Genomic DNA, 115,343 nt, shown 5'->3' with positions numbered 1-115,343 from the left:
CCCTTCAAGAAGCCCTTCGAAGGCTTCAAGAGGCCATGCGTCAGATGAATCCGCAACAGATGGAACGGGCCATGCAGGAGTATAAAAATGCAGAACAACAGATGCGCCAACGGCTCGAACGGCTTAAAGAATTGTACAAACAACTCAAAGCCAATGCCAAATTGGACGAATTGGCGAATAAAGCAGAACAAATGGCCGACAAACAAGAACAACTCTCCGAGAAAATTAATGAAATGCAGAAAGATGGCAAACTGGACGCCAAAGAACAGGCCGACCTAAACCAAATGGCCGAACAACAACAACGGAATGCGCAAGAAATGAAGGAGATGGAGGCGCAAATGGGCGAGCTGAACAAGGACATGCAAGAAATGAAAAATGGTCCTAAAGAAGAAATGAAAGAAATGAACAAAGAAGCCCAGCAGGATAAACTCTCCAATAAAATGGAGCAGAATAAAGAGCAGATGAAGGACCAAAAAATGCAGCAGGCTAAGCAGGGACAACAACAAATGAAACAACGCCTGATGCAAATGGCCCAGCAAATGCGTTCGATGCAAGAGCAACAACAACAGCAACAAGTACAACTCAATGTAGAGGCCCTGCGTCGTGTTTTGGATGATGTGCTTACCCTTTCGCAGGAACAAGAATCCTTGCGGAATGCCACTGGTCGCTTGCAAGGTGATAATCCCCGCCTACGTCGCATTGCTCAACAACAATCAGAACTGCGCGACGGCCTGAAAATCGTTTCCGATACGTTGCTCACATTGTCTAAACGCATCCCCAAGATGAATGCCAAAATCCAGACCGAAGCCACACGGGCGCAAGGTGAGATGAGTTTGGCTGTGAGTATGGCAACGGAGCGGCAGGTGGGGATGGCTTCTGGTAACCAAAAAGCAGCCATGACCCATCTCAATGAACTGGCCCTCTTGCTTTCGGAACTCCTGAGCCAAATGCAAGCTCAGGCTGGCCCCGGATCTATGTCTATGCAACAAATGATGGATATGCTTCAGCAAATGTCTAACCAACAACAACGGTTGAATCAACAAATACAGCAGTTGCTAAATGAAATGCAGGGCGACCGTATGAGCCAAAGCCAACAAGAACGTGCCAGCCAAATATCACAACAGCAACAAGCCATTAAACGGCAATTGGAGCAAATGATGCAGAATCCGGAGTTTAATCAGAAAGTCTTGGGAGATATGAAACGTGTTTCTGACGATATGGACGAAACCATCCGGGAACTCAAAAACCGTAACATCACACGACAAACCACCTATCGGCAAAACCAGATTTTATCGCGCCTTTTGGAGGCTACCCGTTCCCTTAATACCCGTGGACGCGAGGAGAAACGCCAAAGTGAACGTGCCAAAGAACGCAACCAATCATCGCCGATGCAGCTAAAACCCCAAGACCGCGCCACACAAATCCGACGTGACCTTATCCGCGCCATCGAAACTGGATATGCTCCCGATTATGAGCGCCTCATTCGGAAGTACTTCGAATTGATGCAACAGGGTAAATAGAGCCGGAAACACCACATCAGCGGGCTGCGTTGGCGGCCCTTTTTTATTCCCAATCAAGCCCCAAAATGGTCTTCTTGGTATGCTAACGGAGAAGAACAAATCTGCATTGCTTAAAAGGGGGGCGGCACCGAAAGAGCTATGTGAACAGGTGGGTTAAGGAAATAAAGGCCGCCTTAACCCACCTGATGGTCCATAGTTCCAATTTTTCTTGCCTCCTCTTCTCTACATGTTAACTAAATTAATTAAGTATTAAAATGATTTAAAACCTTAAAAAAATAAATAAAAATCACACATTGTCCTATTTGTGTAAACCTTAATAGGTATGAAATTGATTAGGACTCACAAGGACGTGGTTCAAAAAATTTCCTTCGATCATATTTTTAAACAAATTAGGTGTTTGATATTTTATTTCTTAATAAATTATCCTTTTGGCTTTTTGCCCGAAACAAAAGTGGCTATCATTCATGTAACTTCTCTTTGGGGTTACAAAAAAGCCCCCGAACTTTTCGGAGGCAAAAGTGCGCAAGGCTCCGCCTGAGGCCGTACACACCTTAAAAGGGTGCAAATGGGGTTAATGGGCAAAGGCCGTCAGACTAACAGAACCAACACCACTTCGTGCTTCGATTAATGGACCACCGCCATTAAGTTCTGTTTGGATCGTTCCAGTATCGTTTTGCTGGGCCGTAATTTCTGAGGAGATATCCACTTCCGAACCTTCTAAGTCTAAAATTGCACCGAATGACTTAGGAACCGATATTTCGATATCGCCTGTTTCGGTGTCTAATGAAGCACCGCTACATTCATGCAGCCGAACGTCCACATCGCCAGCTTCGCTAATGGCTTCTAATTTACCAAACATGTGCTGGATAGAAATGTTTCCGGCTTGGGTTTTGATTTCAGTCGTCCCTTTTACCTCACGCACGGCAATATCACCTGCTTCGGAGCGAATGGAAATTTGATTGGCATGAAGTTGGTCGGCCTCGATGCTTCCAGCCGCGCTGTGAATGTCTAAGCGGTGAAATGCTTTTACGATACCCAAGTTAATATCTCCAGCATTGGTATCTATCCGAACGTTTCCTGTCAAATTCCCTGTTGAAATGTCTCCGGCTTCTGTCTGAATTTCGATGGTGTTCCCACTGATGGATTCGGTAGAAATATCACCTGCATCACTGCTTAGCCGCACTTCACCAACCAGGGCTTGTGTAGAGATGTCGCCAATGCCGGTTCTGACATGAACGTGAAACGACTTGGGAATCCGGAGAACAACCCGAATATTGGCATTGCCACTGGGATCGTCTTCCCAAGTACTCCAGTGACGGTCTTTCTGCGAAAATACCCGCACCAGCGAACCCTCTTGAATGGCATTAAACATCAGCCGATCAAAAAAAACTTTGGCTTTTTGGCTATTATGGGATGCCATTTTAAATTCTATATGGGCCTTGTTTCGTTCGGTGGTTTCGATTCGGACGTCGCCGATGGGAATATCCACCTGAAGTTTTTGGCCATCCTGTACATCAAAAGTACGGGAAAACATGGCTTGATAGGCCGATTCAGGGAAATCTGTGTTACCTGATGTGGAATAATGTACCGAGTGAAAACCAATGCTTCGTGGGCAGTGTCGCCGTTTTTCCTGACAATGTTTGGACTTTTGTTGGTTGATTTGGTAGGCGCCAATACCCATCAGGCCAAAGCCCAGCGCCAGAATCAGGAGTCGTTTGCGTGCATCCATAACGGCTCTCCGGTTAAGGTTTTGTGAAAGGAAATCAGATTAATGCGTAACGAAGGAGCACGCCATTTTGTTACATGAGGTCAAAAAATAATTTCACGTTCTGGTCTGCTGGGGTTTGAAATATGCCTACATATGGTGAGACCGTCCATATGGCGGGATCGCCGCTGCATCTTTTCGGAATCTTATCCTGTTCGATGAGGTAAGATGCCTATTTTGTACAAAAGGTCTATGCCCCGTTAAGGTCGCGCATCTCCTTGGTGTACTGAAAAAAAGAGGTAAGGCATGTCAGAAAATTTACTCACCCTTGATGTTGGAAATACGGCTGTGAAAGTCGCTTTATTTGGGCCTAATACGTTTGAAGAACTTTTTCGGTTGCCTACCGATCTCAAACGTATTAAAGCAGAAGTGTTTCAGAAACACGCCCCATTAATACCCGACGTGCTGGAACATCTGGATGTGGCCTATGTGAGTGTGGTCCCAGCAGTAGATACAGCCCTCCAATCGGCAATAAAAAAGTGGACAGGGAAAGAAGCCCTACATCTGACAACTGACTTGCCCTCACCATTACAAATGGCATACCATACGCCCCGTACATTGGGTGCTGATCGGTTGGCAGGAGCAATTGGAGGTTGGATGCGATACGGATCTGTGGGGACAGGCCTGCTCATAATTGATGCCGGAACAGCGGTGAATTACGAAGTGGTCTCGCCGGATGGGTGCTATTTAGGAGGGGCCATTGCACCAGGCGTGGAACTGATGTTGCGGGCATTGGCACGCGGAACAGCGCAATTGCCACAGGTGGAACCCATGTGGCCGGATCGGGCGATTGGACGATCTACCCAAGAATGTTTACAAGCTGGCGTTGTATTTATGCTGGCCGATGCTGTTGCTGGCCTGATCCGACGGGTTTCTTGGGAACTGTCTGCTCCGTTATGTGTGGTTTCGACTGGTGGTTGGGGGCATTTGTTGCGGGCAGAGTTGCCAGAGGTACATCACCATCATCCTGCTTTGGTACATGAAGGTATTCATGCTTGGCTACAGCACCTGAAAGCAGGATGATATTTTCACCACAACCTAAAGGTCCAATAAACGACGGTCCACCATCGTAAAATCCTGAACTACTTGGAGGACATGTGGCGCTGCTGCATCGGAGGGCGAGACTGGCGAGGTGGCCACGACTACACAGCGCATACCAGCCCGTTGCGCTGCTTGAATGCCAACTGGGGCATCTTCAAACACAACACAATGCACCGGATCGCATTTTAATCGCTTGGAAGCGGTAAGAAAAGCCTCTGGATTTGGTTTGCCCAAGAGAACATCCTCTGCGGTAACAATGGCGTCAAAGGTGTCTTTTAGGTGCAAACCATTCAGCACAAAAGAGACATTAACGGGTGGTGCAGACGTAGCCAGCGCGAGGCGAAGGCCCTTGCCGCGAGCTTCTCCCAGTATTTCATAAAGTCCAGTTATGGCTGATAAGCGATCTTTATAGACTGTCCGGTATAATAATTCTTTTTCTTCCCCCAATGCCGAAACGCTTGTGTCACTCAGATGAGGCCCTAAATAGTACCGTAATATTTCAGGATTTGTTTTTCCTGATGACGTATGATGAAAATCTTCGGCGGTTTGGGTAACCCCGTGTCTTGCCAAAAGGGATAGCCATACTTCGATGTGAACTGCCATATTGTCCACAATCGTGCCATCCATATCAAAAATAAGGGCTTGGGTCATAGACATTCTGAAATCTTCTTTTTCAAAAGAGGGGTATTTACAGCATAAGCTAAGGCTTGCGAAGGGCCAAGGGCTTCTCGTACAATGTATTTTCATCTGATAACAATCCGTGGGAAAATCAAAAACCCCTGTACACACAAGGCATACAAGGGCTTTTTTGGGACATACGAAGGCGGTTTTACAGTTGGAATACCGCCCGGAATTCAATCTTTAGTTCATCTTTTGCTTCCACCATCATAAATGAGGGCTTCTCTACATTAAAAGCGGTGAGGCTAACCTCCGTTTTTCCCTGTACATAAACCTTGTTGTCCTTTGTCCAGGTTTTAGCCGTAAAACTGACGGGCTTTGTTACGCCGTGAAACGTCAGATTACCTTTGATGTTTAAGTTCTCCCCATTTACACGAACTTCATTGCTGGTAAAGGTGATGCGGGGGAATTTTAGGCCCTCTACCACTTCGAGCATGTGAGAATCGCGGCTACCATTTCCAGAGTCGAAAGACCGGACGGGGGCAGCAATGGCGGTGCTGATGAACGATTTCGTGGCGGCATTATACCGCAATACCCCTGAAAGCTCGGCACTTTTTCCCACAACCACATGCATTGGGTGGGTGAGGGTGTATTGAATATAGGACTCCTTTTTAAGGATGTTTAGGTTGTTTTGCGCCTGTAAGGCAAAGGGAAAAAAGAGCAAAAAGAAGAGGATAAAACTTTTCATGGTCATGGATTTAGTGGAAATTGCTCATAGGTACGAGATGGTAACCAAAAGGTTAGGGGGTCAGAACTTCATCACGATCATTGCGCCCCAAAGTGCTCCGGCGGTTGTATATCCAACCACACGATGGAGGTCTCGGCGGCCAGTTTGGAGCATTGTTTCGCCAAAAAGACCGTTTGTAATCATTCCTGTTCCGTGGACGTAGGCCAAAATTCGGTGTACTTTAATGTTGCTCAACTTTTTGCCTTCAACCAATAAGGGCGGAGGAGAAAGCAACGACAAGGCACCCGTTACTGCATAACTTGTGGCCATTACCAGTTCAATACTCTTGTGGATGTTTCCGCTCCATTCTCCGTCATAAGCCTTTTGCCCAGCAATGGCGGTTCCTAACATCAGTGCAGAGGTGGCATATCCGGCCACCTGATGGGTCTTAAGCATTTTGCGGCGGAGGCGAAGTTCGCGCTGTCGGTCTTCGGTTGTTAGTGGAAAGATTCCTGTTTTGCGCATAAGCCCTTTTTCACTCCAAAGCCAGCGTTTGGCAACGCTCATCTGCTCCGGAAGTAACGGGGTTGCATCTTGGCTACTGTCTAAAAGAGCGAGCAGACTATCTGCATCTTGTGAAACAGCAAATGAAGGAAATAAAGTACTAAGGAGTACTAAAATAAACGTTTTCATAAGAGCGTGACGGTCAAAATATTGCCGCTTTTGGTAATTGCGAGCGTGGTAAGGTTTTTTTGCGCGACTCCGGTTTTTGTTCCGGTGGTGGAGAATGTCCAACCATGATGGACACAACGAATTTGGCTACCATCGAAACTGGTTACAGGGTTTCCTTCATGCGGACAAACATTGGAAAATGCCCGGAAGGTTCCACCATCATTGATGACAATTGCTTTGGCACTGCTCGACATCAGAAAGCCTTTATCGGCATTCAATGCAGATACAATGGATAGGTCTATGTTCATGGTTTTTCCGCTGATGGTAATCCCGTCTGTGGGTTCCTCAGTGGTATCGCAGCCAGCCACGTTGATGCCATAGGCTGCAAGCCCAAAGGCCACCAGTACACTGCAAGAATCCTTTAAAAAGGTGCGTCGGGTTTGAGATGATTTGGTCATATTTAAATATGTATAATTGGTGTGAAAAATTAATTCTTTATAAATGGTTTGATGGTGGTATGTAGGCCATCTTCAGCACGAATCAGATAGTAGCCACGTGGCCAGTTTTGGGTGTTGATTTCGGCCAATTGGGTTTGTGTTGAAGCAAATACTTGCCGTCCGTTAAGGTCAAATACCCGCAGGGCTACAGGGCGGACACTCAAAATCTGCACGTTCGCGGCAACCGGATTGGGGAAGACCTGAAGCGCAAATACGTCTGCCGACGTCTCTCTTTCCGTGGGCGTCAATGATTTTTCCCTTAGCACTAAAGTTGCTTTTGCCGTCATATCCCCATTGGTTCCCCCATTACCATTGACAGCAAGGACGTTGCCATAAAAGGTAACGGTTCCGGTCCCTATTTGCGGAGCCTGCCATTTGGTAGCATATGTTTTTACGCTATTCGCAAGTCTTTGTGTGTGTTCCACATAGATCCGGTTATTTAGCGCAATTATTCTGGCGGCATTCATCGGCAAAGAAAATTGTCCGGCACTTTCCAAATTGTCGTTTCTAATGGCTGTCATTTGGAAGCCAAATCCAGCAGGGTTTGTGGTGGTGCTTGCTGACATCTTCACGTCATAAGCCGTTCCGGGTACATACTCGGTAACAAGATTAGAAGTCCCGCTTTCAAAAAGCTCAATAACCGCCTGCACACCATAATTTGCCCCTTGAGCATGGCAGTTGTTACAAGAATATTCGGTATTGCCTCCGGGCAAGGGCGCACTGGTTGTTTGTGCACCTTCTTTGGCAGGCCCGTTGGGGTAGGCCGCGATTAGTATAAAGGCGGGTAAAATCCAAAGTAGCATCCATTTTTTCATATTGTAAAGGGCATGGTTGGGAGTGAAGAAAAGGAGGTCGTTGAAGAACGTTGCTGTTTAAAAAAGTAAAAACGCTTAGAGGCCCGAACCGTTCCACGTTTAACCGTTTTGATTTTGCCATACGGATAACCCATGAAGGCATTATATTATGTGCAAATTGAAAAGGGCTCTTATTGGGCACCCGACTTTCGCCAAGCAGACCTATACCAAAATGAAGTTACTGACCATTTTGTTCTTAAGCCTTTCGGCCATTCTTTGTCGTGCCCAAATTGCTCCACAAGCCTTAAAAAGCAAACCTGAATTGGAAAAGGAGGAGGCTTTGCTGGAAGATGTGTTGGAGGATCCAGCACAAGGTGATAGCCCTAAAATGGAGGAAAGAGACAAAAAACCGGGTCGGAAAGCCGTATTGGCCACGTTACCAGATGCCAAAAACTATTTTGGTGGTGAAACGGGAGCAGCAGTGGATAATGTTTCTTTTTCACTTTCTAAAAACGGCGCCACGCTTTTTGCCGAATTCCTGAGTGATTATCTGTTTCTGGGCAAAACCTTAGGATATGGCCGGATTGGATTTGGGGCATTAGTGAATACAGGACAAGACTCTACCAAAACCACCATGGCCCAATTCTTGAGCGGGGGGGGAAATGGTATGATGTACCTTTATGTGCCGATTGTTACCAAAAGTGCTTTCCACGAGCGCTACGAGATGGCCCGTGTTTCTCTCGTTTTTCTGCCACGGGTGGGGCTTGATATCCCGGCCCTCAATGCCGCCATTACAAATCCAGGCTATAATGCAGACATTGGCTTCGAGGCACAAGGGTTATTGCTTTCTGTCTCCAAAACGTTTCAGTTTTTTGCACAAACTCGGCTTTCTGCTGTGTTGGGGTCGGATGATTTTTACCGACACTTAGGGTTGACCAGCAAGCAATTTCATCCGTTTGTTTCTGGTCGTTGGACGTTTGGGGTGGATCTGAATAGCCTGATTCGAATCTCCGTAACCAACGCATTTTTAGAACCCAAACGCAGTCAGCAAAGCCCTGTTATTTTGTCCGTACAGCTCATTAACCGGCGTCGCTAACGGCCAAAGTTGAGATACAGTCCCCCTTGAATGAGGAGTGGATTCCACGTTTTAGTAAGTTCCTCTTGATACTCATACGGATCTGTACCTAAACGGTCTGAAGTCTTGATCTGGCCAAAAACACCCCTGCGGTTGTTGCCTATTTTTAAAGTAAAGGCTGTCTCGGTGTGGATAAATGAACCCCCTTTTTCGACTGGAGTACAATAACTGTTCAAGACGGGGTCGCAGTCTTGTTGTGCGTCTCCTGCCCTAATTTGGGCCACTTCAAGACTCAAAGTAGCCCTTGCGATTAGATCAGACAAAAGACCATAATTTTTCCACCTTACCCAATGCACTGGAGGAGTAAAAGTATAGGTTAAACTAGGCTGCACAAACAGCCGACGCAAAGGAACCCGTTGATCGTAAATCCTCTTTCTATCACTATAGAAATAGGTTTTTAAATCCCCGAAACCACCACCACCCCAAATCGCCATTCGAACAGAAGGAGACAAAGGAATATTATAAGCACCAACCGCAGTTTCCAACCGCTTGCTAACCCCAAGTTCAGTGTCAAGTACCCAAAAATCAACTATTCCTTTTTTGTAATGCGCATGTAGATTGACCGCAAGGTCTTTGGTTATAGCACTGCTTATTTGAAGGTTTCGCGCGTCCACCATGAGATCCCAATCACCTGCCTTTTCTAAGTGTGGGACAACAGCCGTTCCAAGTGTATAGGTACTTACACAACCACCTGTAAAAAAGGAGAACATAAATAAGATAGGTGCTATTTGATAGTATAAGATAATTTTCATGGTTAAAATAGTTGGTTATAATCTGATACTAATATAATACTTTTTGTTTCTTGATCATGGCATAAAGTTAGTGTATGTTAGAACACTATTCCCTTCACCTAAACCATAAACTTTATGAACCGGAGACGCTTCCTTAAACAAAGTAGTGCATGGGCTATTCCGGCGCTTGCCATTCCAGAGTGGATCATTTCCGATCCGTATCGGCCACTTCCGATGAATTTCTCTCCTTATATGCCTGTTCGGATTCGTGGGGCGGTGCAAAGTAATGGCAAAGGCATTCCACATGTGGCTGTGACGGATGGGGTATCGGTGGTGGTTACCGATGCGAAAGGGGTCTTCACTTTAGTTTCTGCCGCTAATCGGCCCTTTGTCTATATCAGCATTCCAGCGGGATATAAAATTCCCCGAAATGCAACGGGAACTGCACGGTTTTATCAGGCTATTCAACCAGATAAGAAAGGGGAGATGACGGCCCTTTTTGTATTACAACCGGAAGAGGTCCCGCAGGAGAACCACCGTTTTTTGGCATTGGGCGATGTTCAGACCCAAAATAAATATGAAACGGCACGCTTTCTGGACGAGACTGTGCCCGACATTCAACAAACACTCCGTGCCGGAACGGCTGCTTTTGGTGTTTCGGTAGGAGACATCATGTTTGACGATCTATCGCTATATCCAGATTATGAAGCAGGCGTTCAAAAAACAGGGATTCCTTTTTTCCAAGTGATGGGTAACCACGATTTAGATTTTGATGGATTCACAGACGAGTCCTCTACCCGTACATTTACCCGTCATTTTGGACCCACATATTATTCTTTTAACCGGGGTGCGGTGCATTATGTGGTTTTGGAAGATGTGATGTGGGTAAAAAGCGGTTATTTGGGCTACATCCATCAAGAGCAATTAACTTGGCTAGAACAAGACTTGGCTTTGGTAGAAAAAGGTCGTCCGGTGGTTCTTTTTTGGCATATTCCGGGCCTTTCTACACAATATGCCCGCGACGGCGAGTCTCGGCCTAATATTGCCAACTGCGTGACCAACCGTGAAGCCATTTACCGCCTGCTCAAACCCTATCAAACACATGTCATTTCTGGGCATACCCACGAACATGAACATGTTTATGAAGGGGGAGTACATGAACATATTCTCGCGACGGTCTGTGGTGCATGGTGGAGCGGTGATATTTGTTCGGATGGCACCCCCAATGGCTATGCGGTCTTCGAGGTCAATGGCGAGTCCGTTTCTTGGCGATACAAAGCTACCGGACAAGCAGATGACCATCAGCTACGGCTATACAAAACGGGAAGTGAACCCAAAGCCCCAGACGAGTTTGTGGCCAATGTCTGGGATTGGAATCCAGATTGGCAGGTCGCTTGGTACGAAGATGGTATCCGAAAGGGCCGGATGTCGCGTCGTCTCGGGTATGACCCTTTGGCGGTTGAGCAAATGCTGGGCAATCAAAAACCATCTCGGCGGACGTGGGCGGAACCCAACCGGACACACCATTTATTTTATGCGCCTGATCCGGCAAAAGGGGTTCAAGTTATCGTTGAAGCCATTGATCCGTTTGGTCGCACGTATCGTTCAACCCTTTGAGGTTGGGTAAGACCCGCAAAGCAAAACGCCTCCCGTTTGCAAAGAGGAGGCGTTTTGTGCAAATGTGCTAAATTGGGTTATGGAAGGATGTAGGCTGTTTTGACCAATTCTACAATAGAAGCTTCTTCAGGTAAAAACAAACGCATCCTATCGGCGGTTAAATTCAGTATCTGAACAAACCATTTTGGCTGATATTGTGGCCCTGGTTCCATGTGCAGGCTATTGACGGCCATTTTGTACCGATGAATCCGCGCATTACTGATGTGTCCCTCCGTGTCTTTATTATACAGGGAAAGGGTGCTGTCTCGAAAAAAAACCGCTACAAACGGCGTTTCGACCGCATGGATGATACGTCTTACTTCTCTGGTACTGTCCTCCATAACCCAACGCCGAAACGCACGGCTTGCACGCCGACTTAGATCGTCCAATTCGGCATCAAATCCATAATACCGTTTGGTCCTTTCGGTTTTTATCTGTTGGTAAACTTGGATGGCTTGTGGTATAGGGTCTTGTTTTTTATCTACTTGTGTTCCTTGTTCAGAATAAGAAACCACTTCCCAACGGCCATATAGCCATTCCGGATTGGGCGTTGGGGGAGATTGGGCATGGGCGGTGGTCGCGAATAAGAACCATCCAAACACAAATAAGAGGCGTTTCGGTGACATATGGCATGAGGTTTTATGGAAAAAGAAAAATACAACAGTATGGTTTTCTTCCACGAAAGCCTTCACCTGAAGTTCCGAAAGAAAATACCCCATTTAATGGCCGCCTAGCTTCCATTTATCGGAAAGTAGGGCGCGGTATCTGAGCCTAAAAACTAATTACTTTGTATTGAATCTTAAACCGTAGCTGAATGGTATGCCGGACTTTTACAACTTTGTCTTGATGCATCCCTGGCTTTCATTTAGGCATGGCTTTTACCAACCTAATCCCCTCTTCGTCGCATCCTCCACCAATACCTTTCACTACCTCTGTATCTGTAATAGAGCCATTTTTATTAATAGTAAATTGAATAAAAACAGTATCTTGAATTCCTTCCTCGTGCGCCTTATGGGGATACGTGATGTGTTTTAGAAGGTAACCGTTCAACCCATTTAATCCGCCTGGAAACTCTGGTGGTGTATCTACAAAAGTTCTGACTTGTTCTTGGCTTGGGAGGCACTCCCGATCCAGTTGTGGGATCAGAGGATATTGGTGGTAGCGTGATGCCCTGATTCAAGGCTTCTTCTTTAGAGAGATATAAATAGGTTTCGTCTGTAAATGTCATGCGGACGGGCTTGACGTTTTGGAGATGATGACCAATCGTTTTGATGGTCTTGATTTTGCCCTCCACAATTAGTGTCTTTACAGTATCGAGGGGAACCAAGTAGGTGTGGTGGGTATCTATTGCTTTTATAGTATGGTGGCGGTAGCCTGTTGAGGCAGCCATTCCGGTAGAAAACACCAAGAGCAAAAGGCTCCATCAAACATAAAAATTTCGGGAGGTATCAGACTGTTTTTGCATGACTTGGCTTTTATGATTGAAGTTGTGTGATAACAAAATGATCTTGGAAAGCAAGTTCATTGGTATGGATGGATAAAATAAGAGTAATTTTTACTAAAAAATACAAATGTGGGATTTAGCCGTAAGGATTAAATTTGCGTGTTCCACGCAAGTTGCTACCCAAAGTCCCGAAAAAAAACAGCGTAAGACCTTGTATATCGTCTCACGCTGTTGATTAAGACAATAGAGTAGATTAAGCCAATTTGAAACGCACTTTCACCGTATATCGCACTTTTACGGGTTTGCCTTGGTGCATTCCTGGTGTCCAGTGGGGCATTTCTTTCACCAAACGGAGTGCTTCTTCGTCGCAGCCTCCACCAATACTCCGCACCACGCTTGCGTCCACAATCCGCCCCTCATCGTTCACCACAAATTGAATAAAAACATCGCCCTCGATACCTGTGCGTTGTGCCAACTCAGGATACTTTAGGTTTCCAGACAGGTAAGCATTTAGACCAGCAGGCCCACCCGGAAACTGGGGCTGTACCTCCACAAACGTCCATACACCATCTTGGCCTGGCATGGTATTTAATTGCGGCTTGTAGTCTTCCAGATTGGTAGTATTGTGATCCAATTTCCTTTCTACCCATTTCGCACTTGGCGGCGGCGGCGGCGGTGGGAGCATAATACCTTTCGCCAGTGCTTCGTCCGAGGTCATGTCCAAAAAAGTTTTGTCTGTAAACGTCACTCGGATTGGTTTGGTGTTTTTCGGATGGACACTTATTGTTTGAATGGTTTTTGTTTTTCGCTCTACGATCAAGGTCTTCACTGTGTCGCGCGAGGCCATAAGTGTGTTATCCGGTTTGATCATCATTATAGGACGGTCAAAAAAACCGGTTGCGGCAGTGAGCCCGGTGGCGAAGACCAGTAGCAGCAGGCTCCACCAAAGATGAAATCTTCGGTATGAATAGGTTTGTTTTTTCATGGTTTGAACCCTTCTTTTGAGTTGATGAAATTGCGGCGAGGCCATTGCGGAAAGCAATGGATTCGTTCGCTCGGATTCGCTTGCAAGCAATTTGTATAATAATTGGGCATAAGTCTGCCGAGATACTTCCGACCCAGATAAAACTTCGGCATCACAGGTTGCCTCGCGGGCAAACAAAATTTCATGGTGATAATGATGGGCCAATGGATGCCAACCCGTTACCAACAAAAGACACTCCTCCAAAAAACGCCATAATACATCCATCCGGCGGATATGTACCAATTCGTGGTGGATGGCCACGGTGCGGGCATGGCTGGGCGGCAAAAGTGCCGACGGTAATACCAAAACAGGATTTAAGATGCCAAAAGTGAATGGGGAAAAGGACATTGGGGCCGAAAACAGTCGGACACTACGGCGGATACCCATTCGAGTACTCAGATTTTGTACCTCGGCAATGAATTCGGGAGTGTTTACTGGAGAAAGTAGGGTGCGGAGCGCCTGCAAATCGTGCCACGAAGCCCTGAGCCCCCCTCCAAGCCTTAAGCCACGCAAAACCACCAAAACCCATAGTACCAATGGAATCGCGTACAACAGCCGCGCTGTGAGTATCTGGGCAGTTGCGGATGTTTCCGATACCCCAAACGCGCTTTGTAGCAGTTCGAACCCCACCAGCCCCGAGCTGGCTTTTACCTCCCAAATGGGCAACCAGCCCCAATTGGCCCATATCAGGCCAAACGGTAACGACCAAAAAATCGCCAATCGTAGCGCAAGGATGTGGTGCGGATCATGCACCCGAAGAAGGGCACGGTCTATGATCCAAGCAAAGGCACTCCAAACGCCAATCGGTAGCCAAAAGGCAAAAAAAACCCTTGCCCCAAGGTTTTGTAGGGCTTCTAAGATGGTTTCCATAATGCTTTTGTTTTTGGGTGATGGAGCGGTTAATCTGGCTCTTCGTCCATTCCTGCAATCATTGCACGAATTTCGGCCTTTTCCGATTCGCTGAGGCGCTCTTGCTCCACCAACGCTTGTACCAAGGCCACCGATGAACCCTTAAAAACCTTCTCCAATAAATTCTCTAACATGCCGCCTCGCACTTCTTCGGGGGTTCTAATGGCAGAATAGATATAGGTTACACCTTCCGCCCGGTATCGCAAATATCCTTTTCGGGCTAGATTTTTCATGGTGGTCATGATGGTGGTATAGGCGGTTTTACGCTGAAGCAAGATGCGTTCGTGTACCTGGCCTACGGTTGCCTCGCCCAACTCCCATACATTTTGGAGCACTTCCATCTCGGTTGCACCCAAAGGGTCAATTGGTTTTCTCATAATTATCGTACTATTATTTTAGTATTTGATAATCTACGAAAGACTAAAAGTTTTGTCAAGAGGTGTACTAAAATAATAGTTGTAAACGCGCTTTCATGAGGCAATCCTTGAAATTCCATCGGGTTTATCTGGCTGGATTTGGACAGGCCACCCTTATTAGGTAGCATTCGGCTTGGTATTATGGAAGAAATGGTTTAAATTGAAAATCCTTTCCCATAAAGCATTAAAGCAAAGGGACATACATCCAGCCTGCGAGCGCATCCCCATGTCTTAATTTTCATTTATATATACGTTACCAAAACCGCTATGCCCTTTTATCAAACCCTTCACCCAGAGCGTGATCAAACAGATAAACGAATTGTAGAAAACCTGATTCGCTTGCGAGGGGCTTTGCGCAGATCCGATATTCCGGGCCGCTCCTTGAACGATACACTTTTGGTTGCCACTTGGAATCTACGCGATTTTGACAAGCCATCTTTCGGATTTCGATCCAAGGAGGCCTTCTATTATATTGCCGAAATCATTGCACGATTCGATTTGGTGGCCATTCAGGAAGTCTATAAAGATTTGACGGCACTTAATGAGGTGATGCGGATTCTGGGAAGCGACTGGGATTACATTTTTACTGATGCCACCGAGGGTACACAAGGCAATGGCGAGTGCATTGCATTTGTGTTTGATAAGCGAAAAGTGGTCTTTGGTGGCTTGGCCGGAGAATTGGTAATCCCATCAGAAGACAATAGGCCAATCCCGCAATTTTGGCGGACGCCCCTTATCTGCGGCTTCCGGGCCGGATGGGCGAAGTTTATGATTTGCTCCGTCCATATCTTGTGGGGCAAAGCCCAAGGAAGCAAACCACCACCAGAACGCATCGAAGAAATTACACGACTGGCCCAATTCCTAAAAAAAAGAACCGAAGACAAAACCGCTTGGGCCAGAAAACTGATTCTCTTGGGCGACTTTAACATTGGCAAACATGGAGATGCAACCTATAAACCCCTCGAAGACGCAGGGTTTATTGTCCCCGAACATTTGAAGGAGGTCTATACCAATGTGACACGAGACAAACAATACGACCAAATTTTGTTTAGACAATTGGAAGACTCTTTAGAATTTATTACAGGTGGTACCTTCGACTACTTCGAGCATGTGTTTCGTGAAGAGGATGAACCCATTTATGCAGCCGAAATTGCCGCATACCGCTCTAAGAAAAACAAACCTGACTTATCAACACCCAACGAAGATCCAGAACCAACTGAAGAAGACGATAAAAGGAGATTGGTCTATTATAAAAAATGGCGTACTTACCAAATGTCCGACCACTTGCCACTTTGGACGGCATTTCGGATTGATTTCTCGGATGAATACCTCGAAGGAAAACTAAAACCACAAACACCTGCGTAATGGCACGAGGCGGGTCTTTCTTGATAACCCGATTTTGTCCACGGAAAAGGCCATGATTTGATTGAATCTTGCCCAAGAGCAACGTATTTTCTACGACAAACCCTGATTGGTCATGCCCGAAAAAAAGAAAAAAGCCCCTAAACCAACCATTGGAACCTTGCTCATCTCGGAACCAATGATGGCAGATCCCAACTTCCGGCGTTCGATTGTGCTCATCTGCGACCATAACGAAGAAGGTACTTTTGGTTTGGTATTGAATGACACCTTGCCTCATATGGTCTCGGAAGTGCTGGACTATAACAGTAGCTTTGATGCACCGCTCCGGTTGGGTGGGCCGTGCGAGCCTCAGACCCTACATGTGCTTCATGCATATGATGATTTACCAGAGTCGCAATGGATTGCCGATGGCCTCTATTGGGGAGCAGATTTTGAAGAATTGGAAAAACGACTGGCGCTTGGGATACTCCGGCCCGAAAAAATGGTCTTTTTTCTTGGGTATTCTGGATGGAGCGCCGGACAATTGGAACGCGAAATCCAGCAAAAGGATTGGTTTCTAACCACAGTTAAACCGGATTGGGTCTTTGCAGGTGTAGGTACGCAGGCCTGGCGACAAGTTTTGCGGCAAATGGGAGGGCCTTTCGGTCTTTTGGCTAACTTTCCGGATGATCCAAGGTTGAATTAGCCCTTTAGAAATAGGATATTTGGGGAAAACGTGCCCGCGATCGTACAAACATGCACGGTTCAACAGTATCTTTTTAAGTTTTTAAAGACGTTCTCTCGAAAGCAAAATGATAATGAACCAAATTAAGTATTTGTTTTCTCTACTTGTGCTGCTTGCACTCCCAGCCTGCCAAGACGATCCCGTCAAAAAGTATGAAGGACGGAATCCTAAGGCAGGAATCTTTTTAGAGGAAGGGAAAGACCTGATGCTCAAAAACGATACCTACATGGATGCCGAAACCGGAAAACCCTATACCGGCGAAATCAAAGGCGCCATTCCCCAAGATGTGACCCAGCGGATGGATGCCAAAATGAAAAATGGAAAATTTGAAGGTGAATACAAAGTCTATTTTACCGAAAATAGTAAAGAGTTTCTCCGGCTAAAACGCACCTATAAAAACGGCATTGAAGTAGGTACCACGACCAAATATTACCCCGACGGTAAAGTCCTTGCAGAATTCAAATATGATGGCCAAGGGAAACTGATATGCAGCGTGAACTACGACAAAGACGGAAAAAAGACCTTCAACAATTGTACAAACTAACGGGTGCGTTGCGTACTTCTTGCGAATTTGTGTCATGAGGTGCATTCCTCATTTGCATTTTGCCTAGACTTGACGTAATATCTCGGTGATGTATTGGGTTCGATGTGCCCAATGAGGCAGGGGAAATGTATGCCCTTTTCTTGTTTAAGCACCTCGGTACCTACGCATCACCTTTAATAATGACCCTTAACAATACCAATAACCTAATCCTTAACAATCACTCTAAACTAACAGTAATCTGAAGAGGTATGATGATGAAAAAAACCTTCTCGAAAGTACTGGCAGTCGTAGCAGTGGGTTTACTGGGTCTTAGCACCGCTTTTGCCCAGACAGGACAACCTTTCAGTGCCATTTTAACGTTGGATACCAACGGTAACGGCAAAATTGATAAGGTCGTTCTTATAAACTCAGGCTCCGTAGGAAGCTCCTTCCAAGCGGGTACTGCCCCTAATTATGACGGGTTCTCCGTTGCTGGCTACACCTTCTCCGATGCCGCCCCCACATTTGGCGACTTTGAAGGTGATGTTGCAACGATGCCCTATGCTGATGCCCTGCGTTCTGCCGGTGTAACTGGTCTTTCTATTGCAGGTGCTGGCTATCAAGACGTTTTCTTGTCGGTTACCGAAAAAGCTTCGTTCGACGGCGATGCCAAACCACAAGTAACGTACAATGCCAACACGGGCCAATTGGCGATGATCGGCGGTGGAACCAAAGTAGGCCAGATCGAAACCTTTACCCTTGAAGAGCAAGATGGGGTCTTTGTATCGTTTGCGTCCGCTTGTACAGGTGATGCCGATGCTGATGGTCGGATTGACCAAGTAAAAATCAAACTGAATGGCCCAATTGCCACGACAGGTTTTGCAGGCAGTGCTTTCGCTGATATGACGGCTGCACCAGCACCTGCTCACAGCGTGACTGGTGGTGGAATTGCCAATGACGCTGGTGTAGGGGTTATTACCCTCAACATCAACGAGGCCTATCCACAAGCTTGGACAGGGGAAGCCCTCACGATGGTTTATACCGCTGGTAATATTACCGATCAAGGTGGCTTACGTCTGCTCAATAACTTCCGTGCTCCGCTCTCTACTGCAACTAACTTTGCCGTAGCAGACTGTGTGGCACCGTTTGTAACGTCTGCAGAAACGAATGACACCAATGTTGCAGGTGGTACCGCAGGGGTTACCCATATCGCAGGTTCGCCAAATATGCAAGGCAATGGTAAAATTGATACCTATACCGTTACCTATTCGGAAGTCGTAACCCTTCCGGCACTGGCCGACTTTAAAGCCGCCACTTCCATCTCGGATGCATTCTATGGCGCTTATACGGTTGCTTCTTTTGGTGCAAGCACCTTAGAGTCTGGCCCTCATGCTAACTTGGCAAACCGTTACACCAAAAGTGTTTTGAACCTGACGGAAAAATCAACTCCAGATACCGATTCAACACCAAGTTTTACCTACACCAATCAGGCAACCGCTTCTAAGCGGATTGTGGATGCGGTAAGCCTTGAATTGGCAAAGGGAGGCAACACCGAAGCTTCTTCTACTGCTTCTAGTGTAACGTTCCCTGGTGATGATGATGCACCGCCTGCCATTGTTGATATCTGTGCTTTGGATACCAACAAAGATGGTTACATTGATGCTTTGGAATTCCTCTACTCCGAAAAATTAGGCAATAACTTGGGTCTCTACCTGAATGCCAAAGCCAGTGCGGCAGCGGCACGTACCGATGAAGCCACAAAAGGCAACGCTAAATGGAGCCAAAACAACTTCTTGGTACGCACCAATGACGGAACCAACCCCATTGCGATTGATCACGCCTACACACAAGCGCGTCCAGACGACCGTACCATTCGCGTATTCTTGACAGGTTTTGATAAGTCTGTATTAACCGATGTTGCTGGAACCAACTTGGGTTACACCAAGGCCGATGCAACGGGCGAAGCTGCTACCTATCATACCGACTACATGCCACAAAGCCGCTACTTGGCTGATGGAAACTCTGAAGACATTGGCGACCGCGATCCAGTACAAACTAACCAAGCGGTTCCAGATGGTTTCCCTGCTCCTGGTCGTGAATTGTGGCTCCGTAATGCAACGGACAAAGCGGCTCCGGTTGCTATGTATGCAGGTACAGTAGATCAAAATGCCAACGGTAAATTAGATGGCTACTACATTATCTTCTCCGAGCCAGTAGATGGCGCAACAGTAGGTGCACAAGGCACTGTTACCCCTGCATTCTCGGTGGATGGATACGGAACCGTTTCTGTAAACGTTGACCATCCAAAAGATGCGAACGACAACGACAACGTGGTGTTTGTATCTTTTGCTGAAGGCAGTAACTATGATACAGGCGCAATCCCTGCCATTAACTCTGGATCCTCCATCAACCTTGACCTGCTCTTGACGATGGTTGATTCTCCAGACTTACCACAACGTGGTGGTCAGGTACGTGTTAAGTATGATGGTAGCGCTCCGATGACAATCGAGGGTACATTCTCTAACTTGGCTACTTCTTTCACGAAGCTGATGTTGGAAGATGCTGCAAACGCTGCCAACAACAAGGACATCACTTCTGCCGTAACAGGTGTTGCAGCCGTTAATGGCCGTGGTGGTTCTATCTTTGCTACGGTTCCGGTTGATGCTGCGTTGAAAACAGCACTCCAAAATGGTACCGTTTCCCTCAAAGTTTACGGAACGGGTACCCCTGCTCCGGTTGAATTGTCGGTTGCCTTGACAGGAACCAACATCAAAGACTTTGCTGGAAACGCAATGGTCTCTGTAAGTGATGCTATGAACAATACGTTGAACCACAAGAGTGGTACTCCGGCTGTTCTGGATCGCCTCTTTGATGATGCAGAGCCTGTACTTGTTCGCGCTGTTGGTCAAGTGGGCTTCAAGCGCATTCGTGTAACGTTCTCTGAAACCGTAAAAGAAGTTGGTGCTGCCGAAGGAAACTTTACCTATACCAACGATGGTACACCTCCAGGAACCCCGACTCCAACCCATGCTTCTGCTTACGGTGGTGGCGCAATTACCTTTACTGCTGGTTCAACCTCCTTTACGATTGAAAATGCGACCAATAACAACCTGATCAAGTACGACGTATTGGGTGATGTATTGGGTATTGTACGTGCAAACATTACGGTCAATAACAACTATGTTTCCGATATGGCTGGTACAACCGCCGTCTCCGGACGCAGTGCGACGGTTACGATTGCTAACACCCTGAATATCCCGAACCTCCCAACGGACCGCTATGGCGCAACCCCGACGGTAGCGAAGGCTTCTGGTGTTGCTGTAGTAACAGCCATGCAAATAACCGGTGCTGGTCAGGGTGGAAACCCCATCTGGGGAACTGCTGCTTCCAGCAACGACCGCAAAGGCAACATCACCAATGGCGTTGACATCTCGATCAATGATCCGGATGCACCGAAAGTGGTTGCGTCTTGGACCTTAGACCGCAATTCTGACGGTAAAGTGGATCTTATCTTGGTTAAATTGGACGAGGAAATTGACGACAACACCGTTGATGCTTCTAAGTTCACTGTTGCAGGATATACGGTCAATAGTTTCATTAAACCAGCCACTGCTGGTGGTGCTAATGACCCACGTACCTATTATTGGTCTAATGGTGCCGAAAACACGGCCACCACGATGAATCAAGTGGATCAACTCCAAGATGAATGGATTGCACTTAATGTGGAAAAAACAGGTGGTGCAGCAGAAGGTGATACCGACGCCAAGCCACAAGTAACCAATGCTGCTGGTGCTGTTTCTGACTTCAACTCGAACCAGATCGCTGCCAATAGCACAGGTGTTGCTTCTATGGACTATGCTGGTCCGGCAATTGTAAGTGCCAATATTATCGGCCCGAACACCTTTGTGGTGAACTTCTCCGAAAATGTTTCGGGCATTGATAATGGTGACATCTTGTTCGATATGAACAATACAAACTCGTTGCCTGCTCCTGCAAACATCATTGCAGTAAATGTTACAGCGCGTGCTGTCACCTATACCACATACCCGATCAACTTGTTCATGCTTGCTCCGTCTAACAACTTGAAGGTGTCGCTTTCGAGCATCAACAAGATTAAAGACCTGAATGGAACTGCACGCTTCAATTTGCAAAACGGCGCAGGTGCAGCCCCAACGGCTACCTTGAATGGTCCGAATGCAGGTAAAGTTCAAGCCGGTGACTTGGTACGTACGGTTTCTCCGATCACCGCTTGCGGCGCAACTGGACCGGCTCTTGTAGCAGGAACCAATGGTGCAGTGGTATCTGGCGAGATCTGTCGCTCGACTAACGATCCGTTCCATCCGAGCTATCAGTTCGGTGCAACCAAAGTTGCCCGCTATGAAATCTACATGACGAAAGGTGGTGTAACCACGTTGGTTGCCCAATTTGCTCCGCCATCAACTGGTTCAAATAGTACAACTGGTACCGATAAATTTGCGGTAACATTTGCTGTTGCTCCGACCAGCGGAACGGTTACATTTGGTGTAGCAGTGGTTGGCGAAAACATGACGAAAGACGATGGCGTACGTGAAGCAGGTAACAACTACACGCTTGCTACTGGCGCTGCTTCCAACATGGTTGCATGGGGCACGGTTAACATGACCGACGATGTACCTCCAGCCAATGTTGGCAAAGACCTCTCGATCGTTGACGGTGATGCTGGCAAGCAATTGGTTGCTTCGTTCACCTCTTCCGATCATGGCCGCTTTGAAACCTACGGACCGGCATTCGGAACGAGTGTTGGTAATACTGTGACGGTTTATAAAGTTACCGAATACAAGGTATATGACGCTGCTGGCACACTTGTGGCAACCGTTCCGGTTACCCAAGCTATCGTAAAAGATGGTAAAGTTTCGATTACCTTCGAAGCACCTGCTTTTGGCGATGGTAACTACACTGTAAAGGCATCTGACGGAATCAATGTTTCAGAAGCCTCTAATGCTGCGGCTGGCTTAGCCATCGGCGGTACGGTTCCTGGTGATGCCAACGGCGACGGCAAAGTGAACGTTCAAGACTTGGCTGTATTTGCCCAAACCTACGGTGCAACCGCTGGCGCTGGTAACTACACCAAATCATTTGACTTCGACAACAACGGTTCAATCGGCTTGGCCGACTATGCCCGCTTTGCGAAACTCTTCGGCACAGGTGCTGCACTCGGCAAAACCGAGCAACTCCCTGCAACTTCTGCGAAGTTGAGTGTTGAAGTAAAAGGCAACCTTGCTTATGTTCGTGCCAATGGCTTGGCCAACGTACAAGGCTTCCAATTCGACATCGCGGTTGATGGTGGCGAAGTTGTTAAGGTACAAGATGGCGCTGCATTCAAAGGTAATAGCCTCTCGGTAGCTTCCGGCAATACATATGCTGTTGCTTCTACCGCAGGCGCAGTTGAAAATGGCGTAATCGCGGTGATTGAACTTAGCGCGAAAGCGAAGAGTGTAAAACTCAGCGATATCATCGTGGTTGAGGCCCGTGCTGCTAAAGGTGCAGACGAAGTAACGGGTGTTGGCATCCCAAGTGAATTCGCTTTGGATCAAAACTATCCGAACCCGTTCAACCCCACAACAGCCATTCGCTTCAGCTTGCCTGAAAACGCCAATGTTAAACTCCAAATCTTCGACATGACAGGCCGCCTCGTTAAAACGATGGTTGCTGGTCAAGTTGAAGCTGGTGTACACACCATGACTTGGAACGCGACCGACAACGCGGGCGCTCCGGTTGCAAGTGGTGTTTACCTCTATCGCATCCAAGCAGGCAACTTCGTGAAGGTCAATAAAATGACCCTTCTGAAATAAGCCTGACATCAGGTTCAGACCGAGAAAGGGGGAGGGTGACCAAACCCTTCCCCTTTTTAGGTTTTGAAATCCCTTAACGTATTCCAAGACAAACCATGCAAATTTTTGAATGAACCGATTGATTATTGTAATGATCTGAGGTGTAATTCAAAGCATGAAACCGGGATAGAACCAAAAAAAAGGATAGAGGAAAAAAATGAAATTGATCAAGATTCACGTATATGTACTGGCACTTTTTGCTTTGGTTGGGATCAGCCGCGCACAGGTCGGAGGCTCTATTGACTTTGATTTGAAAGCAGGTGATCAAGCCTTGCGAAGTGTTGAAAGCAACCTCAAAGGTGGAGATACCCACAATGTTGAGGTACATGCTTCCAATGTGACCAATGCCATTGCATTCGAGATCAAGGTCTCGTTTGATAATACGTTTTTCACCTACACAGCGCAAACAATTGGTCTGAAAGGGACGAAGTCCAACCAGGCGAATCTCTTAACGCAAAATGGTGGGACGATTTTCAACGGTGCTGGTCTCGAAATAATTACAACCAGTGGAACCAAAACAACGATTACCCTTTCGGTTGCGTTGAACAGTGCAAGCCAAACCAGTAATTCGGTAACGGGTGGTGGATTTTTGGCAAACATTCCCTTAAGCATTAATAGTGGGGTTGCGACCGGAAAGTCGGGAACGGTTACTCTGGAAGAATTGACCATTTTGGACAAAGCCTTTGCGGCCACGACCATAAATCCGGCAATCAGCGGGACAGTGAAAGTAAATGGTGCTCCTACCCAGACCTCGATCACGAGTCCTGCGAATGGCGCTCAAGTAACGGTAGCAGGTCAGCCAACCGACACAATTTCGCCAACATGGTCTGCTTCTACGGATCCAGATGGAAAAGCCGTTTCTTATACTTGGCAACTGGCTACCGATGCAGCATTTACGACCATCTTAAATTCGGCAACTACAGCAGACACCAAAGTAACCCTTACCTTTAAGCAAGTGGATGATATCCTCGCTGCTGCTGGGGTGGCAAAGGGTGGAAAAGTAACAGTTTACCATCGTGCTAATGCCTCGGATGGGGTAAATACCACGCTGGGTACTGCTGCAACGGTTGAACTTACTCGTGGCGTTGTGAATGCGCGTCCATCTGCAATTGCTGGTCTTATTCCAACGAATGATGCCACTGTTGTAGTGGAAGGTGCTCCAACCAGTACCCTTACTGTTTCGTGGAATGCTGCAACGGATGCAGAAAATGACCCTTTAAAATATACATGGCAACTTTCTACGGATCCGACCTTTCCGTTAGGTAGTGCTACGTATGTAAAAGATGCTGCTTCAGCGACGAGTTTTTCCATCACCACTGGTGATTTGAATGCGTTGTTGAAAAACACTTTTAAAATTGCTGGTGGTGCTACCGCAACGTTCTACCACCGTGTATTAGTAAACGATGGGGTGAATTCTGCAGTGGCCAGCAATTCAAATAAAGTTAATTTCAAACGCGGCCCAGTAACGGCAACTGAAGGTGAAGTGGAACTTCCTGCTGAATTCGCCGTTAAAGGCAACTACCCGAACCCGTTTAATCCTTCTACCAAGATCAGTTTTGATTTACCCGGTAATGCCTTAGTGGGTATTCAGGTATATGACATTCAGGGGCGTCTGGTCATGGAAATGCCTAAAATGGCCTTCCAAGGTGGTGCAAATCAAACCATGAACGTCAATGCTGCATCTTTGCAATCAGGAACTTATCTCTACCGTGTGACAGCCGAATTAACCACTGGCAAAGTTACACAAATGGGCCGGATGACCCTATTGAAGTAAGTACATGGTTCGTTTAAATTTTGGAAATCATCATCTCATGCTTCATCAGTCGGTTTGATGAGGTATTGTTAAAGGGGCCTCCTAATGCAAAAGCGTTGGGGGGCTATTTTTTTATCTATTAACTACCCGCGATAATTCCATCTAAAATCAAAAGCTCCAGTTGCGCGAATCCTATTCCCACAGAGTTTAATACCTCGAACGTATGCTCACCAATGGTTGGTGGGTGATATCTCAGTCCAAATGTTTGATCTCCATATTCAAAGGGTAAGCGTGGTAGGTTTGCTGAAAGGTTGTGTGGAAGTTGGGTGTGTAGCATACCGTCACCAGCATTAAGGTGTGGGTCTAAGAAAAGGTCTTCTGTTGTGTTGACAGGAGCAAAAGGCAAATCAAATAAAGTACATTTCTCCAAAACCTCATTCTTGGTCAGATTAGAAATTAAGCGGGTAATCTCATTGAAGAACCAAGGTGAGTCTAAGCGCTTGTTATTGGTATTTAGTTCTTCGTTTTTGAGCCAGTCTTCCTTATCGAAAGCTTTACAAAATCGTTCCCAATGCTTTTCGGAAATAATGGCCAAGAAAACTATTTGATCATCGGCTGTACGAAAAGAATTATAAATACTCCACGCATTGGTACGGGCGGGCATCGGAGGCATCGGTTGTTGTAAGATGGCCGAAGCCGCCATAAATTGCCCCATCATATACACCGCCGACTCGAAAAGGGCGCTTTTAACATGCTTTCCGGTGCCTGTTTCTTTTCTTTCATAGAGTGCCAGTAAAGTACCCATTGCGGCAAACATGCCACCAGCGATATCCACAACCGAAATTCCCGCCCGAAGTGGTTGTCCGGGAGGGCCTGTCATATAGGCAATTCCACTCATCATCTGAATCAGTTCATCCATGGCCTGCCTATTTTCATAGGGTCCAGACAAGAAACCTTTGAGTTCTGTATAGACCAAGCGGTTGTTGATGGCAGCGGCGTCCTGATAGCCATAACCTAAACGGCTCATAGTCCCAGGGCCGAAGTTTTCTACCAGTACATCTGCTTTTTTAATGAGGGCATACACGATTTCTCTGCCAGTAGGATGCTTGATATCTATGGCCAGACTTTTTTTATTTCGGCTATAAAAGGGGAAATAACCAGCACCCATACCACTTAAATACCGGGTACTATTTCCGTGTGGTGGCTCAATATGGATCACTTCTGCACCCATGTCCGCTAATATTTGCGAACAGGCAGGGCCCATAATAACGTGGGTAAAATCTAAGATTAAAATGCCCGAAAGAGGGAGTTTGGCCGTCATCGCTTTTCCTGTTTAAAGATAGTCCAAGATATTGAACGATTGTTATGCCGTAAAGGAAAATGACGTAAACAATAAAGGCTGTTCCTTGGTTTGGAACAGCCTTGCGAAACGATTTTATCGTTCTTGGGTTTAAACGGACTTGTCTACCACTTGGGTTCCCCTATCCATTTTTACGGCACCATCGCCGCTGACTCCAGGATGGAAGGGTTCGGCTGTTTCAATAACTTTAAAGCCTGCTACCACCCGATTCGCAATGGAGGTAAAGGCATTGTACATTACTGGAGCCACATATAGGGTGAGGAAAATGGAGAAAATGGAACCACTGATCAGCGCTACGTTCATCGGGAGCCAAAATTGACCATTTTCGGAGCCAAACTGAAAGCCTGGATCGGCATGGGTGAAAAGGCCCACAAAGTCAATATTTAAGCCAAAAACCAAAGGGAACAACCCAATAACCGAAGTGATAATGGTCAAAAAGATGGGGCGGGTTCGGATGACGCCCGCCTCAATGATGGCATCGTGCGAAGTTTCGCCTTCTTCTTCTCTTTTTAGGGCGAAGTCAATCAGAACGATCGTGTGGTTAACCACAAGTCCTGATAAACTAATCAAGGCGATAAAGGTCATTAATCCAAAAGGAGATCGGGTCAGAATAAGACCAAGCATAACGCCAATAAGGGAAAGGCCCATACCGATCATGATGACCAATGGACCTCGGATATTTCTGAATTCCATAACCAGAAGAAGAAAAATCAAGGCAACGCCCATAAAAAGAGCGATAGAAAGAAAGCCAAAACTTTCTTGTTGGTCTTTATTCTCCCCGGTAAAATTCAGGACATACCCTTTTTTTACCTTGTAATCGGCCAGAAAAGTCGTGACTTTACTCAAAACCTCGGGTCCGCTATATCCAGGAGCGGCATCCCCTGAAACGGTTACCACGCGGCGGCCATCTAATCGGGTAATTGAGCCTAATCCGGCGCCCACTTCAAGTGTAGCAACAGCCGAAAGCGGTAGTTGTCGGCGGTTATTGGGATTTCCGCCCACGTTGACGGGTAGGGTTAAATTTTGGATGCTTTCAAGTGCACTTCGGTCTTCGGGGCGGAGTCTAACGGTGATGTCATACTCATCTTCGCCGTCCCGGAATTTACTGGCTTCTGTACCATTGATGGCGCTCCTAATAGTGCTTGCAATTTGGCCCGTAGATAACTTGTATTGTTGTGCCCGTTCACGGTCTATCTTAACACGTACTTCTGGGCGTCCCGAATTGAGGTTATCCCGCACGTCTACCAGACCATCAATTTGTTTTTTCTCGGCGGCACGGCTTAGTTTAAACTTCAAATCATGACTAATCCGGACAATCTCGTCAAAATCCGGACCAGAAACTTCTATATTGACAGGCGCACCAGTAGGTGGTCCGTTGCTGGGAGCCGTAAACTTTAACAATGCACCAGGAATACTTCTGACCACGTCACGAAGTTTTGTGAGCGTGTTCTTTGAGGATTCTCCCCGATCTCCATAATCCACCATATTAATGGTGACAAATGAGTTTTGTGGGCTTCCCCCCCCGCCAAAAAATGATTCTTGTCCGCCAGCAGTACCGACGCCAGTCTGATAGTTTTTTATGTTTTCGGCAGCGAGCGGATCCTTATTGATCAGACGTTCAATTTTTGATTCCGCCTTTTGTGCCATCTTATTACTGGTCTGGACATTGGTGCCAATTCCTCCTTGTAGGTTTACGGTCACTTGGCGGGGATCGGTAGAAGGGAAAAATGCGACGCCCGTTGGTGCGATCGCATACACCATAAAGATGCCAAAGAACAATCCAAAGGTTAGGTTGAGGACAATGGCGCGGTTATCCGTAAGAATCAAAGGCCGTTCAGATTTTAAAACAAACCCAATAATACCAAAAATGAGCATTAAAATGGGGGTGATAGATAGGGATAAGGCCGTTCTAACTAATTGCTCGCTGGCATCAGGTTTTTCAAAATCGGTACGTAACCAAGCAATTAAAAATACCACCAACATGGCGATCGCCGTTTTCCAGCTGAGGGCAATGGTGGTTTTTCCGCCGCGAATCATGATCTCGAAGGTATGAAAGAAGATTCCCAAAACCCCTATTAGAAAAATGATCCCGGCGGGCAACATGAAAACCACTTGTGCAAGGGTAAACCCGCCATAGACTGGTTCTCCGATCGTGAGTAGAGAGCCCACAATAAGTAAAATAAACCCAAGGGTAAAACTTGTTAAGGTAAAGGTATTTCGTAAGAGGGCATATTTTACCTGATAATCCCGTTGCATCATTAGTTCAAGCCACCCTTTATACTTTACCAAATATCGTGGAAACTGCTTATTAATAATAAAATCGCTAACGGGGACCAAGAAATAACGGGTAAAGGTGAAAAGCAACAAGGAGAGAGCGATTAAGACCGGTACCGTTACCCAATTAATAATGAGCATCAGAATCGTTAGAGAGGAAACGGCAATGTAGGTGACATAATTGATCCACTTGGGTGGAATCGCTTTTGGTTCATTGTCTAAGCGAACCAAGTAAGCGGTAATGACTGGATTCATGACCAATGCTACAAACAGCGATGTGGAGAGGGTGATAATGAGGGTCAAGGGCAAGTAGCTCATAAACTTGCCGATCACACCTGGCCAAAACAGCATGGGGAAAAAAGCCGCTAGGGTAGTAAGGGTGGCATAAATAACGGGCCCTGTTACTTCACGGGTTGCCAAACGAGCAGCCTCAAATTTTTCGTACCCCATTTCTCGGAAGCGGTAAATATTTTCTACCACCACAATGGCATTGTCTGCCAAAAGACCTAAGGCAATGATCAGGCTAAATAGGACGATAAAGTTAAGGGTGAGTCCCATGACTTGGAAAACGGCGAAACTCATAAGCATGGAAAGTGGAATCGAAATAGCCACCAGCATAGAAGCACGAATTCCTAAGAAAAAGACCAAGGCCATCACCACAAAGAAAATCCCTGCTACCAAGTTGTTTTGAAGTTCTTCCACCAAATTGCGGACGAACTCGGAATTGTCGCCGGTATAAACCACAAATGTACCGTTGGGTAGGTTGGCGGTTTTAATTTTCTCTTTCAGGCCATCCACTGTCTCGATGATGTTTGCGCCAGAACGCTTTTTTACCTGAAGCGAAATCACTTGCAAGGGTTTCCCATCTTTTGATTTGACGGTTCCGCCCACGCCCCCTTCATCGGGATGAATGATGCGAAGTCGAGAATAGGTGGTACGGTCTTTAAATCCGTAGGTTACATCGGCTACATCGCGCAAATAAATTGGTGATGGGCGGGCAATGGGGCCTTGTGGTTCGGGGACTTTAACGATCAGGTTTTCCAATTGGGCTTCACTCTTCATTTCACCATTCACCCGAACAAGGTAGTTGAGGCGATCTACGTCCACCGACCCTCCCGGAATGGTTAGGTTTTCTCCCTGAATAGCACCAGCGACATCTTGAAAGGAGAGGTTATACGATTGCAGTTTTGCAAGGTCTACATTAATTTGCATTTCTCGCTCCAATGCGCCAATCAACTCAACTTCCAAAACACCTGGTACGCCCTCAAATTCGTCTTTTAATTTGTCTGCAACATCTTTTAATTTTGACAAGGAATACCCTGCGGCGAGGTTAACGGTGATAACAGGCAATTCCGAGATGTTGATTTCCCGAACAATAGGTTCTTGAATATCGGAAGGTAATTTGGATTTTGCGATATTCACCCGGTCGCGCACCTTTTGATAAGCATCTTCGATGGGTACATTGGGTTCAAATTGGATATTGACCGATGTAACCCCTTCGCCGGAGGTGGAGCGTAGTTCCTTGATTCCACTGATGCTTTGTATTTCACGCTCTAATGGCTGTGAAACCAAGGCCTCCATATCGTCGGGACTTACACCCGGATACACAACCGTAACAAAAATGTTAGGGATTTTGATAGAGGGTTGGGCTTCCTTCGGAACGGAGAAATAGGCATAGAAGCCCCAGATGGTAAGCAAAACCGTCAACACGAGAACGGTAATGCGGTTTTTAACGGCCCAGTCTGCAATCATTGTATGTTAAGGATTATCAGTGAGGAAAAAGAGCATGTTGGGCGCTTAACCCTTAACGACTTCTAAAAGATCACCTTCAGACACGTTGTTTTGTCCATTGGTGACCACTTCATCGCCTGCATTAATACCAGAAAACACCACCGTTTTCCCCTCTTGAGAAGGTCCGATGGAGATACTGACCCGTTTGGCCACTTTTTTCCGGCCTTCGGGTTTGGCAATAAAAACACTTGTACCTTCTTCGTCGCGCATGATGGCCGTTTCCGGAATCACAATCACGTTTCCAATGGTCTCGTTATTGATAAAGATTTGGGCGGTCATTTGTGGCTTTAACAAACCATCTGGATTGGCCACCTGAATTTCGATGGGGAAGGTGCGGCTGGTAGGGTTGACATTGGTCCCGATAAAACTGATACTGCCAATGGTTTCTTGGTTTCCGAGTGTTGGAAACCGGACAAAGGCATTCGTTCCGAGTCTAACAGTTGCAGCATACTTCTCCGATACCCCCCCTGTTATCTTTACATTTCCGGCATTCACGATCTGGACGATCGGTGATCCTGGCGCAGCAGTAGATCCCACCTCAGCCAGTTTGCGCTCTATTTTTCCAGAAAATGGTGCAACCACACGGGTATTGGACAATTGTTTTTGGGCAAGAGAGATGGCAGCTTGTGCTTGTGCTTTTCCTGCATTGGTTTGGTTTACGACGGCTTTGGCTGCGGCGAGCCGGGTTTTGACGCCCTCGAATTCGAGGGCAGAAATAATGGAGTCGCGGTAGAGGGGTTCTTGTCTGCGGAAGGCATCTTCGGCAAGTCGGAGTTGTGCTTCTGCATTGGCTACAGCGGCTTCGGCAGCACTCAGCGCGGCTTTGGCTTGGGACAAAGCGGCTTCGGCTACGGCAGGATCCACAATAGCGACGGTTTCTCCGGCAGAAACGTATTTGCCAACGGGAGCAACGTATTGCAAAATGCCAGCACTTAGCGCCGAAACGGTCACATCATTCGATGTTTCGACCACGCCCGGAATTTGAATCATATTGTCAAAATTGCCAGCGCCAGCCAATAAGGTTTCCACCGGAATCATAGCAGAAGTCAATTCGGTGCTGTTTTCAGCAGTAGAGGCCGGTTTATTCCCTTGGTTACAGGCCGAAAAAACGAAGGCCAGCATCAACGAAACGGGAAGAATAACGACGTATTGAAAGTGTTTCATGTTAGGGTTTGATTTGGGTAATGATGGACCTTTGGGAATTATCCGGTTATTGTACTTTATAAAACTTATTGACATAATTCCAGATGCCGCCAGTGCGTGCCGGAGCAAATTCAGGGACTTTCGATTCTACAAAAGGTAATTTACCCATCGCAGTCTGAAGGCTATTTTTGGCATTGAGGTAGTCGAAGATCGCCACTACATATGCCAATTTACTCTGGTCTAAGAGTTCGGAGGCTTGGCGTTCTTCTAACTGGTTTCCAACACCCTCGCGAAGACGGGTGGAGGTGATTCGGTAGTTTTCTTCGGCACGGGCGATGTTGTGTCGCTGACTTGTCATGCGTTCGAAAGCTGAAGAAAGGGATAAAAAGGCTTGTTCTACTTCTAATCGAATACTTTCCTGCAATTGTACTTCCTGAATTTTTGCACGTTCGATGGATAGCTGGTTGCGTTGCCGTTGGTATTTTCTTGTACCACCGTCATAAAGACTCCACGAAACCTGTAATCCGACCGTTATATTGGGATCCCAATACCCGTCACTGAAAATACGATTACGCTCTTTGGTGAATTTGAACGGATCATTGGCATCCTGTACCGAGTAGGTGCGGTTACTGGGGATGCGTCCTATGTATGAAATATTGGAAAAGGCACTCACAATGGGCTTGCCCAAGGCTGTGGTGACCCCTTTCTGAATTTCCTGAAGGACAATGTTTTTTTGGGCCTGCACCAAATCCGGACGGTTGTTCATGGCCACATCAAGGGCTGCACGCAAATTTAGGCCATCGGTTTCGCTTGCTTTTTCCGTGAGTTCTTCCCACGAGGCTTTGATGTCAATTTCGGTCTCTATAGGTAGCCCAAGCAGAAGTTTTAGACCAGAAAGGGCAAGTGCTGAATTGTTGGCCGCAACAATTTTTTGTGTATTCAGGTTGCCCAATTCTACTTCGGCAGAAAGGCGTTGAAAACGAGGAGCAAGGCCCTGTTGGACAGTCTTGCCGACATCGCGGGTGGTCTCCGTTAGGCGTTCCATACTGTTCTGAAGGACGGAAACCTGTTCGCGTGCCAGCATCACCCGATAAAACGCACTGCGGATCTGGCTTACGATTTGTTGTTGTTGGCGCAAAAATCCAGAAGCCGTAATAGATTGAAGCACCCGTGTTGCACGTAGTCCTTCGCCAATTGCGGCATTGTATAAAGTCTGGCTGATGGCGATATTACCTGTAACGTTATTTTCTACGGCAAAAGGGTTTGCACTGCTATTGGTCGGAATGCCCGCAGCGGTTTGGCCTTCGGCGATTCTGCGGTAGTACTCCTGAAGGGTGATCGGTGTGGTGCTTTCATCGTTGTCCGTTCGGGCTTGTTCATTAAAGCCCAGCCAGCCAATTTGCCCCAGACCCGTAAAAATATTACCCGCACTAGAGCCTGCAAATGGATTGGAACTAAGCAAATTGCGTTGGTAATTGCCGGAAAGGTTGATTTTGGGGTAAAGGTTGCTAAAACCTTCTTCTACCTGAGAATTTACCTCGGATTGACCAAGCGCAGCCGAACGGAGCAGGTAATTATTCACCAAGCCGATTTGAATGGCCTCATCGAGGGTCATATGGACTTTTCGAGAGGGAGGACTTGTAGGTTGCGCTGCCAATAATCCGGGCATTAGGAAGAGAAGGGCGAGAAGATAACGGTGAAAAAAACGCATATTGTTTCTTAAATAGACCGTGGGAGTACTGCTGTGGAAGAAGGCTGTTGGGAAATCCCGTGTAATAAAAGCAAGCAAAGCCACTCTTGGGCATCGTTTGCAGGGCTTATCTGGGTGGGGGTACAAGGCAAAGGGGGATTATGCAAAAAAGTATCATACATGATATAGCCATGTAAATTGCCAAATATCATGTGGGTAAGGGCTTCTGCATGAAAAGACCGGACTTCACCACGCTGCATGGCTTCTTCTAAGAAACCAGAAAAACGTGAAATCGTTTTGGCTTTTAACGACAAAACCAGTTCTTTTAACGCATCCTCATCCGAGAGCATCAGGCGGTTTAGGACTTTTACCACCAAACGAAAATGGTCTTTTTCTTGGTGATAATGGTCTAAATAGGCGCGAATAAATGCCCGAAAAGTTTGTTCAAAGGATCGTTGTTGTTCCTGGGATTGCAGGAATACATTTTCAACCAACTGAAATTCTTCTTCTGCAAGGTCCTGAACAATGGCACGTAACATCTCTTCTTTTCCTTTTGGGAAATAGAGATACAACGTCCCTTTGCCAAACTCGGCGCGTTGGGCAATCTCTTCTATCGAAGCCCGTTCATATCCCTTTTCAGCAAATACCCGAATCCCCGCCTGAAGCATTTCGCGACGGCGGTTCAATCGTTCTCTTTCCTTGCGTGAAAGGGATTCCATAGCAATTATTGTTGTTTTTGGGGCGGAGTAACCTAAAAACGGAGAACACTTTCCATGGTTTCCATACAGGCTGATCTTTTAGGTCAATTCATGAATACAGTATTCATCTTATGACCATGTAAATTAAATTTCTAACTTTGTCAGATACTTGTGTCAAACGTTATTTGGTTAGAAAAAAAGGTTTTTTTAGGAGCAAATGCGGAAGATGGTTTGAAAGGCTTCTGCTGCTACCAGCCCCACTTGTGACCCCCAGCGAGTGGCAATACTACGGAGCACCTCCTCGGAGCGAGGATGGGGGAATGGGCGCATTTCGGGTGCATAACATTGCATGGCTGCTATTTTACCCGCAAGAAAAGTGGAAATATCCACAAAGGTGTCTGGTTGAAAGATGGGAGAAAACTTACCAAAAGCATATTCGGTGGAGGAAGGGACTTCATACGCATACAATGCACGGACAGGACAGCCCTGAAGAGGGCGGCAAGCGGTGAGGGTGGCACGAAAGGTAATGGTATGATCTAAGTTCAGATCCCCTCCGTGCTGTGTATAGACCACTTCTGGCTTTTTCTCTTCGATTACGCTTGTCAGGAGTTTTACCATGTCTAAGAAAGGCAATGTATCAAAGCGTTGATCGGGCAATTGCAAAGCCTGAACGGACCTAACGCCAAGCAGGTTAGCTGCTTTTTGGCTTGCTGTGGCTAAAAAATCAACAAGTTGCCGAGGAGCCTCTTCGCGGCGGTCAAAGCGCGAGGTTGCGCCCTCGCCTAAAATACAAACATGTACAGTATGGCCATTTGCGATGTGGCGGGCGATGGTTCCGCCACAGCCCAAAACCTCGTCGTCTGGGTGTGCGGCAATAACAAGGATGTTCATTTAGGAACGAAGATAGGTTAATAGACCATTGGGTCCTAAGTGGAGTAAAAAATCCAATGCTGAACGTGGAGGAGTGGTTGGGTTAGGGTAGTTGGCAGGCGCAGGGGGTGAAAAATGGTGCCATTCAACCTGAATACCCGCTGCTTCAAAATGGTTAATAGACAAATAGTTTTTGCCCAACGGGCCAGATAGATAAGTGGTTGCACCTGCTTTTTGGCATAATTCCAAAACCAAAGCTCCTTTTGTTTCGGACGGTGTAAACTGCGATGAAAAAAGAAGAGGGGTTTTTAGCGACAATGCCTTGGCAATTATCTGCGAACTGGCCAAACAAATTGTCCGAAAATTAGGCCATTGTGTATGGTAAAAGGCATTAAGTTCGGGTTCAAAATCCTTCCAAAAACAAGTATGATAATACTGATGCCGTAGCGTTCGCCAATGCTTAATTTTCCAGTTCTGGCGTTCATCCACCTCAATTTGGTTGATGGGTAGGTTCCCGAAACGCCCTTTGGTTTTTACGGGAATGGTCAACCACTGCCATGAATCACCACATCGGATTCGATTACGGTTTATAAACCATGACTTCTCGTATTGGACATGATCCAATACGATATGTAGATCGGACTTGAGAATCCGGTCGAAATAACCAAGCCAAGGCCAATACCCCGGTTGTGCAATTGAAACTACCATGCTTAGGTATGCGCCTCCAAGCCATTGCTGTTGAGAAATTCTACCACGTTTTTGACTTTTTGTGTGGCTTCTTTATGACAGACCAAAAGGGCATCAGGCGTATTGACCACAATAGTATCGTGCATTCCGACAACCGCCACCAATTTGTCGCCTGCAAAAACCAAATTTCGGGAGGCATCTTCGCATACCACTTTGCCTCGGAGGGCGTTCCCCTGTTGGTCTTTATCATTCAGGTCATAAACCGCACGCCAGTCCCCCACATCGTTCCAACCAAAATTTCCGGGAACCACAAAAACCTTTTCGGCAGGTTCCATAATACCATAATCCACCGATGTTTTAGGACTGGAACTAAATGCCTTCAAGACCATTTCGTCTGTGACCGTTTGGGTGTTGAGAACGGGCTGAAAAGCCTCGGCAAGGTCGGGCATGTGTTTTTGAATTTCGTCTAGGATGGTGTCTGCCCGCCAGACAAACATGCCGGAGTTCCATAGAAACTCGCCCGTAGCCAGAAAACGTTCGGCGGTTTCGAGGTCTGGCTTTTCGGCGAAGGCTTTTACGGGGCATGCAACCAATCCGTCTTCATCCACTTCATAGGCTGTAGTATCAAACTGAATATAACCATAGCCTGTTTCGGGGTGCGTAGGTTCTATGCCAATTGTAACCAAGCTGCCCGGCTCTTGTGCTTGGGCAATAGCGGTTCGGAGTACCTGCTGAAAGCGCCTAACATTGGCAATCAGGTGGTCTGCGGGCAGTACTATCATGGTAGCGTTTGGGTCTTTCTTAAACAACTCGGCAGCCGCCCATGCAATACAAGGGGCTGTATTGCGGCTCATCGGCTCACCCAAGATGTTTTCGATCGGCAGGATGGGTAGTTGTAACTGGGTTAGGGGTTGATATTGTTGGTTTGTAACAACCAGACAGTTTTCTGGAGCAACCAGGCCCGCCAGCCTTCCAAGAGTGGCCTGAATCATCGTGCCACTTCCGAATACATCTAAGAACTGTTTGGGTTTGGCCTGACGGCTATGAGGCCAGAAACGGGTTCCAACCCCGCCTGCCATAATGACGGCAAATAAAGATTTAGAGGGCTGTTCCATAAATGTTGATTTGTAGTCTGATAAAACTGGTCGTAATATACAACGAATCATTGTCAAATTAACCTACGATTATGCGCCTTGCGCTGATTGGGACGGCTTCAGAGCCCCATTTCCGGAAATGGCTGCCAGCATTGTCTGAACAGGGGATCGAGGTGCATCTCGTTAGTTATCACGCTCTTGAACAACCCATTGAAGGTGTGACGTATCATCAAGTTACGTCGCCTTTTGTATCCAGAACAGGATTCTGGTCCTACCATTTGTCGTCGGTAGCTCCTTTTAAGGCGGTTCTTAACGAGATTCGTCCTGACGTTCTTATGGGTTCTTTTGCTACGCATTATGGCTGGATTGCGGCGCGGACAGGCTTTTCTCCGTTCGTATTGATGACGTGGACACGTGATGTCACCGTGCATCCATTTCAAGGGCTATTACAAAAATACTACCATTATGTTGTCTCCCGTATCATGGGCCAAGCAAATTTGGTGGTAACAGATGGTCCTGCTTTGGCATATCTGGCCCGGAAGTTTTTTCCAGAACATGCTGCCAAGATTCAATCTTTATTATGGGGAATCCGCCTTTCTGATTACGAATCTCCACTAAAAGATGTGGAAGAACTCCGAAAAAAATGGAGCATCCCCGAAGGAAAAATCGTGCTTACAGCGGGGCGGGGGGTATATTTTTATTATCAGCCCCAAATTTTCTTGCCCGCTATGTTGCAATTGCTCGGGGAACGGGAGGATGTTTTTGTTATTGTTCTAACGTTAGGACAAGAGCGAACCCCACAAACAGCAGTGCTGCTGAACCAATTAGCCGTGCATCCGCGGGCCTTGGTGGTGCAAACACGCTTACCGCTTGCGGAAGTCCGGGAGATTTGGGCAATTTCAGATTTTATGCTCTCTTGTCCGGAATATGATGGTGTTTCGGAGGCCGTACTGGAGTGTCTGGTGGCGGGAACAATTCCCCTGCTTAATGAGATTCCGAGTAATTGTGCATTATTAGAAATTGGTGTAAGCGCTTTCATTGTAAAGGATGAATCCGTACTTTCCCTCTTTTCGGGGATAAATCAAAGTCTAAATGCGCCACCTTCCGTTGTTGCATCCATGAAAGCCAAAAACCTTAAATTTGTTCATCAACATGCCTCAGTGGAGATCACGGCCCAAACTTTTACCGGCATGTTGCACCAATTGACATCAGGTTTAAGTGAAACGATCACTAAAACATGAACCATAAACCAATATGACTCATCAAAACGAACGGCATTGCCTGATAACAGGCGGAGCGGGCTTTATCGGTTCGCACCTCGCCGAGGCCCTGCTTAAAGAAGGCTGTGCTGTTACCGTTGTGGACAACTTGGCAACGGGGCGTCAGGCCAATTTGGCAAAAGCACTTTCTCATCCCAATTTTCGGTTTGTAAAATTAGATGTTGCGAATCGTGAATTAATGGCACCTTTGGTTGCCCAAAGTACCGAGGTCTATCATCTGGCCTCGTATGTTGGGGTGCGTCTGGCAGCATATCCTTCCAGCTCTCATATTCTCAATAACTTACGCGCGATAGACAATATACTGGATCTGGTCACCCATTACCGCACCAAGTTTCAACTTAGTTCTACCTCGGAGGTGTATGGAAAGGCAATGGATGTGCGAAGTGGCCACATTGAAAACCTGAAAGAAGACGCCGATCGAATCTATGGCTCCACTAACATACACCGCTGGTCTTATTCGGGCATAAAAGCCATAGAAGAATTCCTAACACTTGCCAAATACCATGAAGAAGGGATATATGCGGTTATTGTAAGGCTGTTCAATGTGGTTGGCCCACGTCAAATTGGACAAAATGGCATGGTCATTCCCCGCTTTATTCAGCAGGCCCTACAAGGAGAAGCTATCACGGTCTATGGGGATGGCGCTCAGCAGCGGTGTTTTTCGTATATCGGAGATGTTGTCAGGTGCATGATAGACCTGATGAAAACGCCCGGAGCATCTGGCGAAATATTTAATATTGGTAACGATATTCCCGTCAGTATATTGGAATTGGCGCATAAAATTAAAGAATTAACAGGCAGTCGTTCAGAGATTGTCTTTGTGCCGATCGAAAAGGCGTTTGGTACTTCGTTTGAAGACGTGTTGCTTCGGGTTCCAAACGTAGATAAACTCAGTAAACAATTAGGTTATCATCCTACAACAGGATTAGACCGAATTTTAATGGAACTTATCGAAGAAGCCCAGAAGACCATCTATCCATATAGCGTAAGACATTGAGCGAACAAGCCTTTATCCCATATAGTTGCCAGCAAATCACGCAGGAAGACATAGAGGCTGTCCAAGAGGCTTTGGCATCCGCGTTTATTTCGCAAGGCCCTATCTTAAGGAAGTTTGAGGTGGATTTTGCACAAAAAGTGGAAGCACCATTTGCCGTTGGGTACAGTTCTGGAACGGCTGCCTTGCACGGGATGTGTATGGCGGCTGGCTTCAAAGAAGGAGACGAGGTCATTGTCCCTGCCCTCACCTTTGCGGGAACGTCTAATGCCGTATTATACACCGGGGCCAAGCCCATTTTTGCGGATATTGATCCTGTATCCCTTTGCCTGGCGCCAGATGCGGTTGAGGCCTGTTTATCACCCAGAACCCGCGCCATTTTAACAGTGGACTTTGCGGGTCATCCAAGTCCTTATCGCGAGTTACGTGCATTGGCAGACCAGCATCAAGTTCTTCTGCTCTCGGATGCCGCGCATGCACCTGGAGGGCGTTATTGGGGTAAGGCCATTGGAAGTGACCTTGCAGATATGACCGCCTTCAGTTTTAATCCCGTCAAAAATATGACGACAGCAGAAGGGGGAATGGTAACCACGCATGATGCCGGTTTTGCCTCCAGACTACACATGGCGCGTTCGCATGGCATGACCAGAGAGGAAGATTTGTTGGTATTTCCATCGGAAGGAGGGTGGTATTATGAACAACAATTTTTGGGATTTAATTATAAGTTAAGTGAATTGGCAGCGGCTTTGGGCATTCAACAATTGAAAAGGTTGGAAGCATATAACAACCGAAGGCGAGAAATTGCGGCACTTTATACAGAACAATTAAGGGATTTACCACTCATACTCCCAAGCGATTCTTCAAACGGATTTCATACCCGTCATCTTTATCCAATTCGGTTGAGGGAGAATGCAAAAATAGATCGGGCGAACCTTTTTAAGGTACTACAAAGTCAGAAAATTGGGGTTCAAGTACATTATATCCCTGTGCCTTACCATCCCTATTATCGTGGCTTGGGGTATCAGATGGAGCAATTATCAGAAACGGAAAAATATTATCGTACTGCACTAAGTATTCCGCTTCATCCGAGTTTAAAGGATATAGAAATAGAACGGGTCATTAATGCTCTTCGGTTATGTCTTTAAACTCAAAAATACGAGTTGTTCACCTAACAACCGTACATCGTTTACGAGATCCTCGTATTTTTTATAAACAAATTCCTACGCTTCAGGCGGCTGGATACGAGGTTTTTTTAGTAGCGCAACATCCACAAGATGATGTTATTGAAGGTGTACAAGTGAAGGGTCTAACCCCTATGCAAGGACGTTTTTCACGAATTTTGCTTTGGAAAGAGGTATATCAAAAAGTAAAAAGACTTCGTCCACATATTGTTCATTTCCATGATCCAGAATTGATCCCACTTGCCTTATGGATAAAAAAAAGATTAGGTTGTAAGATTGTTTATGACATTCATGAAGATTATTACACTAAAAATAGTTTTCCTGAAAATATCCTTATTCGATTTTGGGAACGTATTGGTTTTAATATTTTTAATATTTTGATAATAGCTAATAAAGAGTATAATAATTTTTTAAAGCCATACACCCGGAAAATTTATTTGGTAGATAATTTTCCTTTGGATATATACCATAAGAACAAAAATAAAAGAATTGATAAACAAGTAAATCCCATTCGGCTACTCTATACAGGCGTCTTAGGGAAAAAGCGTGGCTTGGATTTCTTGGTGTCGCTTACCATAGAAATAAAGCGTAGAAAATTGCCTTGGAAAATGGTTTGGGCGGGCATGTGCATCAATCAAACAGAGCGCGAAGCAGCCGACGAGCAGATTAAAGCTGTGTTGGAGGAGGGCATTTTAGAATTGCATGGCTGGGATACCTACTTACCTTTTGATAAAATTGTAGCTGAAGTGGAGCGAGCATTTGTGGGTTTGTGCTTGATGGAGCCCCATGTATGGTGGCCCATTCCCACAAAATTTTATGAATATGCCGCGTCGGGCCTGCCGCTCATTTGTACAGATACGCCCGTTTGGCGGGATTGGGTTGAAGCCCACAAACTGGGGGCAGTAGTGCCATATGGCGACCCGCAAGCGGTCATTATGCTGGTTCAAAAATGGCTGGATGACCACGATAAATATGCTAACACATCGGAAAATGCAGAAAAAGCTGGAAAACAATTTACGTGGTCAATTGCCGGAATGGCCTTGCTTGCGGCCTATCGCCGTCTCGAAGAGGAAATATCCTCCCTGACCCCAAGCCAATAGGGCTTGCAGAGCTTGTTTGCCTTAGATGATTTTTCTGTGCTCAATCTCATACCAAGAATAGCATAACTTCTACGTATTTAAAAATATCTCAAAGAAGTATAATAAACAAATTACTGCATAAAGGAAAGCTTTTTATTTATTTTTAAGTGATTTTAAAAATATTAAGTAAGATTCGAGAGGGATCAGTGAGGCCAGAATAAGGCTTTGTTTTCTTCAAAAATGTAAGGCTTCTTAGGGTCTCGAAAAAAAGGGTGATGTTGTGTCACCCCTTGCGTAAATAGTGGATTATTGTCCACCGCGCCTTCCGCGCATTTCTTGTAGCATTTCCAGATATTTCGTCATTTGTTGTTCCGTCAACACTTTGGAAAGTGCCGTATTGGTTTTTCCCCTCATTTCTTGAAATGTTTCGCGCATACCCGGCCCTCCAAAGCCATTTTTCATGAGTGCCCATCGTTCTAAGGCCGCATTTTTTAGAATATTTTGGCAGGCTGTTGCTTGTTCGGGAGTAAGGGCTAAGTTGGTTTTCATTTGCTCTGCCTGTTCGAGCGCACGTTGAACCACCGTCGCGGAGTCGGGCGGTGCGCCCCCGCCACGTTGTGCATAGGTGACTGGTGCGAGCAAAAGCATAAAGAGGAAGAGTAGTTTTTTCATTGTCATTATGGATTGGTGAATGTGAAACGGAGGTTTATTAAAATACGAATAAACGAATTGTAAAATCATGTTGGAATGATGTCAAAAAGCCGCCTATGAGGAATAGACGGCTTTGATAATCGGATATTGACTTTTGGTTAGTTGCGCACTTGCACCCGCACCCCTTCGGAATGGCTGGCAAATTCGGGGGCATACATACACTGGATGCTCGTAATGCCCGTCGAAAAGTCGCCTGCATGGGTTACGCGCAGGGCGTATTCAAATACATAGGTTCCCGGATTCATCCAGCCTATGAAAAAGTTGGTGGCGGCATCGCGGGTGGATTCATAATATCCTAATCCGCCTTGATAGCGATAGCCACTCATCACGTTTTCCGGTTCGAATCCGGCGGCCCGCATGTCTTTTAAGTGGACGTATTCCATCGCCCGATCTACACGCAGTACCAGTCGCACCTTGATTCGGTCTCCGGCCTTGAGTGGGGTATTCGCGGTGATGGGCGCCAGGGCGGGGCCATTGGGCGTATTGCGTTCTACGGAGAGGATCCGTTCTAATTTGAGCGGGGTTGCGGCGGGTGTTATTTTATCCAATTGCTCAAAATACTGCCAATAGACCGCACCCCATGCGGCACTTGTTCCGGTTTTGTTTACCGTGATCTTGCCCATTCCGGGCTTGATCTCGGTTGCGGGAATCGTCGTTTTGAAATACCCTGTTCCGGCTTGGGAACGGATATTGGGGTCGGTTTGTGGATCAATCACTTTGCTTCCCAAGGTAATTTTTGCTGTCTGTTGCTGTGACAAAAGGTCGGTTCCGCGCAAAAGCAAGGCATAAACGGCATTGGCGGTAGCGGTCGTGGTTTTCCAATCTTGTGTTTGTTTTTGTTTGAGCAACCAGAGTTTTAGGTCTTCTACGGCTTTGGCATCATTCGCTACTTTGTGGAAAACTTCGATCATCAAGGCGTGCGTCTCGATGGGTGCTTGGTACCACCAATAACCGGGCTCACCTTTCCAATACATACCCATTTCTTTGTTGTTGATACTGCGTTCTCTGAGGGATACCACCACTTTATTCGGGACTTGTGTTTCGCCATAGTTGTGTAGGCCAATAGCGATCATTCCTTGCATATAGGGCGATTTGGTCAACCAGTATTTTTTGGCTTGATCAAAGAAATAATCGAAGGCTTCTTTTTGTTTACCATTCATTTCTATGTTACGGAAGTTTCCACGGGCATATAAATGATAAATTTGGAAATAGCTTAGGTTGTCGTTTTTTAGGTTTCCATGCTCTACAATCCAAGTATAGTCTTTGCGGTTTTGTTCGTCTAAGTATTGTACGGCCCGTGTCACCATTTCTTTTGCCTCGGTACTCATGGCATCATAAACCCCGAGTTGTCTGAGGCGGGCAAAACCGGAGACAATGTGTTGTGTGACCCATTGGCTTGGTTCCATCCCTTTGAACCAAGGCCATGCACCATTAGAAAGTTGCATTTCGCGTAACTTCCGCATGGTTCCTTCCAATTCGCGGGCCATGCGTGCGGTATCGAACAGCAGGCCAATTCGTTTTTTCCGTTCTTGCTCGTCGTTCGACTGGAAGACCCACGGGGTTTCTTCTAACAGAACCGACTTAAGTTCTTGGTTTTTTTCGAGATTCGAGAGGAAGGTTTCTTTGTCGGTGGTTTGCCATTGACGGAAAATCTCCTGAATTTTGGGCTGTTTGGCCACGATATGGCTGGCAATGGCATTGGCGTAGAACCGCGTAAAGGTCTGTTCGGCGCATTCATATGGGTACTCCATCATATAAGGAATGGCTTGTACCGCATACCAAATGGGGTTCGGGGTGAACTCTACCGTGAGCGATTGATGCCGCAAAGTGGTGGAAGTGTTGTTCAAGAGTTTATCGAAAGTGAAGCGGGTTTCGCCAGCATTTCGGACAGGAAGCGGTAGCGATTCTGTGACCAACATCCGGTTGGTTAAGACGGGCAAGGCGGCCTCCTCGCCATCGGTGAAGGTGCCTGCTTTGGCGACCACTCGGTAGGTGATGGCCGAGATGCCTTCGGGAATCTTGAGTGACCACGAGAGAAGGGCATTGCCTTGTTTTTTGGCCGAAAAGTCCACTTGCGACTTGGAATTGCCAAACTGTGCGTCAACGGGTTGATTGGTAAGGGCATCAAACAGGAAGAGTTGTGCCTGTCCATTCAAGTCTTGTTCGGATAGGTTGTCCACTTTTGCGGTAAATGTGATGGTATCGTTTTCTCGGAAGAAACGCGGGGCGTTGGGCGTAACCATCAAGTCTTTTTGCGTAATCACAGACTCGCGGATTTGTCCGGTGCTGAGGTCTTTGGTATGGGCCAAGCCGAGCAGGTTCCATCGCGTGAGGGCTTCCGGCATGGTAAAGGCCAGTACCACCTCACCCGCCTCGTTGGTACGGAGTTGGGGCAGAAAAAAGGCGGTTTCGTTTAAATTGGTACGGGCTTTTACCTCGCCAAGATCATTTTGTGGCTTTCCGCCAGAGGGTAATGGTGAATTAGTTGGTGGAGGTTCTTCGTCCCGAACTTCAGCATCTTGCTTAACAGCTGGCGGAACGAAACGGGTATTCGTGGCTGCTTCAGAAGAAACCATATCTCTTGCGACCATAGGAGCAGAAGCCGCCATTTCAACAGGAGCCGCTTTGGAAAAGAGTACTTGTACCCGGTTTCTACGTTCACCGCCATCATAGTAGTCCATTTCCTCGTGTGCCCATGTTAGTTTATAGGACATTTTAACGCCTTTGTCTGCCGTGAGCAAGACGGGGGTGAGTGCGGTTGCGTGTTGGACATGCCAGACCCGAACCACATAATTACCGGGTTTGAGGTTACTGAAGGTGAACTGGCCTTTTGCATCGGTTTTGGTTGTGAATTCCGTGTTTTCGAGCGTCACTATGGCGTTTGAGACGGTTTTTTTGCCGTCCTCGTAATAAACGGTACCCGTAATGGTTCCAGCCACTGCGGTTCCACTTACGGCATGCATGAAGTTCGGCCAATCGGTCAGGCTGTTCTCGCCTTCAAACTGGAAGGTATCGTATTCTCGACTTGGTGCAAATTCGGTTGGGTCAGTCTTAGACCAAGCGAGCTGGGTTGTGCCAAATAGGGCGGTTCCCCATGTCATTCTGGGTGCGGAATAGTTCCAGAGACTCATCCACCAAGTGTGCCCCCGAAATTCATCAAGCGAGGCATCATACATGGCGGCCACCATTTCCGCAGCAACGGCCTCGCCTTTTGATCCGGTAATTTTTAGTCGCCACTCTTCTGCTTGTCCGGGATACAATTTGTTTCGGAACGTCTCGAAGGCCAACTTGAGGTCTTTGTTGGAGAAGGGGACGTTGAGGGTATTCGTTTCGGTATAAGTCCGGTTGTCTCGGATGGCCGAGAGGTGGTAGCCCAAATTGCCTCGGTGTTCCTCCTTGATTGGGATGGATTTCAGCACTTGCTGACCATCTAATGCGACGACTTCCGAAGAAATGATCTTGCCTTTGTGTTCTATCTCGAAAAGTATCCTGGTTTTTCCGGTTGCACCGATGAGGAACGTAGCATTTTCGCCGGGCTGCACCGTTGTTTTAATCGGGCGATGCCAGAAGGGTTGTGGTAGGGCAGGCGTTTTGGCTACTTCATCATAGAGGGTAACGATCTGGCGCGTTTCTACGGGGCGGTTTTGCAGATCCTTCGCCGTCAGGACAATCAGATAAGCACCTGGTTGAAGTTGTGCGGACGACAGGTCTAACGGTGTATTTTTACCTGTATCAAAAGGCAAACTCACTACCGACTGGTCTGTTTTCCAGTTCCGTTTTTCCAACTCGTCGCCGTAAGGATCGTTGGGGAGTAGTCTCCTGAACTCAGCCTCGGTTAGTGCTTGGACATCGGGTATATTCCCCGAGGTTCTGGCGCGGAGCGTTCTTTCGGGTGATTTTAGACGAGAAATCGAAACCTGTCCGGTGGTTGGAATGGCTTGACCATTGAGGTTTTGCGCCTTGATGACGAGTTTTTTTAAGTCGCTAAGAGGTTGTATTTCCTGAATATCGGCATTTAAGGTGAGAGACTTATAACCAACCCGTACATCGGTCTCGTCGCGGTGGTTTTCACCAGTAATGTCCGTTACATTGGCCTCGATGTTATAGACAAAAATGGGTTCTGTCTTAGGGTCTTGTGTTGGATCGGGGCGGGCTTTAAAGCGAATGACAAAGTTGCCATCGGCATCGGTTTTACCTTCTCCCTGCGCAATCTCGATAGGGGGAGCAGGGTTCCACCAATAGCGCCACCAACTCCAAGGGGGCAACTCTGCACCACGTGTAATTCGGTAGGAAACCGTGGCGTCGCTTAGGTTGGCTCCGGCAAAGGACTTTGCGGTAACGGTAACGGCTACTTCTTCGTCTAAGGCGGGTGTGCCTTCGATGGGTTTAAAGGCCACTTCAAATCTTGGACGTTTGTACTCTTCTACCGATAGATACGTGCTGCCGTGTTCCGTTTGGAGCCGGAATTGCCCCGTCAAGATGCCGGTTGGGAGGGTAAACTCGCCGGAAATTGTTCCGAAAGCATTGGTGGTTTGTTTAACTTCCGAGACCTTTTCGTTGTTGGCATTAAAAAGCTGAACCGTCACTTCCTGATCGGCTACAACCGTCCAAGAGTTCTCTTTTTTTGAGGAAATTTGGATGGCTTTGAAGTACAATTTCTGGCCGGGACGATAAATACTCCGATCCGTAAAAAGATGGGTACGAACCATTGTGCCTTGTTCTAAGGGGGGGGACTGGTAATAGGGATAATAGCGATATGGTGCATTTTCAAATACTACTTGGCCTTGATAGGTATAGCGTAAATAGTACCGATTTTCGTAGTTAGAACGCTCTTGTGGGATGTTGACTTGTCCGTTTGCATCGGATTTGTGCGTGCCCACCAATGTCCCCGATTTGCCGTCGCGGGTAACCCGGAATCGTGCCACAGCCACACCTGAAAGAGGCAGACCAGTGGTACGGTGCAAAAACCGGAGTTGGCTGTTTTTCTCGGCATCGCGGCGGTTTAGGGCGATGTCCGAGACAGTGATTAATGTGGTTCCATCACGATCCGAGGCGTCCGAAAAGTTTTCGGCTGAAGAAACAAACAGCATATAAAGCCCTGCTGGTAACTTCGGAAATGCCGCCTCAGTGATATGGCTTTGCATATCGCCGTCATCGGGCAGTTTCTGGCCCGCAAAGGCCGTTCCGCCTTGCTTTCGGGCTTTGTTCGCAAAGCGGTTATACGCCTCATAATCTGCTTGAATGCGTACCCATTGGTCCGTTGGTACGGGTACTGCCTTCAGGAAAGCACGCTTGGCATTCATGAAGGTGATGCTTGCCGGAAAATGTTGGTTTGGTTCGGTAAATTCCGGCACAGTAAGTTGGATGGTACGGGCAGTTAACTCGGACTTTAGCCCCGTACAGGCCAGCGCAGCACGGCTGTTTGGGAATTGATTGACTACCTTATCGCAAATGGCCAAAGCGTCTTTTTTCTTCCACTTATGGGTTTGTGTTGGGTCTTTTGCTTTGTATGTATTGCCTTGATTTTTATAAAGTTGTGCCAATTCCCAGTACGCTTCTGCAATGGCTTCTTGTTTGTAGCTACGAATAAGGGCATTTAGGGCGTTTTCGTATTGGTTGTCTTTCTCCGCCGAGACACTATGGGTATGCACAAACACTAAACGGTTCACCTCCAAGTCTATCAATGCAGAGGGATTGTTGTCTTTAAGATGGAAACGGCTTAGGTCTTGCCACAACCGTAGGGCATCAGCCCCAAGTGCATCCTCGGAAAGGGGTGATTGTTGTACAAACTCGGATGCTGGCGCAAACCATTGGGCATTGCGGATGGCAAACCGTTCTTTAGGGTCGGAAAGTCCGGCTTCGGTATTGGTAAAGAAGGCGAGGGCACGATGAGCAATAAAATCATAGAGGGTGGGGCGCACATCGGGATTACCCTGCCGATAAACCACCGCATTCATTATCCCAATTGGCAGTTGTTGTAGAACAGTTGGATTGGCAACCGAGGCTCGGAAATGAGTTTTGGCCTCGTTTAAGATTTTGCGTAAGTCCCATGTTTCTATATCGTTGTCTTTAATGCCTTCGGTAGCTGTTCGGTTCATGAATCGCCACCGATTTTGCTGGTAATAATTCCAGATCATCTCAGCATAGATTGAATGTAGGATGGGTTTTAGGTTGGGTAAGCCATTCTCAATTTCGCTGCGCACTTCGTTCATGGCATCATTAAAGGTTTTCTCCTCGAGCGATTGTACAAAACGAGAGCGGAACATCAGTCCTTTAACAAATTCTGCTGTATTTTCCTCCGACTTTGCGCGTTCGGAAATGGTTTTTGCCAAGTCGTATGCCGAGCGATATTGGCCGTTTTCTAAAAATTTCTCGGCATTTTTCCAGTTTTCACGATAGAAATCGTTGGGTTTTGGTTGTGCCATGATGTTGATTGTTGAGACAAAAAGACACAAGAAGAGAAAAGTTAGGATTCTCATGGTGTTGTAGTTTTAGAATAGATTCCGGTTTGTATAAGTTGAAGGGCGCAAGTCCGGAACGCCTGAAGTTACGGAAAAATTGCAGCTGTTTTACCTCTTATACAAACTGTGATCAAAGTTTAAAGATGATTGCCCATTCCGATCTCTGAGACAATCATGGCCATAGACAATAATTTTATCTGATCAGCACCAATTGGGGTTGCAGATTTGCGTATTTTACTCGCTCATAACCTGAATTTTTACCACATTATGTCGTTACGTTACCCAATCGGCGAGCAAGATTTCCCCTCCTTACGTGAGGATGGAATGGTTTATGTGGACAAGACGCGTCATATTCATCGTTTGTTGGAGACGGGTGGGAAGTATTTTTCCTTGTCTCGTCCTCGGCGATTTGGGAAGTCATTATTGGTATCTACGCTCAAAGCGTTGTTCGAGTGCCGCAAGTCATTGTTTGAGGGGCTTTGGATTTATGATAAATGGGACTGGACGCGGCAACATCCGGTGATCCATATCAGTTTGGACGCTACATCTTACCGCCAAGATGGCTTAGAGGCGGCACTCTCCGGGCTGGTAGCACGTCAGGCAATGTTACATGGTGTCAATTTAGGTCAAAAGTCGTCGGGGGCGCTATTAGAAGAGTTGATTTTCCAACTTTATCGCAAGACAGGCCAGCGTGTGGTGGTTTTGATAGATGAATACGACAAAGCGTTGGTGGATTATTTAGAAGATGCTACGAAATTAGCGGAGCATCAGCATATTCTGCAAGGGTTTTATGGTGTGTTAAAACCAACCTCGAACTACCTGCGTTTGGTGTTTTTGACGGGCGTTTCTAAGTTTGCCAGAGTGTCTGTTTTTTCCTCACTTAACAACTTACGCGACCTGACATTTTTGCCCGAAAGTGCGGATCTTTTGGGGATTACGGAGGCAGAATTGATACAATACCTTGGACCACGAATCGAAGAGTTGACCGCACAAAAAGGTTTTTCACTCACCGAGATGTCTGATAAAATCCGGTATTGGTATAATGGCTATACGTGGGATGGTAAAACACGGGTGTATAATCCATTTTCCACACTCAGTTTCATGGCTTCGGGGATGTTTTGGAATTATTGGATTGAGACAGGTGTACCGTCGGTTTTGGTTCGTCGGATGGTGAACGAAGCGCACGAGGTGGATTTAGAATTGGCGGAGGTGAGTCAGGATTTTTTCGAGGGGACGAATATCTACCAACTTTCGATCCGTGCCTTGTTGTTTCAAGCGGGTTTTCTGACGATCAAATCAATAACGGAGGAGGGTTATTATCATATTGGTTACCCGAATGAGGAGGTTCGTCAGGCGATGTATTTGCATCTTTTAAACTGGTTTCAGGGGGGTGAACAGGCGGGACTTTCGGGTCCAATTGTGGCACGTATGGCGCGATATTTTGAGTCGAACGCGATAGCCGAGGTGATTTCAGGGATTAATGCGATCTTTGCCGCAATCCCGTATAACTTGTTCATTGCCGATCAAGAGCGGTATTATCACTCGGTTTTGTTTATTATTTTCCAATTACTTAGCGTTAATACACAAGTAGAAGTACAAGTGGCTGGCGGGCGCTCGGACATGGTGGTTCAGACGAAAAGCCATACCTATGTTTTGGAGTTTAAGTTGAACGAAAACGCAGTGGCGGCGCTTTCCCAAATTCATAGCAAGGGTTATGCCACGCCTTACCTTCATCAGGGCCGTGAGGTGGTGGCCGTTGGGATTAACTTCAGCGGTGCGGAAAAACGGGTGGATGATTGGAAAAGTGAAATTATAGGCCAATAACAAGATCCAAGAGGTATTCATGCGGACGATATTGCATTATATAGGAGAAATCCGAGAATTTCTAAACGATAAAACAGGTGGGGCAGCCGGAAAAGCGAGTAATGCAGTGCTGAAACGATTGCTTATGGAGGCCTATAACAGTTTGCCTTTTTTATTACCACTACGTCTTATCATTACAGCCGAGCAATTTGCAGATTTTTTAATCGAAAAGAAAGAAGACCTGTTTAACGAGGATCCGCCTAAAAAACGTCGAAGTACCAGAAAGACCACCAGCACCAAAACCACCCGTAAAAAAAGTACCACGACTAAAACAGGGCTACCCCCCAAACCGGCCAGGCGACGTACTTCCCCACTAAGTCGCTCTTCTGTACCAACACCGAAGCGGAGGGCAACAATCAAGCAGAGTAGCGGGGCACCCCCAAAAGTACGTACGGCGAAACGACGAAGTGGCGTTGCCACTCAGGTTTGAAAATTGATCAGGGAATGAATCCCAAATTTTTGATGATATGACGAAAAGAATCTTGCTTTTTACTGGAAAAGGTGGTGTCGGAAAAACCACTTGTGCGGCAGCCACCGGTATCCAAACTGCATCGGAAGGTAAAAAAACGCTTGTTTTATCTTCTGATCCAGCTCATAGCCTAGCGGACGCATTGGATGTAAAATTAGGCCCCGAACCCACATTGGTTACCCAAAACCTTTGGGCACAAGAAGTTGATTTGTATTATTCTATGCAAAAATATTGGCAAAATTTGCGTCATATGTTGCTGGTATTGTTTAAATGGCAAGGTGTAAAAGATGTGGCTGCCGAGGAACTGGCTTCCCTTCCCGGAATGGCAGAGGCTTCTACCTTGTTGTGGTTGGACCAGTTTTATACATCGGATGATTTTGAGGTGATTATAGTAGATTCTGCGCCTACGGGTGAAACCCTTACGTTACTCAGTTTGCCACAAGTGACCCAATGGTGGTTGACGAAAGCTTTTCCGTTTCAGCGTTCGGCGGTGCAACTTTTCGGGAAAGCCGTCAATACCTTTACAGGTGTTCCTTTAGATAAAGGGGTAGCGGAATTGGATGAAATGTTTGGGAAGTTAGAGCGTGTACAAAAAATTCTGGCCGATCCAACCGTGACCAGTATGCGGATTGTGGCGAATCCAGAGCGCATGGTGATCAACGAAGCCAGACGGGCTTATACCTATCTTCAGTTATATGGCTATGGCGTAGATGCGGTTTTGGTAAACCGTGTTTTACCCGAAACCTCGGATGCTTCCTGGGGCAAATACCTGACGGCGCAGAAAAAATATCTTGAAGAAATTGAAAGTAGCTTTTCTCCTTTGCCCATTTTTAACGTTCCACATATGGGAGAAGAAGTCTTTGGGTTGGAGCGCTTGGAAAAAATTGGTGCATTGCTCTATGGCACTCAGTCCCCAACCAAGGTTTTTTTCTCGGAGGTAATATACCGCGTAGTGAACGAAGAGGCTGACTACCGCTTAGAAATCCGTTTGCCCTTGTCTGATGCCGAAGTGAGCGTCCAGCAGTTCGGGGACCAATTGGTGATTCAGGCTGGGCATCAGCGTCGGAATTATCTACTCCCACAATTTCTGAGTTACTACAAAATGAAGCGTTGGCGTTTTCAAGATGGATGGCTTAAGGTGGTTTTTGGGGAATAAATTGCGTTGATCTCAAAGAAAAACCCCGGTCTATAAAGAGCGGGGTTAGATAAGGGGGCTATGTCTAAATTATTGATTTTCCGGAAGTAAAACAAACCGGGCTACATTGTCTTTTCTTAAGTAACGACGTGCGGCATCTTGAAGGTCGGCGGATGTCATAGACTGGTACAGATCCTTAGACCCGGTAATAATCGTACCAACATCTTCTTTTAACTCATCTTTGCGCATGAGTTGAAGCATCCAGAAACGGTTTTCTTTCAGATTCGTTTCTAAGTCTCGAAGATAAGCCTCTTTTACTTTGGTAAGTATTTCGTCGGATACGCCCTTCGTTTGTACCTCTTCAATCACACGCCACATGGCCGCATAAAGCTCGTCTGCACGGGCAGGGTCACTGGCATAGCTGACGCTAAAGTTATACAGTGGTACGGGTTCTAATACCGCATTGCCCGAAGCATTGGCGTAGTAAGATCCGCTTAAGGCTTCACGAAGTTCCTCACGTAACCGGATTTCAATGGCTTTGCCCAAGGCACTAAGATGTACACGGTTGTTGCCAGACCATTCAAAAGGGCCTGTAAATTGAATTTCACTGCTACTCTTGGGTTCTTTGCCCTTGAGTACTTTTTTTTCAATAACTCCCGTGGGTGGGCGAATGCCCAAGTCTTTTGCTTTTTCGGTTATGGAGGTTGTGGGCAAACTGGCCAGATATTGCGCGATCATCGGTTTGATCTTTTCTACTTCGAAATTCCCGACGAAGTAGAATGAAAAATCACCTGCATTGCCAAAACGTTCACGATAGATAGCCAACGCCCGGTCCGCATTCAGTTCTTCCACTTTGAACGACGAAAATGGACGGACTCTGGGGTGATAACGTGACATTGTGACCGAGATGGTGTCTTGAAATACATAGTCTGGCGATGCAAAAAAGCCTTTAAACATTTGAAACTGGCTTTTAAACATGTTAAGGGAGGCTTCGTCTAAACGGGGTTGGGTAAAGCGCAAATGGATAAGTTGGAACAGGGTCTCAAGGTCTTTGGGGGATGCCATACCCGTCAAACCTTCGCTCTCATTGCCTATATACGATCCCACACGGGCTACCTTACCGGATAATTTTTTCTGCAATTCGATCATGCTGAAATTGCCAATGCCTGCCATTGCCATCACCTGATTGCCAAGTTGAACCGAGGCGTAATCTGTATCAGAGACCAAAGAGGCGCCGCCCGGACTGGTGGCTGAAAATACCACTTCGTCGTTCTTGAAATTGGTGGGCTTTAGGGTCACCTTGGCACCATTCGAGAGGGTCAGGCGGATAATACCCGTGCTGGCCTCGGTCTCCGATTTGGTGATAGAGCCGCTTACAGGAAGTTGGGGCAACAACTCATCGGTGGCTGCCGAGTCGGTATAAGGCGCAATATCCTTCCCTTTCATGTCGTTCAGTACCGATAACAGTTCTGCCTCTGTGGGCAATGGGTTGTTTTCGTCTTCTTTTCCGGTTACGTTTAGCACCCGGTTTTGGTCGGTCATATACCGTACTGCAAACTGATTTACCTCTTCCAGTTTAATCGCTGGAAGGGCTTGTTTTACATACTCATACTCCCAAGAAATACCAGGTGCGGGTTCATTTTCTAGATAATGTCGTACATATTCATTTGCAAAGGCACTAGATTCTGTTTTGTCTTTCTCATTAAAATTATTTTCATAACTTCGCAATAAGTCTGCCTTTTCACGTTCAAATTCGCTGGACAAGAAACCGTGGCGACGGATACGCTCGGCCTCGGTGAGGAGTACGTCTAAGGCATTGCTCATTTTACCTTCTGGGACAATAGCGCTTAGTTGAAAGGCATCCTTGGTACGGACAAAAGAACCGTATCCGCCCCCAGCAAAGGCAAAAGGAGGATTCGGTTTGGTTGCAATTTCTTGTAGGCGCGTGCTTAACATACTGCTCCAGAGTTGGGAGATCAGACCCTCGCGGTAAGCCAAACGGGAATTGGGATTCATGGCAGGATGTTTGAAGATGATTCCAATTTGTCTGTATTCCGCCTCTGGGTCGCTTACGATAGAAACCAGCGTTTCCGGATGACCGGGTACTTCAAAATACTTTCGTGGGACTTTTTTCGTGGGATTTTTGAGCGTTCCGAAAAGACGACGAATGTCCTTTTCCATTTTGACGGGGTCCACATCGCCCACCACAACAACCGCCATCAGGTCGGGGCGGTACCAATCTTTATAATACTGTGTTAAGCGGTCATGCTTAAAGTTTTCGATGATTTCGGGCTTGCCGATGGGCAGGCGTTTGGCATATTGTGAGTTTTGGAGAAGTATGGGAAATTGTTTGTCTCGGATTCGTTCTTGGGCGCCTAAACCAAGCCGCCATTCCTCGATAACCACCCCACGTTCTTTGTCCACTTCAGCAGGATCAAGGGAAATATTTCCGGCCCATTCCCGCAAAACATCCACTCCTTTATCTACTAAACCAGGTTTGTCGGTAGGAACTTTGAGCATATACACGGTTTCATCGAAACTCGTATAGGCATTCAGGTCTGCACCAAAATTCACGCCGATGGATTCTAAGAAGTTGACTAAGTCTTGTTTTTTATATTTTTTAGTGCCATTAAAAGCCATGTGTTCCAGCAAGTGCGCAAGCCCTTGTTGGTCATCGGCCTCCAGAATGGAGCCGGCATTTACGGCGAGGCGCAATTCTACGCGGTTTTCAGGCTTGTTGTTTTTTCGGATATAGTAGGTGAGGCCATTGGGCAATTTACCAATACGGATATTCGGATCCATCGGGATCTTATCAGTTGGAACCTGCACTTGCTGCTGATCCCCTGATTTGTTTTTTTGCTTTTGGGCATGTACCGCTGTTGCGCCTGTTATCAACAACGATAGGGCAAGATAACCCCAAATTTTCTTGATCATAGTATGATGCTATATGTATGGTGAATAAAGAATTGAGATATTACAAAGCACCATATGTATGTTATAATCTCGGTAATTGTTTCATGAATCATCTAATATTTTCTGCCACTTCTTTAGGGTACTGTCCATCGTGTTCTAATAATGATTCACCGTTTCGTCATACATGCTGGTGGCAAGGGTTAAAGGATTTCCAAGCGGGTCGAAATTATAACGTGGTACAAAAAAAGCGGCTTCGGAGGTCTCAAAGCCGCTTTTCGGTATTTTCTATGATTTAGCCACGTGGTTTTTTAGGCTTTGGCAACGGTTTGTTCTTGGGCTTTGGTGCTGGTTTGGTTTTAGGGCCTTGTTCCATTGAGAGGGCTTTTTTGACCGCTTCAAACGCGTTTACATAGCCCCCTGTTACCGAAATTTCAGAAAGCGTTACCATCTCGTCTTCGGTTCCGGGTTTAATAACCATTTTTTTGGACTTGGTAGCAGTATCCATGATGAGCAATTTTATTTGTGCTGCCGTAAGATTCGGGAAGTAGGAGCGTAATACAGCAGCAACGCCCGAAGTAACAGGAGCTGCCATAGAAGTACCACTGATTTCTTTGTATTTGGATCCGGGGATGGTGGCATAGATGTCCACTCCCGGTGCAAATACATCCACTTCTGTTTTGCCAAAATTTGAGAAAGAAGCAAGGGCATTTGTCCCACCTTCCCAGTTAGAGGCCCCCACTTCGATCATATTCTTCGGACGGCGGGAGCGGTCTTTGGAATCGTCCGGGCCAAACCAATCAGCCGGAAAATTTGGGGTTTCGTCAATATTGACACCGTCATTTCCCGCTGCATGTACAATCAGTACGTCTTTGGATTCGGCGTATTGGATGGCCTTATCCACCGCTTCTTTTTGGGGTGAAAAGTCTTTTCCAAAACTCATATTAATAATACTGGCGCCATTATCCACGGCATAATAAATGGCATTGGCAATGTCTTTGTCGCGCTCATCGCCATTGGGCACGGCACGTAGAACCATGATTCTGACGTTATCCGCTACACCTTTGATGCCGAGGTTGTTGGCACGGTCTGCAGCGATAATACCAGCTACGTGCGTACCGTGTTCGGCATCTGGGCCTTGATAATCGTTATTGCCATAACCGCGTTCATTCAGGTTGTTGGGGTCGTCTCCGACAATGCTGCGAGAATCAAATTCTAAGTTGTAAAAGTAATGGGCACGTTCATTAAAATAATCATAGCCCTCTTGAAGGTCTGCATCAATAAAGGCTTGCATTTCGTCAACCGTTTGATATGCTTTTCCTGCGCCCGCTAAATTCTCGACGATGTTCTGCCCGATACTCACAAATTGTTTGTCTTTTGCTTCCGGTTTGAGGGCCAAGACATTTTCGGGCGTAGGGGGGGTATTGCCCAAGAGGCGTTTTAGTGTGGACATGGTGTTAGAAACCATGGTCTTGGTCATCTCAATCTGAGAAAGTTGGCTTTGTGCTTCGGTACGTTTGTCGTTAATCTCGGACTTGGCAGCGGCGTAGCGTTCACAATCAACCTTATCTTTCCCCTGAAGGGTGGCTACGTCTGCACTCGCACACTTACCACTTAGGGCAACCACAAAACGGGTTATTTCGCCTGTGTCGTGATGCACATTGCGTCCGTCTTTTCCGCCCAAAAAACTCCAGCCATGTACGTCATCCACATAGCCATTTTCATCGTCATCTTTACCGTTTCCGGGGATTTCTTTTGTATTGACCCAGAGCACGGACTTTAAATCCTCGTGGCTTACATCCACGCCAGAGTCTATCACAGCAACCACAACGGTCTTACCTGTACGGCCTTTGAGTAACTCTTGATACATTCTCTCGGTTGATACGCCGGGTACTTTATCCGTTTCAGGATCTAAATTGTACCAATTTGCTGGTGCTTGGGCTTGAACCATTCCTCCGGCAAACAAAACGAGCAAACATAGTGAGTGGAAATATTTTTTCATAAAACGCAAATAGAATAGTGATAAAAAGAAACGGTAGGACGCAGTGTAACCATTTTAGTTTCTGTTCCAGTGGAATTTTGGAGGTTTCATTATTGGCGGAAACTTCAAGCCCCCTCACCTTAGAATCGGCTACAATAGTTCCTCGTTCTGTGTGCAAACGCCCGAAGGTTTGCGGGTATTGTATTTTGGGAAGGGAGGGTCTTTAGTAGAGGAATCAAGATTTGCTTAAGAGTAATAAAAATAATTATTAAGGCTATGAAATTATTTCCTGCACATGCTTTAAAGGGGGAAGTCTGGCTACCCGCTGACAAGTCTGTTTCGCAGCGGGCAGCCCTTTTTGCAGCTCTTGGAGAAGGGGTTTCCACCCTCCACGGCTACGCCACCGCCGCAGATCCGCAGTCTATGCTCTCTTGTATCCGGCAATTGGGCATAAAAGTAGTGCACATGCCCGATGGAGCGATTATCGTACATGGCAATGGGCTGAGTGGGCTTAAAAAGCCGGAGGCCCCATTAGACTGCGGCAATTCCGGGACGGCCATGCGGTTTTTGGCGGGCGTTTTGGCAGGACAGCCATTCGAGTCGGTACTAGTAGGGGATGCGTCCCTGTCTCGCCGCCCGATGGCACGAGTTGCGAATCCATTGAGAGAAATGGGCGCACAAATTGAACTGACCGATGGCCATGCCCCGATTTATATCAAGGGAAATCCGGCATTGCGCGGTATTCGTTACGAAATGCCCGTGGCGTCGGCTCAGGTTAAGAGTTGTGTATTGTTAGCGGGATTATTTGCGGAGGGTCAGACGGAAGTGGTGGAAAAAGTGCCCACTCGTGATCACACCGAGCGTATGTTGGGAATCCAGAATAACCATGGGGTGCTGAGGGTGCAAGGTGGGCGGCCCATTCTGGCGCAGACATACCATATTCCCCGTGACTTCTCGGCGGCGGCCTTTTTCATGGTGGCTGCTTCTATTGTGCCCGATAGCGAGTTGCGCTTGCCACAAGTGGGGCTAAATCCGTCTAGAACCGGATTGTTGGGCGTTTTGCGACAAATGGGGGCGGATATTGTCTTGGAAAATGAGCGGGAAACAAGCGGTGAGCCTGTTGCCGATATGCGGATTCGCACGGCCAAACTGCGCGGAATTGCTCTTGATGGAGCCGTTATTGCCAATATAATAGATGAAATTCCCATCCTCGCTGTTGCTGCTACACAGGCCGAGGGCATCACCGAAATTCGCGGCGCCGAAGAATTACGGGTAAAAGAAACAGACCGGATTGCGGCCATGGTCATAAACCTTCGCAAATTGGGGGCCGTAGTAGAGGAATGGCCAGACGGGATGCGCATAACGGGTGGGACCAAACTGAACGGTACGACCGTGGAAACCTTTCTGGATCACCGTATTGCGATGAGCATGGGCATTGCCGCTTTCGTTGCGGATGGCCCTACCGAGGTTTTGGAAGCTCACCATGCTGCTATCTCGTTTCCCGATTTTTGGGAGCAACTTGCACATATACAAAAATAGCATTGATCTTATGTCCAATCCACGTTTGCCTTTCTGTTTGTTGATCCTATGCTTCCTATGTCTTGGGGTAGAAGGAATACAGGCACAAGATCGGGTTGTGGTGAGTGGCTATATCTCTGACGCGGATTCCGGTGAGCGGCTGATAGGGGCAAGTGTTTACGTAAAGGCGCTGAAAATAGGAACGGTGAGCAATCGGTATGGTTTTTTTAGTTTGATGGTTCCGAAGGATTCGCTGATTTTAGTGATCAGTTTTGTAGGGTATAAAAGCCGGTTTTGGGCAGTTAAACCAAGTAAAGATTTCCAAATAGCGGCTACACTAACGCCAGAGTCGGCCTCTGGTAGTGTAGAAATCACGACACAACGCTGTTCTGGTGTGGAAGCCACCGAAACAAGCACTATCGAGATTCCGATACATCAAATTAAGGCTCTTCCGGCATTGATGGGCGAAACGGATGTTATCAAGGTGCTGCAACTGATGCCCGGCGTACAGTCTGGCTCCGAGGGCAGTACAGGGTTGTATGTGCGTGGCGGAGGGCCTGATCAGAACCTCATTCTGGTAGATGACACGCCAGTGTATAATGTTAGTCACTTATTTGGTTTTTTTTCGGTATTCAATTCCGACGCGATCCAATCAGTTACGCTTTCAAAAGGAGGATTTCCTGCAAGGTATGGCGGCCGTTTGTCATCGGTGGTAGATATTGCCCTTAGAGAAGGCCACCTGCGAGAGTGGAAAACGGAGGGTTCGCTGGGCATTGTCGCGGCAAAATGGGCGGTGCAAGGGCCTATTCTACGGGATAAAATGAGCCTTTTTGTTTCGGTGCGGCGCACCTATATAGACGCCTTGGCACGCCCAATACTTAGGAGACTATCCGCCGATGATGCTGATCGAGAGGTGGAAAGTGGTTATTATTTTTATGATCTGAATGCCAAGTGGAATTGGATTCCCTCGTCCAAAGACCGCTTATTTATGAGTTGGTATAGTGGGAAAGATGCCTTCCATCTCGATCAAAAACAACTGTTTAACCAACGAAGAAATGAAACTCGTCTGCAAGTAGGAATGGATTGGGGCAACGTGGCTGCCTCCTTCCGATGGAATCATCTTTTTAACAACAGATTGTTTGCCAATACAGCCATTTCGCTAAGCCAGTATGTACTAAATGCGGAATATGCCGAGTCGGACTACGCACTCCAGACGCCACAAAACCTTAATGCATACGCTGCGCAGTATTCTTCCGGTATTCGGGATTGGCGGCTTAAAACAGACTGGGATTGGTCGGTTCATCCGCGTCATGCCATTCGGTTTGGTGCAGTGGCTACCCGTCATCGCTTTGTTCCTGCCGTTGCCCAAGTTTCGATTCAGGAAGGGACCTCTTCTCCATTTGAAACGGAATTTAAACCACAGGCCGAAAAAATCTTTAGTACCGAAACCGCCCTTTTCGCAGAGGATGACTGGCAGGTCTCGGAAAAACTACGCATCAATGGCGGTGTGCATATGGCAGGATACTGGGTGGATAAGCAAGGCTTTTTTTCGATACAACCACGGATTTCGGCGCGGTTGAAGGTGGGACCATATGCCCTGAAGGCCTCCTTTGCACAGGTGCAACAGCCCCTGCATCTGCTTACAACCAGTAGTATTGGCTTGCCGACCGATTTGTGGCTTCCTGCAACAGAAAAGGTGCCGCCCTCCGAGGCCACACAATCCGCGATTGGCGTGGTCCGCGAGTGGAGCGGCTGGGAAGCAACAATCGAGGCGTATTATAAACCGATGAAAGGCATTGTGGAGTATAAGCCCGGTGCCAACTTCGTCAACCAACCCGCCTTAGATTGGCAGGAAAAAGTGGCATCCGGCAACGGACTTTCCCGTGGCATTGAGTTCTTTTTGCAAAAAACATCCGGGAGAACAATGGGTTGGGTAGGATATTCTTTGGCTCGTAGCACCAGAACGTTTAAAGACTTAAATGAGGGAAAGCCCTTCCCATACCGCTACGATCGCCTACATGATGTGGTTTTGATGCTACAACACAAGCTAACTGCTCATATTGAGTTTTCGGGTACTTGGGTTTATGGTACAGGGAATGCCCTTACACTAGCGATCTCTCAGGTAGCTGGCGCAAATAGGCCATGGGAGAGTGGTACGCTTTATACGTATTATGGTAGTAGAAATGGCTACCGGATGTCGCCCTATCACCGGATGGATTTGGGAGCGAATTTTAATAAAGATTTGAAAATAAAAGGTATGGGAAGCCTGTCGCGAACAATTTCTGCCAGCTTCTACAATGTATATAATCGAAAAAATGCCTTCTTTATCTATGAAGGGGAAGACCCCGTTACCCTCCGCAAATCCTTCCGACAGGCCAGTTTATTTCCGATCATTCCGTCTATTGCCTATGCTTTTAGGTTCTGATGAAATGTTCTTGGAATCAGGAAGCCGACTTGTGAAGTTCCTTTTTTAAAAAAGAGAGGGTATGCGCCACTAACTCCGGCTGTGGTTGTGGGGGCGAAGGGTCGTGCAGCAACGCAACGACAGCTTTGTATTGCGCCAGATATACTCGACAGTTCCGACATATACGCATATGTTGTTCAAATCGCCACTTCAAATCCTCATCAAGGGCGTTTTCTATATAATCGGTCAGAAATTGATGGGCTTCTTTACAGCTCAGATTAAGGCCAAGCCAGTACTTAAGTGTTTGTATCATGATGGATTAGCAGGTTGCGAAGGGCATTTCGGGCGCGGTGCAAGCGAACCCGTAAGTTTCCTTCCGTGATTTCCAACATCCGGGCCACTTCCTCCATTGGTAGTTCTTCAAGGTCGCGCAAGGTGATGGCAAGACGGTAGTCCTCTGGTAGCCGTTCTATGGCTTCGTGTAAAATACGGATTTGCTCCTTTCGCATTAGCCCCTGCTCTGGATGCCAAAGAGGGTAGGCCGCTATTGTGTGTCCGTCTGCATCAAAACGGGGCTGGAGAGCCTCTATATCGGCCTCGTCCATGACGTTGGTACGGCTGGATCTGCGGAGGCTTACACGTGCCAAATTAATGCCAATTGCACAAAGCCAAGTGGACAACAGCGATTCGCCCCTGAATTTTTCTACTTTTCGGAGTGCTTGAAGGAATGTTTCTTGTACCAAATTTTGTACCTCGTCTGGGTCTCGTACCAAGCGGGCAATACAGCGATATAGCTTGGGCGTTTCTTCCAGAACCATTTGTGTTAGTACCCTTTCGTCTTTCTGGCGAAGCAATTCGAGATAGTTAGGGTCTTCGGTATAGGATTTTGTTACACGCAAAAAGAATCAGGGCTAGGGGTGGAGGCCGTTTGGGAGTAAACTAACCATAAAGTACGTGCCGACAAAACCAAAAGGAGCCACTGGAGTTCAGTGGCTTGGGAATTTGTTTTAGCGTAAACTGATTAAACTCAAATCCTTATGGATTGGTGTTGACGAATAAACGCTAAGGTCTGGTGGGAAATTCCTTTCGGATCAAGTCCTACTTCTGCATAAAGTTCATTTTGTGTGCCATGTTCTACAAATGTATCTGGTAAACCCAGCCGCAAAACATCGGCTTTAAAACCATGATCGCACATCCATTCTATTACAGCACTTCCCGCGCCCCCTTGGATCACCCCATCTTCTATAGTAACCACCATATCAAATGTTGTAAAGACCTCCTCCAATAAGACCTGATCCAAAGGCTTCACAAACCGTAAATCATAATGCGCAGCTTCAATACCAGCCTCTTGCAAGTGTTTACGTGCGGCAGATACGGATTGCCCGATAGCGCCATAACTCAAAATGGCTACATCAGTGCCGTCTGCCACTTTGCGTCCAGTACCAATGGGAATTTCTACAAATGGACCAATGCCATCGTCGGAGGTTCCACCACGGGGGTATCGGATTGCATAGGGGCCTTTGGTGTGTAAACTGGCCGAGAACATGAGATTACGCAGGTCTTGCGCCTCCATCGGTGCCGCCACCACCATGTTCTGCACACATCGCAAATACGAAATATCCAAGGCGCCATGGTGTGTGGCCCCGTCTGCACCCACCAGCCCGGATCGGTCTATACAGAAGACAACCGGAAGATCTTGCAGGGCCACGTCATGGATGATTCCGTCGTAGGCACGCTGTAGAAAACTGGAATAGATGGCCACGAACGGTTTCAAGCCCTGTGTAGCCATTCCGGCTGCTTCGACCACGGCATGCATTTCCGCAATTCCGACATCAAATGCCCGATGTGGCATCTGTTTCATCATTTTGCTCAGGCCTGTTCCGCTGGGCATTGCCGCCGTAATTCCTACTACTTTGGGGTCTTCTTTGGCTAATTCAAGGATGGCATCCCCAAAAATATCTTGCCAGTTGGGTATCTTACGTTGGCCAGGATCGGGTTTAACCAAAGATTCGCCGGTGAGTTTGTCGAAGGGCGAACTTTGGGCGTGCCACTTCAGTTGGTCTTGTTCGGCAGGAGCAAAACCCTTACCTTTAACCGTCATACAGTGGAGCAGGATAGGGCCTTTAAGGTCTTTTAGATCGTCTAAAATTTTAGCGAGTTGGACCACGTCGTGACCATCCACTGGGCCAAAGTAGCGGAAGCCAAGGGCTTCAAAAAGGCCTCCAGGTGTCAGGGCGGCTTTCATGCCATTTTCGATGCGCCCGATAAAGCGCTGCATGGTGCCACCTCCTTTACCCTTCATTTTTTCGAGGAAGTCCCAAACTTCATCTCGGAGGGTATTCCAGCCCTTTCCAGCAGTAATCTCAGCTAAATATTCGTTTAAAGCGCCCACATTGGGGTCTATAGACATTCGGTTGTCGTTCAAGATAACGAGCAGGTCCGATTTTGCTGTTCCGGCATTATTCAATCCTTCAAATGCCAAACCGCCTGTCATCGAGCCGTCACCAATAATGGCCACCACCTTTTGGTCTGTCTCGGCAATATCGCGGGCTTTAGCCATGCCAAGTGCAGCCGAAATGGAAGTGGAGGCATGGCCTACCCCAAAGGTGTCGTACTCCGACTCGGACCGTTTGGGGAAGCCCGAAACCCCTTGATATTTACGGTTGGTATGAAAGACATCTCTTCGACCAGTAAGGATTTTATGTCCATAAGCTTGGTGTCCCACATCCCACACAATCTGGTCCTTAGGTGTCTGGTAAACATAATGAAGCGCGACGGTGAGTTCCACCACGCCAAGTGAGGCCGCGAAGTGCCCCCCATGTACCGAAATAATGTCTATAATGTATTCCCGCAATTCTTTGGCCACTTGGGGCAATTTTTCGACGGGCAGTTCCCGCAAGATATGCGGCAGATCAATTTGGGCAAGTAGAGGGCCGAGAGTATGGTCAGTTTGACGTTCGTTCATAAAGTTGAGGAATGGACTTCGGAAGGTTGAAGCGATAGTTTTTCGATACGCAATTGGGCTTCCTGTAAGCGGGTTTCGCAAAAGTGTGCCAGCGACAAGCCTTCTTCATACAGCGATAAGGCTTCTTCTAATGGAACGGGTTGCTCTAAGGTGCGCACGATTTGTTCTAAAGATTGGATCGCTTCGCTAAAGGTGCGTTCGGACAATAATTGGGACATAGTTTGTCGGGGTGATTACGGGCTTGGAAAGGCACCGCGAGTGGCGTTTCTGATAGGGAGGCATTGCCGCAAAATATGGGCGATAAAACGAATGCCAACGATATTTGTTCACCACGCAGTACTTCTTTTGTAAAAAATACAGAAAATAGCGCCCTTATAGTGAAACGTTTTTGGTTCTGATAGACCAATTTCGGGTAAAGTCTGGAAGAAAGCAAGTGTTACTGTGGTCTTGGTCTATACAAAACCACCTTTTAACGATCAGGTCGCGTCTCGGTGACGGTTACGGCTACCGATCCATCCAGAAACCGTAAGGTAAGGAATTGTTTGGGGTGGGCTTCATTGGCCCTAAAGAGCAGGTCTTGGTCTTTATAGACTTGTACATAGCCCCGTTTTAGGGGTGCGTTGGGGTCAAGTTGTCGTAATTGTGCTTCCCTAAATTGGAGACTGGTTCGGGCGTGTTCCACCTGAAATTGGGCGACGCGCAATAATTGGCGTCGGAGTTCTATGAGGCGGCGCAATTGTTCTTCCAGCATCATACGCGGACGGTTTAGGGCATATGATCCGCGAAGGTTTCGTAAACGGTCTTGTTCTACTTCCAATTTGCGTAATGTACGAATTTTAATCGTGTACCGAAGATTAACGATAAGTTGTAGTGCTTCGTGTTGGTTCGGCGTGGCGAGTTCTGCCGCATTAGAGGGGGTTGCCGCACGCACATCGGCCACCAAATCAGCGATGGTCACATCTGTTTCGTGTCCAACCGCACTAATAACCGGGATGGTGCTGTGATAGATCGCCCGTGCCACCACTTCTTCGTTGAAGGCCCATAAATCCTCAATGCTTCCACCACCCCGCCCAATTAGCAGAACATCTACTGGCGTGGGTTGGGCATTAAACTGATAGATGGCCCGTGCAATTTCTTCGGCAGCGCCCGGCCCCTGTACCATTACCGGAATCAGCGATACCTGCACCATCGGGAAACGGTGTTGGATTACCCGCAAAATGTCTTGAATCGCAGCACCAGTTTCACTGGTAATCACCCCGATTTTTTGTGGATAACGAGGGAGCTTTTGTTTTTTATGGGCAGCAAAAAGACCTTCGGCGGCTAATTTTTGTTTCAGGGCCTCGAAGGCCAAGTTGAGGTCGCCTTCACCCGCTGGACGCAGGGACTTGACAACAAAAGAATAGGTACCGCGTGGCGGATATAGGGAGAGTGCTCCATGGGCCACCACCTTCATCCCATCGTGCGGCGTGAAAAATAAATATTTACGATTAAATTGCCAAAGTGCGCAGGAAATCTGGGATTGGTAATCCTTTAGGCTAAAATATAAGTGGCCGGACGTATGGGCCTTAAAATTAGAAATTTCCCCTTCTACCCATAGGTCGGAAAAGGTGTCCTCGACTACTTCTTTGAGCGCACCGTTTAGGTCGGATACGGAAATGATGGCATGTTCGGGCATAACTTATCCAAATTTTTTCAAAATAGTGGCCACACTTCCGGCGTATGACGATCCAAACAGCAACAAATGATTGAGCACATGATAGAGGTTATAAATGTCGCGTCTTTCGGTATATCCGGTTTCCAATGGCCAGATTTCATGATATGCGGCATAAAATACGGGCGAAAAACCACCAAACAAGGAGGTCATAGCGAGGTCGGTTTCTCGGTGGCCATAATATACTGCCGGATCTATCAGGGCTGGGCCGTTTTGGGTAAAGTACACATTGCCGTGCCATAAGTCCCCATGTAGAAGCGAGGCGACGGGTCTTGCCGGTAGAATTTGTGGCAGGGCATTGCACAAAGCGTTAATGGCGCCATCCCAATTGGCCGACCAGTGGTTGGCCCGACGACAACGCTCTGCCATGGCATGAAGGCGGTGTTCAGTAAAAAAAGAAGGCCACGAGGAGTGCCATTCATTGTGTTGTGGCGTCCGGCCAATAAAGTTTTGCGCCGGATAACCATACCCCAAGGTCTCTTGAGGGTTGGCCGTTTGGTGTAGTTGCGCCAAGCCACGACCCAGTGCTGCGTGGTCTGCCGAGGTGGGCGAGATAGATTCTAACCACTCAAACACCAAAAAACCGGATCCCAAAGCCCTTATTTCAGGGATCACCAATCCCGATTTTGCCCCACGCAAAACGGATAAGCCATCTGCCTCGCATACAAAGGTATTGGATATATCTGTTAGGCCCGTTTTGGCAAAATACGTGCTGTGGGCAGTGTGTATGTGCCATGTCTCTGCCGTATCGCCACCAGATAGGGAGGAAAACGCCAGAATAGGCTCCGACAACGCCGATGAAAGGTGTTTGATCTGTTGTGGGTGCATAAAAGATGCCTTTTAAGGTTTATCGAAAGATACTGCTTTCGTCCTGTAATGGTTTAAGTATTTATTTTTAATAGACCTGTTTTGTGGCAAAATGTATGATGCGGTCTATTCGGTGTCTGTACTTAATGGGTCAGAATCGTGTTTTATCTCATGTGGCAGCATTCTTAAGGTGCATAGCCGGGATGTGCGTATGTAGAAGGCTAAAAGTGCATAACCAAAAAACAAAGCCGGAAGCCCTTCCTCCATCAAGAATTATCGAAGAGTCGGTTCTAATGCGTGCTATTTTTGGGGCAGATTTTTTCTTGTTCACAGACCTTATTAATTTTTATGCTTACCCTCGATCTTTCCAATATTTACCCGTTTATGCCATCAGGGCAGGCGCTTTCTGATTTTCAGCCAGTATTAGAAACGGCGCAAACGGCTTTAATAACCAAAACTGGCGCTGGGAATGATTTTTTGGGCTGGCGAGACCTGCTTACTGCGCCCGATTTATTGCTTTTAGACGAGGTAGCTGCTATTGCCGCCGAAATACGCGAACGTGCCGAGGTATTGCTTTGTATTGGGATTGGCGGCTCTTATCTGGGGGCAAAAGCCGTTATTGAAGCCTTGTCGCCTTATTATAACCGTTCGGGTCCAGAAATTCTTTTTGCGGGACACCATATGAGCGGAGCCTATCTTCGGGAACTGTTACAATCCTTAGAAGGCAAATCGGTATATGTGAATGTAATCTCCAAGTCTGGAACCACTTTAGAACCCGCATTGGCCTTCCGGTTTTTATTAGATTGGATGGATGAACGGTTTCCAGATGCCAATAACCGCATTATTGCCACCACCGACCCGGCATCGGGTGCATTGAATCAATTACGCAACAGCCGAGGATTCCGCAAGTTTGTCATTCCGCCGGATGTGGGTGGGCGTTTCTCCGTACTAACGCCCGTTGGTTTGTTGCCCATTGCCGCTGCTGGTATTGATATTCGCGCTTTGTTCGAGGGTGCACGCGCCGAGTGTGAACGCTTAACCACGTCCGAAAACAATGCAGCCTTGCAATATGCCGTTGCCCGCTTTTGGCTGCACGAAGCGGGATATAAAACAGACGTACTCTCGGTATTTGAACCTAAACTCTACCCGATGGGCGCGTGGTGGCAGCAACTTTATGGCGAGAGCGAGGGCAAAGAGGGAAAGGGACTTTTTCCGGTGGCCATGCAGTTCTCGACCGATCTACACTCGCTGGGGCAGTATATGCAGGATGGACAACGGGTAGTGGCCGAAACGTTTTTGATGGCACAGGACGATAATGGGGACATTTCCGCGCCTCTGCTGGCAGGCGACCTCGATAAACTGAACTATTTGGTGGGAAAACCTTATACCGAGATCAACCGAAAGGCGTATGAAGGAACCCGACAGGCCCATACCGAGGGTGGTGTCCCCAATATGACCCTCTGGATGGATGCCATTACGCCGCAAACAGTGGGCGAATTGATTTATTTCTTTGAACATGGCGTGGCCATTGGCGGGTACTTGTTAGGGATTAACCCGTTTGATCAGCCCGGTGTGGAAGCCTACAAGAAAGAAATGTTCCGGCTCTTGGGCAAGCCCTAAAAACCTGTTCATAACACCCCATTTTTGATCCGCATGGCTTTCCCCGTGCGGATTTTTTTATGTGGCGGGTAATAGAATCTGGAAGCGGGTTCCTTTTCCGGTCTGGCTTTCCACGTGAACGCTTCCACCGTGGGCCTCTACCACCGATTTCACAATGGCCAAGCCAAGACCAGAGGATTGGTAGGCTTGTTGTCGTGCTGGATCGCCACGATAAAAGCGATCAAAAACAAAAGGAAGTTGTGCGTTTGGGACGCCTTCCCCTGTGTCGGTCACGGTAAAGACCATCCAATGGCCTTCTTGGCTTGCCGTAAGAACCACCGCGCTATCCGTTGGTGCATAACGAAGGGCATTCCCCACCAGATTGCCCAAGACCTGTGCCATCCGATCTTCATCCACAAAAATGGGTGCTAAATCCGGTGTTGTTTGTATGTTTAGCCGGATGCGTCGGAGGGCTGCCTGTTGTTCGAAGGCACGGACGGTGCGTTCCAATAACTCTTTTGGGTGTTTTGCCGTTTTATTTAAGGGAAGTTCGCCAGCATCGGCAAGTGAAATCACGCGCAAGTCTTCGATCAATCGTTGGAGGTGTTTGGCTTCGGTGTACATCGCCTCGAAGCGGGCAGTGGTGGGGGGTAAGTCGCCTTCTTTGAGCGCCTCCAAATATCCGGATAGAACCGTGAGTGGCGTTCGGAGGTCGTGCGCCAAGTCGGCGGTCATTTGATGGCGGAGTGCCCTGGCTTTTTCTAGTTCGGTACTCATGCGGTTAAAGGCCCGCGCAACATCACCCACCTCGTCGTTTGAGCGCACTTCCACTTGTGTGCCGAGTTCGCCGGAGGAAAGTTGTCGGGTGGCCTGTGTCAATAATCGCAATGGTTTGGTCAGCCGACCAGCCAAAAGGGCGCCCAGTATCCAGGCTACCACCACACTTACACCTGTGGCATAAAATAAAGCGTTGCGGATGCGGGCCAAATAGTCGCGGTCTTCAGGGCGCAAAGGGAGCATGGTTCCGGTTGGTAAAGCAGTGCCAACAAAGGTTCCGCGTACCAAAATGGGTTTTCCGGCAGTCAGTAGCGATGCTGGAACGGTTGTGCCGTGTGGATATTTGGTGGTGGGGATTAAAACCTTGCGCTTGGTATCTACCAAAAAATAAGGCGGATCGGGCGGTTTATGGGGGGTGGGTGCCTCTAATGGATGAAACGCGCCTATGCCAAATTGAGAGGCTGCCTCGATACCTCGCCAGCTACCCGTAGATCGGTAAAAGTCGGTAACATTGATGATGAACCGATTCTGAATGTCTATTTGTGTGTAGCGTTCAAAAGCTTTTTCGGTTTCTCGCTGTACAAAAAAAGCCACCAATAGGGCCTCTATTGTGCCCAAAAACAGGAGCAAGAGTAAAAGCCTGAGTGTAATGGAGCGAAACCCTTTCATGATAGTACCCGTTGGGTGGAGGTTTGCGGACGGTCAGGTGCATGATACGGAAATACGGCCATAAAACGAAAACCGTACTTTGGGGCCATACACAATAAGAAAGGCCGCCCATAAAGACGGCCTGCGAGTTTCCCAAAACGGTGTGTTAGAACTGGTCGCCTCCGGCGGATCCGTCTTCGTTTAGGTTCTTTTTTCGGTTACGTTGGTTGTTCTGACGATCGTTCGAACCAATATTCCACGTTGCGCCGAGTGTCACATTACGGTTAACCATGCGACGGGTAAAAGAATAGATGAAGTCTGGATCGGTATTGTTCATCCCAAACCGACGTTGATCAAAGATGTCGGAACCGCGAAGAGAAACCATCAACGAGTTGTTAAGGAAGCTTTTTGCAAACCCAACATCGGTATTTTGGCGGCTCAGCATGGTGCCTTGGGCACTGGGTTGCGGCGCCTGATAATCCCATGAAACTTGGCCATTGATGCCATAAGGCAAGGTCAGGCTGGCGTTTACGCGGGTACTCCACGAAAAGCCGCTATTGGTGTTTTGGGAGACGCCGCTCACTTCTCGCCGATAGCCATTCAGGCTCGTCGTCAGGTTTATGGCTTTGGATAGGCGGTTGGTGGCAATAAATTCCAAGCCATAGGAGTCGGCAGATTTTAGGTTCTCAAATGTCGTAATACTGATGCCGTTTTCGCCCAATCGGTTGATGGGGGAAACGAGGTCGGAGGTGTGGCGATAGAATACGGTAGAAGTTAGGGAGCCTTTTTTCAAGTTCAGCATATGGCCTAACTCCAGTGCATCTACATATTCAGGTTTGATAAGTGGATTCCCAACCCGAATGTTAACGGGGTCGCTATAATCTGGGAAGGGGTTCATTGCCCAGCGATTAGGTCGGTTCTGACGGCGGCTATAACCCAAGGTTACTTCATTTTTAGATGCCAGCGTTTGTCGTACGTTTAGGGTAGGGAAGAAGTTAAAGTAGTTTTGGTCGAACTTCTGATCGGTTGTTTTCTGATTGCCGCGTTGGTACGTTTGTACGGCCCGAATCCCTACTTGATAAGCAAATTTCCCAATGAGGCCGGTGTACATCGCATAGCCTGCATGAATGTCTTCGTCCAGAATAAACTGATTGGTCCGTAGTACGTTATCTTGCCACGTGTTGTTCAAATAATCGGTGGCACGATAGTCTTGGTCGTTATGTCGTTGGGTAAACTTATACCCTAATTCCAATTTTCCGCCGTTGCTGAGCGGACGGGTATAATCGGTTTGTGCGGTAAACAAATGGTCGTTGCCAATCGTGTTATCCCGTTGTTGGCTAAGGTCGGTCTGTGGGATATTGTTCACCACATCATATTCTGAATAGGTCTGGAGGTCATCTTGTTCTCCTCGGTTAAATGCTATGTTGGCGGTAAACTCGTGTCCCGCACCCCCAATGATCTTGCGGAAGTCGAGTGCCGTTTCCCAGCCCTTATTACCTCCTTCGTTATCCGTATTGCGGTTATACCGATCGGTCAGTCTGTCCATGCCATCCATGAAGGTGTAAGCCGTTAAGGAGAATCCACCACCATCCCGTAGGTTGTATCCACCGGATAGACTGAGGGATGTGCGGTTGTCAAAAAAATAGTCGAAACCTGCTCGGAAATTTCCGTTATCGAATATGCGGTATCCGTCACTCGCTTGCAGAATAGTCGAGGATACGATGAAATTCGTGAGGTTGGTACGGATGGAAGATCCCTTAAACCCCATAGCCATTCGGTTATACCCAAGGTTGACAAAAGCATTATACTTGGGTGCGCGGTAATTCAGGGCAATGTTATTGGACGTGCGGAAGGAATTTGGCTTAAATCCTGTGCCAATGTTACTGGAGATACTGGTATTGTATCCAGCTTGATTCGGACGTTTCAAGACAATGTTGATGATCCCTGCGGAAGAATCGGAGTCATATTTCGCGGAAGGATTGGTGATAATTTCGATGCGGTCAATTTGTGACGAAGGGGTTTGCTCAAGGAGGGTTGCAATAGGTAGGTTAGAAGGTTTACCATCTATCAGAACCTGAATGTTTCCGCTGCCCCGCATCGAAACATTGTTGTCCATGTCCACTTGTACCGAGGGGATGTTGCGCATCACATCTATTCCATTGCCTCCGGTGGCGGTAAGGTCTTTTCCAATATTATAAATCTTACGATCAGGTGCGATCTGTACCAAGTCCCGTTCAGCCGTAATGATGATTTCTTTGGTATTGACGATTTCGGCCAAAGTAATGGTACCTAAAGAGATTTCCGTTTGATTTGGCGTGATCGCCAAGTCGGTTTTGACAATGGCTTTGTACCCGATAAAACTAACTTTAAGTTTAAATGTCCCGTAAGGAAGGTTCTCTAAATTAAAACGGCCTTTTTCGTCCGACACCATACCCGCGACCACTGAGGAGTCTGGTGGTGCATTTTGGATGCGTTCTTGCATTTCTTTGGGCATGGTGGCCAATCGTGCAGGAGATGGCTTGGATTTTTGCAGCACGACCGTAGCAAAAGGAATGGGTTGGTTGGAGGCTGCATCTACAACGGCGCCACTGACCTTCCCGATTTTAGGAGCATTTGCTCCACCTGCTGGGTTTTGTGCATGTATGGAGCCTGTCAGGGCTATAGCCCATATCAGTAGGGATAAAAGACGTTTCATATTATGTGTTGGTTTGGGTTTGATTTTGCAAGGTGGACGGCGAACAACGGTTGTAGGTTCACAAAAGTTGTGCGATTTGCGACCAAATGGCTATTTGATGCGACCAATTGGGACAATGCAAGGAATAGCTTTTTAGCTTTTGGCAAAACGTTCCTCCAGCAGGGAAAAAGACTTGCCTGAACCGATTAATCACTATCCTTTTGAACGTACTTGAATAAGAATCAACACATTGTCTGTATTGTTCGGGTGGATTTCAATCATCTCCAGCACTGCTGGAGGACCTATTTCTCTCCCTATAGAGCGGTGACAGGTGCTCCGGTAGCACGGAGATATGCTACGATGCTCTGTGCAATAACCTCTGCGGTTTTGTTTTGGCCCATTTCAGAATTGATGTACAAGGCATCAAACATATTTGTCAGGGTTGCCATTTGGACGGTAACGGAAGGAACTTCACTAAACCAAGAACTTCGTTCTGTGGCGGCACTGGGGATATCTCGTTCTGGTGCCACATCATTCGCCACCATCATATCCCTCAATGAAACGCGAAGGTTGTGGTCTATCAGGTAGGCGGCTTTCTGACTAAGCCCCACAAGGCCGAGCGACGCCGCTTTGTCGGTTTTGAAACGATCGGTATAAAAGACGGTATAGCCACTTCCTACACCTGCATTCACATCTAAACGGACCAATAGCAGGGCTTTGTTTCGGTTCGCCACAGCCGCCCGTTCAGCAGGCGAAGCAAGGTCGTCCATATCATTTCGTGAGAGTAGAACCGAGACCTTATAACGATCGTTCAGGATTTCTGAGACCCGTCTGGCTACCTCCCAATTGGTTTTGAGGGGAAAGGTGTCATTAATGACTTGTCGGCCGTCGTTGTCTTTAATAGGGTAGTTGGGATCAATAATAACTTGTACAGGTTGGCTTGGTTGGAAAAATGTTACCAGATTTTCTGCAAAAAAAATGGTACCAACCAAGAGCAGTAACGCCAAGGAAAGGAGCCATCTATGTAAAAAACGAAGCTCGGTAGGGTCGGAAATCGTCCGATTAAAAACAGCCATGTATCTGAAATGTGTGGTGGAGGTAATATCTGTTCTTAACCGCGATGGGTCATTTTTTGTTTCGCAACCAAGAGAGGCCAGAAAGGAGCATAATGCCCGTCCCCACGATACTGCCAGAGATAGAAGTGGGGAATCCGGTTACGGCTCCTGCCATCAGGGCTTTAAAAAGGCTTGCTTTTCCGCCATCCCCTTCCTTTTTTCGCTGTATATAATAAACACCAAGGCCCGCACCCAAGAAGCCTATGGTCATGCTTAGCGGTAAATTAAGCCCAAGTGAAAAAAATTCTGAGCCAAAAAGAAGGTTATCCAAAAGCAAAATAAGCCCTCCACTCAATGGGCTAAGGTAGTTTTTCTTTCGGGGCACGGGTTGTGCAGGGGGGGGTTCTGGCGTAGAGGCGTGGTTGGGGTTAGAGGTCATCATAGGCGCCATTGTTCAGTTTGTCCAATTCCTGTAAAAAAAATACCCGCGTTTTTTCGGTCAATTCATTAAGATGTTTCACTTCCAACCCATTGGTCTGGATGGGTGGATAACATTTGAGAATAATTTCACCTGCATGTACCCGATTAAAGTTGAGCCGATCAGTATAGGTACTACTTAGGACGGGGACCAGCGGTACTTGTGCTTCGATGGCGGTAAAAAAAGCGCCTTTTTTGAAGGGACCTAAACCCCGGCCTCTGCTTCTCGTGCCTTCCGGAAACATGGCCAAGGAGATATTGAGGTCTTTTATTTGTTGTGCGGCTTGACCCATTCGGGTGGTAGATTTTGCACGGCTTTGGCGGTTCAGGATGACGTTTCCGGCAAGCCAATACACCAGACCGAAGATTGGGATATAGGTGATTTCTTTTTTTCCGACCGAGACGGTACGCTTGGGCACAAAAGATCCCCATAGAAACATATCCCAATTTGATTGGTGGTTCCCGATGATGATATTGGGTTGTTGCTGTGTTAGGTATTCGGGGTTGATCATCCGTACACGAATCCCCAGAATGCGTTTAAAGCCGCCGCCCAATAAGCGGGCCAAGACGTATGTATTCTCCGGATTGACAGGACGAAATAGGCAGTACACAATGCCTAATGTCGAGACAACACTGGCATAAAGACCAAAAATAAAAAGACGAGGGTATTTAAGCATAGGGAATCGTGGACTACTTCGTAATTAGATCGAGTTTTTCTAACACCTCTGCGGTGAGTTTGGGGCGTTCAGACAATGCCTTTAGGTTTTCGCGCAATTGCTCCACCCGCGAGGCGCCCAGAATGACCGTACTGACATGGGGGTTGTGGAGACACCATGCAATGGCCAGATGTACCATAGAGAGGCCCGCTTCTTGTGCCACTTTTCCGATGGCGGTGGCTTTGTCTATGTTGTCTTGCTGCATCACCAAGTCTCGGAGCCAGCCTAAGTCTTTTCCTGCAATACGGGCTTCGGGTGGAATGCCGTTGTTATACTTGCCCGTGAGCAGGCCAGAGGCGAGTGGCGACCAGATGGTCGTTCCCATTTGGTACTTCTGGAAAAGCAAGGCATATTCTTGTTCCATGCGATGCCGTTCCAGCAAGTTGTATTGAGGTTGTTCCATGGCGGGAGCAATCAAGTGGTCGCGTGCTGCCACGAGGTGTGCCTCCATAATCTGATCCGCAGGCCACTCCGAGGTTCCCCAGTACAAAATTTTCCCTTGTTGTATGAGGTGGGTCATCGTCCAGACGATTTCCTCCATAGGGACGGAGGGATCTGGCCGATGGCAGAAGTAAAGGTCTAAATAGTCTAATTGTAGCCTTTTGAGGGCGGCATGACAGGCTTCCACAAGGTGTTTTCGGCTTAGGCCAGTTTGATTGGGCCGGGTTCCACCATCACCAAAGAAGACTTTGCTGGAGACGACATAAGAAGATCGTTCCCATTTTTGGTTCTGAAAAATTCGCCCCATCACCCGTTCAGCATTTCCATTGGCATAGCCTTCTGCATTGTCAAAAAAGTTAACGCCTGCTTCGTAGGCATGAACCATCAGCGCTTCGGCGATCTCGTCCGGAATTTGGTTCCCAAAGGTCAGCCAAGAGCCAAGAGACAGGACGCTCACTTGTAGGCCGGATTTTCCAAGTCTGCGGTATTCCATTAGGGTAAGGATTTAGGGATTAGGCTTCTGGTGCCTCTTTTAAGTAGTGATCTATTCTGGATTCAATTTCGTTTTTAAGCCAAGCGTCCGATACCGGAACATAAAAAGGGATTTTGGCCGTAATTTTCAATTTTTGCTGGTCAAAAACGACGGTGCCATCAATGCCCATGCGGTGAAAATGAACTGTATCGCCCTTCCATGTAGTAGTAAGGTCTAATTCGGATTGTAATTTTTCGATTACATAGCGCATTTTTTTACGCATCTGCTCCATTGTAAAGGAGTGTGTGCGTTCAATTACAATTGCCATAAAGGTAACACAACGTTGGGTTTAGGGAATAAACATTCGAATATACGGAAAGCTGGTTTAGGAACCTCCGCAAAGATCAGACGGATTTTCAGCCGAAGGTAACCAAGTATTGAAGAATACCCGTGATAAGCCCTAAAATGCCACCAATGATAACGAGTTTGGTTTCGTCCTCCTGAAAGGCTGGGCGTAGGAAGTCCTGAAAAGACTCGGAACTCAGGCTTTTTACACGGTCCGACAACATGGTTTTGAGGAGGGCTGCTTCTTCGCGCTTAAATTCGGTATCCCCCAAGGCCGAGGCGGTAAGCGAAATCACCCGATCCGAGGCAACTTCTTTCATGTGGATGTAATGTTCTAGGCCCACAAGCCATTGCACCAAGGGTTTGGCGATCCCGGAAACCTCATCCACAATATTACGAATGTATTTCCTGATAATCATTTGGGATCTGTCAGATTTAGGCCCATATAATAAATTATGGATCACGTTTTCGACGGTGAGGATTTCTTGCGCAATAATTTCCGACCACGAGACCGCAACCTCTTGTTGGCGTTTTAAGAAAAGTCCTTGTAAGACATAAGGTCCAATCTGAACAGGGTTCAAGGGTTGGAAAATAATCCGGAGTGCGACCCAATTGGTGGCAAAGCCGACAACAATACCCCAAACAGGAAGTTGCCACCATGTGGGGTAAAACCACCATGCCGTCATCTGAAGCAAGCCAAATAGGAAGCCTAAAATGGCGCCAGAATAAATAATAAAGTTGAACTCTTGTTGACCACAGGAAAGAAATATCCGGTTGATAATGGCGCGGTCTTTGAGCACCTGATGCAACACAAGGTGGTGTACGTCCAAAACGTGTTCCACCTCCATTGAAAGGTCTTCCATCATCCGATGTACGGTTGCTGGTAGCTGAAGGCGCACTTCTTCTATGATGCGGCTTTTGGCTATTTCTGGTAGCATCTCCCAAACGGTAGGATTTTCTCGGAGGATGATCTCTTCGATATAAAGCGGCAGTTGGCGATTAATGAGTTTGGTGATGTGTTGTGCAATTTTTTCGGGGTCGAGCGATTGGAACAATTCTTTAACGGTCCCCACCTTATTAAGGGTATTATTGGTGGTGATTTTGGCCATTTTCTCGGCACGAGAGGGCAAAATACCTACCCAGCCAAAGAACGGGGGTTTACCGATGGGCTCAATTGGATAAAACAGCAACTGGATGGCTACCCAATTGGTGAACCAACCCACAAAGGCTGCAACAAACGGAATGCTGAGGTACTGCCAAAAAACAGGATCGCCCAAAAAGTCGAGCATAGCGGGTGGTGGAGGGATGCAGGGTTAAGGTCGCAAAAGTCTTGAGATGGAAAGTACAAAAAAGATGTTTATCGGAAAAGAAAAAGTTGGGATACATTCACTTCAATGTTAAGAGTAATGCGGGAAATGTGGTAAACTTGTCGTCCTCCCACGTTGGGAGTGAAGACCGAAATCTGAAAAGGGAACAAGAGTCCCTTCACTTCGCGGTAATCGCTGAACCAGGTTGTTACTACCGATCCGTCATTAAGTGGGGTTTCAGTGCCCACCAAAAGAAGATTTTGACGGTCGTAGTACCGTGTGTAGGTGGTTCCCTGTCGGGTAAAGACCACTTTAAATACCCGTTTGTTGTTAAAGTAGGTCCGTTCAAAGGCTTCTATTTCGAGGTCTTCTGCTTCGAGAAAGGCCAACTCTTCTTTGGCCTGCAACAAGGAAGGACTTTCATCTTGTGGGACAAGGGACTTTTTCCCGTCTTGTTCAATCCATGCCCGTTCTGGTGTATAGCGTAATTTATAGGTTTCTCGGATGCCACCGTTCAGAACCTGTTGTTCCACATAGCGGTATCCCGGAAATTTGGAGATAGAAATACGGATACCTTCCAGCGGGAAGTCATCTATTTGTCCGGATATCTGGGCTTCCAAGCGGATGGTAGAAATGTCGCGCCAGCGTTCTTCGCCGCCAGTAATATCTAAGTTTGCCCGAAAGAGGTCTTCGGCACTGTCTAAATAATAGGTTCTGGTTTGTTGGGCAGTCGCTGTGAGTGGCAGAACGGAAAGCAGAAACCAGAAATAAAAACGAGGATGACGTAAGAACATCGTATTATATGGTGTCAAGTTGATCAGGAAGGATAAGTTGGACAGGTGGCGTCCATTGCCAAATGGCATTGCAAAGGCGGATTTCTTCGGCATTTACCAAATCGGATAAGGTAAGTTCGGTTTCATACACGTAAGGGGATTGTTCTAACATGAACCGTCGGAAAACACCAGGGAGAACCCCGGAGGTACAGGGAGGGGTCAGCCAGCGACCTCTCCGGCGGATAAAAATATTGGATCGTGAGCCTTCTGTTACCATGTTTTTTTCGTTCAGAAAGATGATTTCGCCAAAACCATTGGCAAGGGCACGGCTCCATTCGGCCTCGTATAAGGCGCGGTGAGAAGTCTTATGTTGATAAAACGGATCTGCGGATTGGGTACGTACAGGGGATACGCAAATTTTTGGTGTAATTGGTGGCTGCCCTTGTAGGAGCGGGCTGCTGGTATGATGCCATTCGCCCGATTGTTTTAGGGTAATGCGAAGGCGGGAAGGTTGCTGTGCGGCTGGTGTAGCGGCAAATGAAGCGATTTGTTTATAAAACGCCCTTTTCTGGAAGGGGATTTGGAAATAGAGAGCCGATTGTTCCATGCGCTCCATGTGATAAGCGAGCAAAACTGCACCCATGCGGTTCCAGTGAATGGTTTCAATCAGTTCAAAAGGGGGCGTAGGAGTTTCGGTAAGGAATCGGGCTTTCAGCAAACATTCCTCGTATTCATCTTGTGCATTCGAGTCCCACACCACACCACTGCCAACACCCAAGGTGCCCTGTGTTTCCGAGAGTTCGGCTGTTCGGATGGCAACACTGAAAACCGCCTTGTGGTTTGGGGTGATATATCCCACCGAACCACAATACAGGCCTCGTGCCTCCGTTTCTAAGGAAGCAATGCGCTCCATCGCACGTTTTTTAGGCGCACCCGTTACCGAACCACAAGGGAAAAGCGCCTGAAACAGCTCTGTATAGGTGGTGGTATCGGACAACGTTCCTGTAATGGTCGAGGTCATCTGGTGTAAACTACGGTAGGTTTCTATGTCAAAAAGGGAGGAGACCCGTACCGTACCTGGTACACAAACCTTGGAAAGATCGTTGCGCAAAAGATCCACAATCATCAGGTTTTCCGCCCTTGATTTCTCGTCTTTTTGAAGTTGGTCAGCCAATAGGCGGTCTTCCCTAACATTTCGGCCACGCTGGATGGTCCCCTTCATCGGTCGGGTTTCAATTTGTTGGCCGTTTCGCTGGAAAAAAAGCTCGGGTGATAGGCTAAGAAAAGTCTGGGTTTCGGTTTGGATGAAGGCGCTATAACGCACAGCTTGTTGTTGACGTAATTGTTGGTATAGGGTAAAAGCGTCTCCTCGAAAAGGGAATGACATTTTACCCGTAAAATTGATTTGATAGACATCTCCCTCCTGGATGAGGTCACGGATGGTGTCAATCTGCATGGCATAGCGGTCTGGTGTCCAGTTAAATTGCGGCTGGTCCATCTGGAATGTCGCTGGGGGTGGTTCCGGTAGTTGGTTTTCTGGTTCGTTATAAACCCCGAACCAAGCAAGGACTGGAGGCAAGGGAGGGGTATGAGGAATCGGGACAAAAGCATAACCTGCTTCATACGTTAAAAAACCTGCCACAAAATAACCCTCATCGACGGCCTGCTCTACCTGATCTATCACATGTGGTATTTCCGTTAATGTGGCGGCTTGATAAATGGTAATAGGGTTCCGAAACAGTATCACGCGCTTGTGGTCGGCTTCGGGATAGGTGGTTTCGAACAGCAGTGTTCCTGCAGAGCGTATCATGTGGGCTTTTTTTGGGGTGAATTTAAGGCGGTGGGTTGGACAATCGTAGATTCTTCGCTGCGATTCAGCAGGTGTACGTGTAATTTTAAAAAAAGCCAGTGCGGCTCCACATTCCGCACTGGCTGTCCCACCATTATGTGATTAAAGACGTGTAAAAAAAGAGAGAGGTTGTATGACAAATAGAACTTCAACCCCTAACTTAGGGCAAAAGAAAAAAAGAGTTGTCACGAAATTGTCACAGAATCGTTGTCAAATTTTGGTTTCGGAAGCGCTTCCGGTATGAATACGATCCACGAACTGCTTAAAGAACATTGGGGCTACGATGCCCTCCGCCCCGGCCAAGACGAAGTGGTAAAAGGGGTCTTGGCCGGTCATGATGTATTGGCGGTTTTACCAACAGGTGGAGGCAAATCGTTGTGTTATCAATTGCCGGCCTTGTGGTATCCAGACGGTTTTACGTTAGTGGTTACGCCTTTGATAGCACTGATGCAGGATCAAGTCCAGCAATTACATCAACGTGGGATTCGTGCGGCGGCCATGCACAGTGGGCTGAAGCCGTTCGAGATAGACCAGTTGTGGACCAATGCCGAGCATGGTTTATTGCGCTTGCTCTATGTGTCGCCGGAAAGATTAAGAACCGAATTGTTTTTGGTGCGGGCTGCACGGTTGCCTGTTCGTTTATTGGCGGTGGACGAAGCGCATTGCATCTCTGAATGGGGCGAGCAATTTCGTCCGGCATATCGTCTGATCAAAGAGGCCCGAGAAGCGTTGGGTGGGCCGCCTGTCATTGCGGTAACAGCAACTGCCACCCCTATTGTCCGGAAGGAAATCCGTTCATACCTCGGACTCAACGAGCCTAAAGAAATTGTTAAAGGATTTGATCGGCCAAACATTAGCTGGACGGCATTCCGGACAGATCAGAAACGGGAAAAAGTGTGGGAAGTGCTTCGGAAAGTGTCTGGATGCGGCATTCTTTATGCATCTACACGTCAGCGAGTGGAGGAATGGGCGGCTTGGTTACAATCGGAAGGAATTGCTGCTGAGACTTACCATGCAGGCTTGGCGTCAACCGTTCGGGAAAAAGCCCAAGGTTCGTGGATGAACGGTGCTGCACGGGTGATGGTGGCCACCAATGCCTTTGGAATGGGGATAGACAAACCCGATGTTCGTTTTGTAATTCATGTGGATTTACCCGCGACCATTGAGGCGTATTACCAAGAGGCCGGACGGGCTGGGCGGGACGGAAAGAAGAGTTTTGCCGTCTTGCTTTGGGATCAGCAGGATGTAAAAGTTCAGGAAATGATGATTGAAGAAGGGTATCCGAATGCTACCGAAGTGCAAAAGGTGTATGGAGATTTTTGTGGATTGGCGCAGGTAGCCATTGGTTCGTTGCCCGAAAATCCGCTGATGGTGCAGATGGAGCGTTTACAGGAAGTGACTGGATTTAGTGCCACGAAAATCCGACACGCGTTGGGTATTTTGGTACAGAAAGAAGTAATTCGGGTTGTTCCAAACCGAAGTCAACACGGGCAAATTCGGTTTTTACAACCCATCGAAACGCTTCGGTCTCATGCCCACGCTTTGGAAAACCCTCGTTTGGGTGAGTTTTTAACGATTGTCTTGCGCACAGTGAATGCAGAAGCGTTTTCGGGATGGTATGTATTAGACCTTGGAATTCTCGCCAAACGGACCGGATTGCCGAGAGAACGGGTGGCCCGTGGCTTGCAGTTTTTTGCAGCGCGTGGGCTATTGGCTTGGGTTCCACCGGATGGGGCGCTCCGGTATGCCTTGGCAGAAGCCCGGTCCGAACGCGTTGTGTTGGACGTCGCCCAGATTGCAGCAGCCAAAAAAAGGGCTTTGGTCCGATTAAAACATATGATCCGCTATGCAGGTCATGTGGGATGTCGTCGCTATTTTCTGCTATCGTATTTTGGTGAAAAAGCGACACCACAGTGTGGAAAATGCGATCACTGCTTGGGGAGGCATAAGCCCGAAGTGGTAACCCCGAAAGATGAGCCACGGCTGAAGCAACTCTTGCGGTATGCCGCCGAGCAAACCCCAAGAGAAATGTGGAGCGCATTTGCCGACCTGCCGGAAGATCGGTTGGATGGGCTGCTGGAGTGGCTTCTGCACGAAGGTTGGGTGGGCGTGAAAGAGCCTTTGCGTGGAACCTTCCATCTGACGGCTAAGGCCCTGAAAAAAATGGATTGGTGGAAGGGGTAATGCAATACCTTATTCCAGCCATGAAGCGTGAATCCCCGTAAAAAGCCGTACCTTACGCCGGTCTTCATGCCATAAACCTTGCAGGGCAATGATATATCCGACCTTTTTAAAGCCCATTACATCCCTCCTAAATGGATGTTTAGTTGTGTTTTTGGTGGTTTCTACCGGATGCCAACGGCATCAAACCCTTAAGAAGCCAGGGTCTTTGTCTGAAGAAATGGGGGAGGCAATGTCCGCTTCGGTTGTTCCACCTACGCCGCAAAATGAGCGGCACATGCCGACAACATACGAGGCAAAAACGCCACCGTCTGCTGCCACGGGGCGTCCGGCAAATGGAATGGCCCTTCTCCGGATTACCGTGGTGGAGGCGTCGGGGAATCCTGTTCGGGCAACGATTGCCTTTGAGCGAGGTATTACATACGGATATCGGTTGTTCCGGCAAATCCCTCCTGGTGTATATAGGGTGGAGGCGATGGCTGTCGGATATAAGCCCAAGTATGTTACCCTCACCTTATTGGCCGGACAGGTAGTGAACCAAACCTTGTTTCTTGAAAAAGACAAGTGAATGAAATTAAGGTGTAAGAACATAAAAAATAATATAATGATTTATTCTTTCTTAGGAATTTATCCTACTTATAACGAAAAAAATTGGATTGCCCCCTCTGCGGATGTTATTGGAGATGTGGTACTGGGTGAAGAAAGCAGTATCTGGTTTCATGCAACCGTACGGGGCGATGTAAACCGCATCCGGATCGGGAATTTCTCCAATATTCAAGACCATGTGGTGGTGCATGTTACCAACCGGACGGCTCCGACCAAGATCGGGCATTATGTGACCATTGGCCATAGTGCGGTGGTTCATGGGTGTATCATCGAAGACAATGTATTGGTTGGTATGGGGGCCATAATCTTAGACCATGCGGTCATTGGGCAAGATTCTATCGTGGGAGCGAATGCGTTGGTAACGAGCCGTACGATCGTTCCACCGCGTTCTTTGGTGGTGGGTTCGCCCGCCAAAGTGGTCCGGCAACTCAGCGATGAAGAAGTGGCCTTTATCCGAAAATTCGCAGACCATTATGTGCAATACAGTGCCATTTACCGAGGCGAGGTGGTTCCCGATACCAACCCTTTTTATGATGTACATGCACCAGAACACTAAACCGAACGCAGAAAGTCAGAAGATATTTAGTAAACAGACCGGATAGCTGATATGGTGTATCAAAATGAAATTGAGCGGTACATTTGCGACTGGAACGCCTACGCGCTCCTCGACTCCGGGAACGGGGAACGATTAGAGCGCCTTGGGTCTTTTGTGCTACGCCGGCAGGATCCACGGGCATGGTGGAAGCCGGATTTGTCGGAAGATGAGTGGCGGAAAGCGGATGCAACGTTTGTTGAACAGCGGGAGGAACGGGGAAGATGGCATTTTAATCGTCCTCTTCCAGAGGTATGGTCAGTGTCATTTGCAGGGGTTTCGGTAGAAGCGCGTTTTACCGATATGTCCAAGCACATTGGTGTCTTTCCCGAACATGCACCTCATTGGGGCTTATTGGCAGCACGGATTCGGGACTTTGGCAAAGGGTTTCGTTTGTTAAACTTATTTGGATACACGGGGGTTGCCTCCTTGGTAGCAGCCTCTGTAGGGGCAACGGTTACCCATGTGGACGCCTCTCCGAAAGCGGTGGAATGGGGAAAGTCCAGTCAGAAGAGAGCCGGATTAGGGGAAAAGCCGATTCGTTGGTTGGTGGATGATGCCTATAAATTCGCATTGCGCGAAGGAAGGCGGGGGCGAATATATGATGGAATTTTGCTGGATCCGCCAAAGTATGGCCGGGGACCCAAGGGTGAAATCTGGAAAGTTGAACAAGGACTTCCGCCGTTATTGGACGCGTGTAAGACCCTCTTGAATCCGGAAAATGGGTTTTTATTGCTTACGATGTACGCCACCGATGATACGGCTTCTACAGCGGGAAATTTGCTTTATGATTTACTAAAAGACCGCCCTGGTAAACTTCGGATGGGCGAGTTAATTCTTCCGCATACGAGTAGTCCGAAACAACTTTCGGTCTCTATTTGTGGCATTTGGGAAGGGGGTATGAAAAAGATTGGTGAACGCGCCTGAATTACAAAAGAACGGCACAGTTTTGGTAATAGAGTCGGACAACCCTCTTATGGGCTGTCCGATTTCTTTTTGGGTTCGGTGTAAACGGGTTTCATTTTGAGCCTTCTGGATTGGATTATGGTTCCAGTATGCAACATAATGAGATATCAAATACGGAAATTTGGTTCATAAGTGGATAATTATCCATGAGAATAAAAATGGGCACAATCCTTGTATGAATGTTTTTGTCATTCATTTATGGGCAAACTTTTAAACCGCGTATGCCTTATTCTTTACGAAGTGTTGGGGTCATAAATCAAAATCAACGACCCTGCTCCGGCCTAAAACAAGACAATACTGGCGAAGAGTCGCCGATAATGATGAATACAATGACGCTTAACAATAATATTCAACCACCACCAGGTCTTTCCGCCATAAAAGCATTCAATTCTATGAAGGCCATGTACTCCATAACAAAGCGCTACTCCGCAGTTTTGACCGTCACTTTCTCGGTAATGATGTTTGGAATTGGGCTATTAACGCCCGTTCAAGCACAGGATCCTCAACCTTATCTACCTAAAGTGGCGGGTACGATCCGGAACTGTGCCGAGGTGAGCGCTGCTACGACTACGGACCCAGATTCTACGCCGGGGAATTATAATGATTCGGGAACAGATGCCACTTCGTCGAACGAGGAGGACGACAATGCCTGCGTCAATGTGCCAGCCTTCGACCTTGCGATCAGGAAAGTCCTGACGAGTGCCGCCACCATACTACCGGGCGGTAATGCCACGTTTAGTATCACCGTCTATAATCAAGGGGCATTTGATGCCACGAATGTGATTGTTACGGATTACATAGATCCGGCAAAGTTTGATTGTACGGCGAGTGCTGCTTTGCCTAATACAGGCTGGACTTTCGACTGTGCGAGCAATCGGGCCACCTATACCATTCCTACTGCTGCAAAAGCGGTTGCGGCAGATATGCCCACCGGAAAAGCGGCCACGCCTGTTACCATTACCCTGAAAACGCTTGGAACGGCAACAGGATCGGCTACCAATGATTCTGAAATTTCTTCGGCAACGGGCGGAACCGACATTGACTCCGCACCAGACCAGAACACGTCTAATGATGGTACGACCAAGGACGATGTACTGAATGAGTCTAGGCTTACCCCGACAGGTACGGTGGCGGACCCTGCGGCGGATGAGGACGACCGCGATCCGGCCTCGGTCTCGTTTATGCAACCTTTTGACTTGGCTTTAATGAAGACCCTCAAGGCAGGTCAAGGGCCCACCTTCCAAGCCGGTGGAACGGTGACATTTACCATTACGGTGACAAACCAAGGCGGTACCGATGCCACCAATGTTCAGCTCACAGACTATATCCCGACAGGGTTGACATTGAACGACCCCGCTTGGTCTGCTTCGGGGGGGAAGGCGACGTTACAGTCACCCATCCCCAGTTTGGCTGCAGGGGGCAGTACAACGCGAGACATTACCTTTAACATTGATGCCACTGCAACGGGTACACTCCGCAACATCGCGGAAATTTCCTCGGCAACAGGTGGTACCGATATAGATTCTACCCCCGATGGCACAAATGGTAACCAGCCTGGGGAGGTGGAGCCTGTGGCCAAGAATGATGTGATTACCGAAAACGGCACCACGGGTGGCGATGAAGACGATCACGACTGGGCCGAGATCACCCTCACCCCCATTTATGATCTTGCCCTGATCAAAACCCTCGCAGTAGGTCAGGCGGCTACGGTCACGCAAGGTTCTACGGTGGACTATGTGATCACGGTCAAGAACCAAGGCCAGGTCCCATCTGGTACCTTTGTAGTAACAGAGCAGATTCCGGGTGGGATGAGTTTTGTCAGCGCAAGTGGTTCGGGCTTTATCTGTGGTACGCCAAACTTGGCTGGTGCGGTTTCCTGTGCCCATGCTGCTGGTATAGCTGTGGGTGCTACGGCCACGATCAATCTCCGCCTAAACTTGGTTGATGCCACCCAAGGTCCTTTCCGTAACTGGGCGGAAATCTCTTCCGATAGCGGTGATGACCGCGACTCTACGCCTGACTCCAATACGGGTAAAGACGATTTAACTGGAACAGGCACCGATCCTAACGACGTGGTGAATAACCACAACAACATAGACTACACCGGAAACGACGACGAAGACGACAACGATTATGAAGACGTGGCGGGTGTTCAGGTGTATGACCTTGCACTTCGCAAGACCCTTGCGGCTGGACAAGCCAACCCTGTAAATCAGGGTGATAATGTGGACTATGTGGTGACGGTCTTTAATCAGGGCTCTGCACCATCCGGCACCTTCTCGGTGACTGACCAGATTCCGAGTGGTATGCAATACATTAATGCAACAGGAACCGGATTTGCCTGTGCGCCGAGTGGTCAGGTTTTGACTTGTAACTTCTTAGATACGCTGGCGCCGGGCAACACAGCTCAGATCAACATTCGGGTTAGGGTAACCGATGCCACACAATCCATCATGCGGAACTGGGCGGAAATATCGCTGGATAGTGGAGATGATGTGGATTCTACGCCGGATACCAATACCGGGATAGACAATGTTACCGGAACAGGTACCGACCCGAACGACGGCTCTGTTTCGGGGGGAACGGTTAAAGACGATGTAATTACGGAAAACCGTACCGCAAACCCTACCGACGATGAAGACGATAACGACTATGCTGACCTCACGGTGAATCCGGTCTTTGACCTTGCGCTGAAGAAAACGTTGGCAACGGGCCAAGCTGCTACGGTATTTCCGGGAGATAATGTAACCTTTACAATTACTGTTTATAACCAAGGTCAAGCTCCAGCTACAAATATAACGATTACAGATTATATCCCGACGGGAATGACCTTGAATGATCCGGCTTGGACAGCAGCCGGAACCAATGCCACCCGTACGATTGCGGGCCCTTTGGCTGCTGGCGCTTCTACGACGGTGGATCTGATCCTGCGTGTTGGTGCCGCTGCTCCAACTGGGCCAATCACCAACTATGCAGAAATCTCGGCAGCGACTGGTGGAACGGATATAGACTCTACGCCAGACAATAATCCATCCAATGATCCAGGTGGCGTACCGAACTCTACCACCGATGACAAAGTGGATGGCAATGCCACCACCAATCCGGCGGATGAGGACGACCACGATCCGGCTCAAATCAATGTGGCTCCGCCCCAAATCTTTGACCTTGCGCTGAAGAAAACCCTGGCGACCGGACAAGCCCCGACCGTTGCCGCTGGTGATAACGTGACTTTCACAATCACCGTTTATAACCAGGGTTCGGTTGCCGCACAAAATATTCAGGTTACCGACTACATTCCGGCTGGAATGCAGCTCAATGATACCGACTGGACGGCTGCGGGTGCTAATGCCACCATTACCATCCCAGGACCACTCGCAATGGGTGCTTCTACAACCGTAGATATCACCCTGCGTGTACTTCCAACGGCGACTGCTGGACAATTGGTGAACTTGGCAGAAATTTCAGCCGCACAAAAGATTGATGGAACGCCGGGTGTGGATGTGGATTCTACGCCGGATACCAATTCCTCGAATGACCGTGGTGGCCAAGTTGGTACACTCACCGATGATAAAATTGACGACAACAAGCCCGTTGCTGATCCGACGAAGGTGGACGAGGACGACCACGATCCAGCTGCGATCAATGTTGTCACGCTTTCACTTGGAAACCGTGTTTGGTATGATCTGAACAATAACGGGATCATAGATCCGACAGAAAGTGGTATCCAAAATGTGATGGTAAGCCTATTCCGCGATACCAACCGCGATGGCACACCGGATGGCGCTTCAATTGCCACCACCACCACCAATGCACAAGGCTATTATATCTTTACAGCCCTTACGCCTGATACCTATATCGTAGAAATCATGCCACCCACTGGATATACTTCTTCCACAGTGGATGGGGGTGATCCAGACAATGATATTGACTCCGACGACAACGGGATGGTCTTTGTTGGTGGAAAATACCGCTCGCTTCCGGTAGATGTCTTGCTGAACAGTGAGCCTACGGGCGACCTCCTCGGAACGGTGGTGGACAGCACCCCCGACAACAACAGCAACTATACCGTTGACTTTGGTCTCTGGCAACCCGTATCACTGGGTAATCGTGTTTGGAACGATGTGAACAACGACGGCATCAATCAGCCCGCAGAAACGGGTGTCTCTGGTGTGATGGTGAACTTGTATAAAGACAGCAACAAAGACGAAACGCCAGACTCCGCAACGCCTGTTGCAACCACGACCACCAATGCAGACGGTTATTACTTGTTCACGAATTTGCTCGAAGATACCTACATCGTAGAGATTATGCTCCCGACGGGGTATGCTTCTTCTACCGTAGATGCGGGTGATCCAGACACCGACCGTGACGACCTCGACGACAATGGTACAGTGGTTTCGGGCAATAAAGTACGGGCGACCAATGTAATGGTCATGGCTGGAACTCAGCCAACCGGCGAGCCTGCTACACCGGGCATTACCGATACCACACCAGATGCAAATGCCAACTATACCGTTGACTTTGGTATCTGGAAGCCAATGTCTCTGGGCAACTTGGTTTGGTATGATGTAAACAACAATGGCGTAGTGGATCCGGGTGAAAACGGCGCCTCTGGGATTACCGTTCGCCTATACCGTGATACCGACAAAAATGGTACACCGGATGGGGCGGCCATTGCCACACAAACTACGAACTCGACTGGATACTATCTCTTCACCAACCTATTGGCCGATAGTTACATGGTGGAAGTGGTTGCACCTGCAACATATGTTTCTTCTACACCTGATGCCGTAAACCCCAATACGGATCCAGACGACAACGACGATAATGGTATTGGTGCGGCTGGTGGAAATATCCGTAGTGGAACCATTATGCTCATGGCCGATGCCGCCCCAACAGGTGAGCCATCCACACCGGGCTTTACCGATGGTTCTTCTGATAACAACGCCAACTATACTTTAGACTTTGGTCTCTATCGCCCGTCTCTCTCGCTCGGGAACCGCGTTTGGTACGACGAAAATAACAACGGTCTAAACGATCCAACGGAAATTGGCCTCCCGAACGTAATGGTAACGCTCTACCGCGACACCAATAACGACGGAACGCCAGATGGCGGTGCGCTAAACTCCGTACTGACGAATACCGATGGATATTACCTCTTTACTGACCTCGCACCCGATACCTATATCGTGGAGGTGATGCCGCCAACGGGTTATATTTCCAGTACGGTAGATGCGGGTGATCCTGATACCGATGCCGACGACGCCGACGATAATGGTGTGGTGCAGGTGGGTGGAAAGGTTCGTAGCAATCCAGTTACATTGGCTACCGATGCCGAACCACAAGGTGAACCTGCTACACCGGGTTGGGCAGATGCCGTTACCGATCGCAATGCCAACTATACCGTTGACTTTGGCTTCTATAGCCCACTCTCTCTCGGAAACCGCGTGTGGTACGACCGCAACAACAACGGTATAGACGATCCAAGTGAAATTGGCGTCTCCAATGTGACGGTGCGCCTCTATCGCGATGCCAACAACGACGGAACGCCGGATGGTGCGGCATTGGCTACACAAACCACCAATGCACAAGGGTATTATCTCTTTACCGACTTATTACCCAATACGTATATCGTGGATGTCACCGCGCCTGCGGGTTATGTTTCTTCTACGCCAGATGCGGGAGATCCAGACAGCGACCGCGATGATTTGGACGATAATGGGGTTGGAACCGCTGGTGGCGTGATTATCAGCAAGTCTGTTACCTTGAGTGGTGGGACACAACCTGTTGGGGAGCCGACTACGCCTTCTATCAGCGATACCACACCAGATGCAAACGCCAACTATACCTTAGACTTTGGTATTTGGCAACCAATGTCGTTGGGCAACTTGGTGTGGGAAGACACCAACAATAATGGCTTGAAGGAAGGTGCCGAAAATGGTATTGGAAATGTGACCGTTTATCTATACAAAGATTCTGATAAAGATGAATCGCCAGATTCTCCGACATCGATTGCACAGGCTGTTACGAATAGCCAAGGCTTCTATTTGTTTACCAACTTGCCGGAAGATACCTATATCGTGGAAATCGTACCACCTGCTGGCTATTCTTCCAGTACGGTTGATGCGGGTGATCCCGATACCGATGCAGATGACGGCGACGACAATGGGGTCATCCTGACCAATGGCCGGATTCGCTCCTCCAATGTGATGTTGATGCCGGGAACCGAGCCTACGGGCGAAGGGGCCACCACAGGTTGGACAGACACCACACCCGATGCGAATGCCAACTATACGGTGGACTTTGGCCTATGGCGTGCGATGTCGCTCGGAAACCGCGTCTGGAACGACCCGAACAACAATGGTATCGAAGATGCTGGTGAAGCAGGCGTTGCTAACGTTCCGGTAAACCTCTACCGCGATAGCAACAACGACGGGTCGCCGGATGGTGCGCCGATCAAGAATATGACCACCAATGCGCAAGGTTATTACCTGTTTACCGATCTTACGCCCGATACCTATATCGTTGAAATTGTTGCGCCTACTGGCTATGTCTCATCTGCACCCGATGCTGGTGATGCAGACACCGATGCCGATGATTTGGATGACAACGGTGTTGGAAATGGTGGCGGAGCAATCCGCGCCTTGCCCGTTACTTTGGTGATCAATAGCGAGCCTGTTGGTGAATTGCCCACACTGGGCCTCTCCGATTCAGTTTCGGATCTTAATGGAAACTATACCGTGGACTTTGGTATCTATCAACCTGTTTCCTTGGGGAACCATGTTTGGGAGGACCGTAACAACAACGGTAGCAAGGATGGAACCGAGCCTGGTGTCGCCAATATCCCTGTTCGTCTGTACAAAGACAGCAACAACGACAGTAATCCAGACGGACCCGCATTGGCTACCACAACTACCAATGCACAAGGTTTCTACCTGTTTAAAGACATTGGGGCAGATACGTACATCGTCGAAATCGTCATGCCGCCAAACTATCGTTCCAGTACGGTAGATGCGGGTGATCCTGACTCCGACCGAGACGATATGGACGATAACGGTACTATATTGATTGGTGCAGCAACGGTTCGCGCACAACCCGTCACCCTAACCCCGGGCAATCAGCCCACGGGTGAAGGTGCTACACCGGGCTTGGCCGATACGACGCCAGACGCGAATGCGAACTATACGGTGGACTTTGGGATTTACTTACCGCCGAACCTGACCATTACCAAGACCCCGAATCGTCGTCGCGTAGCCGTAGGCCAAAACGTGACATGGACGATTAGGCTGACGAATACTGGCCCAGGAACCTCCTATGCGACCGAAGTAACGGATCAACTTCCGGCAGGTCTCCAATATGTAAGCAGCACTGCAACACAAGGCTCTTATAACCCTGCCACCCATATCTGGACCGTCGGAGATGTGGCGGCCAATACCACACCTGTACTGACGATGGTTACGAGGGTGCTTGCAAATGGCCCATATAAAAACATTGCCATTGTTAATGGTCCGGATGATCCACAACAGCCGTGTGACAATGATCCGACCTGCGATGAAGATGAAATTGTTCCGGACTCCACTGCCGACCTCCGTATTTACAAACGAGTAGATAAAGCGGTTGCGAATCCGGGAGAAGCCCTTTCTTACACCATTACGGTACAAAATATTGGGCCGGCAGATGCGAAGCAAACGGTACTACGTGATCCAGGCATCACGGGTGTACTCGAAAATCCGGAATATAGTGTGGATGGTGGCGCTTTTGCTGCATGGCCTGCAACAGGGGTGATCAACCTGCCAGATCCGATCCGCCCGAACCAAACGGTAAATGTGGTCATTCGAGGGACGATTCCGACGAGTTTGTGTTGCCGCATCATCGAGAATACCGCACAAGTGGATTCGCCGGATGATCCGAGTGGTCCAGAAACCTCTCTTCCGGTTAAGACCTGTATCGGCGTGCCAAACGTTACGATCGAGAAAGTGGTGAACCGTAATGCAGCCATCGTAGGAGATGAAATTGTCTATACCCTCACGGTTCGTAACCAAGGAAATGCGCCAGCCTTTAGCCTTAATGTTTCGGATGCGGGTGCGTTGGTCTTGAATAATCCGACCTTTACCATGAGTGGTGATGCCACTGGTGCTGGGGCTTGGACGGGTGCGCAAACCATTACCACCTTCACGGGTGGCAACTTTGCTCCGAACGACATCATCACCATCATTATTCGTGGTACCGTTCATCCTGAATGGCAGGGCCGTGTAATTGAGAACATCGCACAAGTGTCTTCGCCAGATGATCCGCAAGGTGTCAAGCCCTCGACTCCGGTCCAGACCGCCGTTGGCACGCCTGATCTCAATATTACCAAAACCGTTGATAAGACCGCAGCCCGCGTGGGTGAGTCGCTTACCTATACCATTGTGGTACGGAACGATGGAACCAGCGCTGCCACAGCTGTAACGATCAATGACCCGATTGCCTCGCAATTAGATACCCCAACCTATACCCTATCTGGTGATGCTACCGGAACGGGTGCTTGGACGGGAACCATTACGCCAACCCTCACGGGTGGAACATTAGCCGCTGGCGAAAGCATTACGCTTCGCATTACCGGAACCGTGGGTGCTGCCTTCCAGGGCCGCGCCATTGATAACGTAGCACAAGCGACTGCTCCAAACGATCCGACCGGGCCAGTAACCACGCCGCCCGTACAAACAGTAATCGGAACGGCAGACTTGGTGGCGGTGAAGCGTGTGGACAAAACCGCTGCACAAGTGGGCGAAGCCATCCGCTACACCATTGATGTGACCAACGTAGGAACCAGTCCGGCCACCCAAGTGACGATCACAGATGGTGGCGCGCTCTCGTTGCAAAACCCGACCTATACGGTCTCTGGCGATGCAACTGGCTCCGGAAACTGGACCGGCTCGCTGACCTTGACAACCTTTACGGGTGGTGGTCTTGCAAGTGGAGAAAGCCTGCGCATCGAAATCACGGGCAACGTAACGGCTTCGTTCCAGGGCCGCGTATTGACAAATACCGCGCAAGTTTCTTCGCCACAAGACCCAACAGGGCCGGCCAATACCGATCCGGTGAGTACGGTTGTTGGTACTGCAAAGATTACAGCTGTTAAGACCGTAAACCAAGCAGCTGCCAAACCGGGTGATGTTTTGATCTATACCATCACCGTCCGGAACGAAGGCAACAGCCCAGCTACGAGTGTAACAATCAATGATGCACAGGCCACCAACCTGACAAGCCCCACCTACAATATGGTAGGCGACGCATCGGGTAGTGGTACATGGACTGGCTCGTTGACCCTCTCCACGTTTGTTGCGGGTAATCTGGCCCCGGGTGAATCGGTGGTCATGACCATCCAAGGCACAGTTCCGGCTTCCTCTCAAGGCTCGGTGATCTCGAATGTGGCACAAGTAACTTCGCCACAAGATCCAAGCAGTCCGTTTACCACGCCGCCTGTTACTACAACAGTGGGTGCAGCAGACCTGAGTGCTTCTAAGGCAGTAGATAAAGCAACCGCTAAGCCAGGTGATACTGTTACTTATACCATTGTGGTACGCAACGACGGTCCGGCTAATGCCACCCAAGTAACCATCAATGACCAAAATGCATTGGCGCTCAGTAGCCCCACTTATGCGCTTACGGGCGACGCAACGGGTACGGGTGCATGGGCGGGAAGCCTTACCTTAAGTGGTGCCCAGTTTGCGGGCAACGCCCTTGCTTCGGGCGAGTCTGTAACCTTGGCCATTACGGGTACGGTTCCGGCCTCGGCGCAAGGCACGGTCATTAGCAATACCGCACAAATTACGTCTCCGCAAGATCCTACTGGACCAACTGTAACCCCGACGGTTCAAACGGCTGTAGGAACGGCGAGTCTCTCGGCAAGCAAAACGGTAGATAAACAAGCGGCCAAGCCAGGCGATCCGCTTATTTATACCATTGTGGTGCGCAACAACGGAACCGCAGCCGCTACACAAGTAACGGTGGATGATGGACAGGCGCTTGCCCTGACCAGCCCGACTTATGCCATCACAGGTGACGTAACCGCCAGTGGTAACTGGACAGGAAGCCTGACACTGAATGCGGCCCAGTTCCTAAGTGGTGGTTTGGCACAGAACGAGTCGTTTACTGTAACCATTACCGGTACGGTTCCAGCCTCGGCACAATCCACCGTATTGCGCAACGTTGCGTCGGTGTCCTCACCGCAAGACCCAAGTGGGCCGAAGCAAACGCCTCCGGTCGAAACCGCCGTCGGTACGGCACGCCTAAGTGCAACCAAAGCAGTAAACCGTCAAACAGCCAAACCGGGTGATACCATTAGCTATGCCATTACCATTACCAACATCGGTTCGGCAACGGCCAATACTGTAACGGTGGATGATCCGAATGCGTTGGCACTTACCAGTCCTACTTATACCGTAGTGGGTGGAACACCAGCCAGCGGTACTTGGACGGGTAGTCTGACGGTGACGCCAGCAGGTGGCCTTACCGCAGGTGAAAACATGACCGTAACCATTACTGGCGTCTTGCCACAATCGGCACTTGGTACGGTTTTGACGAACACTGCAACTGTTTCTTCGCCACAAGACCCAGCAGGTCCTGTAACGACGGCTCCGGTTCAAACGGCGGTTGGAACGGCAGACCTGAATGCGAATAAAACTGTTGACAGAACCGCCGCACAAGTGGGTGATGTGCTGACCTATACCATTACGATTACGAACGACGGAAATGCAGATGCCACAAGCGTGACTGTAAACGATGCAGCAGCACTTCAACTGGCTTCTCCAACGTTCACCGTATCGGGTGATGCTACGGCAGCTTCTGTTGCGTGGACGGGTAGTACTACCATCAGCACGTTTGCAGGTGGCGGCTTGGCCAAGGGTGAATCCGTTGTCGTGACCATCCGTGGTACGGTTCCGGCATCTTTGCAAGGGCGTCCTTTGGATAACGTTGCTACGGTTTCTTCTCCGCAAGATCCAACCGGCCCAGTAACCACGCCTGTATCGCAAACCGTTATTGGAACAGCCAAGCTAACCGTGTCCAAGCAAGTAGATCGCGACATGGCGATGCCAGGTGATGTACTTACCTATACAATTACGGTAAACAACATCGGAAGCAGTCCTGCTACGGGTGTACAAGTGACCGATGTGTTGGCTTCTACTTTGGCAGGAGCAACGTACAGTGTGAATGCCGGCCCGACGACAGCATGGCCAGCAACAGGGGTGGTCACCCTTGCCAGTCCTATTCCGGCAGGTGCCTCCGCTACCATCACCATTCGCGGGGCTGTACAAGCCAGCCAGTTAGGCAAATTGCTCGAAAATACGGCACAGGTTTCCTCGCCAAGTGATCCGACAGGTGCAACCACCTCGAATCCGGTGCGGACAGCCATAGGGACGGCAGACCTGAATGCCACGAAGACCGTAAACAGAACAACAGCACAAGTGGGTGATACCATTGTCTATACCATCACAGTACGGAACGATGGCATGGCACAAGCAACCAGCGTAACGATTGCTGACGCGGGCGCCCTCCAATTGACCAGTCCAACCTATGCCGTATCGGGAGATGCTTCAGGTAGTGGGGCTTGGACTGGTTCGCTGACACTGAATAGCTTTACAGGCGGCCATTTGGCGCCTGGCGAATCGGCAACGGTGACCATCACCGGGACCATTCCGCCAGCGGCCCTTAACTCGGCGATTAAGAACGTGGCAACGATTACTTCTCCACAAGACCCGACAGGACCAACGCCTACGCAGGAAGTAACCACCTTGGTGAATACCGCAGACCTGAATGCAACCAAAGCAGTAGATAAGACGGCGGCGAAGCCGGGTGATCCACTAACCTACACGCTTACCATACGTAATGATGGCAATGCAGCAGCGACCAGTGTGACCATCAACGATCAAGCCGCACTTATTTTGACCTCCCCAACCTACCAGATTACGGGCGATGTCCCAGTCCCGACACCGTCGGCAGCATGGCCGGGTAACGTAGCCTTCACTGGATTTACAGGCGGTAGCTTGGCGCCGGGTGAACAAATTGTGGTTACGATTTCTGGAACCATTCCGCAAACAGTACAGGGAAGTGCCTTGCGCAATACGGCGATTGTCTCTTCTCCACAAGATCCTTCTGGTCCTACAACGACCAACGAGGTATCAACGGTGGTTGGTACAGCTAAATTGGTGGCTGTGAAGACCGTGGACAAAGGCGCAGCAAAACCGGGTGATCCACTGATCTATACCATCACGATCCGTAACGAAGGCACTGCAAATGCCACGAGCATAACAGTGAATGATGCACAAGCGCTTGTATTGACAAATCCACAGTATGCCTTGAGTGGAGATGCATCCGGTAGTGGTGCTTGGACGGGATCCCTGACCTTGAATAGTTTCACCGCTGGCGGACTTGCCGTGGGTGAAAGTGTAACCGTTCAGATTTCGGGTATCATTCCCCAAACCGCACAAGGTTCGATAATTGAAAACGTGGCTTCTGTGGTTTCGCCGCAAGATCCGTCTGGCCCAGTAAAAACCGATCCGGTAACGACTACCGTCGGAACAGCAAAACTGACCGCTACCAAAACGGTGGACAAAACCGCCGCCAAGCCAGGTGACCTCCTGACTTATACGATTACGGTTCGCAACGACGGTACTGCAACGGCCAACACCGTGACAGTTGATGATGCCGATGCAATGGTGCTAACAAATCCGACCTATACGCTCCAAGGTGATGCAACAGGAAATGGAAATTGGACGGGTAGCTTGGTTGTCACGCCCAATAGCGGCCTTGCTGCTGGAGAATCCTTTATGGCGATCATCCGGGGAACTGTTCCAGCAAGTGCACAAGCTACGGTTATTAAGAACGTTGTAACCGTTTCTTCACCACAAGACCCAAGTGCGCCTGTTTCTACGCCACCGGTTAATACCAGTATTGGAACCGCCAAACTGGCCATTACCAAAGTGGTGAACAAGACCGCAGCGCAAGTGGGCGAAACACTTACTTATACCATCGTAGTGACGAACGACGGCATGGCAAATGCCGAAACCGTAACCGTTAATGACCCGCAAGCCCTTGAGTTGAATAACCCGACCTATACATTGGCGGGCAAAGCAACGGGTAGCGGTACATGGACTGGTTCTGCCGTCATAACGCCAATTGGTGGTCTCGCGGCAGGCGAAAGCTTTACCCTCTCCATAAGCGGAACGGTGAAGCAAACCTCGCAAGGGAAGGTGATCAAGAATATCGCCTCTGCTTCCTCACCGCAAGACCCATCTGGTCCGGTTAGTTCAGTCGAAGTCGCGACGGTGATAAATGGTGCGGATTTGGCGATCTCTAAAACGGTGGATCTGATTTCTGCAAAAGAAAAAGACATACTGACGTACACCTTAACCATTCGTAATGACGGTTCTGCAAATGCAAACACACTTACGGTAACGGATAATGTGGCGCTGGAAAATACAAGTTATCGCATTAATGGTGGTGCAAGTGTGTCTCCGTGGCCGGGTGTCCTGAACCTCGCCGCAGCACCGATGCCGCTTGCTCCGGGTGGAACCCTCACCATTACGATCAGTGGACGTATTCCGCAAAATGCAACGGGTATCATCGAGAACCGTGCCCAAGTTTCATCGCCCGACGATCCAACAGGCCCGGTGCTCTCGAATCCGGTTCAAACCGTTATCGTTGGTGAAAATCCTGATCTGATCATTGACAAACGACTGACCAATGTGATTGCGAACGGCAACGGAACATATAACATGAGTTTTGAAGTGGTGGTGACCAATACCGGAGATGTGGATTTGAGCAACTTCCAAGTGACCGACAATCTGCAAAACACATTCTACAATGTAACCACGCCGATTGTAAGTCATGGAGCCATTACGGGTGGAACTGTTACATTCTCTGGAACGGCCAGTGGCTCTGGTGGAAACGGTGGCTTCAACTCTGGTTTTACTGGAACACCTTCCGGTTCGATCAACTTGTTGGCCAATGGGGCAAGCCTCGCCGAAGACGGAACCGCTACGATCCGATTTACGGTAACCAATGTGCGTCCGAGCGGAAATGGCCAGTTTAATAACATCGCAACGGCACAAGGGACTACACCGCTAAACGAAACCATCTTTGCAAAGGATGATGTCAACTTTGGCTTTGGCGTTCCAGCCTTGGATGTTGAAAAACAAGTGATTGAAGTGGTGGATCAGGGTAATGGAACATTTGTCGTGACCTATGATGTGCGATTAATGAATACAGGTACAGTTCGCTTAACGAATGTTCAAGCAACCGATGATTTGCGTGCAGCGTTCCCCGCTCCGATCGCCATTACTTCGGTGCGTTCCCTCTCGGCAGATAGTAAGTCCGTATTGGCCTTGAATGGCGGCTTTACCGGAACGGGTAATAACAACCTCTTGACGGGAGGCGCTGGTTCTACAATGGATGCCGGTGCCGTAGCCACCATTCGGATGCTGGTCACCCTCACGGGTCTCCAGTCTGTGGCCAACCGTGGGCCGTTTACCAACGCTGTGACTGCTACAGCATCGGATGCAAATGGGAATGTGGTGGCGGATAACGACCGGGCGCTGCCGATTTACCTGGAAGATGCACCTGTCATTGGGGTGAGCAAAGTGGTTACTTCGGTAACAGGGGCCGCAAATGGTGCATTCGATGTGGCCTACGACATCACGGTGACGAACCTCGGAACGGTAAACCTGGAAAATGTTCAGCTATCTGAAGATCTCCATAAAACCTTTGTCGCTGGTCAGACGAGTCCTGTTCTCTCCTATGGCGTACAAAACCTGACGGTTGTTTCTGGCGCATTGTCTTTGAACAATAACTTCCTCAGCAATACCTATGTACAGGCGATCAATAATTTGGTAAACGATACCAATATGTTGGCGCCGGGCAATACGTTGGCGCCGGGGGCATCTGCCACAGTACGGTTGGTGGTGCGGGTACAACCCAGCCAAAACAATCGTGGACCGTTCAATAACGCGGTAATTGCTACTGGAGATAGTCCAAGCGGACGTCAGACCGGAGATACCTCTAATAATGGCCCGATAGACCCAGATGGGGATGGCGATCCAAATGAAAACGGGGAAAATAATGTAACTCCTGTTACCTTCGAATCTCCTGTGATTGGCGTTGCGAAAACAGTTACCAATGTGGTGAACAATAACAATGGCACCTATGATGTAACATACTTGGTGAACGTGAAAAACATGGGTCTGAGTGTACTGAACAATGTTCAGGTAACGGATAACCTCGGTACAACCTATCGGGTTGGCCAACCAGGTGGCGCAACTGCAATCCAAGTGCTGGGTGCGGCGCCAGTAACGGTCGTCAATCCGGCAACAAGCCCGACGGCTTTGGTCGCCAACAACAGCTTTAATGGGGTGGCAAACACCAACCTGCTGTCGAGCGGACGCCTGAATCCAGGTGAAGGGGCCGAGATTATGTTTACGGTGCGTGTTACGCCAGGTGGTAACCTCGGGCCATTCACTAACACCGCTATCGGTACGGGACGTGGTCCGAACGGAACGAATACCACAGATACCTCGAACTATAATCCAAGTGATCCGACGAATCCGGATCCGGATGGTGACGGGGACCCGACGAATAATAACAATGGTACGCCGGTTTCCTTCAATGAGCGTCCGGTCATTGGTATCGCGAAACAGGTTGTGAGTGTTGTAGGCCCGGCTCAGGATGCCACAATCCCAAGTGGCCAATACAAAGTGACCTACGATCTTTTGATTAAGAACCTCGGCGATGTGGACCTGAAGACAGTTCAGATCACCGATGACCTGAAAGAAACCTTTGTGGGTGCGCTCTTGCAACCAGTATTGGCTTACCGTGTGACTGCGGCAACCGTTACGCAGCAACCGACGGGTGGAACGCTGACATTAAATAATGCCTTTGTCAGCAATGCCTATAACCAAGCGACGAATACACTTACCAATGACATCCGCTTGCTTACAGCTGCTTCGAGCACGCTGCCGAAAGGTACAACGGGTATCGTGCGGATTGTGGTGCAGGTGCAACCAAGTGCTTCGTTCACTGGACCATTTGTAAACAGTGCCATGGCTTCGGCCCAAGGTCCGGGTGGGACACCCACTTCCGACGTATCAGATGCTGGTACCGAGCCGGATCCGAACAATAATGGCAATCCGTTTGAAACGGGTGAAAATGATCCGACGCCCGTTTCCTTCGAACTCCCATTGATTGGGGTGGCGAAAGACCTGTCAAAGATCAAACTGAATCCGGACAATACCACCGACATCACGTTCACGATTGTTGTTAAAAACTATGGCCGTGTGGTGTTGAATAACGTACAAGTAACAGATGACCTGGCCAGAACATTTGGTCAAGCCTTGGTTAGTGTCGTTTCGGCTCCTAAATCACTGGGTGGTGTACTGGCGACCAATCCTGCCTTCAATGGAACAACCAACCAGAACCTTCTGGCTGCTGCACAAAGGCTGAATCCTGGACAATCCGATCAGATCGAGGTGACGGTGCGTGTAAATCCGCCACTAAGCCCCGCTCCGTATTTTAATACGGCTATTGCAACGGGAACCAGCCCAACGGGAACACCGGTACGCGACGAATCGGTGATGGGTAAAGACCCCGATCCAGATGGAAATGGCGACCCGACCGACAATACCATGCCGACCGAAATCCGGATGTCCACCGATATTCGTGTGATGAAGATGGTGGATAAGGCGAATCCTGAAGTGGGCGAAAACGTGCTCTTCACTATTACGGTGGATAACCAAGGACCATATCCGGCCACCAATGTGAAGATCTCGGATGTGTTGCCGCAAGGCTTACAATATCAGATTCACCAAACGAGCCAAGGTACCTTTGATAAGAATACAGGAATCTGGGCCGTTGGCAACCTGAAAGTGGCTGAAGGGGCTACGATGGAGTTGACCGCCACACTAACTACCCCGCTTTCGGTGGTGAATACTGCTTGCTTGCATAGCTTCGATCAATCCGATCCGGATGCCTCGAACAACTGTGGCAAGGCGGTAATTGTACCGAAGAAGATGGCCGATCTTGCCATTACCAAAACGGTGGATCAGAACCGCCCGGTAATTGGCTCGACGATTGAGTACACGCTTACGGTGACGAACAAAGGTCCCGCTATTGCTACGGGCATCAAAGTGACAGATCAACTGCAGCCTAACCTACAGTATGTCAGCCATTCGTATGGTGACCCGACAGATACCTATGATCCAAGTACAGGCATCTGGAATATCGGCAACCTGATCGTCGGCCAAAATGCAACCCTGAAAATAAAAGCACAGGTCTTGCAAGGTCCGACGGTGACCAACATCGCGACGATTTCTAAGTTGGATCAGGTGGATCCCGATCCGACCGATAACCAAGCGGTGATCACCACTGCCGTAGGATCGCCTCAAGTGGATATCGTCTTGGTGAAGAAAGCCAATGGCCAGACTTCGGCTACGGTGAATCAGAACGAGGAAGTGACTTTCCAAATCACTATGACGAATCAAGGGCCAGATGATGCAAATAATATCATTGTGAAAGAACTCCTGCCAGCAGGAATCAAGTACACGAATGGATCGGCCTCGGCCTCTTCAGGAACATATGACGAGGCTGCCCGCGAATGGTCTGTACGTGCTCTTCCGGCCAACCAAACCGTGACCCTCACGTTCAAAGGCAAAGCGGAAGTGAAAGGCACGGTGGCCAATGCCGTCCAACTGGTTGCTGTAAATGAGTTCGATCGTAATCCGTCTAATAACTACGCTTCCGCGATTCTATGTGTGGAATGTGGTTCTCGGATTGCCGACCTCAAGATCACCAAAACGGTGGATGAGCAAATTCCGGCATTGGGTGATGACATTACCTTTACCATCCAGCTCTACAATGCGGGTCCGAATACGGCAACCAATGTGGCCGTTACCGACCTCTTGCCGGGTGGGGTAACCTTCATCTCCTCCAGCGACGCAACCTACAATCCGGTGGGTGGTGACAATGTTTGGAATGTGGCCTCGCTGCCCATTGACGGAAAAGCCACCCTGACGGTTAAGGCCAAGGTAACGGGCATGAACCCAATGGTGAATTTTGCTTCCGTAACCGGAATGGATCAACGCGACGATACGCAAAACGTGGCCTCGGTAACAGTTACACCGCGTATGATGACGCCGCGTACAGGTGCAGACCTCCGCGCAACCAAAGCGGTCTCGAATGCGACGCCACGTGTGGGCGATGATATCAGTTTCACAATTACGGTCTATAATGATGGGCCAGAAAATGCCACGAACGTGCGCATAAAAGATCCATTGCCACCCGGAACCACATTGGTCTCTACAAGTGGAGCCGGAACCTACGACGTGGTAACCGGATTGTGGACGCTCGGAACCATCAATAGTGGCTCGCAAGCACAGGTGGAAATGACCGTGAAAGTAGGCCAACAAGGCTTCCGCGAAAATGGTATCAATGCCTATGCAGATAACCAAGACCCGAATCCGTTGAACAATGGCAACTATGCAGCATGGTGTGCCGATTGTGGTGCGATTGATCCGGCAGACTTGGTGCTGACGAAAGCCGTTAGTAATCCGGTTCCAAAAGTTGGTGAATCCATTACCTTTACCCTTTCGCTGAAGAACAATGGCCCGAACAAGGCAACTGGTGTTGTGGTTAGGGATATCTTCCCACCAAGCCTCCAGTTTGTCCCATCTTCCGTACAGGTTTCGAGTTCAGACCTAAATTCTGCTGGAACGTTCGATGGGCTTAATTGGAACGCGGGTATTCTGGATCCGGGAACACAAATGACCCTGAAATTCGATGTATTGGTGACCAAAGACCTTGCAGTTGCCAACGTGGCCATCGTTGCTAAATCGAATATGCCTGATTCAACACCGGGATACGCCATCGTGGCGGTTACACCGCAACCAAGTGCCGGATTGGCAGACCTGACAATCACGAAAACGGTTTCCGAGCAAACTCCGATGCAAGGTGGCGAGGTAACGTTTACCGTCCGTGTGACCAACAACGGACCTTCGACGGCTACCAACCTGAAAGTTCGCGATCAATTGCCAGCAGGTCTTACGTATATCTCGGACGACGACGCAGCCAGCTACAATCCGAATGCCGGAGACTTCCTCTGGAATGTAGGTACGCTGAATGTGGGCGACTCAAAAGAACTAAAAATCCGTGTGGCAGTTGCTGCAGGGGCCAATATTGTGAATACCGCAACGGTGGAAACAATGGATCAGACCGATCCGAACGGCCCGGCTTCCAGTTCTGTGACCGTCAAGCCAATTGTGATGATGCCTGGAGCAGACATGACAATAGACATGACGAGTGCGCCAACACCAGCCACTTCTCCGGGAACGTATAAGTACATCTATACTGCACGGAATATTGGTAGTGTAGCTGCACAAGGCGTAACGTTCACCACCGTTCTTCCAAATGGCGTAACCTTCAAGCCTTCTACGGTGGCTTCCGCTACGGAATGGGCCTGCTCGAATAGTGGTCAGGTGGTGTCTTGTATCTTCTTGCCGGGTAACTTCAATCCGGGCATGACTCGCTTTGCTTCCTTCGATGTAGATGTAGCACCGGGCTTGCCGGGCGGCACGAACCTGTTTGCAAACGTTGTGGTGAATGCCACCAATGATACAAACGCCACCAATAACTACGATACAGAAACCACGGTGGTAGGTACGCCTGCTAGTGGGGCTGATATGACGATTGCTATTAGCGATTCTCCAGATGTGGTATCGCCAGGTGGTAATCTGATCTATACGTTCTTTGCGTCAAATGTCGGAACGCAACCTGCTAAGGGCGTCTCCTTTACCACTACCTTGCCCTCCGGTGTGACCTATGTGCCCGGAAGTGCAAATGGTGCGGATTGGAACTGCGTCCAAGATGGACAGAAACTGACTTGTACCTATAAGGGTACGGACTTTGCTCCGGCTACCACAAGCGTAGTCACCATCAATACGACCGTCTCTGGATCGGTACCGAATGGTACTTCTCTGACAAATGTAACGACGGTGAATGCGACGCAAGACGACAATCCGGCCAATAATAATGCGGTTGAGGTAACCTATGTGGGATCCGTTCCGAACAGTGCTGATATGGTGGTGGTGAAAGAAGGATCTGCACAACAAGTGAATGCGCCGGGTAGCCTTACCTATTTCTTCAGCGTTCATAACGTGGGTACACAACCAGCAACGGGTGTAAGCTTCACGGATCTGCTCCCCTCAGGAATGACGTTTGCTGTGGGCAGCGTGAAACCTGCTGCAGAATGGAATTGTTCGGTGAATGGCCAGGTGGTCACGTGCTCCTTCACGCCGGGAACAATGGGCGCCAATACTTCACGCTACATGAGCTTCGATGTGAATGTGGCCGCTGGTTTGGCACAAGGAACACAACTGAAAAATACCGTAACTGTAGCGGCTGCAAACGACGGCAATACGGCGAATAATACTTCTGAAGATGTGGTAACGATTGGTTCGGTCAGTACAAGCAATATAGCCATCACCAAGACTGCTCCGGCAGAGGTTGCAGCCAATAGTACATTGGCCTACACCTTGGTGGTACGCAATACAGGCAATACCACGCTCTCGAATGTGAGTGTTCGTGATGTGGCCGTCAATAATAGCCTGACCAATGTAACCTACTCACTGGATGGCATCGCCTACCAAGCATGGCCGAGCATAGGCAGCATTACGCTTCCAGGTGTGCTGAATACAGGTGAAAGCCGTAGCCTAACCTTACGTGGTACCGCACCCGCTTCCGGAATCGTTGCCAATACGGCATACGCAAGTGCTACAGGGGTGTCTGAGGTTGCTTCCAATACGGTTTCTACTACCGTTACGGCACAGCAAAATCCGGGCTTTGATGTGGTAATGTCCAAAACCGTGGATAAAACCACCCCAAATGCAGGCGAAATGGTGACCTACACCGTAACCGTTCGTAACAGTGGGCCAGGTACAGCCACCAATGTCGTGGTAAATGATAAACTTCCGACCGGACTTTCCTTCCTTCCCTTTGGTTCTTCGGCAGAATACAATGCTGCTACCGGAATATGGAACGTGGGAACCTTAACGAGCGGACAGTCGAAGTCTATCACGATTAAAGCAACGGTAAATGCGAATGCAACCGAGTCCATCGTGAATGTGGCGACCGTAGGATGTGGGAACTCTGCCCAGGTGTGTGCCGACGACAACTTGGCAAACAACGTGGCAGCCTCTATCATCAGTCCGGTTCCATGTACGCCTGCCCATCAAGGTGGCGTAGAATCTGATGGTTCACGGATCGTCCAACTGGCTACCGCACTGTTTGATTGGAATGTGAAGAAGGCTGCAAGACTGCAAACCAATGTCTTGAAGAATATTGTAACCTTCGCCGGACCAGTTACTACCGTTGCGGAAGCCATTCAAAACGCCATGACACCGCCCGAAGGATTGGAAGTATTCTTCCCGACCACTGGTCCGGAAAATGCAACCTCTACCACTTCGACGCCAGATGGTATTTTGAATCCAAGCGTATCGAATGCAAATGCAGTTTATGGAATGGATTATAGTACAGGCAATCGCCGGATTGCGGCGGGTATCGCTACCCAAACCTCGGCGGCGGTCTATCAGCACTCCAAACAAACTTGCGATCGCCTTGCTGGATCCTCGCTTGCTTCTGTAACCACCATGACGATCAATGGCAATAACTTCATCACTACCAAACTTAACCGCGACGGTATGACTGATTGCGCCATCTCGTTTGTGGCCTACAAAACGGCTTCAGGTTATGTTGTGGATAGTCGGTTCACCTTGCCGGAATACAAAATTCCGTCCGGTGCAACCAATGTGCTGAACTTCCAACTTTGGGGTACGGCACCACAATATGCCGAGTTCTTGGTGAAAGAAGTGCTGAATAAGCTGCAACAAGAGGGTGGCAGCATCACTTACCTGAACGGTGGAGCCACGGCCCCAGCAGTACCGAATATCTTTGTGAAGAGCGCAACCTATGAAAACGGAGGCTTAACCTTGGTGGTAGAGAATGGAGTAGGTGCTTCCAGTCTCCGACTCAAAGGCGCCGTTACCCGTAACGAAGGAGGCACTGCCGAGCAAAAAGACTGGACGCTTACGCTGAATCCATCACAAACCACCCAAACGGTGGTCGTTCCAACGGGTAATGTCTTCGACGTACAACTGGAAGTTTCCAACTCCACCAATGCAGACCGCGATCAGGTTTATATGCAAGATGGGATTTGGGCACATAACCCGAACGGAGGAACCGTAACGTTTGCCACCACGCCACATGCCAATTCTATTGAATTGCGTGGTTACAAAACCCTCGAACGGAGCGCCCGTGTATCGGGTCAAACTTCGGGTGTGGCCGGAAGCGACTTCGTAAGTCTGTCTCGCTACTTCAAACCGGGTTGGGGCCGTCAGGTGCTCAATGCCGCACCGGGTAGCCCGACTGGTCAGTACGATCAAATTGAGTTCTTTGCACAAGGAACTGGAACCGTTGAGGTGGCCATTAAGAAAAAGAGTACGGACTGGAACGACCTGTTCCGGACCACCATTACGCTAACCCCAACGGGCCGTGTACACCGCTACTTCTTTACCCAGTTCAAACGGACTGCGGGTGGCACCTTGCTCCCAGACGACCTCGAATCAATCGTCTTCTATGTGAAAGGTTCAGGAACCGGACGGACAAGCTTTGATCTGAATGTGCGTGACCTACGGCTACGGAATTCCTTCGTACCGAATGACGGGGAAACCGAACTGCCTGTGGAAATTGGACTTGGTCAGAACTATCCGAACCCGTTCAACCCGACTACAACGTTCAGCTTTGACCTACCTGCGGCAAGTAACGTACTTCTCGAAGTTTATGACGTTCTCGGTCGGAAGGTGAGCGAGGTGACCAAAGGCCAGTTCAACGCCGGACACCACGAAGTCCTCTTCGACGCCTCTAACCTCTCCAGCGGTACGTATATTTACCGACTGAAAGTGGGCGATAAGGTAATCACCAAGAAGATGACCCTCCTCAAGTAAACCATCGCCTTCTTAGGCTCAGATAAGCAAAGCGGCAGTCTCGAAAATGAGGCTGCCGCTTTGCATTGATGGAAGGTTGACTAAAGAAAAACGTTTGGCCGAGTAACGTAACGAGTAACGCTGCTCTTTGGCTCAAAAAAATCAATACGAATAAAACCCTTTCCCGCTTTTTTTACCGAGAAGTCCCGCCGTTACCATATTCCGCAAAAGCGGACAGGGGCGGTATTTATCGTCGCCGATGCCCCGATGAAGCACCTCCATAATGGAGAGACAGACATCCAACCCAATAAAATCTGCCAAAGCCAATGGCCCCATCGGATGGGCCATTCCCAGACGCATCACCGTATCTATGTCTTGCACGGTCGCTACGCCCTCCATTACACAATAAATGGCCTCATTAATCATCGGCATCAAGATGCGGTTCGAGACGAAGCCCGGATAATCTTGAACGGTAACAGGACTTTTGCCGATCTTCTCGGCGAGGGCAAAAATAGCCTGATAGGTTGCGTCGGAGGTCTCGTAGCCACGTACAATCTCCACCAATTTCATGACCGGAACAGGATTGAAAAAGTGCATCCCGATCACGTTTTCGGCGCGTTTACTTTGTGCGCCCAGCCAAGTGATCGAGATAGAAGAGGTATTGGATGCAAGTATGGCGCTTGGTTTGGTGGCTTCTGCAAGAGAATGATAAACCTGAGATTTGATATCGTTGTTTTCGGCTACGGCTTCCACCACCAAGTCTGCATGTTCAACACCACTAACAAATCCCGTAGTCGGTGTAATCCGCCCAAGGGTTGTGGTGGCATGTTCTTCGTTCAAGATGCCCTTTTTAACCTGACGCGACAAATTCTGTTGGATGGTCTCGATACCTTTTTGCAAAGCAGACTCGGTGACATCTACCAATGAAACGGAAAAGCCATTTTGTGCAAAGACATGGGCAATACCGTTTCCCATTGTTCCGGCTCCAATAACCGAAATACGTTGAATATCCATGTTTTTTGGGGTTCTATGAATCAAAAGTGTAGGTTAATGTATGACAAGATTTAAGGTTTTCGCGAGGAAGTCCCATTTACCAATAATATCGCAGAACAAAGTGTTCGAGGGAGTAAAGTGAAACAAAAAGTATCGGGCTGTTTTCGACTTGAGGACGGTACAAAGCGCGAATCCTTTCTCCAAACCGCACGGAAACACAGGCAAAATATCTTTCTACAACTCAAGAATGCCTTGCAAGGATATTCTTTCCTGACTCGGCCAAATTTGACCTCCTAAATAGTTACCTTTTTTAAAACTTGGTTCCTCGCAGGCGTTCGCAAATTTGCCGATCTAACTCGGAGAGGGCATCGTGGTAAGCCCGTATTTCAGTGACCATTTGGCTTATTGGGATGGGTTTTGGCAATGAACTGTTTTACATCAACAAGGATGCGCTGTTTAATCCCCTCACTCCCTGCGTCGCGGAGATCATTGTGGAGGCTATTTTCCAATCTGACGATGTTAATTCCCCAAAGAGCCGCTTCTGCGCTGTCGGGAAGTACGCCGGGATCGGCTTCAAACTCTCCTGCTCGAAAGGTCAAAACAGGCGGATGCGATTTTCGAGGGATGGGCATCCGGCGGTGATCTAGTGTAACGACGGCAGCAACCTCTTCAGGAAAATTTCGGGCATATAGCAAAGAAATATCACCGCCATTGGAGTGCCCAATCAGAATAGGGGCTGTCTTTGGGGTTTGGGGAAAACGGGACCGTAGATATGCACCCACAAATTGGAGGTTTTCTACGCCGCGTTCCCATACGGGCATCCGAACAACAAAAATATCCCCCGACGTCGCAATGGGGGCATCTTGTGGTTGTTCGTGTTGCACACCAGCCACCAAAAATCCGTCTTCCGCCAAGGCTCGCGCAAGAAAGGTGTATTCGGTATTGCTGCCGTTATAGCCGCTGCTAATGAGGATCAATGGAGCCCATGAACGAGCACCAAAACCGGGTGGGAAATATAATTCAATCGGAATGGTGCGGTTACGGCGAGCATCTTGCAAGGCCAAACTTTCCGAATGCACAAACGAAAGCGGTTTTGGTACCGCCGAGCATCCCCAAAAAAGCAAGCACATCAGCACAATCGTATTTTTCATTTCCCCTGTAATTCCGCAACCTTCTTAAGGAAATAATCGGCCCGAAGAGGTTGAAGCTTGGCCAAGCGCTTATAAACCGAAATGGCTTCGCTGTATTGCTTTTGTGTGGTGTAAATACGGGCCAAGGTTTCAGAAACCATGTCTTCGGTATCGGTTTCTTCTTCTGGAGGCGGTGTACGTTCGATGCTTTCCGGATTTGGAATGATGCGCGGTGCTTGCTCCAATTGCGCAATCAAATCATCTATATTAGAGAAAACCGTATCAATCTGGGTTTGTGGTTCCAGTCTCGGTGGTTCAATATACTGAAATGTTTCTTTCAGGGTATGCCAAGAGACATCAGGGTAATTGGGCGCGTTGGGTTGTGGTTCGGCCCATTCAAAATCAACGTTCACTTCCACAATCGGGGCTTCTAGTAAAGGTTCGGGGGAGGATAAAACTGGCTGCGGAATAGGCGCCTCCTGCGTAGGCGTCACAAAGGGCTCGGATGAGGCACTTTCTTTGGGCAGTGGCGGTGGTTTAGGAACCAACGGTTTGTGATGGGGCAGGGGTGGCGGGATAATTTTTTGGGTGACAGGCAGATGCAACCGTTGTGGGCGCTCAAAGTGAGGGTTGAAGTCTGCACGATCGGTGTTTTTCTGCACATCTGCACGGTGGGTGGGTCTTGGTGGCAAAAGACGGTCTATTTGCCGCCGAATAAAGGTACTGTTGGGCACCAAAAACCATGCATGTTGCCACGCATTCAACGCCTCGTCTGTCCGACCTACTTTTTCAGCGGTTTCGGCCAAAAGGATAAATAAAGGGGCATGTGCGGGAAAAGACCGCGAGGCTTCGCGCAACAACTTTAGCGCGTCCTCCATACGTCCCTGATCTATGAAGCGGTGAATGTCATTCAGACGTTGGGTAAGCATATACCTTAAGCGATTCTCCTGCCGTGCCCGTCGGGGCCATTTTTAGGCGGGTGTTGCAGGATGCGGAATAAGAGGCCAACCGGAATCAGACAGCACCGGCCTTACGTGCCGTCCAAAATTGTTGCAGGTTATAGCCACTTACTAACGCAAATCCTGCGGCAAACATCGCCTGAAATGGAACAGCGGCCCATTCCCCAATGTAGATTGTCATCGCGACTCCGGCAATACAATATAAGGCAGCAAAGGCTTCTAACCAGACCACTGGTGAAATCTTTTTGTTGGAGTACTTGTTTTTGGTTGTGATGGCCGTTTGTACATTCGATGCCTTATCACTCAATTTGGGAGTACGTACAAATTCTGTTTTTTTACCCCGAAATGCTTGTAAAACGGCACGGGTATTGTTGATGGAAAGCCCCATACTGCCCGCCATAAAGCCGGGTAGTACCAAAAGCCTTCGGGCCCAATTGGGGTATAAGGCGCGTTGGGCGAAGATTTGCGTGATGACTACGCCCGCAAAGGCCAGAAAGCCCAAACCCAAAACAGCAAAATAGGCGTCTCCCGGCCCCATACCCATCCACCGCAACACCAAGAGGGGTACATGGATCAAAGCAACCGTGACCACAAAGGGAAATACAATAAAATTGGTGATGTGAAACGTTCCCTCCACTTTTACCTTGAGCGGCTGTTCGGCACGCCAAAGCATTTTGAGTAGTTTAAAAGAAGTTTCTGCTGCGCCTTTCGTCCACCGAAACTGTTGTGTCCGAAGGGCGGCCATATCCACGGGAAGTTCTGCTGGCACTTCCACCTCGTTCAGGTATTTAAACTTCCAGCCCTTCATCTGGGCGCGGTAGCTCAGGTCAAGGTCTTCGGTAAGCGTATCACTTTCCCAGCCACCCGCATCGTCAATACAGTCACGCCGCCAGATACCAGCCGTCCCATTAAAGTTCATAAAACATCCGGTCGTGTTACGTACATATTGTTCAATGGCAAAATGTACGTCCAAACTCGCTGCTTGAATACGGGTGAGGTACGAAGCATCGCCATTAATATGCCCCCAACGGCTTTGCACCAGTCCCACCTTCGGATCCTCGAGAAAATGCGGAACCAATTTTCGCAGGTATTCGGGCGAAGGCGTAAAATCTGCATCAAAAATACAGATGAGATCACCTTTTGCAAAGGTCATGGCATTTTGCAAAGCCCCCGCTTTATAGCCCGTCCGGTCGGTCCGGTGTACATGAATGATGTCTAATCCACGCTTTTGCCAATAGACCACGCGCTTTTCCACAATGTCCTTGGTATCATCGGTAGAATCATCCAAAACCTGAATTTCCAACTTGTTACGTGGGTAATCTAAGGCAGCGCAAATATCTATGATTCGTTCAGCCACATAGGATTCGTTGAACATGGGCAATTGCACCGTTACAATAGGCCACGAGCCATCGGGTATTGCGAGGTCGTCGGGATCTGGGACTTTGCCTTCTATGAGACGGCTTTTCCGTGCAAAACCCACGGCGAGGCTGAGCAGGTTAAGTCCGTAAATAATGATCACGGCCATCGAGATGGCATACAAGGCGGCAACAATGGTGGGCCAAGGCAGGCTGCTCATGTCTGATGCAGGTTGGGTTGTGGATAAATCCGATGTGGAACCTACCAATCGGAGGTGGCGGCGGTAAATATATCGTTCGCGATGTTTTCGAGTACTTCTTTCGCGGTCTGGTATTCGGTTTTTCGGGTGTCATTGGGGTCATACTCTGCCGACTGCGAAAAGTCGCGCCGGAAAAGTTCTTTTTGCTCCAGTTGATTGGTATAAGTTGCTGTTACAACTAAACTTACCCGATTTTGGGTGGCCTGTTCGGTACTGGAGACAGCCGTCGGCTGGTTGGTATATTGCCGGATGGTACAGCGCACCACCACATCGGCATCAAAGTCGTTTTGCATCAAACGCAACCGTGTTTGTCGAACAAACTTGTTTACAAGGGCATTGCTTAAGACATCTCCCAGAGCGGGTTGGCCGCTATTGCTTTGGTCTTCGATTGCAGGAATCGCAATGCGCTTAATTTTTTCGTCTATCGAAGTTCCGGACAAGCTGTAGTACCCACATCCCGTCGTATGTCCCAGAGACATAAAAAGAAGCAAGGCCGATAAAATACGGCGACCAAGAGGTTTCGTCCGAATCATAATACAAAGATTCATCACACATGACGGGGAGGGACCTTTTCTTCGGCCTCGTCTTCGGGTGCCGCAATCCCTAATTCATTTATTTTGCGGTATAAGGTACGTTCACTGATGCCCAGGGCTCTGGCCGTTAATCGTCGGTTTCCTTCATACCGCTGTAAGCCTTCCCGAATGAGCCGTTCTTCCATTTCCTGAAAGGTTGGTAGCTCTTGGAAAACAAGGTTATTTATTGGGGTCGAGGTTTCATCCTGAATTTCGGCTTCTTCAATGGTTTCTGAAACGACTGTAGCGGGAAAAGATACGACATCTGGAAGCCGCTTAGGGAATTCTTTAACGGTGCGCGGTGGAGCTTCCGACCAACGCACGTCCAACGGGGCGGGTAATAAGGAGGAAGAAGTATCTGTTGAATAAACCCAATGCGCTTCTGCGGTAATGGGCTGCGGTGGGATACTTCCGTAACGAGCAACCCCTTCTTTGGTCGCCATAGCATGAAGGACGGCTTTCATCTCCCGCATTTCTAATTTCATTTCAAGCAAAAGGCGGTATAACAATTCGGGCGAGTTGCCGAAAGGATCTTCCGAACGATTACTTCCTGGATAGATCAATGCCTGATTGGCCGTTACCCCACGTAACAAGGGCTGAATATCTGCTACCGTGAGGGTTTCTGAACGAACCAATACCGTTGCCTGCTCGGCGGTATTCCGAAGTTCTCGGATATTCCCCGGCCAACGGTATTGCATCAGTAGGCTTCGGGCAGCGTCGTCTAATTTTTTTCGAGGTGCATTATACTGCTGACCAAAGCGAAACAGAAAATATTCAAACAAAGGCAAGATGTCTTCCTTACGGTCGCGTAATGGGGGAACTTGCAGGGTAACCGTAGAAAGACGATAATATAAGTCTTCTCTAAATCGTCCCGAACGGACTTCTTCCGCGAGGTTGCGGTTGGTAGCTGCCACAATTCGGGTATTTACTTTCTGCGTTTTGGACGAACCTACCCGACTAAACTGCCCCGATTCCAACACCCGCAACAACCGAACCTGGGCCGACATGGGCAATTCGCCAATTTCATCTAAAAAGATGCTGCTGTTGTCTGCTTCTTCAAAATATCCGGCACGTCGTTCCGTTGCACCTGTATAAGACCCTTTTTCGTGACCAAATAGTTCAGATTCGATAAGGCCCTCTGGAATGGCTCCACAATTTACCACCACCATCGGACGGTGGCGTCGTGCCGAGAGGCCGTGCAAGGCTTGTGCAATGAGTTCCTTACCCACCCCGCTTTCGCCCTCAATCAATACTGTAATGTCGCTGGGGGCCACCATACGTACCCGGTCTATCAATTGCCAAAATGCAACCGAGTTGCCGCGTAGCCCAAACCGTTCTTGTAACGCTTGTCTATCCATAAGGGTCTTTTTTTAGTTATAATAATGACACATTGGCAGAAAGTTTCTACTTTTCAGCGATCTTGTCATGAAGATGTACTCCCATAAAAAATCCCTTGTACGTTTAGAGGTACAAGGGATGGCCAATTTTGCCAAGCGACTGCCCGGCGCAGCATCAGAGCGGGATATTGCCGTGTTTCTTCTTAGGATTGTTGATGACTTTGTTTTTCATCATTTCCAAGCCGGCAATCAATCGTTTCCGGGTCTCAGATGGCATGATTACGTCATCCACAAAGCCGCGCTCGGCGGCGATGTAGGGGTTTGCAAACTTCTCGCGGTATTCCTGAATCAGGACTTCGGCTGCGGCCTCTTTGTCCTCTGCTTCCGAAATTTGCTTCCGGAAGATAATTTCTACCGCACCTTTTGGCCCCATGACCGCGATTTCGGCACTGGGCCAAGCAAAGTTGAGGTCGCCACGGATGTGTTTGGAGTTCATTACATCATAAGCACCACCATACGCCTTTCGGGTAATGACCGTGAGACGTGGCACAGTGGCCTCGCAAAAAGCATACAGCAACTTGGCTCCATGCCGAATAATGCCGCGCCACTCTTGGTCGGTTCCCGGTAAGAAGCCCGGAACATCCTCGAATACCACCAAAGGAATATTAAACGCATCGCAGAAGCGTACAAAACGTGCCCCCTTGGTCGAGGCATCTATGTCCAATACACCTGCGAGAACCGCTGGTTGATTGGCAACTACCCCGATCGGACGGCCATTCAGGCGGGCAAATCCCACCACGATATTGGCCGCAAAGTCTGGGTGAATCTCAAAGAAATTGCCGTCATCCACAATAGCACGGATCACATCCTTCATCTCATAGGGCTTATTCGGGTTTTCCGGCACAAATTCATTAAGCTCCGGAATGAGGCGGTCTCTCGGATCCAAAGTACCAAAAATAGGCGGTTGTTCCTCGCAATTTTGGGGCAAAAAAGACAGGAGTTCGCGAATTCGGAATAGGCAATCGGCCTCGCTTTCGCACGCCAAATGTGCCACCCCACTCTTGGAAGCATGGGTATCCGCACCGCCCAATTCTTCGGAAGTCACGTGTTCGTTCGTTACCGTTTTTACCACATCTGGCCCCGTCACAAACATATAGCTGGACTCTTTTACCATAAAGACAAAATCGGTGATGGCCGGACTATATACGGCGCCTCCTGCACAAGGGCCTAAAATGGCCGAAATTTGTGGTACAACGCCCGATGACAGGGTATTCAGCAAGAAGATATCCGCATATCCACCCAAGGACATCACTCCTTCTTGGATACGCGCACCACCGGAGTCGTTCAGACCAATAACGGGAGCACCATTGTCCATCGCCATTTTCATAATCTTGACGATCTTCTCGGCATGAGTCTCTGAAAGTGAACCGCCAAATACCGTAAAGTCTTGGCTAAACACATAGACCGTGCGGCCATTGATTGTTCCATAACCCGTCACCACGCCGTCACCATACGGGCGGTCTTCCTCCATTCCAAAATCACGGCTACGGTGACGGACAAATATGCCCATTTCCTGAAACGAACCTGGATCCAATAAGAGGTCTATCCGTTCACGTGCCGTCAGTTTGCCTTTGGCATGTTGCTTCTCAATACGTTTAACACCACCTCCCAAAAAGGCCTCAGTACGGCGGGCTTCCAAGTCCTGAAAAATTGCTGACATAATAGAAAGGGTTTATTCACTAAAATGGGGCAAGGAAAGGGTGCTATATGATACAGCGATTCCTTATCCCTACACTTGAAGATTCGCTGATTTTGTTGAAAACGAAGTGCGAAGATCAGGTTTTGTATTGGTGAAGCCACCGCCGAAACATGGAAAGACTATGTGGGCGGCCTGGTTTATATGTGGCAACGCAGTGATGCCACGCTTTCTTTGGCGGAGCGCTTTCTTCAGACGGGAGGCCGTATCTTGCTCCATGCCAATGGCTCTTTGACATAT

General features: G+C 48.4%; 72 protein-coding genes (1 of these 72 running past the window's edge). 25 read left to right on the top strand and 47 right to left on the bottom strand.

Going from position 1 to position 115,343, the window contains the following annotated elements:
- Window positions 1-1,520 carry the end of a hypothetical protein gene (locus JNN12_15620; GenBank protein ID MBL7979765.1) on the top strand. 1,867 nt of this gene lie to the left of the window's left edge, so 1,520 of the gene's 3,387 nt are visible here — the last part of the coding sequence; its start codon lies beyond the left edge, outside the window; the stop codon is at window positions 1,518-1,520.
- Window positions 1,521-2,091: 571 nt separating this feature from the next.
- On the opposite strand, the gene JNN12_15615 is transcribed toward JNN12_15620, so the two are convergent.
- Complete coding sequence (locus JNN12_15615) at window positions 2,092-3,249, bottom strand: DUF4097 family beta strand repeat protein (GenBank protein ID MBL7979764.1); 1,158 nt, start codon at window positions 3,247-3,249, stop codon at window positions 2,092-2,094.
- A 282-nt stretch (window positions 3,250-3,531) separates the two neighbouring features.
- Here JNN12_15615 and JNN12_15610 point away from each other — a divergent pair, with 282 nt between their 5' ends.
- On the top strand, window positions 3,532-4,308 hold the full coding sequence (locus JNN12_15610; protein MBL7979763.1) for a type III pantothenate kinase: 777 nt from the start codon (window positions 3,532-3,534) through the stop codon (window positions 4,306-4,308).
- A gap of 15 nt (window positions 4,309-4,323) precedes the next feature.
- Here the strand turns inward: JNN12_15610 and JNN12_15605 are convergent, their stop codons facing one another.
- The 5 genes from JNN12_15605 to JNN12_15585 all read right to left on the bottom strand — a co-directional run bounded on the left by JNN12_15605 (window position 4,324) and on the right by JNN12_15585 (window position 7,655).
- Window positions 4,324-4,983, bottom strand: coding sequence for an HAD family phosphatase (locus tag JNN12_15605; GenBank protein ID MBL7979762.1), 660 nt, complete (start codon window positions 4,981-4,983; stop codon window positions 4,324-4,326).
- 172 nt (window positions 4,984-5,155) lie between these two features.
- Window positions 5,156-5,698, bottom strand: coding sequence for a YceI family protein (locus JNN12_15600; GenBank protein ID MBL7979761.1), 543 nt, complete (start codon window positions 5,696-5,698; stop codon window positions 5,156-5,158).
- Between the two features lie 54 nt (window positions 5,699-5,752).
- Window positions 5,753-6,364: a hypothetical protein gene (locus tag JNN12_15595; protein MBL7979760.1), complete on the bottom strand. Its 612-nt coding sequence runs from the start codon at window positions 6,362-6,364 to the stop codon at window positions 5,753-5,755.
- A complete protein-coding gene (locus JNN12_15590; GenBank protein MBL7979759.1) occupies window positions 6,361-6,801 on the bottom strand; it encodes a Rieske (2Fe-2S) protein in 441 nt (146 codons plus the stop codon). Before JNN12_15590 ends, JNN12_15595 begins: the two co-directional genes overlap by 4 nt.
- Before the next feature lie 29 nt (window positions 6,802-6,830).
- Window positions 6,831-7,655 (bottom strand): T9SS type A sorting domain-containing protein, encoded by an 825-nt coding sequence (locus tag JNN12_15585; protein MBL7979758.1) that lies wholly within the window; start codon window positions 7,653-7,655, stop codon window positions 6,831-6,833.
- Between the two features lie 211 nt (window positions 7,656-7,866).
- On the opposite strand from JNN12_15585, the gene JNN12_15580 reads away from it, so the two are divergent.
- Entirely contained in the window at window positions 7,867-8,730 is an 864-nt protein-coding gene (locus JNN12_15580) for a hypothetical protein (GenBank protein MBL7979757.1), read from the top strand.
- Here JNN12_15580 and JNN12_15575 read toward each other — a convergent pair.
- Complete coding sequence (locus JNN12_15575; protein MBL7979756.1) at window positions 8,727-9,521, bottom strand: hypothetical protein; 795 nt, start codon at window positions 9,519-9,521, stop codon at window positions 8,727-8,729. The genes JNN12_15580 and JNN12_15575 overlap by 4 nt on opposite strands.
- Window positions 9,522-9,635: 114 nt before the next feature.
- On the opposite strand from JNN12_15575, the gene JNN12_15570 reads away from it, so the two are divergent.
- Window positions 9,636-11,117: a calcineurin-like phosphoesterase C-terminal domain-containing protein gene (locus tag JNN12_15570; protein MBL7979755.1), complete on the top strand. Its 1,482-nt coding sequence runs from the start codon at window positions 9,636-9,638 to the stop codon at window positions 11,115-11,117.
- A 77-nt stretch (window positions 11,118-11,194) separates the two neighbouring features.
- Here JNN12_15570 and JNN12_15565 read toward each other — a convergent pair whose 3' ends face one another.
- The 5 genes from JNN12_15565 to JNN12_15545 form a co-directional block, all read right to left on the bottom strand.
- Window positions 11,195-11,782: a hypothetical protein gene (locus JNN12_15565; protein ID MBL7979754.1), complete on the bottom strand. Its 588-nt coding sequence runs from the start codon at window positions 11,780-11,782 to the stop codon at window positions 11,195-11,197.
- A 235-nt stretch (window positions 11,783-12,017) separates the two neighbouring features.
- Window positions 12,018-12,206 (bottom strand): TonB family protein, encoded by a 189-nt coding sequence (locus tag JNN12_15560; protein MBL7979753.1) that lies wholly within the window; start codon window positions 12,204-12,206, stop codon window positions 12,018-12,020.
- Entirely contained in the window at window positions 12,166-12,546 is a 381-nt protein-coding gene (locus JNN12_15555) for a hypothetical protein (protein MBL7979752.1), read from the bottom strand. The genes JNN12_15560 and JNN12_15555 overlap by 41 nt, the downstream gene beginning before the upstream one ends.
- A 307-nt stretch (window positions 12,547-12,853) precedes the next feature.
- Entirely contained in the window at window positions 12,854-14,494 is a 1,641-nt protein-coding gene (locus tag JNN12_15550; protein MBL7979751.1) for a M56 family metallopeptidase, read from the bottom strand.
- Window positions 14,495-14,523: 29 nt separating this feature from the next.
- A complete protein-coding gene (locus JNN12_15545; GenBank protein ID MBL7979750.1) occupies window positions 14,524-14,910 on the bottom strand; it encodes a BlaI/MecI/CopY family transcriptional regulator in 387 nt (128 codons plus the stop codon).
- A 306-nt stretch (window positions 14,911-15,216) separates the two neighbouring features.
- Here JNN12_15545 and JNN12_15540 point away from each other — a divergent pair, with 306 nt between their 5' ends.
- The 5 genes from JNN12_15540 to JNN12_15520 all read left to right on the top strand — a co-directional run bounded on the left by JNN12_15540 (window position 15,217) and on the right by JNN12_15520 (window position 25,202).
- Window positions 15,217-16,314, top strand: coding sequence for an endonuclease/exonuclease/phosphatase family protein (locus JNN12_15540; GenBank protein MBL7979749.1), 1,098 nt, complete (start codon window positions 15,217-15,219; stop codon window positions 16,312-16,314).
- 112 nt (window positions 16,315-16,426) lie between these two features.
- A complete protein-coding gene (locus JNN12_15535) occupies window positions 16,427-16,996 on the top strand; it encodes a YqgE/AlgH family protein (protein MBL7979748.1) in 570 nt (189 codons plus the stop codon).
- A gap of 112 nt (window positions 16,997-17,108) precedes the next feature.
- The gene (locus tag JNN12_15530) at window positions 17,109-17,579 is read left to right on the top strand and encodes a hypothetical protein (GenBank protein ID MBL7979747.1); all 471 of its coding nucleotides are present in this window, start codon (window positions 17,109-17,111) and stop codon (window positions 17,577-17,579) included.
- Window positions 17,580-17,827: 248 nt separating this feature from the next.
- Complete coding sequence (locus tag JNN12_15525; GenBank protein ID MBL7979746.1) at window positions 17,828-23,389, top strand: T9SS type A sorting domain-containing protein; 5,562 nt, start codon at window positions 17,828-17,830, stop codon at window positions 23,387-23,389.
- Between the two features lie 196 nt (window positions 23,390-23,585).
- Window positions 23,586-25,202 carry a SusE domain-containing protein gene (locus tag JNN12_15520; GenBank protein ID MBL7979745.1) on the top strand — a complete coding sequence of 539 codons (1,617 nt, stop codon included), beginning with the start codon at window positions 23,586-23,588 and terminating at the stop codon, window positions 25,200-25,202.
- Window positions 25,203-25,320: 118 nt separating this feature from the next.
- Here the strand turns inward: JNN12_15520 and JNN12_15515 are convergent, their stop codons facing one another.
- The 8 genes from JNN12_15515 to JNN12_15480 all read right to left on the bottom strand — a co-directional run bounded on the left by JNN12_15515 (window position 25,321) and on the right by JNN12_15480 (window position 36,809).
- Window positions 25,321-26,502: a CoA transferase gene (locus JNN12_15515; GenBank protein ID MBL7979744.1), complete on the bottom strand. Its 1,182-nt coding sequence runs from the start codon at window positions 26,500-26,502 to the stop codon at window positions 25,321-25,323.
- Window positions 26,503-26,631: 129 nt separating this feature from the next.
- Complete coding sequence (locus JNN12_15510; GenBank protein MBL7979743.1) at window positions 26,632-30,567, bottom strand: efflux RND transporter permease subunit; 3,936 nt, start codon at window positions 30,565-30,567, stop codon at window positions 26,632-26,634.
- Between the two features lie 45 nt (window positions 30,568-30,612).
- The gene (locus JNN12_15505) at window positions 30,613-31,770 is read right to left on the bottom strand and encodes an efflux RND transporter periplasmic adaptor subunit (protein ID MBL7979742.1); all 1,158 of its coding nucleotides are present in this window, start codon (window positions 31,768-31,770) and stop codon (window positions 30,613-30,615) included.
- A 46-nt stretch (window positions 31,771-31,816) separates the two neighbouring features.
- Window positions 31,817-33,460: a TolC family protein gene (locus tag JNN12_15500; protein MBL7979741.1), complete on the bottom strand. Its 1,644-nt coding sequence runs from the start codon at window positions 33,458-33,460 to the stop codon at window positions 31,817-31,819.
- A gap of 8 nt (window positions 33,461-33,468) precedes the next feature.
- A complete protein-coding gene (locus tag JNN12_15495; protein MBL7979740.1) occupies window positions 33,469-34,158 on the bottom strand; it encodes a TetR/AcrR family transcriptional regulator in 690 nt (229 codons plus the stop codon).
- Window positions 34,159-34,344: 186 nt separating this feature from the next.
- A complete protein-coding gene (locus tag JNN12_15490; protein ID MBL7979739.1) occupies window positions 34,345-35,028 on the bottom strand; it encodes a PIG-L family deacetylase in 684 nt (227 codons plus the stop codon).
- The gene (locus JNN12_15485) at window positions 35,029-35,715 is read right to left on the bottom strand and encodes a WbqC family protein (GenBank protein MBL7979738.1); all 687 of its coding nucleotides are present in this window, start codon (window positions 35,713-35,715) and stop codon (window positions 35,029-35,031) included.
- A 2-nt stretch (window positions 35,716-35,717) separates the two neighbouring features.
- Window positions 35,718-36,809: a mannose-1-phosphate guanylyltransferase gene (locus tag JNN12_15480; protein MBL7979737.1), complete on the bottom strand. Its 1,092-nt coding sequence runs from the start codon at window positions 36,807-36,809 to the stop codon at window positions 35,718-35,720.
- A gap of 71 nt (window positions 36,810-36,880) precedes the next feature.
- On the opposite strand from JNN12_15480, the gene JNN12_15475 reads away from it, so the two are divergent.
- From JNN12_15475 to JNN12_15460, 4 genes are read left to right on the top strand one after another with little or no spacing between them, the layout of a single operon-like run.
- On the top strand, window positions 36,881-38,029 hold the full coding sequence (locus tag JNN12_15475; GenBank protein MBL7979736.1) for a glycosyltransferase: 1,149 nt from the start codon (window positions 36,881-36,883) through the stop codon (window positions 38,027-38,029).
- Window positions 38,030-38,042: 13 nt separating this feature from the next.
- Window positions 38,043-39,065 carry an SDR family NAD(P)-dependent oxidoreductase gene (locus JNN12_15470; protein MBL7979735.1) on the top strand — a complete coding sequence of 341 codons (1,023 nt, stop codon included), beginning with the start codon at window positions 38,043-38,045 and terminating at the stop codon, window positions 39,063-39,065.
- A complete protein-coding gene (pseC, locus tag JNN12_15465) occupies window positions 39,062-40,207 on the top strand; it encodes a UDP-4-amino-4,6-dideoxy-N-acetyl-beta-L-altrosamine transaminase (GenBank protein MBL7979734.1) in 1,146 nt (381 codons plus the stop codon). The genes JNN12_15470 and pseC overlap by 4 nt, the downstream gene beginning before the upstream one ends.
- The gene (locus JNN12_15460) at window positions 40,198-41,343 is read left to right on the top strand and encodes a glycosyltransferase (GenBank protein MBL7979733.1); all 1,146 of its coding nucleotides are present in this window, start codon (window positions 40,198-40,200) and stop codon (window positions 41,341-41,343) included. The genes pseC and JNN12_15460 overlap by 10 nt, the downstream gene beginning before the upstream one ends.
- A gap of 285 nt (window positions 41,344-41,628) precedes the next feature.
- Here the strand turns inward: JNN12_15460 and JNN12_15455 are convergent, their stop codons facing one another.
- A complete protein-coding gene (locus JNN12_15455) occupies window positions 41,629-41,994 on the bottom strand; it encodes a hypothetical protein (GenBank protein ID MBL7979732.1) in 366 nt (121 codons plus the stop codon).
- 137 nt (window positions 41,995-42,131) lie between these two features.
- A complete protein-coding gene (locus JNN12_15450) occupies window positions 42,132-48,458 on the bottom strand; it encodes a carboxypeptidase regulatory-like domain-containing protein (GenBank protein ID MBL7979731.1) in 6,327 nt (2,108 codons plus the stop codon).
- 303 nt (window positions 48,459-48,761) lie between these two features.
- Between JNN12_15450 and JNN12_15445 the strand changes: the two genes are divergently transcribed.
- Genes JNN12_15445 through JNN12_15435 form a run of 3 tightly spaced genes read left to right on the top strand, consistent with a single transcriptional unit; the run spans window position 48,762 to window position 51,982 of the window.
- Entirely contained in the window at window positions 48,762-50,318 is a 1,557-nt protein-coding gene (locus tag JNN12_15445) for an ATP-binding protein (protein ID MBL7979730.1), read from the top strand.
- 19 nt (window positions 50,319-50,337) lie between these two features.
- A complete protein-coding gene (locus JNN12_15440) occupies window positions 50,338-50,787 on the top strand; it encodes a hypothetical protein (protein ID MBL7979729.1) in 450 nt (149 codons plus the stop codon).
- A 37-nt stretch (window positions 50,788-50,824) separates the two neighbouring features.
- Window positions 50,825-51,982 carry an ArsA family ATPase gene (locus tag JNN12_15435; GenBank protein ID MBL7979728.1) on the top strand — a complete coding sequence of 386 codons (1,158 nt, stop codon included), beginning with the start codon at window positions 50,825-50,827 and terminating at the stop codon, window positions 51,980-51,982.
- Window positions 51,983-52,051: 69 nt separating this feature from the next.
- Here the strand turns inward: JNN12_15435 and JNN12_15430 are convergent, their stop codons facing one another.
- Window positions 52,052-54,895 (bottom strand): insulinase family protein, encoded by a 2,844-nt coding sequence (locus tag JNN12_15430; GenBank protein MBL7979727.1) that lies wholly within the window; start codon window positions 54,893-54,895, stop codon window positions 52,052-52,054.
- Between the two features lie 271 nt (window positions 54,896-55,166).
- Window positions 55,167-56,873: a S8 family peptidase gene (locus JNN12_15425; protein ID MBL7979726.1), complete on the bottom strand. Its 1,707-nt coding sequence runs from the start codon at window positions 56,871-56,873 to the stop codon at window positions 55,167-55,169.
- A gap of 255 nt (window positions 56,874-57,128) precedes the next feature.
- Here JNN12_15425 and aroA point away from each other — a divergent pair, with 255 nt between their 5' ends.
- Window positions 57,129-58,391 (top strand): 3-phosphoshikimate 1-carboxyvinyltransferase, encoded by a 1,263-nt coding sequence (gene aroA / locus JNN12_15420; GenBank protein MBL7979725.1) that lies wholly within the window; start codon window positions 57,129-57,131, stop codon window positions 58,389-58,391.
- A 10-nt stretch (window positions 58,392-58,401) separates the two neighbouring features.
- Window positions 58,402-60,795, top strand: coding sequence for a TonB-dependent receptor (locus tag JNN12_15415; GenBank protein ID MBL7979724.1), 2,394 nt, complete (start codon window positions 58,402-58,404; stop codon window positions 60,793-60,795).
- Between the two features lie 16 nt (window positions 60,796-60,811).
- On the opposite strand, the gene JNN12_15410 is transcribed toward JNN12_15415, so the two are convergent.
- From JNN12_15410 to JNN12_15385, 6 genes are all read right to left on the bottom strand, one after another.
- Window positions 60,812-61,087 (bottom strand): zf-HC2 domain-containing protein, encoded by a 276-nt coding sequence (locus JNN12_15410; protein ID MBL7979723.1) that lies wholly within the window; start codon window positions 61,085-61,087, stop codon window positions 60,812-60,814.
- Window positions 61,071-61,673 (bottom strand): sigma-70 family RNA polymerase sigma factor, encoded by a 603-nt coding sequence (locus JNN12_15405; protein ID MBL7979722.1) that lies wholly within the window; start codon window positions 61,671-61,673, stop codon window positions 61,071-61,073. The genes JNN12_15410 and JNN12_15405 overlap by 17 nt, the downstream gene beginning before the upstream one ends.
- A 128-nt stretch (window positions 61,674-61,801) precedes the next feature.
- On the bottom strand, window positions 61,802-63,739 hold the full coding sequence (locus JNN12_15400; GenBank protein MBL7979721.1) for a 1-deoxy-D-xylulose-5-phosphate synthase: 1,938 nt from the start codon (window positions 63,737-63,739) through the stop codon (window positions 61,802-61,804).
- Entirely contained in the window at window positions 63,736-63,957 is a 222-nt protein-coding gene (gene xseB / locus JNN12_15395) for an exodeoxyribonuclease VII small subunit (protein ID MBL7979720.1), read from the bottom strand. Before xseB ends, JNN12_15400 begins: the two co-directional genes overlap by 4 nt.
- A gap of 251 nt (window positions 63,958-64,208) precedes the next feature.
- Window positions 64,209-65,414 (bottom strand): exodeoxyribonuclease VII large subunit, encoded by a 1,206-nt coding sequence (gene xseA, locus JNN12_15390; GenBank protein MBL7979719.1) that lies wholly within the window; start codon window positions 65,412-65,414, stop codon window positions 64,209-64,211.
- A gap of 3 nt (window positions 65,415-65,417) precedes the next feature.
- Window positions 65,418-66,278 (bottom strand): fructosamine kinase family protein, encoded by an 861-nt coding sequence (locus JNN12_15385; protein MBL7979718.1) that lies wholly within the window; start codon window positions 66,276-66,278, stop codon window positions 65,418-65,420.
- 327 nt (window positions 66,279-66,605) lie between these two features.
- On the opposite strand from JNN12_15385, the gene JNN12_15380 reads away from it, so the two are divergent.
- Window positions 66,606-67,877: a glucose-6-phosphate isomerase gene (locus tag JNN12_15380; protein ID MBL7979717.1), complete on the top strand. Its 1,272-nt coding sequence runs from the start codon at window positions 66,606-66,608 to the stop codon at window positions 67,875-67,877.
- 57 nt (window positions 67,878-67,934) lie between these two features.
- On the opposite strand, the gene JNN12_15375 is transcribed toward JNN12_15380, so the two are convergent.
- From JNN12_15375 to pabB, 10 genes are all read right to left on the bottom strand, one after another.
- On the bottom strand, window positions 67,935-69,302 hold the full coding sequence (locus JNN12_15375) for a HAMP domain-containing histidine kinase (protein ID MBL7979716.1): 1,368 nt from the start codon (window positions 69,300-69,302) through the stop codon (window positions 67,935-67,937).
- A gap of 145 nt (window positions 69,303-69,447) precedes the next feature.
- Window positions 69,448-71,976 (bottom strand): TonB-dependent receptor, encoded by a 2,529-nt coding sequence (locus tag JNN12_15370; GenBank protein MBL7979715.1) that lies wholly within the window; start codon window positions 71,974-71,976, stop codon window positions 69,448-69,450.
- A gap of 293 nt (window positions 71,977-72,269) precedes the next feature.
- Window positions 72,270-73,031: an N-acetylmuramoyl-L-alanine amidase gene (locus JNN12_15365; protein MBL7979714.1), complete on the bottom strand. Its 762-nt coding sequence runs from the start codon at window positions 73,029-73,031 to the stop codon at window positions 72,270-72,272.
- A gap of 49 nt (window positions 73,032-73,080) precedes the next feature.
- A complete protein-coding gene (locus JNN12_15360) occupies window positions 73,081-73,452 on the bottom strand; it encodes a hypothetical protein (GenBank protein MBL7979713.1) in 372 nt (123 codons plus the stop codon).
- Window positions 73,439-74,164 (bottom strand): 1-acylglycerol-3-phosphate O-acyltransferase, encoded by a 726-nt coding sequence (locus JNN12_15355; GenBank protein MBL7979712.1) that lies wholly within the window; start codon window positions 74,162-74,164, stop codon window positions 73,439-73,441. The genes JNN12_15360 and JNN12_15355 overlap by 14 nt, the downstream gene beginning before the upstream one ends.
- Window positions 74,165-74,177: 13 nt before the next feature.
- The gene (locus tag JNN12_15350) at window positions 74,178-75,137 is read right to left on the bottom strand and encodes an aldo/keto reductase (GenBank protein MBL7979711.1); all 960 of its coding nucleotides are present in this window, start codon (window positions 75,135-75,137) and stop codon (window positions 74,178-74,180) included.
- Window positions 75,138-75,156: 19 nt separating this feature from the next.
- Window positions 75,157-75,444 carry a polyhydroxyalkanoic acid system family protein gene (locus JNN12_15345; protein MBL7979710.1) on the bottom strand — a complete coding sequence of 96 codons (288 nt, stop codon included), beginning with the start codon at window positions 75,442-75,444 and terminating at the stop codon, window positions 75,157-75,159.
- Window positions 75,445-75,532: 88 nt separating this feature from the next.
- Complete coding sequence (locus JNN12_15340; protein ID MBL7979709.1) at window positions 75,533-76,750, bottom strand: hypothetical protein; 1,218 nt, start codon at window positions 76,748-76,750, stop codon at window positions 75,533-75,535.
- Between the two features lie 68 nt (window positions 76,751-76,818).
- On the bottom strand, window positions 76,819-77,562 hold the full coding sequence (locus JNN12_15335; protein MBL7979708.1) for a hypothetical protein: 744 nt from the start codon (window positions 77,560-77,562) through the stop codon (window positions 76,819-76,821).
- Window positions 77,563-77,566: 4 nt separating this feature from the next.
- Complete coding sequence (pabB, locus tag JNN12_15330; GenBank protein ID MBL7979707.1) at window positions 77,567-79,351, bottom strand: aminodeoxychorismate synthase component I; 1,785 nt, start codon at window positions 79,349-79,351, stop codon at window positions 77,567-77,569.
- 279 nt (window positions 79,352-79,630) lie between these two features.
- On the opposite strand from pabB, the gene JNN12_15325 reads away from it, so the two are divergent.
- From JNN12_15325 to JNN12_15305, 5 genes are all read left to right on the top strand, one after another.
- Window positions 79,631-81,574 (top strand): RecQ family ATP-dependent DNA helicase, encoded by a 1,944-nt coding sequence (locus JNN12_15325; protein MBL7979706.1) that lies wholly within the window; start codon window positions 79,631-79,633, stop codon window positions 81,572-81,574.
- A gap of 88 nt (window positions 81,575-81,662) precedes the next feature.
- Window positions 81,663-82,139, top strand: coding sequence for a carboxypeptidase regulatory-like domain-containing protein (locus tag JNN12_15320; GenBank protein ID MBL7979705.1), 477 nt, complete (start codon window positions 81,663-81,665; stop codon window positions 82,137-82,139).
- Between the two features lie 36 nt (window positions 82,140-82,175).
- On the top strand, window positions 82,176-82,733 hold the full coding sequence (locus JNN12_15315; GenBank protein MBL7979704.1) for a gamma carbonic anhydrase family protein: 558 nt from the start codon (window positions 82,176-82,178) through the stop codon (window positions 82,731-82,733).
- Between the two features lie 51 nt (window positions 82,734-82,784).
- Window positions 82,785-83,696, top strand: a complete 912-nt coding sequence (locus tag JNN12_15310) for an RsmD family RNA methyltransferase (protein MBL7979703.1) — start codon at window positions 82,785-82,787, stop codon at window positions 83,694-83,696.
- Window positions 83,697-83,956: 260 nt separating this feature from the next.
- Window positions 83,957-106,762 (top strand): DUF11 domain-containing protein, encoded by a 22,806-nt coding sequence (locus tag JNN12_15305; GenBank protein MBL7979702.1) that lies wholly within the window; start codon window positions 83,957-83,959, stop codon window positions 106,760-106,762.
- A 141-nt stretch (window positions 106,763-106,903) separates the two neighbouring features.
- Here JNN12_15305 and JNN12_15300 read toward each other — a convergent pair whose 3' ends face one another.
- On the bottom strand, window positions 106,904-107,755 hold the full coding sequence (locus JNN12_15300; protein MBL7979701.1) for a 3-hydroxybutyryl-CoA dehydrogenase: 852 nt from the start codon (window positions 107,753-107,755) through the stop codon (window positions 106,904-106,906).
- Between the two features lie 87 nt (window positions 107,756-107,842).
- Here JNN12_15300 and JNN12_15295 point away from each other — a divergent pair, with 87 nt between their 5' ends.
- Window positions 107,843-108,031, top strand: coding sequence for a hypothetical protein (locus JNN12_15295; GenBank protein ID MBL7979700.1), 189 nt, complete (start codon window positions 107,843-107,845; stop codon window positions 108,029-108,031).
- Between the two features lie 89 nt (window positions 108,032-108,120).
- Here the strand turns inward: JNN12_15295 and JNN12_15290 are convergent, their stop codons facing one another.
- The 6 genes from JNN12_15290 to JNN12_15265 all read right to left on the bottom strand — a co-directional run bounded on the left by JNN12_15290 (window position 108,121) and on the right by JNN12_15265 (window position 115,067).
- The gene (locus tag JNN12_15290) at window positions 108,121-108,885 is read right to left on the bottom strand and encodes an alpha/beta hydrolase (protein MBL7979699.1); all 765 of its coding nucleotides are present in this window, start codon (window positions 108,883-108,885) and stop codon (window positions 108,121-108,123) included.
- Window positions 108,882-109,793 carry a tetratricopeptide repeat protein gene (locus JNN12_15285; protein MBL7979698.1) on the bottom strand — a complete coding sequence of 304 codons (912 nt, stop codon included), beginning with the start codon at window positions 109,791-109,793 and terminating at the stop codon, window positions 108,882-108,884. Before JNN12_15285 ends, JNN12_15290 begins: the two co-directional genes overlap by 4 nt.
- Before the next feature lie 85 nt (window positions 109,794-109,878).
- Window positions 109,879-111,399: a glycosyltransferase gene (locus JNN12_15280; protein MBL7979697.1), complete on the bottom strand. Its 1,521-nt coding sequence runs from the start codon at window positions 111,397-111,399 to the stop codon at window positions 109,879-109,881.
- Between the two features lie 41 nt (window positions 111,400-111,440).
- Window positions 111,441-111,971, bottom strand: a complete 531-nt coding sequence (locus JNN12_15275) for an LptE family protein (protein MBL7979696.1) — start codon at window positions 111,969-111,971, stop codon at window positions 111,441-111,443.
- Window positions 111,972-111,985: 14 nt separating this feature from the next.
- The gene (locus JNN12_15270; protein ID MBL7979695.1) at window positions 111,986-113,368 is read right to left on the bottom strand and encodes a sigma-54-dependent Fis family transcriptional regulator; all 1,383 of its coding nucleotides are present in this window, start codon (window positions 113,366-113,368) and stop codon (window positions 111,986-111,988) included.
- Between the two features lie 154 nt (window positions 113,369-113,522).
- Window positions 113,523-115,067 (bottom strand): acyl-CoA carboxylase subunit beta, encoded by a 1,545-nt coding sequence (locus tag JNN12_15265; GenBank protein MBL7979694.1) that lies wholly within the window; start codon window positions 115,065-115,067, stop codon window positions 113,523-113,525.
- Window positions 115,068-115,343: the final 276 nt, after the last annotated feature.

Source organism: Bacteroidetes Order II. bacterium, assembly GCA_016788705.1.
In the GTDB taxonomy this organism is placed as follows: domain Bacteria; phylum Bacteroidota; class Rhodothermia; order Rhodothermales; family UBA2364; genus UBA2364.
The sequence above is the reverse complement of the archived record's forward strand: the minus strand, read 5'-3'. Positions and strand labels throughout refer to the sequence as shown.

Coding starts and splice junctions, on each gene's coding strand:
- JNN12_15615 (MBL7979764.1), bottom strand. CDS start 3,249: ATGGATGCACGCAAACGACTCCTGATTCTGGCGCTGGGCTTTGGCCTG.
- JNN12_15610 (MBL7979763.1), top strand. CDS start 3,532: ATGTCAGAAAATTTACTCACCCTTGATGTTGGAAATACGGCTGTGAAA.
- JNN12_15605 (MBL7979762.1), bottom strand. CDS start 4,983: ATGTCTATGACCCAAGCCCTTATTTTTGATATGGATGGCACGATTGTG.
- JNN12_15600 (MBL7979761.1), bottom strand. CDS start 5,698: ATGACCATGAAAAGTTTTATCCTCTTCTTTTTGCTCTTTTTTCCCTTT.
- JNN12_15595 (MBL7979760.1), bottom strand. CDS start 6,364: ATGAAAACGTTTATTTTAGTACTCCTTAGTACTTTATTTCCTTCATTT.
- JNN12_15590 (MBL7979759.1), bottom strand. CDS start 6,801: ATGACCAAATCATCTCAAACCCGACGCACCTTTTTAAAGGATTCTTGC.
- JNN12_15585 (MBL7979758.1), bottom strand. CDS start 7,655: ATGAAAAAATGGATGCTACTTTGGATTTTACCCGCCTTTATACTAATC.
- JNN12_15580 (MBL7979757.1), top strand. CDS start 7,867: ATGAAGTTACTGACCATTTTGTTCTTAAGCCTTTCGGCCATTCTTTGT.
- JNN12_15575 (MBL7979756.1), bottom strand. CDS start 9,521: ATGAAAATTATCTTATACTATCAAATAGCACCTATCTTATTTATGTTC.
- JNN12_15570 (MBL7979755.1), top strand. CDS start 9,636: ATGAACCGGAGACGCTTCCTTAAACAAAGTAGTGCATGGGCTATTCCG.
- JNN12_15565 (MBL7979754.1), bottom strand. CDS start 11,782: ATGTCACCGAAACGCCTCTTATTTGTGTTTGGATGGTTCTTATTCGCG.
- JNN12_15555 (MBL7979752.1), bottom strand. CDS start 12,546: ATGGCTGCCTCAACAGGCTACCGCCACCATACTATAAAAGCAATAGAT.
- JNN12_15550 (MBL7979751.1), bottom strand. CDS start 14,494: ATGGAAACCATCTTAGAAGCCCTACAAAACCTTGGGGCAAGGGTTTTT.
- JNN12_15545 (MBL7979750.1), bottom strand. CDS start 14,910: ATGAGAAAACCAATTGACCCTTTGGGTGCAACCGAGATGGAAGTGCTC.
- JNN12_15540 (MBL7979749.1), top strand. CDS start 15,217: ATGCCCTTTTATCAAACCCTTCACCCAGAGCGTGATCAAACAGATAAA.
- JNN12_15535 (MBL7979748.1), top strand. CDS start 16,427: ATGCCCGAAAAAAAGAAAAAAGCCCCTAAACCAACCATTGGAACCTTG.
- JNN12_15530 (MBL7979747.1), top strand. CDS start 17,109: ATGAACCAAATTAAGTATTTGTTTTCTCTACTTGTGCTGCTTGCACTC.
- JNN12_15525 (MBL7979746.1), top strand. CDS start 17,828: ATGATGATGAAAAAAACCTTCTCGAAAGTACTGGCAGTCGTAGCAGTG.
- JNN12_15520 (MBL7979745.1), top strand. CDS start 23,586: ATGAAATTGATCAAGATTCACGTATATGTACTGGCACTTTTTGCTTTG.
- JNN12_15515 (MBL7979744.1), bottom strand. CDS start 26,502: ATGACGGCCAAACTCCCTCTTTCGGGCATTTTAATCTTAGATTTTACC.
- JNN12_15510 (MBL7979743.1), bottom strand. CDS start 30,567: ATGATTGCAGACTGGGCCGTTAAAAACCGCATTACCGTTCTCGTGTTG.
- JNN12_15505 (MBL7979742.1), bottom strand. CDS start 31,770: ATGAAACACTTTCAATACGTCGTTATTCTTCCCGTTTCGTTGATGCTG.
- JNN12_15500 (MBL7979741.1), bottom strand. CDS start 33,460: ATGCGTTTTTTTCACCGTTATCTTCTCGCCCTTCTCTTCCTAATGCCC.
- JNN12_15495 (MBL7979740.1), bottom strand. CDS start 34,158: ATGGAATCCCTTTCACGCAAGGAAAGAGAACGATTGAACCGCCGTCGC.
- JNN12_15490 (MBL7979739.1), bottom strand. CDS start 35,028: ATGAACATCCTTGTTATTGCCGCACACCCAGACGACGAGGTTTTGGGC.
- JNN12_15485 (MBL7979738.1), bottom strand. CDS start 35,715: ATGGTAGTTTCAATTGCACAACCGGGGTATTGGCCTTGGCTTGGTTAT.
- JNN12_15480 (MBL7979737.1), bottom strand. CDS start 36,809: ATGGAACAGCCCTCTAAATCTTTATTTGCCGTCATTATGGCAGGCGGG.
- JNN12_15475 (MBL7979736.1), top strand. CDS start 36,881: ATGCGCCTTGCGCTGATTGGGACGGCTTCAGAGCCCCATTTCCGGAAA.
- JNN12_15470 (MBL7979735.1), top strand. CDS start 38,043: ATGACTCATCAAAACGAACGGCATTGCCTGATAACAGGCGGAGCGGGC.
- JNN12_15460 (MBL7979733.1), top strand. CDS start 40,198: ATGTCTTTAAACTCAAAAATACGAGTTGTTCACCTAACAACCGTACAT.
- JNN12_15455 (MBL7979732.1), bottom strand. CDS start 41,994: ATGAAAAAACTACTCTTCCTCTTTATGCTTTTGCTCGCACCAGTCACC.
- JNN12_15450 (MBL7979731.1), bottom strand. CDS start 48,458: ATGGCACAACCAAAACCCAACGATTTCTATCGTGAAAACTGGAAAAAT.
- JNN12_15445 (MBL7979730.1), top strand. CDS start 48,762: ATGTCGTTACGTTACCCAATCGGCGAGCAAGATTTCCCCTCCTTACGT.
- JNN12_15440 (MBL7979729.1), top strand. CDS start 50,338: ATGCGGACGATATTGCATTATATAGGAGAAATCCGAGAATTTCTAAAC.
- JNN12_15435 (MBL7979728.1), top strand. CDS start 50,825: ATGACGAAAAGAATCTTGCTTTTTACTGGAAAAGGTGGTGTCGGAAAA.
- JNN12_15430 (MBL7979727.1), bottom strand. CDS start 54,895: ATGATCAAGAAAATTTGGGGTTATCTTGCCCTATCGTTGTTGATAACA.
- JNN12_15425 (MBL7979726.1), bottom strand. CDS start 56,873: ATGAAAAAATATTTCCACTCACTATGTTTGCTCGTTTTGTTTGCCGGA.
- aroA (MBL7979725.1), top strand. CDS start 57,129: ATGAAATTATTTCCTGCACATGCTTTAAAGGGGGAAGTCTGGCTACCC.
- JNN12_15415 (MBL7979724.1), top strand. CDS start 58,402: ATGTCCAATCCACGTTTGCCTTTCTGTTTGTTGATCCTATGCTTCCTA.
- JNN12_15410 (MBL7979723.1), bottom strand. CDS start 61,087: ATGATACAAACACTTAAGTACTGGCTTGGCCTTAATCTGAGCTGTAAA.
- JNN12_15400 (MBL7979721.1), bottom strand. CDS start 63,739: ATGAACGAACGTCAAACTGACCATACTCTCGGCCCTCTACTTGCCCAA.
- xseB (MBL7979720.1), bottom strand. CDS start 63,957: ATGTCCCAATTATTGTCCGAACGCACCTTTAGCGAAGCGATCCAATCT.
- xseA (MBL7979719.1), bottom strand. CDS start 65,414: ATGCCCGAACATGCCATCATTTCCGTATCCGACCTAAACGGTGCGCTC.
- JNN12_15385 (MBL7979718.1), bottom strand. CDS start 66,278: ATGCACCCACAACAGATCAAACACCTTTCATCGGCGTTGTCGGAGCCT.
- JNN12_15380 (MBL7979717.1), top strand. CDS start 66,606: ATGCTTACCCTCGATCTTTCCAATATTTACCCGTTTATGCCATCAGGG.
- JNN12_15375 (MBL7979716.1), bottom strand. CDS start 69,302: ATGAAAGGGTTTCGCTCCATTACACTCAGGCTTTTACTCTTGCTCCTG.
- JNN12_15370 (MBL7979715.1), bottom strand. CDS start 71,976: ATGAAACGTCTTTTATCCCTACTGATATGGGCTATAGCCCTGACAGGC.
- JNN12_15365 (MBL7979714.1), bottom strand. CDS start 73,031: ATGGCTGTTTTTAATCGGACGATTTCCGACCCTACCGAGCTTCGTTTT.
- JNN12_15360 (MBL7979713.1), bottom strand. CDS start 73,452: ATGATGACCTCTAACCCCAACCACGCCTCTACGCCAGAACCCCCCCCT.
- JNN12_15355 (MBL7979712.1), bottom strand. CDS start 74,164: ATGCTTAAATACCCTCGTCTTTTTATTTTTGGTCTTTATGCCAGTGTT.
- JNN12_15350 (MBL7979711.1), bottom strand. CDS start 75,137: ATGGAATACCGCAGACTTGGAAAATCCGGCCTACAAGTGAGCGTCCTG.
- JNN12_15345 (MBL7979710.1), bottom strand. CDS start 75,444: ATGGCAATTGTAATTGAACGCACACACTCCTTTACAATGGAGCAGATG.
- JNN12_15340 (MBL7979709.1), bottom strand. CDS start 76,750: ATGCTCGACTTTTTGGGCGATCCTGTTTTTTGGCAGTACCTCAGCATT.
- JNN12_15335 (MBL7979708.1), bottom strand. CDS start 77,562: ATGTTCTTACGTCATCCTCGTTTTTATTTCTGGTTTCTGCTTTCCGTT.
- pabB (MBL7979707.1), bottom strand. CDS start 79,351: ATGATACGCTCTGCAGGAACACTGCTGTTCGAAACCACCTATCCCGAA.
- JNN12_15325 (MBL7979706.1), top strand. CDS start 79,631: ATGAATACGATCCACGAACTGCTTAAAGAACATTGGGGCTACGATGCC.
- JNN12_15320 (MBL7979705.1), top strand. CDS start 81,663: ATGATATATCCGACCTTTTTAAAGCCCATTACATCCCTCCTAAATGGA.
- JNN12_15315 (MBL7979704.1), top strand. CDS start 82,176: ATGATTTATTCTTTCTTAGGAATTTATCCTACTTATAACGAAAAAAAT.
- JNN12_15310 (MBL7979703.1), top strand. CDS start 82,785: ATGGTGTATCAAAATGAAATTGAGCGGTACATTTGCGACTGGAACGCC.
- JNN12_15305 (MBL7979702.1), top strand. CDS start 83,957: ATGCCTTATTCTTTACGAAGTGTTGGGGTCATAAATCAAAATCAACGA.
- JNN12_15300 (MBL7979701.1), bottom strand. CDS start 107,755: ATGGATATTCAACGTATTTCGGTTATTGGAGCCGGAACAATGGGAAAC.
- JNN12_15290 (MBL7979699.1), bottom strand. CDS start 108,885: ATGAAAAATACGATTGTGCTGATGTGCTTGCTTTTTTGGGGATGCTCG.
- JNN12_15285 (MBL7979698.1), bottom strand. CDS start 109,793: ATGCTTACCCAACGTCTGAATGACATTCACCGCTTCATAGATCAGGGA.
- JNN12_15280 (MBL7979697.1), bottom strand. CDS start 111,399: ATGAGCAGCCTGCCTTGGCCCACCATTGTTGCCGCCTTGTATGCCATC.
- JNN12_15275 (MBL7979696.1), bottom strand. CDS start 111,971: ATGATTCGGACGAAACCTCTTGGTCGCCGTATTTTATCGGCCTTGCTT.
- JNN12_15270 (MBL7979695.1), bottom strand. CDS start 113,368: ATGGATAGACAAGCGTTACAAGAACGGTTTGGGCTACGCGGCAACTCG.
- JNN12_15265 (MBL7979694.1), bottom strand. CDS start 115,067: ATGTCAGCAATTTTTCAGGACTTGGAAGCCCGCCGTACTGAGGCCTTT.